This is a genomic window from Micromonospora sagamiensis (genome assembly GCF_014680085.1).
Lineage (GTDB): Bacteria > Actinomycetota > Actinomycetes > Mycobacteriales > Micromonosporaceae > Micromonospora > Micromonospora inyonensis.
In genome coordinates this window covers 4,068,662-4,184,004 of the sequence record NZ_AP023438.1, presented here as the reverse complement: position 1 = coordinate 4,184,004, position 115,343 = coordinate 4,068,662, and the positions used below count along the sequence as shown (strand labels likewise).

Sequence of the window (115,343 nt, the reverse complement as noted above, 5' to 3'; positions counted from 1 at the left end):
CCCCACCATGCTCGCCACCGACTACGACGCGCTCGCCGCCCGGGTCGCGGCGGCCGGCATCCGGGTGGTCGGCGGCAACCTGGTCGCCGACGACACCCGCTACGACGCCACCCGGCTCGGCCCGGACTGGACCTGGGACGACGAGCCCTACTACTACGCGGCCCAGGTCTCCGCGCTGACCGTCGCCCCGGACACCGACTACGACGCGGGCACGGTGATCGTCACCGCGACGCCCGGGGCGGGTGCCGGGGAACGTCCGCAGATCAGCCTCACCCCGCCGAACGGGTACGTGCGGATCGACAACCGCGCCACCACCGTGGCCACCGGTACGACCAACGTCTCCTTCGAACGCGAGCACGGCACCAACACCGTCGTGGTGACCGGCCAGGTCGCCGTCGGCGCCGCCCCGACCAGCGACTGGGTGACGGTCTGGGAACCCACCGGGTACGCCGCCGACCTGTTCCGCACGGCGCTGCGCCGGCACGGCGTACAGGTGCTGGGACGGACCGTGCTCGGACGGGCGACCCCGGCCGGCGCGACCAGCGTCGCCCGTCACGACTCGATGCCGCTGGCCGATCTGATGGTGCCGTTCCTGAAGCTCTCCAACAACGGTCACGCCGAGGTGCTGACCAAGGAGATCGGCCGCGTGCTCGCCGGCTCCGGCACCTGGTCCGCCGGGCTAGCCAAGATCAACGGCTACGTGGCCGATGCCGGCATGGACGCCGGCACCCTGCGCCAGCGCGACGGCTCGGGGCTGTCCCGGCGGAACCTGGTCCCGCCCGCCGAGTTCGTCGACCTGCTGGTCGCCGTACGTGCCGAACCCTGGTTCGACGCCTGGTACGCCGCCCTGCCGGTCGCCGGCAACGCGGAACGCTTCGTCGGCGGCACGCTGCGCAGCCGGATGCGGGGCACCCCGGCGGCGGACAACGTACGCGCCAAGACCGGCAGCCTCACCGGGGTCTCCGGGCTCTCCGGTTACGTCACCGACGCCGACGGGCGGCGGCTCGTCTTCTCCGTCGTGCTCAACAACTACCTGGCCTCCTCGGTGAAGAGCCTGGAGGACCAGATCGCGATCGCGCTGGCGTCGTACACCGCCACGGGCGGTACGGCGGCGCGGACCGCACCCCCGGCGGCACCGGAGATCCCCCGGACGCCGGAGGGCATCGAGTGCTCCTGGTTGAAGCCGATCACCTGCTGAGGTGCCTGCAGGGGCCCCCTGCTCGACAAAAAGCGGTAACAAGGGGCCCCTGCTACCACCCCAGCCTCGGCTCAGGCGACCGGCGGCGGGACGGCGGCGGGGTCACCGCGCTCGATGAGGGCGTCGATGTCGGCCGGGCGGAGCCCGCGCAGTGCCAGCACGCGTCGTCCCCAGCGGTGCAGGCGGCACGGGTGCGGGCTGGCGTCGTTACGGCACACCGTCCCGCCGGACCACCGGCGCGGCGCGTGCACCACCACCGCCCGGACCGCGAACTGCGCGTCCTCACCGGTGACGTACGGCGGTAGCGGGATCTCCCGGAGCACCTCCCCGCTCGGTTCGCCACCGACGCGCGGGGCGGGAGGCCGGACGGTACGGGTACTCGTGCTCATCAGCGAAGCCTCCCGAGGTCGTCGAATCTCCACAACGGAAAGTTACGACCGGATCGACGGACCGCGACGGACAAACTGTCCCGGCCCGAGTGCCACCGGCCGGGCAGCCGACGGCCCGGCGGCAGGCAGGCCGGCAGCACGCGACAGGCCGGCGGCAGGCGGGCCGGCGGCCCCTTGGCACCGGCGGGCTAGCGGCGGATGCGGCGGTGCAGCCCCCGCCCGGGATGCCAGCTCTCGATCACCAGGTGGTCGGCCGGCTCGCCCACCCGGGTCAGCACCACCTCGGTCAGTTCGACCCGGAACCGGTGCGAACCGTCCTCCGGCGGCGGCAGTTCGTGCGCGATCCCGGCGATCTTCGCGTCACCGTCCCAGGAGCCCGGGTCGTCCTCCGGGGTGTCCTCGGTCGGGCAGTGCAGCGCGAGCCGGGGATCGCGGCGCAGGTCGAGCGCCTTGAGCGCGCCGGGCATGCTGCCCACCCGCAGGTCCCCGTCCTCGAACTGGAACTCCGTACCGCTGATCCGGGGTGAGCCGTCCCGCCGCAGCGTCGCCATCGTCCCGTGCTTGCGGACCGCGAAGCGGGCGCGTACCCGCTCGGCGAAGTCCGGTTCCTCGTCGACCAGATCCGACCACCATGCCATGCACCGAGAGTGGCAGCCGCACCTGACACCCTGTGGCAGGTTTTCCCACGCCGCCGTGCTTTCCGCGCCCCCTCGCGGCGTCAGCGGAGTTCGAAGCCGAGCGTCCGGGCCAGCACCAGCGCCTGCTCCGGGTTGATGATCGCGCCGGCCCGTTGGACCGTCGTCGGGTCGACCGCGCTCAGGTCGCTGCCGCGCAGGTCGCACCGGGTGAGGCGGGCACCCGAGAAGTGCCCGCCGGAGAGGTCCGCGTTGGTCAGGACCCCGCCGGTCAGGTCGGCCGCGCTCAGATCCACCTCCCGCATCCGTACGCCGTTGAGGCGCACGCCGCGCAGGTCGGCACGGGACAGGGCGACGAAGGACCAGTCCCCGCCCTCGACCCGCAGCGGACGCAGCTCACACTCGGTGAACGTGCTGCCGACCAGCTTGCAGCCGGTGAACTCGGCCTCGAACAGGACGCACCGGGTGAAGACGCAGCGGGTGAACGCCGAGTCGACGTGCCGGGAGGCGTTGAAGCGCACACCGCCGAAGGAGCACTCGGTGAAGACCGCGCCCCGGGTGGTCGCCTCGGTCAGGTCGATCTCCTGGAACGAGCAGCGCACGAAGTGCCGGTCGACGATCTCCTCGCCGTACCAGTCCTCGTGGCGGAAGGACGCGTCCTCGGTGAGCTCCGGCACGGTCCCGAGACTAGCCGCACCCCTTTCGGGAAGCCCCTACCGGCTAGTAGGTTCAGTTGTCGTGGACGTGGCGCGGAACATCGACCCGGACGAGATCGGCTTCGACCCGGCCCGGCTGTCCCGGATCGACGAGCACTTCGGCCGGTACGTCGACGCGGGGCAACTCGCCGGCTGGCAGGTCGTGGTGACCCGGCGCGGGCACGTCGCGCACTCCTCGACGTACGGGATGCGCGACGCGGAGGCGGGTGCTCCGGTGACCCCGGACACGCTCTGGCGGATCTACTCGATGACCAAGCCGATCACGTCGGTCGCCGCGATGATCCTCTGGGAGGAGGGCCGCTTCGAGCTGACCGACGAGATCAGCCGGTGGCTGCCCGAGTTCGCCGACGTCCGGGTCTACGCCAAGGGCTCGAACCTCAAGCCGTACACGGTGCCGGCGGTCGAGCCGATCCGGGTCTGGCACCTGCTCACGCACACCGCCGGCCTGACGTACGGGTTCATGCAGACCTCGGTGGTCGACGGCCTCTACCGGGCCGCCGGCTACGACCTGGGCTGGCCGCCCGGCGTCGACCTGGCCGCCGCCTCGGTGGCCCTGGCCGAGCTGCCGCTGCTCTTCCAGCCCGGTAGCGCGTGGGGCTACTCGGTCGCCACCGACGTGCTCGGCCGGCTCGTCGAGGTGGTCTCCGGGCAGCGCCTCGACGACTTCGTCGCCGACCGGATCCTGCGCCCGCTGGGCATGACCGACACGCACTGGTGGGTCGACGGGGACGACGCCGAGCGGCTCGGCGCGCTCTACGTGCCCGACCCCCGGACCGGCCGGATCCTGCGGCACGACCAGTTCGGAGCGGTCGCCCGCCAGAAGCCCACCCTGCTCGCCGGGGGAAGCGGCCTGATCTCCAGCGCGTACGACTACCACCGGTTCACCCAGATGCTGCTGCGCGGGGGCGAACTGGACGGGGCGCGCGTGCTCGGTCCGCGCACGGTGCGCTTCATGACCCGCAACCACCTGCCCGGCGGACGCGACCTGGACGCCCTCTCCACCGGCGGTTTCGCCGAGTCGATCTTCGACGGGGTCGGTTTCGGTCTCGGCTTCGCGGTGGTGCAGGACCCGATTCCGGGCCGGGTGCCGAGCAGCGTCGGCGAGTACTACTGGGGCGGCGTGGCCAGCACCGCGTTCTGGGTGGACCCGGCCGAGGAGATCACCGCGCTGTTGTTCACCCAGCTCATGCCGTCGAGCACCTATCCGCTGCGCCCCCAGTTGCGCCAGCTCGTCTACTCCGCCCTGGTCGACTGAGCCGCGTCCCCGCGACAGCCGGGTCGCGGGACCGGACAGGACCGCGGGACCGGACAGGACCGCGGGAACGGGCACCGCAGGAACGCGCCGGCCCGCAGGACCGGGCAGGACCGTGGGAGCGCGCTGGCTCGCGGGACCGGGTGGGGCTGCGGGACCGGGCAGGGCCGGCCGGTGGGCCGGGGATCGCCGTTCCGCCGCCCGGCCGACCGATCGCTCCCTAGCCTGGAGACGGACCAGTCCGTCGGACCGGGAGGCGGTCATGAGCAGCATCGTCGTGTTCGGTGCCGGAGGCACCGCGGGTTCCCGGGTCACCGCCGAGGCGTTCGACCGGGGGCACCGGGTCACCGCCGCGGTGCGGCGGCCGGAGGCCACCTCGTACCTGCCTGCGGGCGTCCGGGTGGTGACCGGCGACGTCACCTCCGCGCGGAGCGTACGGGAACTCGCGCCGGAGGCGGACGTGCTGGTCGTCGCGGTCGGCGGCGGCGAACGGACGCTCTGGGCGGACGCGGCCCGCACGCTGGTGACGACGCTACGCGAACTGCCCGACCCGCCCCGGATCATCCACCTGGGCGGCGGGGCGACCCTGCTCGCCCCGGACGGCACCCGGTTCCTCGACGCGCCGGACTTCCCCGAGCGGTACCGGGACCCGGCGCTGGGGCAGGCCGAGGCGCTGGACTGCTACCGGTCCTCGGCCGACGGCGTGCCCTGGACCTATGTCTCACCACCGCCGTTGGAGTTCCACCCGGGCGAGCGCACCGGGCACTACCGCACCGGCGGCGACCATCCGGTCACCGACGCCCAGGGCCGGTCCGTGCTGTCGTACGAGGATCTGGCGGTGGCCGTGGTCGACGAGATCGAGAACCCCCGCCACCTGAACACCCGGTTCACCGTCGCCTACTGATCTCAGCGCGCCGGCCGCCCGTCGGGGAACTCATTCGGAAACTTATCAGAAGCGGGTTGCCCGCTACGTTATGTTGCCATCCGATCAATCACACCCGGCGCCGGCCCGAACCCACCGGAGCGCAATTCCTCACACCAATCACCAATCCCCCAGGTATTGACAATCTTGATGGCTTAATGCAGTCTTTCCATCGGAGCGGGGCCGCTCCACAGGACGCGCTGCCGAAAAGCCACGGGGGACACCACAGCATGTGCGAAAAGTCCGCGGTCCGGCGGGGGGCGACGCCCCCGGATCACGCCATACGCGCACTCCACAGGCCCTGCCGATGCGTTGACCCCTGACCCACCACGGCCGCGCGAACAGTCGGGCCCACGTCCACCACCTGCGCAAACCCTCCACCCGACACCCGCGGGCCGATGGCGCCGACCGCCGCCGGACGACGCCTGACGTGTGGGGCAAATTGCAAGAAGCGGCGACACGCGCATGCCCACGCACCACCATGCGCTCCGCCCCACGCACCGCAGCAGCAGGCCGTTTCCCTTTCCGCGCAACGGTGCCCGAAGTAGGGAGTATTGAATTGACCACAGTCAATCAAGCACAACGCCGCTTCGCGGTAGTCCCCGCACTGGCCCGCCGCCCCGAGCCACGCCGGGTGGGGATCGGGAACGCGCCGGCGCACCACGGCGAACTGCTCCAGGGCATGTTCGACTGCGCGGGTGGCCGACCACAACGCGCACTGGTCACCCTGACCCATCCCCAGTACGGCACCCGGGCCTGCTTCCGCCCCTGCGACACGAGCGGGGTGACCGTCACCGATCCCAAGCTGATCAAGGCACGACGGGCCGCCGAGTTGACCCTGCGGGAGTTGGCCGGTGAACCCCTGGCGCCGGCCGGGGGCGTGGTCGAGATCGTGAGCAACATCCCGCACGGAGTCGGCATGGGCTCGTCGACCAGCGACGTGACAGCCACCATCAGAGCGGTGGCCGACTACCACGACGTCGTGCTGCCACAGCGGACGATCGCCCGGCTCGCGGTGCTGGCGGAGAAGGCGGCCGATTCGGTCATGTTCGACGACGCGGTGGTCCTGTTCGGGCACCGCGAGGGTGTGGTCCTCGAGACGCTCGGCGCCGCGCTACCGCCACTGGTGGTGGTCGGCTGCGACACGGATCCGCGCAGCGGTGGCGTGGACACCCTCCAGCAGCGGGTGGCCGAGTACCACGATCGCGAGGTCGCCGCCTTCGGCGTGCTGCGGGCCGCCCTGCGACGAGCCGTCGTCAGCGGCGACGCCGCGCTGTTGGGCCGGGTCAGCACCGCCAGCGCCCGGATCAACCAACGGTTCCTGCCGAAGCCGGCACTCGACGACCTGGTGGACCTGTGCCACCGACACGGGGGCTGCGGCGTACAGGTGGCGCACAGCGGCACCGTGGCAGGGCTCATGTTCGACGCCACGCGTCCCGGTGCGTCCGAGGACGCGGAACGGTGCGTGTCGGCGGTCGAGGACATGGGGCTGCCGGTGACCACCGTCTGGCGCACCGCACCGGCCCCCGTACGCGAGGAGGTTCGCTGCTGATGGCGATTCGTGCACCCTTCGACGAGGTGACCGCCGCCGAAGAGATCCCCAAGCTGATCCAGTTGACGCCGAATCTCTACGCGGCCTCCTTCACGTTGATGAAGTTGATCCCGGCGCGGTACATCCTGCGCAAGGCGGCCCAGACGGGCGAGATCGGACCGGACACGCTCATCGTCGAGACCACCTCGGGCACCTTCGGTCTGGCCCTGGCCATGCAGGCGGCCCGGCTCGGCCGTCGCCTGGTCCTCGTGAGCGACCCCGCCATCGACGATCGCCTCTACCGACGCCTCACCGACCTCGGTGCGGTCGTCGAACGGGTCCGTGAGAAGGCCCCGGTCGGCGGCTACCAGGGAGCGCGGCTGGCCCGACTCGCCGAGATCCAGGCCGAGAATCCGGACAGCTTCTGCCCCCGCCAGTACTCGAACCCGGACAACCCCGGCTCCTATGCGCTGGTCGCGGAACTGCTGGCGGAGAGCCTGGGCCAGATCGACTGCGTGGTGGGGCCGGTGGGATCGGGCGGTTCGATGTGCGGCACCGTCGGCTCCCTCCGGTCGCTGCTGCCGCACTGCCGGGCGATCGGGGTGGACACTCCGTACAGCGTGCTCTTCGGCCAGCCGGACGGACATCGGGGGCTGCGGGGCCTCGGCAACAGCCTCATGCCGCAGAACCTCGACCATCAGGTGTTCGACAGCGTCCACTGGTGCTCCGAGGCGCTGGCCTACCAGGCGACCCGCCGACTGCACCAACGGTTCGCGATGTTCAAGGGACCGACGAGCGGTGCCGCCTTCCACGTCGCCCACTGGTGGTCGACGTCCAACCCGGACTCCCGCACCGTGGTCATGCTCCCCGACGACGGCTACCGGTACCAGGACACCGTGTACGACGACACCTGGCTACGCGCGGCCGGCCACCTGGACCGGGCGGTCCCGGGCGTGCCGGTGTTCCTGGACGACCCGCGCACCCCGTACGGCGAATGGTCGGCCTACGAATGGGGCCGGCGGACACACGACGAGGTCATCTCGTCGATCGGCGGGCTGGCGGGTGTGCGGTGAGCGGGACGGGCCGGCTCGCCGGACAGCTCGGCAGGCGTAGTCAGCGGGTGGTGTACGGCGAGTTCTCCGCCGCGCAGTTCGAGGCGGAGCTGGACCTGATGGTCCGGGTGGACCGGGCCCACCTGGTGATGCTGGCCGAGCGCGGGATCATCGCCGGTGACCTCGCCGCCACGCTGCTGCGGTGCATCGACGAGTTGGCGAGTGACCGGTACCGGGCGTTGGCCGGGCGGCCCGCGCCGCGTGGGCTGTACCTGATGTACGAGAGCTACCTCATCGAACGGCTCGGGGCGGATGTCGGGGGCGTGCTGCACACCGGCCGCTCACGCAACGACCTCAAGGCGACGATCACCAGTATGCGGCTGCGGGACCGGGTGCTGCGCCTCAGCGAGGAAGCGGTCCGGTTGGAAGGTGTCCTCCTCGCGCGGGCCCGTGCCCACCGCGACGTCGTGATGCCCGTCCACACCCACTTCCAGGCCGCGATGCCGATCACCTACGGCTACTACCTGCTGGGCGTGGCCGAGGCCGTCGGTCGGGACGTCACCGCCCTGCACGCCGCCGCCGGCGGACTGGAGACCTGTCCCCTCGGCGCGGGGGCGGTGGCCGGCACCGACCTGCCCATCGACACCGGCCGCACCGCCCGGCTGCTCGGTTTCGCCACCGGGCCCCGGCACGCGCTGGACGCCGTCGCCAGCCGGGACGCGCTGCTGCGAATACTGGCGGCAGCTGCCGGCCTTTCCGTGACCCTGAGCCGGCTCGCCACGGATCTGCAACTGTGGAGCACCGAGGAGTTCGGCTTCGTGACGTTTCCGGACCGGCTGGTCGGGGGCAGTTCGGCCATGCCACAGAAACGGAACGCGTTTCTGTTGGAGCATGTCAAGGCGAAGGCCGGTGTATCCGTCGGGGCCTGGACCGCGATGGCCGCGGTGACGAAGAGTGCCCCGTTCACGAATTCGATCGAGGTCGGCACCGAAGCGGTCGGGTGCGGCTGGCCGGGCCTGGACGCGGTGGAGGACGCCGTCCTGCTCGGCCAGGTGTTGGTCAGCGGCGCCCGACCGGTCGGCCATCGGATGCGGGACCGGGTCGAGAACGGCTTCACCGCCGCCACGTGGCTGGCGAACCGGCTGGTGAGCAGTGGCGTTCCGTTCCGTTCCGCGCACCACATGGTCGGCGACGCGGTGCGTCGCGCGGTCGCCGCCGGCTCCACCGACCTGGCGAAGTTCGGTCCGCCGGGCTGGCTGGACGGGCTGGACCTGACCAGCCTGGATCCCGCGGAGATCGTCGCGGGGCAGCGCCACGGGGGCGGACCGGGCGACTTCACCACGGTGGCGGAGAGCGCCGCCGACCGCTGGCTGGCGCACCGGAGGTGGCACGTCGAACAGCTCGACGACCTGGCCCGCGCCGAGGCGGCGCTGCGGGAAGCGGTCCGTGCCCGGCTGGGCGAGTGCGCGGAGGTCCGGAGTTGACCGGCACCGGGAACACAAGCGCTATTCGCCAATTGCACGAACGTGAATTCCCCGGCACGAAGTCGCGCTTTGACTCGCCAACCGGAGCGGTTGTAGCATGCGAGACCTCTACTGTGGGCAGACGTGAATTCGGAGCGGCCGGGCCGCTCGAATCCACATCCGGAGGTCGACCGATCGTCACATCGGTGTTCAACACACCAGACACGCCACAGCCACGGGGAACGACAAGAGTGTGGAAACCAGTTTCGGCGAACGCGGCGGCCGGAGCCGCAACGGCAGTTCGTCACACGGTCCGGGCGGCTCGCAGGGATCGACCGGGGTGGACGGCATGACCACGAAGGCGTCCCGACCCTGGCTGGTACTCGTGGAGAGCAACACCACCGGCACGGGCCGACTGTTCGCCAGCACGGGGCGGGCACTCGGCCTGACGCCGGTACTGCTCGCCGCCGATCCAGCGCGGTACCCGTACGTCGCGGCCGACGGGGTGGAGTGCGTTCAGGTCGACACGGGTGACGCGAAGGCGCTGGAGGTGGCCTGCGCCGCGCTCGCCGGCCGCGCGTCGATCGGCGCGGTGCTGTCCAGCAGCGAGTACTTCGTGCTGGCGGCCAGCCGACTGGCCGGACATCTCGGCCTGCCGGCACCCGACCCGGACGCGGTGCGGCGCTGCCGGGACAAGGGCGCCCAGCGCCGCGCGCTGGCCGATCAGCCCGGTGCGGTGCGCTTCGCCGAGTGCGTCGACGTCGACCGGGCCGTCGAGGCCGCCGAACAACTCGGCGGCGACGTGGTGGTCAAACCCTGCTTCGGCTCCGGTTCCGAGGGCGTCCGCGCGTGCGGCAGCCCGGCGGAGGTCGAGGCGTGGGCGCGCAAGCTCCTCGACGTACGGCACAACGAGCGCGGCCTGCCGATCGAACCCCGGATCCTCGTCGAGGAGCGCGTCACCGGCCCGGAATACTCCGTCGAGATGCTCGACGGCACGGTGTACGGCATCACCGCCAAGCACGTGGGGGACGAGCCCTTCTTCGTCGAGGTCGGGCACGACTTTCCCGCTTGCCTGGACCGGTCCGACTCGGCGCGGGTCGCGGAGACGGCGCGCCGCGCCGTCGAGGCGCTGGGGCTGCGGTCCGGGCCCGCGCACGTCGAACTCCGCCTGGCCGAACGTGGGCCGGTCATCATGGAGGTCAACCCACGGCTGGCCGGCGGGATGATCCCGCACCTGGTCCGCCTGGCCACCGGCCACGACATGATCGCCGCGACGATCCTGCACGCCACGCGTCGTACCACCGCCCCACCGGACCCGCGACCCCACCACCACGCCTCCATCCGGTTCCTGACCCTGCCGGAGAGCGGGGAGATCGGCGGCGTGACCGGACTGGACCGGGCCTGGGAGGTTCCCGGCGTGGTGGACGTGGTCTGCACGGCGACCGTCGGCGAGCGGCGACAGCGCCACCACTCGTTCCGCGACCGGGTCGGCCACGTGCTGGCGTTGGGCGAGACGGCAGCGGACGCGGCCACTGCCGCGGAGTCCGGCCGGTCCGCGATCACCGTGACGGTGGTGGACCCGCACGAGGTTTCGGCGGCCCGGCCCGGCCGGTGACGGCGCGACGGTGAACCGGACCGACCGCAGAACGGAAACGGAGAGCATCGTGCCTTCCCTACGGGTCGCTGTGCTGCGCGCGGACGACCATCACCACCGCTACCTGGAGTCGATGTTGCGGACCCGGTTCGACGTGGTGTTCGCCGCCGTGGAACCGGGCTCGGCGAAGACCGCCCGGCTGTGGAGCCGACGGCGCTACCGCGACTACCTCTACGCCCGCTACCACGACATCCGCCGTTCGCTGACCGGCAAGGACCGCTACCGGCGCGAGTACTTCCGGCATTACCCACCGTTGTACGCCGACGCCGACAACTCCCTCCTCGTCTCGTCGATCAACGCGCCGGAGGTGGCCGCCGGACTCGCCGACGCGCGTCCCGACGTCACGGTGGTGATCGGCTGCTCGATCCTGGGCAAGGCCGTGCTGGCGGCGGCGGGCGACCGCATCGTCAACGTGCACGGCGGCTACCTGCCCGACTACAAGGGCAACCACTGCGTCTTCTTCGCGCTCTACCACGACGAGCCGGACAAGACGGGGGTGACCATCCACCACGTCAACGCCGGGGTGGACACCGGCGCGCTGATCGAGGTGGTACGCCCGCCGGTGCACGGCGGGGAACTCGCGGAGCACCTGTACTGCCGGGCCGAGAAACTGGCGATCCACCGGCTGGTCGGCCGGCTGGAGCGGCTGGAGGCGGGTGTCGAGTTGCCCTCGACGCCGCAGCCCCAGCGCGGTGACACCTACCGCACGCGCGACCGCGGCCCCTCACACGACCTGCGGATGTGGATACGTCAGTGGGGAAGACGCCGGCCCCGGCCGGTCGGCAGTGACCGATGACGCACCAGGCACCGACGACCGAGGCCACGCCGACGCCGACGGCCGGGTCCGGGCCCGGCGACCACCGCCAGGGCATCGGGGTGCTGGCCGGGGTGAGCGCCTACACCATGTGGGGCCTGCTCACCCTGTACTGGCCGCTGCTGGAGCCGGCACCTCCGGTGGAGATCCTGGCCCACCGGGTCATCTGGTCGCTGGTGCTGGTCGCGCTCCTGCTGACGGTGCTGCGGGACTGGCGGTGGGTGCCCGACCTCCTGCGCGACCGGCGCCGGTTGGGCATGCTGATGGCCGCCGGCGGCTTCGTCGGCGTGAACTGGGGGCTGTACATCTGGGCGGTCAACAGCGAGCACGTCATCGAGGCGGCGCTGGGCTACTACATCACCCCGTTGCTCAGCGCGATGCTCGGTCTGCTGTTGCTGCGGGAGCGCCTGTCCGGCGTGCAGTGGACGGCGATCGGGCTGGCCGGCGCGGGCGTGCTCTGGCTGGCGGTGGACTCGGGACGACCGCCGTGGATCGCGCTCGGCCTGGCCGTGACCTTCGGTTTCTACGGCCTGCTCCGTAAGAAGGCCAGCATGCCGACCTGGCGAGGGCTCGCCGTGGAGACCGCGACGCTGGCGCTACCGGCGGCGGGGTACCTCACCGTGCTGGAATGGACGGGCCGGGGTCACTTCGGTGGCGGGGACCTGACGCACGACGTGCTGCTCGCCAGTACCGGCCTGGTCACCGCCCTGCCGCTGGCGCTGTTCGGGTTCGCCGCGGTGCGCACGCCGCTGACCGTCATGGGCATGCTCCAGTTCCTGCTGCCGACGATCCAGTTCGTCATCGGTTACTTCGGCCTGCACGAGTCGGTAACCCTGGGCGCTTTCGGGGCGTACTGCCTGGTCTGGATCGGCGCGGCGGTGTTCCTGGCCGCGTACGCGGTTGCCAGCCGGCGAGCGGAGGCGCCGAGCCGCAGGTGAGGATGGCCTCACTGGGGGTGGGCACCGGCGCTGTCACGGGCCGGCTGGGCGGGCACCCGGGGACGGGCCGCCGGCCGCCACTCCCGGCCGTTGGCGTAGATCACCCGGAAGCCCAGGTACGACGCGAGCGGCGCCCAGTGCGCCGATCCCATCCGCAGCTCGGCGGCATTGTGCCGGTGGCCGTTGGCGAGGACGTCGAGCAGGACGGTCTCGAACGCCGCCGACTCCACCCAGTCGACCTCCCGGGTGAACCCGCAGACCAGCGCCGCCCCGGTGACCGACAGGAAGTCCCGCATCGCGGAGTTGGAGGCGCGCAGCACCGAGCAGCTGCCGAAGTAGAGCCGCTTCCCGGCGCACCGGCCGGCCATCCGCTCCGCGACGTCGCTCAGCTCCACCGAGTGCCAGTCGGTGAGGCAGAGCCGGCTCGGCTCACCGTGCATGGCGAAGAAGCCGACCCGGTAGTCGGCGTACTGCTTGAGCAGCCAGCGGTCGAGGAAGTAGTTCAGCTCGTCGGGCGTGGCGGCGTCCTTGTGGATGAACCGGATCCGCCCGAGCCGCTCCAGCAGCTCCAGCGTCGGCAGCACCGACCCGCGTTCGTGCAGGTCACGGTGCCACTGACCCTCCAGGCAGAAGATCCCGCCGCGCGCCATGCCACCCCCCCCGTCGCCCCGTGCTGGACGTTACCGCCGCCGGCCGGTTCAGACCAGTTCGGCGTCGTGGACGAGCAGGGCCACCTGGACCCGGTTGTTCAGCTCCAGCTTCGCCAGCAGCCGGGAGACGTACGCCTTCACCGTCGCCACGCTCATGAACAGCTCGGCGGAGATCTCCGCGTTGGTGCACCCCCGGCCGAGCGCGACGGCGACCTCGCGTTCCCGCTCGCTCAGGCCGGCGAGCAGGCGCTGCGCCCGTTCCCGGCGCGGATCCCGCCGGGCCTGGGGCGACGCGGTGGCGGTGACGTGCGCGATCAGCCGGCGGGTGACGGTCGGCGAGAGGGTCGCCTCGCCCGCCGCGACCCGGCGCACCGCCTGCACGATCTCGGCGGGCGGGGTGTCCTTGAGCAGGAAGCCGCCCGCCCCCGCGCGCAGCGCCCGCAGCACCTGGTCGTCGGCGTCGAAGGTGGTCAGCACCAGCACCTCCGGCGGTTCGGGACGCGACCGCAGCGCCTCGGTGGCGGCCAGCCCGTCGAGCCGGGGCATCCGGATGTCCATCAGCACGACGTCCGGGGCGTACGCGTCGACGGCGGCGGGCACCTCACCGCCGTCGCCGGCCTCGCCGACCACCCGCAGGTCCGGTGCCCCGCCGAGGATCATCGACAGCCCGGCCCGGACCAACGGGTCGTCGTCCACGACGAGGACGCGTACCGGGCGCGGGTCGTCGGCTCCGCCGCTCATGCCGGCTGCCACGGCAGCCACGCCGCCAACCGGAAGTCGCCGGAGGTGTCCCGGCCGTGGGTCAGCCGCCCACCGGCGAGGTGGACCCGCTCGGCGATGCCGACCAGTCCGGTTCCCGTGCCGGGGATCTGCGGGTCGGGGCGTTCCCCCAGCGGCCAGCGGTTACGGATCTCGACGGTGAGCCCCTCCCCCGGGCCACCGGCGAGGTCGACGCTGATCGCGGCTCCCGGAGCGTGCTTGCGGGCGTTGGTCAACCCCTCCTGCACGATCCGGTACGCGCTGCGTCCCACCGCGGGCGGGACCTCCCCGGCCCGGTCGACCCGGTCGCGCAGGTCGACCCGGACCCCGGCGGTGCGGGACTCGTCGACCAGCGCCGGCACGTCGCCGAGGGTGGGCTGCGGGCGCTCCGGCTCCACGTCGCATGGCTCGGCGCGCAGCACCCCGATGACCTCGCGGAGGTCCTGGAGCGCGGCGTGTGCGCTGCTGCGGATCACACCGGCGGCCCGGACGACCTCCTCGGTCGGCGCGTCCGGCCGGTACTCGAGTGCTCCGGCGTGCAGGCTGAGCAGGGAGATCCGGTGCGCGAGCACGTCGTGCATCTCCCGGGCGATGCGGGTGCGCTCCACCTGTCGGGCCTGCGTCACCCGGAGCTGCTGCTCGGCCTCGGCCCGCTCGGCCCGCTCCCGCAGCGACACCACCAGCTGCCGGCGGGCCCGGACGAACATCCCCCAGGCGAGCACCGTGAGACTGATCGCCACGCCCCACGCGGTCGTCTGCCAGTACGACAGGTGCGGGTCGGGACGCAGGTGGCTGAAGACCAGGTTGGGCCCCATCCCGACCGCGGTGAACGTCAGCGCGACGGCGGTGCGGCGGTGCACGACCACCGTGAAGTAGACGATCAGCAGGGGCACGGCCCCGGCCAGCGAGAAGAAGGTCAGCGGCAGGGTCACCACCGCCAGCCCGACCGGCCAGCGGCGGCGCACCCAGAGCAGGCCGGTGACGGCCAGGCCGAGCACCGCGTCCGCCGGCACCATCCACCGGTACGGCAGCGGCGTCGCGAACTCCGGGCGCGCGGCGAGGGCGTCCGCGGTCGCCAGCAGCACCCAGCCCAGGGAGATCAGGCAGCAGAGGACGTCCACCAGCCAGTCGCGGGTCGTCCGCCGGGGGTGCCGCCGCACCGCCCCGGGGGCGGACGTCAGCGCCCCGGGCAGCAACCACGGATGGTCCGGGACGACGGCCGTGCTGGACATGACCCCATGCTACGGAGCGTCACCGCAGCTGCGGCACCGACCAAAGTCGAGACCTCTCCGTCGACCAAGGTATCGGCGGCGGTGCACTCCCGGCCGCAGCGGACAGCCGGGTGGCGCGGGCAGGCTCCTCCCATGATCACCGTGGAGAACCTCACCAAACGGTACGGCCGGCACGCCGCCGTGGACGACGTGTCGTTCCGCTGCGCACCGGGCACGGTCACCGGCTTCCTCGGCCCGAACGGGGCGGGCAAGTCCACCACCATGCGGATGATCTGCGGTCTCACCCTGCCGACGTCGGGCAGCGCGACGGTCGACGGGGTGCCCTACCGGCGGCTGCCCAACCCGGGGCGGCGGATCGGCGTCCTGCTCGACGCCTCGGCGCAGCACGCCGGACGGACCGGGCGGGAGGCCCTGACCGTCGCGGCCCGGACGATGGGCGTCGACCCGACGCGTGTCCCGACGACGCTGGAGCGGGTCGGGCTGGGCCCGGCCGCGGCGAAGCGCCGGATCCGGGCGTACTCGTTGGGGATGCGGCAACGCCTCGGGCTGGCGCACGCGCTGCTCGGCGATCCCCGGATCCTCGTCCTCGACGAACCGGCCAACGGCCTGGATCCGGAGGGCATCTTCTGGATGCGCGGCCTGCTGCGCGACTTCGCCGACCGGGGCGGCACGGTGCTCCTCTCCTCGCACCTGCTGCGGGAGGTGGAGGCGGTCGCGGACCGGCTGGTGGTGATCGGCGGCGGCCGGGTCGTCGCCCAGGGCGGCAAGGACGAGCTGCTCTCCGGGGCCGGCACCCTGGTCCGGGCCCGGGACCCGCAGGCCCTGCGCACCGCCCTGGCCACCGCCGGACTGACCGCGACCAGCAGCACCGACGGGGGGTTGCTGGTCCGGGCCGAGGCAGGGGTGGTCGGCCAGGCCGCCGCGGACGCCGGGGTCGCCCTCACCGAGCTGCGCCCGGCCGGCAGCGGCGGCCTGGAACAGCTCTTCCTCACCCTGACCGCCACCGAGTCGCACCAGGAGGTCGCCGCATGAGCGCGGGTACCCTGACCAGCCCGGCAGCCCTGGACGAGCGACCCGGCACCGGGGACCGGCGTCCGTCGCTGCTCCGGCTCACCGGGGTCGAGCTGCGCAAGCTCGCCGACACCCGGGCCGGGCTGTGGCTGCTGATCGTGATCGCCCTCACCGCCGTCGCGATCGTCACGGTGCAGCTGTTCGTGGCTCCCGCCGAGGAGCAGACGTTCCGCCCCTTCTTCGAGTCGACGCTGCTGCCGGTCGGGGTGCTGCTGCCGGTCCTCGGGATCCTCTCGGTGACCTCGGAGTGGTCGCAGCGGACCGCGCTCACCACGTTCGCCCTGGTCCCGGCACGGCACCGGGTGGTGCTCGCGAAGCTGGCGGCGGTGGTGGTCGCCGCGCTGCTGTCGGTGGTGGCCAGCATCGCCGTCGCCGCCGCCGGCACGGTCGTCGCCGACCTCACCGGGGGCGCCGGCACCTGGTCGGTGCCGGGGGCGCTGCTGTGGCACGCCGCCGTCCTCCAGGTGGCGAACGTGCTGATCGGGATCGCCTTCGGGCTGTTGCTGGGGAGCACCCCGCTGGCGATCGTCCTGTACTTCGTCCTGCCGACGGTCTGGTCGGTGCTCGGGGAGATGGTGGCGGCACTGCGGAAGCCGGCGGAGTGGCTGGACACGGCGGTGACCATGACGCCGTTGTTCTCCGCCGAGGTGACCGGCGGGCAGTGGGCCCGGCTCGGCACGTCGCTGCTGCTGTGGCTGGTCGCTCCGCTGGTCGCCGGGCTGGTCCGGACAATGCGCCGGGAGGTGTCCTGACCGTGCGGGGTACGCCGTGCCGGCCGGGTCGAATCCGGGCTCGCCGGTGGTGGTCGGCGGCGGCGCGTTGTGGCACGACCGGGTGACCGCCGGGCAGCGGGTGGGAGACAGCGCGCCGCAGGCCGTTTCCCCGCCCGCTCCCAGGGGTTGATTCCGTTGGATGCGTCCGGGGTATTGGCGCCGCGTCCGAGCGGCACCGGGGCGCACCACAACGGGATCGGGTGAGGGAGGACGACGATGACCTCCGGACGGGACGTCGGTGGCGGGACGGGCATCTTCCGCCGCAAACCGGTCGAGGAGATCACCGAGGAGGCCGGGGAGGGGTTGGCCCGGTCGCTGGGGCTCTGGCAGCTCACCGCGATCGGGGTGGGCGGCATCATCGGCGCGGGCGTCTTCGCGTTGGCCGGCGCGGTCGCCAACGAGACGGCCGGTCCGGCCGTCCTGCTGTCGTTCCTGATCGCCGGGGTGGCCAGCGCGGCGGCAGCGCTGTCGTACGCGGAGTTCGCCGGCATGATCCCGAAGGCCGGCTCGGCCTACACCTACGGGTACGCCGTGCTCGGCGAGGCGGTCGGCTGGTTCATCGGCTGGGACCTGCTGCTGGAGTACACGGCGATCGTGGCGGTGGTGGCGATCGGCATCTCCGGCTACTTCAACTTCCTCGTCGGCGAGCTGGGACTGGAGCTGCCGGCCTGGATGCTCGGCGCACCCGGCACCGGCGAGGGTCGGGTGGTGGACCTGTTCGCCGTGCTGCTCTGCCTGCTCATCGCGTTCCTGCTGAATCAGGGGATCCGAAACGCGGCCCGCTTCGAGACCTTCGTGGTCGGGTTGAAGGTCGCCGTGGTGCTCCTGGTGATCGTGGTCGGTTTCTTCCACGTACGGACGGAGAACTACTCACCGTTCTTCCCGTTCGGCTTCGGTGGCGCGCTGACCGGTGCCGCGACCGTCTTCTTCGCGGTCTTCGGTTACGACGCGATGAGCACCGCCGCCGAGGAGTCGAAGGACGCCCGCCGGCACATGCCGAAGGCGATCCTCTACTCCCTGGCCATCTCGATGGTGCTCTACGTGCTGGCGACGCTGGTACTGACCGGCATGCAGAACTACACCGAGATCGACCCGGAGAGCGGCTTCTCCTCGGCGTTCGCCTCGGTCGGCCTCTCCGGTCTGGCCAGCGTGATCGCGGTGGGCGCGATCATCGGCATCCTGACCGTGATGTTCACCTTCATGCTCGGGGTGACCCGGGTGTGGTACTCGATGAGCCGGGACGGCCTGCTCCCCGGCTGGTTCGCCAAGCTGCACCCGGTACGCCGGGTGCCGAGCCGGGTCACCTGGATCGTCGGCGTCGGCTCGGCGGTGATCGCCGGGTTCCTGCCGATCCGGCAGGCCGCCGAGCTGACCAACATCGGCATCCTCCTCGCCTTCGTGGTGGTCTGCGTCGCGGTGATCGTGCTGCGCTACCGCCGCCCGGACGCTCCCCGGACGTTCCGGCTGCCCGGGATGCCGGTGGTACCGGCGATCGGTGCGCTCTTCTCGCTCTGGCTGATCACCTACCTGGCGGCGGAGACCTGGCTGCGCTTCGGCCTCTGGTTCCTGCTCGGGGCGGTCGTCTACGCCCTCTATGGCTACCGCCGGTCCCGGCTGGCCCGCCGGTGACCCGTGGCGGGGCGCCCACCCCGGGGGCGCACGGGTCGGTCAGTTGTCGGCAGCCACCGCCAGGGTGAACTGGTTCAACGCCTGCTGCTTCTCCGGCGACAGCGACTCGACGTCGATGCGGTCCGGGCCCTGGTCGGTGCGGTTGTCCACGCCCTCGATCAACCGGTCGACGATGCGCTTCGCCTCGTCGGTGGTGAATCCGGCGTCGGTCAGAATGTCCAACGGATGATCTTCCCGAGTGCTCACCCCGGCCGATAGCATCGCTGACCATGAATATTAGGAGCATGGCCCGCTCGCGACCCGGGCGGATGATCACTGCCATCGCACTGGCCGTGGCGGTGGCGGTACCCATCGTGGTGACCTCCGCCTCGGCCGCGACCGCCCTCACCGTGAGCCAGGCGCTCGCCACACAGGACGGCCGCACGGCGACCGTGACCGGGTACGTCATCGGCCAGCCCACGTCGACCACGACGGTGCTCCGGTCCGGCTTCACCGCCGACACCGCGATCGCCATCGCCGACTCGGCCGCCGAGACCAGCACGGGCCGGATGCTCTACGTCCAGGTGACCACCGCGTACCGGAGCACGTTCGGGCTGCTCACCAACCCGGACCTGCGGGGCAGGCAGATCACCGCGACCGGCACGCTGACCGCCTACTTCAGCCACGGCGGGTTGAAGAACCCGACCGCGATGAGCCTCGGGGGCACCACCACGCCGTCCCCGACGTCGTCCCCCACCCCCGTCCCGACCAGCACCGTCCCGGGGGGTGACTACGACTCGACGTACTACGCCACCGCGATCGGCAAGACCGGCACCGCGCTGCGCAGCTCGCTGCACTCCATCATCAGGGTGCAGACGAAGCTCTCGTACGACCAGGTGTGGGAGGCGCTCAAGGACACCGACCAGGACCCGGCGAACACCAACAACGTCATCCTGCTCTACACCGGACGCTCGCAGAGCAAGAGCAGCAACGGCGGCGGCGTGGACGACTGGAACCGCGAGCACGTCTGGGCCAAGTCGCACGGCGACTTCGGCACCTCGACCGGCCCCGGCACCGACGTGCACCACCTGCGCCCGGAGGACGTCACGGTGAACTCGACCCGGGGCAACAAGGACTTCGACCTCGGCGGCAGCACGGTCGGCGAGGCCCCCGGCAACTACACCGACGCCGACTCGTTCGAGCCGCGCAACGCGGTCAAGGGCGACGTCGCCCGCATGATCATGTACATGGCCATCCGGTACGAGGGGAACGACGGCTGGCCCAACCTCGAGATGAACAACTCGGTAAACAACGGCACCGCGCCGTACCACGGGAAGATGGCGGTGCTGCTCCAGTGGCACCAGGCCGACCCGCCGGACGCCTTCGAGAAGCGCCGCAACCAGCGGATCTACGAGCGCTGGCAGGGCAACCGCAACCCGTTCATCGACCACCCGGAGTGGGCCCCCTCGATCTGGGGCTGACCCCGCACCGACCACGGCCGGTCCCGGCCCTGCCGGGACCGGCCGCATCCCATCGATGACAGTCGAGCCCCTTTACCGCATTGAAATCGGCTGTTATCTTTCCGGCAATCGCTGCAAGGTCTTGCGGCACCCGGACCCCGGACGTCGGAGAAGGCCCATGCCCACACCTCGCGCCCGGCGTACCCGGGCCACCCTCGCCGCCGGACTCGCCGCCGCGCTGGCCGCCGTGGCCGCGCTGGCCGCGCCCCTGGTCACCGCGCCCGCACCGGCCACCGCCGCGATCGACGCCCGCGCCCTCGGGGCGCGGTACGACAGCACCGGATCGCGGATCACCTTCCGGGTCCACTCCGGAGCCGCCACCCGGATGACCGTCAACCTCTACGCCAACCCCACCGGCACGAGTGAGAACGCCGCCTACCTGCTCACCCGGGACTCCGCCGGGGTGTTCAGCGCCACCGTGGACGTCGCCGCTCTGCGCGCCGCCGGCATCGCCGGCACGGTCTACTACGGCTACCGGGCCTGGGGGCCGAACTGGCCGTACAGCAGCGCCTGGACCAAGGGCTCGTCCGCCGGCTTCGTCGCCGACGTCGACGCCGCCGGCAACCGGTTCAACCCGAACAAACTGCTGCTCGACCCGTACGCCCGGGAGATCAGCCACGATCCGCTCCGCGCCGGCATGACCAACGAGACGGTGTACGCCACCGGGCCGACGTACCGGACCATCGACAGCGGCCCGCACGCGGCCAAGGGTGTCGTCCTCGCCGCCACCCCGGCGGACGTCGGCAGCAGGCCGACCCGGGCACTGAAGGACGACCTCGTGTACGAGGTGCACCTGCGCGGGCTGACCCGCAACGACCCCTCGGTGCCGGCCGCCTACCGGGGCACCTACCGGGGCGCCGCGCTGAAGGCCGGCTACCTCGCCTCGCTCGGGGTGACCGCGGTGGAGTTCCTGCCGGTGCAGGAGACGCAGAACGACACCAACGACGTCGACCCCACCGGCACCTCGGGCGACAACTACTGGGGCTACATGACCCTCAACTACTTCGCCCCGGACCGCCGCTACGCCTACGACCGCTCCCCCGGCGGGCCCACCCGCGAGTTCCAGCAGATGGTGAAGGCGTTCCACGACGCGGGGATCAAGGTCCTGGTCGACGTGGTCTACAACCACACCGGCGAGGGCGGCGTCTACAGCGCCGGCGGGTCGAACGTCTACAACACCTTCTCCTGGCGCGGGCTGGACAACCCGACCTACTACTCGCTCACCGCCGACCGGCAGTCGTCCTGGGACAACACCGGTGTCGGTGGGAACTACAACACGTACCACCCGGTCGCCCAGGACCTGATCGTCGACTCGCTGGCGTACTGGAAGAACGTGCTCGGGGTCGACGGGTTCCGCCACGACCTCGCCTCGGTGCTCGGCAACACCTGCCAGCACGGCTGCTTCTCGTACAGCCGCACCGACCCGAACACCGCGCTCAACCGGATCACCCGGGAGATGCCGCCCCGACCGGCCGGCGGCGGCGCGGGCGTGGACTGGATCGCCGAGCCGTGGGCGCTGGGGGACGGGACGTACCAGGTGGGGAACTTCCCCGCCGGCTGGTCGGAGTGGAACGGGCGGTACCGGGACACGCTGCGCCGCGACCAGAACAAGCTCGGCGTCGACGCGGTCACCCCGGGGCAGCTCGCCGACCGGTTCGCCGGCTCCTCCGACCTGTACGGCGACGACGGGCGGCGGCCCTGGAACTCGGTCAACTTCATGGTCGCCCACGACGGGTTCACCCTGGCCGACCTGTACGCCTGCAACAGCAAGAACAACAACCAGCCGTGGCCGTACGGACCGTCGGACGGCGGCACCGACGACAACATCTCCTGGGACCACGGCGGGATCGCCGCCGACCAGCGCCGGGCGGCCCGCAACGGGCACGCGTTCCTGATGCTCTCCGCCGGCACCCCGATGATCACGGGCGGGGACGAGGTGCTGCGCGGCATCCGTTGCAACAACAACCCGTACAACCTCGACTCGTCGGCGAACTGGCTGGGCTGGAGCCCGACGGCCGACCAGACCACCTTCCGGACCTTCGCCTCCCGGCTGGCCGCCTTCCGCCACGCCCACCCGGCACTGCGGCCGGTGAACTTCTACTCCGCCGCCGACACCAACGGCAACGGGATGGCCCAGCTCGCCTGGTTCACCCCGGCGGGCAGCGTCCCGGACGCGGCGTACTGGGGCAACGCCGGCAACCACGCGCTCGGCTGGCGGATCGACGGCACCGAGTTCGGCGACCCGGCGTCGGCGGTCTACGTCGGCTACAACGGCTGGTCCGGGGACGTGAACTTCACCCTCCCGTCACCGGGGGCCGGAAAGCAGTGGTACCGGGTCACCGACACCGCCAGCTGGGCCGAGGGGCCGAACCAGGTCGCCGTGCCCGGGTCGGAGGCGCCGATCGGCGGCCAGGGCACCTCCTACCTGCTGCGCGGTCGCAGCCTGCTCCTCCTCGTCGCCCGGTAGACATCCACCGCGCGTGGCAGGTGAGCCCCCGGGCAGGCGGGGTACGACAGCACCGGGAGACCGCGACCAGGCGCAGAGGGAGTGGCATGGCCACCAACACGATTCCGGACATCAGGCTCAACGACGGCAACACCATCCCGCAGCTCGGCTTCGGGGTGTTCCAGATCGAACCACGGGACACCGTCGCCGCCGTGCGGGAGGCGTTGGGCGTCGGCTACCGACATATCGACACCGCCCAGATGTACGGCAACGAGTCCGAGGTCGGGCAGGCGATCCGGACCTCCGGGCTGGAACGGGAGGAGGTCTTCGTCACCAGCAAGCTCAGCAACGCCTTCCACCGCCCCGACGACGCCCGCAAGGCGTTCCAGTCGACCCTCGACGAACTGCGGTTCAACTACGTCGACCTGTTCCTGATCCACTGGCCCCTGCCGACGCTCTACGACGGCGACTTCGTCTCCACCTGGCAGGCGCTGGAGGAGTTCAAGGCCGACGGCCGGGCCCGTTCGATCGGCGTGTCGAACTTCCAGGTGCCGCATCTGAAGCGCCTCGCCGCCGAGACGGGGACGGTGCCGGCGGTAAACCAGGTCGAGGTGCACCCGTACCTCGGCAACGAGCAGGTCCGCGCGTACGGGCGGGAGCACGGCATCGTCACGCAGGCGTGGTCGCCGATCGCCCAGGGGAAGGTGCTGGACGATCCGGTGGTGACCGGGATCGCCGGGAGACTGCGGCGCACCCCGGCCCAGGTGGTGCTCCGCTGGCACATCCAGCGCGGCGACGTCGTCTTCCCCAAGTCGGTCACGCCGGAGCGGATCGCGGAGAACTTCCGTATCTTCGACTTCGCCCTGGACGACGACGACATGGCCCGGATCGGCGCCCTCGACCGGGGCGAGAGCGGACGCCAGGGCGCCCACCCCGACACCTTCGACTGGATGCCCGCCTGAGGGTCCGCGCTTGGTGCGGGGTTTGGTGGTAGGAGGGGTCCCCTGTTACCGCTTTTTGTCGTGCAGGGGTCCCCTGCTACCACCCCAGCCCGGCGGTGAGGTCCAGCCGCCAGTCGTGGGAGCGCATCAACCGGCCCGGCGGGAACTCGAAGTCGGTCTCGCCGAGCAGAGTGAACCCGGCCTTGCGGCAGACCGCGTTCGACGGGCCGTTGTCGACCGAGGGGAAGGCGTGCGCGTGGCGGTGCGTCCGCCGGGCGCGGGCCTCGGCGACGGCGGCGACGAGCGCGGCGGTGGCCAGCCCCCGCCCCTGGTACGCCGGCAGAATCGACCAGCCCAGCTCGTACACCGTCGCACCGCGCCACACGCGTTCCCAGTAGCCGATGCTGCCGACCGCCTCGCCCTCCGGCGACGCGACCACCCGGAACATGCAGCCCTGACCGGTGCCGGCGAACTCCACGTACTTCCGGTGCCGGGCGAGGACTTTCTCCTCGGTCTCCGGGCCGCCCAGGTGCCGCTTCATCTCCGGTGTGTTGATCCGCCGCAGCAGGTCGAGGTCGCCCTCCTGCCACGGCTCCAGCCGCACGGCCGCCATGTCCGTCCCCCTTCGGAAAAGAAACGCCGCCCACCCGGTTACCCGGCTGACCTGCGCCGATCCGCCCGGGGCCACCAGCGACGAACCCGATGGCCGGCCAGGGCGATGTCGGCGGTGAGGCTACCTCGCGGCGGGACCCGCACCAGGGGGCGAACGGTGGCCCGGATCGTACCGGCCGGTCGGGTCGGAGCGCCGGCAGACGGTGCGCCGGACGGGACGTCCAACCGCGGAGACGTCGACGGCGCACGGAACGAGGAGCCGCCCCGGGGTGGGACGACTCCTCGTCGCGTCGAGCGTCAGCGGTCGGCGCAGATCGCGAACGACCGGATGTCCCAGTTGCCGGCGAACGGGTCCTCCTCGTACGCCCCGGAGACCACCAACACCGGCGCGGTCGCCACACCACCGTTGGGAGTGAAGTCGTCCACCACGGCCTCACCGGTGGCGCCGTTCACCTCGAATCCGCCACCGGTCAACACCTTGCCGGTCGGGCACGCGGCGACCACGCTGCGGAAGTCGCCGGAGTCGATGGCGCTGAGCACGGTGATGCGCGACAGCCCGGCGACCGGGTTCGCACAGATCGCGTACGCGGCCGCAGTCCAGTTGTCGACGAACGAGTCCGCCTCGTACGCCCCCACGGTCACCGCCGTCGGCGCGTTGACGGTGCCCCCGTTCGGACGGAAGTCGTCCACGACGCCCTCACCGGTCACCCCGGTGAGTTCGAACCCGGCTCCGGTCAGCACCTTGCCGGTCGGACAGGCGGCGGTGACACTGTGGAAGTCGTTCGAGTCGGTGGGGCTCAGGGCGGAGACCCGCACCAGCCCGGCCAGCGGGTTCGCACAGATCGCGTACGCGGTGACGGTCCAGTTCCCGGCGAACGCGTCCGCCTCGTACGCCCCCACGGTGACGGCGGTGGGGGCGGTCAGCGTGCCACCGTTGGGAGTGAAGTCGTCCACCACCACCTCGCCGGTCGCCCCGGTGATCTCGTACCCCGTTCCGACCAGCACCTTCCCCACCGGACAGGTGGCGGTGACGCTCCGGAAGTCGCTCGAGTTGCTGGCGCTGGTCGCGGAGATCCGGACCAGTCCGGGGACGGCGGCCGAGGCCGGGCTCGCCGGGGCGAGGACCCCCACGACGGCGACGCCGAGCGCGAGGGCGAGCCCGCGGGTTCCGTTACGCCGGAACCCTGTCTGATCTGACATCGTTGCTCCTGTTCCGCTACCCCGGTTGCGGCACCGCGTGCCTCTGGTGTCCGGGGCCACTGCCATGACGCGCTGACTCTAGGTAGTCGGGCGAGCTGGCATTATCCGGAAGACGACTACGACAGGTAACCGACTGATTCCTACCTTTTCGGTACTTGCCGGCAATGTCAGACGAGGTGCCGGCAAAGCTGTGCCGCCCCCGTTCCCGGGGGCGGCACAGCACGAACAGTCGTCAGAGGCTCGCGCAGATCCCGAACGACCGGATGGTCCAGTCCTCGTCGTAGGGGTCCTCCTCGAACGCGCCGGTGATGACGGACACAGGCGCGGTGGCCGGGCCACCGCCGGGAGCGAAGTCGTCCACCACGACCTCACCGAACGCGTCCCTCAGCTCGAAACCTCCGCCGAGCAGCACCTTCCCCGGAGGACAGACGGCCACGACGTTGGTGAAGTCGGTCGAGGCGGGGACGCTGATCGCGGTGGCCTGCACCAACCCGGGGATCGGGTCCGCGCAGACGGCGTACACGGTCGCCGTCCAGTCACCGTAGAAGGGGTCAGCCTCGTAGGCCCCGAGGGTGACCGCGGTCGGAGCGCTGGCGAGGGTGCCGTTGGGCCGCAGGTCGTCCACGATGCCCTTACCGACCACCTCCCTGAACTCGAACCCGGAACCGGTCAGCACCTTGCCCACCGGACAGGTCGCGGTGACGGTGTTGAAGTCGGTCGAGTCGTCCGGGGTGGTCGCCGCGACCCGCACCAGCCCGGCGATCGGGTCCGCGCAGACCGCGTACGCCTTGACCGTCCAGTTCTCGGCGTACTCGTCGACCTCGTACGCGCCCACCGTCACCGCGGTCGGGGCGGTGGTGGGGCCGCCGTTCATCCGGAAGTCGTCCACCGTCACCTCACCGTTCCCGCCGAGGATCTCGTACCCCGTCCCCACCAGCACCTTTCCGATCGGACAGACAGCGGTGACGCTCTGGTAGTTGAAGGAACTGCTGGCGCTGGTCGCGGTCATCCTCATGAGGCCGGGGACGGCGGCCGAGGCCGGGCTCGCCGGGACGGCCACCCCCGCGAGGGCGACGCCGAGCACGAGGACGAGCCCTCGGGGCCCGAACCGCCGGAACCCTGTCTGATCTGACATCGTTGCTCCTTCTCCTCAGCCCGGTCCCGCCACCGCGTACTCCAGGCTTCTCGGTCGGCTGGCATGGCGTCCGGTTGGCCGGCGGGCCGACGCGTTGGTGGCCGTGGGGACAACCAGACGTCGCCATGGTCAACCCCGCCACGTTCCACCTCGTCAAAACGGGAGCACGCGCGGTTGACCGCAGAATGACGCCCAGGCGTTCCACCTGGCGGGCGGGCCGGGGCCTCCCTGTCGGTGCGCGCCGTGCGGAGAGCACGAGACGCCGGATCCGCCCGCCCGGACGTGCGGTCGGTCGGTCGGAGCAGGATTCCGCCCGGGTGGGGCTACCCGCGGTCGACCGGGAGGGCTGAGGACCCCGCCGCCACGCTGGTCCGCCTCAGCATCGACAGGATGCCCTGGTTCGCCTCCCAGCCGTCCGGGAAGCGGACCGGGACGTCGAGGTGCACCGGCTCGGTCGACGGGTGGGCGTCGAGCAGGTCCGCGATCCCGGCCCGGGCCACCACGACGCACGCGTGTCGGTGCCGGCTGGTCAGCACGCAGAGCCGCCCCGACTCCAGGTGGAACGCGGTCGCGTCCCGCCGGCCGGAGAGTGGGTGCAGGACGATCGTCACGTCGTACTCGCGGCCCTGGAGCCGGTTGGCGGTGTCCACCGTGATGTCCGCCCCGGCCTCGCCGAGCCGGGCGCGGATGGCCGCGACCTGGTCGCGGTGCGCGGCCCCGACGGCGATCCGCTTCGCGTCGACCGGGGAGGTCTCCCCGGAGGAGTACGCCACCGCGCCGCGTTCGAGCACGCGCAGGGCCAGGGCGGCGCAGGCCGCCGCCGCCTCGCCGTCAGTCCGTACGGTGTGCCGGGCGGGCAGCTCGTAGAGCGCCCACCCCGACGACGCGGCCAGCTCCACCGTCGCGTCGAGGAGGTCACCCGGCCCGGTCTCGGTGAACGTCAGCACCCGGTCGTCCGGGCCGGTCCCGGCGCGGAACCCGGTGAACGGGTAGAACGCCGCCGCGACCACCGGAGCGGCCGAGGCGGGCAGCCGCCACGACACCGGCAGTCGGTGCACCGGCAGGTCCGGGTTGTGGCGCAGCAGCACCGCCACCGCGGACTGCATCGGATCCCAGGTCAGACCGGTCCAGCGCGCGGTCTCGACGGTGGAGAACGGGTCGAGCTGGCCGGGATCCCCCACGAACAGGGCCCGCTCGAACCTGCCGGCCACGCGCAGCAACGCGTCCGAACGCATCTGGTACGCCTCGTCGACGATCGCCCACCGCCAGGTGCCGTCGGCGACCGTGGCCCACTTCGCGGCCGTACCGACGATGACGGCCGGACCGCCGAGGTCGGCGACCTTCGCGGCGACCCGGACCGTCTCGTGCGCCCTGATCCGCGCCGACGGCCGGTAGTCGGCGGCCGAGAGGCGGCCGATCCGCAGCTCGGGGGCCTTGCGGGCGAGCCGGTCGATCAGGTCGTCCACCTGCTCGTTGGTCTGCGCGACGATGATCAGCGGCTCACCGGCCTCGGCCAGGTCGACAGCGGCCCGGACCACGAGGGTGGACTTGCCGGCTCCGGGCGGCGAGTCGACCACGACGCCCCGGTGCGCGCCGGAGCGCAGGTCGGCCAGGACGGCCGTGATGACCCGTTCCGCCTCGACGGCCGGCGGCAGATCCAGGGCGGCGCGCATCGTCCTCCACCTCCCGCTCGCCTCCACCGGCCAGCTCCGAACCTGCCCACCATACGTCGGCGGGGCCCGCCGGAGGCGCGGGCTCCCGTCCCGGCGGTCAGTAGCTGAAGGTCGTCGCCCCATGGCCGATCCAGCGCCACATCTCGACAACGCCCAGCCCCATCGTCGACCGAAGTCGGCGTCGCGTCAGACCGGTGGTCCGCGAAGCTACGGGAGTCCGCCGCTGCCGTCCGCATGATGGCGAGCGGATGGCAGCAGACCAACGGGGCATGGCGACCACTGCGGTTGTCCTCGGTTGGACTGTGGTGGCGATCTATTCCCTCGGGCTGCTCTGCGCCGGAGCGTTCCTCCTGGCCAGGGGCGTCAGCCTCCTGGGCGTGATCAGTCGTTGACGAGCGGCGGTGCCAGCCGTCCCGGAGAAGCCGCGCCGAAAAGGGGCCATGTCCAAGATCCGACATTCTGGCCGGACCATCGGCCAAGAGCTGGCCTTTCTTGGCCGCGAGGAGTTGCCGTCCGCCTCTACCCAAAGTCCGGCGCGGCACAGGGTCATCTCGAACGCGGTTCCTCGCTATGGTGTCGGGTCCCCATCCCTCACTCGACAAGGACGGAACGTGGGCATCATCCGGGAGATGCAGCGTGCGCACGCACGCCAGGTGCGCGCACAGCGACAGGCCCAGGCTGTCGCTTACCGGCATCACCAGCAACTGGTTCGCGCGGCGGAATCCGCCAGGAAGGCTGCACAGCGTGCGGCCGCAGAAGACGCACGTGAGCGCAAGAGGCTCTATGTCGAGGCGCGTCTGGCCGAAGTCGCCGCGAGCAACTCGGAGTTGCTGGGCCATCTCGAGGCGCTTGACACCCTGCTTGCCACGACGCTGACCGTGGATGATCACATCGATTTCGACAGCTTGAAGAAATCGGTGAACCACCCACCGTTCAACCCCGGCTCTCTCGGCACTCCCGTGCCTCCTCCCGACTGGCGCCAGTTCGCGCCGCCGGAGCCCGGCGGACTTGGCAAACTCTTCGGTGGGCAGGCGAAATATCAGCAGCAGGTGTCCCTGGCACAGCATGCGTTCGGACAGGCCCAGGCGCAGCATGCAGCGGCAGAGGCCGACCGGCAGCGCAGGCTGGCCGCCGCCTACCAGCGATACCAGCAGCACTGCCAGAAGACCGAGACGGAGGCGGCTGCACACAACGCGGAAGTCGAACGGTTCGCAGCGGCGGTCGCCGCAGGTGAGCCGGCTGCGGTCGTCGAGTACTTCGGCATGGTGCTGAGCAACTCCGTGTATCCGGATGACTTTCCTCAGCAGTACCGGCTGGCGTACGTGCCCGAGTCACGCCAGCTCATCATCGAGTACCACCTTCCGACCATGGACGTGGTCCCCGCCGTGCGCGAATACCGCTACGTGAAGGCTCGCGATGAGATTGCGACGACAGCTCGTCCCGGCAAGGAGATCCGGGAGCGGTACGCGAACGTCGTTGCCCAGGCCACGCTCCGCACCGTGCACGAGGTTTTCGAGGCCGATCGTGCGGGACTCGTGGATACGGTCGTCTTCAACGGCATCGTCGATACGACAGATCCGCGTACTGGCGCCGCGGTCCGGCCCTGTCTGGTGACACTCCGGACCACTCGGGAGGTGTTCGCCGAGCTGAACCTGAGCAGGGTCGAACCCACGGCGTGTCTCCAACACCTGAACGCTTCGGTGTCGAAGCGTCCGGAAGCCCTGGCACCGGTGCGCCCGGTCCTCGAGTTCGACATGGTCGACAAGCGCTTCGTGGACGAAGTCGACGTCCTCGCGGACCTCGATCACCGACCCAACCTGCTGAAGCTGAGCCCGACCGAGTTCGAGAGTCTGATCCAGAACCTCTTCGCCAAGATGGGCCTGGACACCAAACAAACCCGCCCGTCGCGGGATGGTGGTGTCGACTGTGTTGCCTACGACCCGCGCCCGATCTTCGGAGGAAAGGTAGTGATCCAGGCCAAGAGGTATCGCAACACCGTCGATGTCTCGGCAGTCCGAGATCTCTTCGGAACCCTGCAGAACGAAGGGGCCTCCAAGGGGATTCTGGTGACCACCAGCGGCTATGGCCCGGCTTCCTACGAGTTCGCCTCCGGCAAGCCGCTGGAACTGATCGACGGCTCCAATCTGCTCTACCTGCTCGCCGAACACGCCGACGTGAAGGCTCGTATCGATGCCAGCGAGCTCGACTGATCCATGGTCCTCCTGCTGACCCTTCCGCCCGAGCAGGCACAAATCATGCACTTCACCCACATCGACAACATGTCGCCCATCCTGGCCGCCGGGCGACTTGTCGCCGACTCCGCAGTAGGTGAACGCCTGACGACCGACGTCGGCTCCGCTGCCATAAAGGCGAGCCGCCGAGCCAAGCGAGTGCCCTGTCCGCCCGGCGGCGTGATCGCCGACTACGTGCCGTTCTACTACGCGCCCCGCTCCCCGATGATGTACCGCATCGCCTGTGATCACCGGGACGGCAAACCGAACTGTTACCCCGATGGAGACGATCCCCTGGTCTACCTCGTGAGCTCGGTCGATCGGGTCCATGCCACCCGGCTCGACTGGGTCGCCAGCGACGGCAACTGCGCGGCGGCGCTCACCTGCTTCTCCAACTCTCTGCGTGACCTGCCGGAGCTGGTTGACTGGCCGCTGATGCGGGAAACACTCTGGAGGAACACGCCGGCAGACCAGGACCGGATGCGAAGGCGGATGGCCGAGCTACTCGTGCACCGGGAGTTCCCGCTCGAGCTGGTCATCGGCTACGCCGTTCGGACGCCAGCTCGGGAGGAGCAGTTGAGGCAGGTCCTCCGCGATGCGGGCATCATCAACGCGTACGTTGGTGTCAGACCGGACTGGTACTACGGCTTCGGACGAGGGGAGGTGCGCGGGTGATAGTCATCAGCCACGGAAACCTGCTCACGGCCGAAGCAGATGCCCTGGTCAACACGGTCAACACCGTAGGCGTCATGGGCAAGGGGATCGCCCTGCAGTTCAAGCGTGCCTACCCGGCCAACTACCGGGCGTACCGTGCGGCGTGCGCGGCGAAAGATGTCGAGTTGGGCAGGATGTTCGTCTTCGACTCCGGCCTCGTGGGTTGCCGTCGCTATGTGATCAACTTCCCGACCAAGGGCCACTGGCGGGCCAGTTCCAAGCTGTCGGACATCCGCAACGGCCTCGCAGATCTGGTACGGGTAGTACGCGAACGGCAGATCAGTTCGGTGGCAGTGCCGGCTCTGGGCTGCGGCAACGGCGGACTCGAATGGGGCCAGGTCCGGCCCCTGATCGAGCAGGCCTTCGCCGAGCTGCCTGAGATCCGGGTACTACTCTTCCCGCCCGAGGGTCCTCCGGAGCCCGCTGACATGCCGGTAGCCACCGAGAAGCCACCGCTGACCCGGGGCCGGGCCACCCTGCTGCGTGCGATCGACCGCTACCTCGAACAGGCTCGGGCTCTGGAGCCGAGGGACGGCATCACCGTCCTGGAAATTCAGAAAATCGCCTACTTCCTCCAGGTGCTCGGGGAGCCGCTGCGCCTCTCCTTCGTACGCGGCCAGTACGGTCCGTACGCGGAAAGGCTGAACCACGTCCTTGATCTTCTCGAGGGCCACTACCTGATGGGGTTCGGCGACCGTTCCGCACGGACAGAGGAGTTGCGCCCGATCCAGGTTACGGAAGGAACGTCGGAAGCGGTCTCCGCCTGGCTCCAGGCGCACGACTCGGAATGCCCCGACTCGGTCGAACGACTCGGTGATCTCGTAGCCGGATTCGCTGCCCCGTACAGCCTGGAACTACTCGCCACCGTTCACTACGCGGCCGGACTCGAGCCGGCGACCACCGACACGGACGAACTGATCCGCCGGGTCCAGGCGTGGAACGGCCGGAAGGCCAGACTCTTCACGTCCGCCCACATCAGGGCCGCCTACCAGAGGTTGCAGTCCACGCGACTGATGCCGGATCTGGTCGCACCAGGTTCCTGATCGCATCGCGGCAGTCGCAACCTCACGCCGTTGGCGTCGTACCGGGGTGATAGCTATGGCGTGTGCTCACCATCAGGCAGGGGAACCTGCTCGACTCGGACGCCGAGGCTCTCGTCAACGCCGTCAACACCCTCGGGGTGATGGGCAAGGGCATCGCCCTCGCCTTCCGGCAGGCGTACCCGGAGAACCACGCCCGCTACCGGGCCGCCTGCGCGTCGGGCAACGTGCGCCTGGGGCGGGTGTTCCTCTACGACAGCGGTCGCCTCGGGCCGCGCCGCTATGTCATCAACTTCCCGACCAAGGGGCACTGCCAGACCACCTCTCGGCTGTCAGACATCGAAGCCGGGCTACACCACCTGGCCCGGGTGGTCCGGGACCTGGAAATCATGTCGTTGGCGATTCCCCCGCTCGGCTGCGGCAACGGTGGTCTGGACTGGGCCGACGTGAGACCGGCGATCGAGTCGGCCTTCCACGATCTGCCCGAGGTGCAGGTGTACCTCTACCCACCGTCCGGGCAGCGGAAGGCGGCCGGGCAGCGTCGCTCGATCAGGCAGCTCTGGGGCCGAGGGCGGAGCTGACCTCAAGCCGGCACACGCCGGTGGTGCCGGACCGTCGGCGGTACGGTGTGGAGGTGGAGCAGCGGATCAGCCTGATCACCCTCGGTGTCGCCGACCTGGCCCGCGCCCGCGCCTTCTACGAGCGGCTCGGTTGGCGCGGCCAGGAGGTCGAGCAGACCGTCTTCTTCCAGGCGGGCGGTCTCGCCGTCGTGCTCTGGAGCCGGCAGAAGCTCGCCGAGGACGCTGGCTTCACCGACCCCGGCGGCGACGGTTTCGGTGGGATGACCCTGGCGCACAACGTCCGCACCCGCGACGAGGTCGACGAGGTGCTGGCCAAGGCCGCCGCGTCCGGAGCGGCCATCACCAAGCCGGCGCGGGAGACGTTCTACGGCGGGTACGCCGGCTGCTTCACCGATCCGGACGGCCACGTCTGGGAGATCGCCCACAACCCCGGCTTCCCGCTCGGCGTCGACGGGACGATCACCGTTCCCGACTTCGGTCGGACGTGACCCAGGGCGACGAGGCCGCTTCAGCACTCGCTACCGTGCCCCGGTGACCGAACCGGCCCGGGGCATCTACGAACACCTGATCACCCGTGAGCTGGCCGACCGGTTACGACACGTCGATCCGGCCCTGATCGCGCACGGTGAGCTGGAACCGGCCGACGCGCCGGACGTCCTGGCCCGGCACATCGCCACCCTCGCCCGGCGGGCGTTGCGCGCCGTACCCGGTGGCAGTGACCAGTTGGCCCGGCAGGTCGAGGTGGCCAACCAGATAGCCGCCGGCATCGCCACGCTCGCGCCGGCCGCAACCGGGGTCGAGGACCAGGTAGCCGATGCCAGGAACCTGTTGCACGCCATCGCGGCCCCACCGGTGCCGCCCGCGTCCCCCACCTTCCCGGTACGCCCCACCGCTCCGCTCTCCACCGGCGCACTCCTGGTCAACGGGCGGAACCAGCCCCGGATCGGGCACGAGGTGACCCGCGAGATGGCCTCGGCCGACCGGGTCGACCTGCTCTGCGCGTTCGTGAAGTGGTACGGACTACGGATCGTCGAACCGGCCGTCCGCGAGCTGATCGACCGGGGTGGCCGACTGCGGGTGATCACGACGACGTACCTGGGGGCGACGGACCAGCGGGCGCTGGACCGGTTGGTCGAGCTGGGCGCCGAGGTGAAGGTCTCCTACGAGACCCGGACCACGCGGCTGCACGCCAAGGCGTGGCTGTTCCGCCGTACCAACGGCCTGAGCAGTGCGTACGTCGGTTCGTCCAACCTGTCCAAGGCCGCCTTGGTCGACGGGTTGGAGTGGAACGTCCGGGTCGCCGAACCGGAGCAGCCGCACGTCGTCGGCACGTTCGCCGCCACGTTCGAGGACTACTGGAACGATCCGGCCTTCGAGGCGTACCACCCGGGTCGCGACGCCGACCGGCTGCGGACCGCGCTGCGCGGGGAGCGGGCCGACGACAGCGGCGCCGCGATCGCGAACCTGGACGTGCGGCCGTACCCGTACCAGGCGGAGATCCTGGCCGACCTGGACGCGGAACGGCGGGTGCACGGCCGCTACCGCAACCTGGTGGTGATGGCGACCGGCACCGGCAAGACGGTGGTGGCGGCGCTGGACTACCGCCGCCTGCACCGCGGCGGGCACGTCGACTCGCTGCTCTTCGTCGCGCACCAGGAGCAGATCCTGCGGCAGAGCCAGGCGACGTTCCGTCAGGTGATGGCCGACGGCAGCTTCGGCGAGCTGCTGGTCGGTGGGCGGGAGCCAGCCGGCTGGCGGCACGTCTTCGCGTCGATCCAGTCGCTGCACCGTCGGGAGGTCGACCCCGGGGCGTACGACATGGTGATCGTCGACGAGTTCCACCACGCGGAGGCGCCGACGTACGCCCGGCTGCTGGAACGGCTGCGCCCGCGCGTCCTCCTCGGGCTGACCGCGACCCCGGACCGGGCCGACGGTGGTGACGTACGGCGGTGGTTCGACGGCCGGACCGCCGTGGAGCTGCACCTGTGGGAGGCGTTGGAGCGGCAGTTGCTCGCGCCGTTCCAGTACTTCGGCGTGCACGACGACGTGGACCTGTCGCACCTGCGCTGGAAGCGTGGCCAGGGCTACGAGCGGACGGACCTGGAAGGCGTCTACACCGGCAACGACGCGCGCGCCCGGATCGTGCTCCGGGCGGTACGGGACGCCGTCGACGTGGGGCGGATGCGGGCGCTCGGCTTCTGTGTCAGCATCGGGCACGCCGAGTTCATGGCCGACTGGTTCACCCGGCACGGCGTACCGTCGGCGGCGGTGACCTCGGGCGTCGACCGACCGGCGCAGCACGGCCTGCTTCGCGACTTCCGGACCGGCCGGCTGCGCGTACTGTTCACCGTCGACCTGTTCAACGAGGGTGTCGACCTGCCGATGGTCGACACGATCCTGATGCTGCGGCCCACCGAGAGCGCGACGATCTTCCTCCAGCAACTCGGCCGTGGCCTGCGGCTCGACGACGGGAAACCGTGCCTGACGGTGCTGGACTTCATCGGCGGGCAGCACGCCAACTTCCGCTTCGACCTGCGGTGGCGGGCACTGACCGGAGTGAGCCGGCGGGCCGTACGGGAAGCCGTCGAGCAGGACTTCCCGATGCTGCCGAGCGGCTGCCACATCCAGCTCGACCGGGTCGCCAAGACCATCGTGCTCGACAACCTGCGGTCGGCGATGCCCACCTCACGGAAGGGCCTGGTCGCGGAGCTGCGGCAGCTCGGAGACGTCACCCTGGCCGGCTTCCTGCGGGAGACCGGGCTGGAGATCGAGGACGTGTACCGGTCGGGGTCGCTCGGCGGCTGGGCCGGGCTGCGTCGCCTCGCCGGCATCGAGACGTCGACGCCGGGACCGGACGACCGCGAGCTGGGCCGGGCGATCGGCCGGATGCTGCACCTCGACGACCCCGACCGGCTGGACCTGCTGGCCCGGGTCGCGGCGGGCGACCGGCCGGAGCCGGGGCGGCGCTGGGACCTGTTGCACTTCGACCTGTGGGGACCGAATGCCCGTCTGTCGTCCCGGGAGGAGCGGCTGGCCCGGCTCTGGGCGGAGCCGGTCCGCTGCGCGGAGCTGCGCCAGGTGGCCGAGGTGCTGCGGAGCCGGGTCCACCGGGTCACCGGGCCGTCGCCGTCGCCCGGGGTGCCGCTGCGGGTGCACGCCCGGTACAGCCGCAACGAGGCGTGCGCGGCGTTCGGCATGCCCAACCCCGGCTCGCTGCGGGAGGGCGTGAAGTGGTTGGAGGCGGAGCGGGCCGACCTCTTCTTCGTGACGCTGGTGAAGTCGGAGCGGCACTACTCCCCCACCACGATGTACGCCGACCGGGCCGTCACCGACCGGCTCTTCCAGTGGGAGTCGCAGAGCACCACCTCCGCCCACTCACCGACCGGCCAGCGGTACGTCCACCACGTCGAGCGGGGCTCGACGGTGCACCTCTTCGTCCGGGAGACCCGGATCGCCGACGGTGACCTGGGCGCACCGCCGTACCTGTACGCCGGGCCGATGACGTACCGGGAGCACAGTGGGGACCGGCCGATGCGGATTCTCTGGGAGTTGACCCACCCGCTACCCGCCGACGTGTACGCCACCGCCCGCACCATCGCCGCCTGAACGGTCCACACCGGAGGGTGGAATGTCGCCGGGTGGCGGGCCTCGGAGCAGGGTCAGGGGGCTTCGACGGCGGAGATGCGGTACTTGTGGACTGAGGCGTCGCGGATCGCCACGGTCTGCTCGTCGCTGGGCCCGCTGTCCCGGAACGCGAGGAGCTGCTCGTCGGAGGCCCACCGTTCGTAGACGTTGATCCGGCCAGGGTCGAGCAGGTCGGCCGTCAGCGCGAAGTCGAGGCAGCCGACCGCCGCCCGCGCGGCGTCGACCACCAAGCGACACCCGGCCAGGTACTCGTCCCGCGCGGCGGGGTCGACGTGCAGCGTCCCGGCGATGATGAGCACGGCCACTCCCTCGGATCGGGTTCGTCCGCCAGGCTAGCGTCCCCCACCGACAGCAGTGCCCTACGCCGTAACGGATGCGGCATCCCCGTATCCGGGCGGTCAGACCCGGGGTCACCCGGTCCGCCTCTCCCGAAGTATGCGTCGTGGTTATCCCCGACGGGGAAACGGCCACTCGTACGCGACATATTTTCACCAGTACGAATATGACGGTTGCGCACCAAGCGCAAATTGGCCAGCCCGCCAGGATCCGACAGTTCTATATGGCAGAGCATCGACGCCTGGAATGTTCTCAGCCAGGAGGCTCCTACTGATCGTTTCTTTACCACCCGAGATGAGGAAAAGTGAAAAGAATACGGGACGCCATGGCGGTTACCGGATGCGGAATCCTGTTGGCCAGCCTGCTCGTCGGCATCGAGGTGGCCGCCGCGAGCCCACCCACCACCGGCTCGGCGGAGGTAGCGGTCGCCGCCGCCGGTCGCGGCCACGCCTCGCCGAGGCTCATCGACCAGCGCGCCAATCCACCAGCCCGCCAAGCAGCCACGACCGGGGACCACCCGACCAGGGGGGTCGACGGCAGGCCCACCGGCGACACCCTGCCCGTCCGCGTCAGCACGGCGGCCAAGCCGTCCGCCACGACCACGAGTGCCCGCGTCCCGGACGGTCCGAACACCGGCGGATCCGGCCTGCCGCGTGCCCCGTCCCCGCGCACCATCAACTCCAACTTCGCCGGCATCAACCAGGCCGGCGGTGGTGGCGCCCAGCCCTCCGACGTCAACGCCAGCGTCGGACCGACGCAGATCCTGGAGACGGTGAACCGGCGGGTCACCGTGTTCGACAAGGCCGGCGTGCAGCAGTGCACCAACACCCTGGCGGGGTGGCTCGGCCTCGGCACCACCAATGTGTTCGACCCACGCACCCTCTACGACAACCTGAACAACCGGTTCATCATCATCGCCACCACCACCGGCACGGCCGGCACGGCTCCACGACTGTTCCTGGCCGCGAGCACCAGCGGCAACGCCTGCGGCGGCTACTTCGTCTACACCCTGACCTTCAGCGGCGCACTGTTCCCGCTGGGGACGCTGTTGGACTACCCGTACCTGGGCCAGGACCGGACCGCGATCCTGTCCTCCACCAACAACTTCAATCCGGGGTACGTCAACTCCACCGCTTGGTCGGTGTCCAAGGCGCTGGTGTACGCGGGCGCGGCGGTCAGTTTCCCGGCCTTCCCGGTCGCCTTCTCCACCGCACCGGTCACCGTGGTCGGCATTCCCATCGCCGCCACCGCGAACACCTACTACGTGGCCGGTGTCCCCGGCACCGGGTACCGGCTCTACCGGATGAGCAACAGTGCCGGCCCCGGCACCACGCTGGTCCTCCAGGCCACCGTGGCGTCCGCCTACGCCAGCCCCAGCCGGCGGGTCAACCAGTGTGGCACCGCCACCACCCTCGACCCCCTCGACGGACGCATAGCCTGGGCGCCGGTGCAGGCGGCGAACTCACCGTTCATCTGGTTCACCCACGGCACCGACATCGCCGGATACCCCGGCGTCCGGTACGGAGCCATCAGTACCTCCACCAACACCGCCACCGTCGCCAACGCGTTCCACAGCGGCACCAGCGACGACTTCAACCCGTCCCTCGGCGCTTCCGAGATCGCGCCGAACGCGTTCAACGTCTGGCTGAACTGGGCCTACACCGACACCGGAGCCACCACCTGCCGTAACACGTCCATGACGTTCAACGGGGTGCAACCCGGAGCGGGCGTGCCCGCCCTCACCAACACCGACGTCACCCTGGTCGTCGGCTCGAACACCATCAGCAACACCCGCTTCGGTGACTACTCCAGCGTCCACGTCGACCCGGTCGCCGCCAGCGCCAGCTGCCCGGCCGGCCGGACCGCGCTGCTCGCCCAGCAGTACTTCGTCGGGGGGACCTGGGCCACCCGTCTGGTCCGTATCAGCTTCGGCCCCGGCTGCTGACCGACCGGCACCGTACGGATGCCCGGCGGCACGGGGCCGTCGGGCATCCTCGGGACCACGATCGTCGTCAGGCTGACGCCCGACACGGAGAGCCCGTCACGCCCGGATGATCGCGTTGGCGTGGATCGCCTCATGCAGGTACGCGGTCAGCCCCGGCCTGATCGCCTCGTAGTGGGCGGTGAACCGGGGGTCGGCGAGGTACATGTCGGCCAGCCCGGTGTGGATCTCGTAGCCGCACTCGTAGAACCAGCGGCTGATGTGCGCCCGGTGCTCCTCGGCCAACTCCATCGCCTCCGGGCCGTCCGCCGGGGCGCCGGACTCCATCACCGCGACGATCCGCCGTCCCCAGTCCTCGGTCTCGTCCTTGATGCGCAGCCAGTCGGCCTTGGCGTAGCCGGCGGTGCGCCGGGTCGACTCCCGGTACGCCTCGCTGCCGCCCCAACGCTGCTCCGCCTCCTCGGCGTGGGCGTCGGGGTCGAAGTCCCCGAAGACCTCGAACCGCTCCTCGGGCGTGAGTCGGATGTTCATCTTCTTCGCCTCCATCGCGAACTCGATCGCCGTGACCATCTCCTCCAGACGCTTGATCCGTACGGTGAGCAGCTCGTGCTGTCGCCGCAGGTGCGCCGCCGGGTCGACACCCGGGTCGTCGAGGATCCTGGCGATCTCTTCCAGCGGGAACCCCAGCTCGCGGTAGAAGAGGATCTGCTGGAGCCGCTCCAGGTCCGCGTCGTCGTAGCGGCGGTACCCGGCCGGGGTGCGCCCGGTCGGCGAGAGCAGCCCGACCTCGTCGTAGTGGTGCAGCGTCCGCACGGTCACCCGGGCCAGCCGGGCGACCTCTCCCACCGTGTGCGTCATGGTTCCTCCTTCTGCGGAACCACGTTCCCGCCTCCCGCCACGTGAGGGTCAAGCGCGATTCTGCGCGGCTGCTGGGGGGTGGTTGCAGGGGGCCCTTCCTCGACAAAAAGCGGTAGCAGGGGACCCCTGCTTCCATCCAGCCCGCCGCCTGCCCACCCAGCCCTGGCCCGGGTGGGGAGGCGGGGTTCGGCGACCGGGAGCGGACAGGGAAACGCCCCCGGCGGGTGGCCGGGGGCGTACGGCTCGGGGGCCGGCGGGTCAGACGGTGGCGCGGTCGCGCTTCGGGGCGGCGAACGCCTCGTTCTCCGGGGTACGGGCGGCGTGCACGAAGCCGGCGATCGAGAGCAGGAACAGCAGGCCCGAGCCGAGGTACATGGCCAGCGCGCCCTGCTGGGCCTTGACGCCGAACTCGCTGAAGCCGTACGAGGTGAGCAGCAGGCCGCGCAGCGTCTCGCCCTTGAAGACGGTGTCCCGCTGGCCCTTGATCTGGGCGAGCTGCTTCTCCAGCTCCGGCAGGGCCGGGTCGTTGGCCGCCCGAGCCGCCTCGATCTTGCCCTGGATCTCGCGCTCCGGCCCGCCGAGGGCGGCGTAGGTCTGGCCGCCGGCGATGGACTTCAGGTGCGATCCGATGTACTCGTTGGCGTAGCACTCGGCCTGCTTGCCGGTGGTCATCAGCTTGCCGGCGTTCTCGACGAGGCAGTCGGCCTTCTTCTCCTCCTCGCTGAGGCTCTCGGCCGGGGCGAACCGGATATTCTGCTCGCTCAACTGGTCGCGTACGTAGTCGTTGGCGAAGTTGGCGTTGGCGGTCAGCACGATGCCGACGACGAGCAGGAGGACGGCCAGTCCGAGGCCACCGATGCTGAAGAGGATGTCGAGGGTCCGGCGCTTCATGTGATTCTCCCCGGGTCGCTGGTGCAGTGGTCTGTCTACGTATCGATTACTAGTACATAGTCGTGCCTCCCGCACGGCGGGAGACAGGGCCGAAACTCCCCGACCGAACCGGGACCTTCGGCCCTGCCGCCCCGGGGACGACGGCCGGGTGGGCCCCGAGCTGAGCGGAAACTCAGGACCCGGTGAACGCCGCGCGCAGGTCGGCGAGGCTGCCCGGCTTGCCGTAGAGGTAGCCCTGCCCCTGGGCGCAGCCGATCGCGGCGACCGCGTCGTGCTGGCGGTCGGTCTCCACACCCTCCGCGACGACACGCAGGTCGAACGCGTCGGCGAGGTTGCTGACCATGTTGACCGTCGCGTACGCCCGCGCGTCGTGGTCCAGCCGGGCCACGAACGACCGGTCGATCTTCAGCTCGGTGGCCGGGATCCGGTGCAGGTAGCTCAGCGAGGAGTAGCCGGTGCCGAAGTCGTCGATGGCGATCCGGATGCCCAGCTCACGGAGTTGACGAAGCCGGTCCAGCACCGCCTCGCTCCCCTCGATCAGCGCCGACTCGGTCAGTTCCAGGGTCAACGCGCGCGGGGCCAGCCCGGCGGCGGCGGTGGCCCCGGTGACCGTGGCGATCAGGTCGGGACGGCGCAGGTGGGCGGCGGCGATGTTCACCGCGATCGTCGCGTCCGGGGCACCGTGTCGCCAGACGGCGGCGGCCCGGCACGCCTCGTGGATCACCCAGCGGTCGATGGGGAGGATCAGGCCGGTCTCCTCGGCCAGCGGCAGGAACCGGCCCGGGGACAGCATCCCGAGCCGGGGGTGCCGCCAGCGCACCAGCGCCTCGGCGCTGCGGACCACGCCGGTCCGCAGGTCGACGATCGGCTGGAACTCCAGTTCGAGCTGACCCTCGTCGACCGCCCGACGCAGGTCGGCGATCAGCTCGGCCCGGCTCACCGCCGACTCGCGCAACGCCGGGGTGCAGATCCGGTACGCGGACTTGCCGGCCGCCTTCGCCGCGTACATCGCGATGTCGGCGTCGCGGAGCAGGTCGCTGTGGGTGGCGTGCTGGGGGCCGTACTCGGCGATGCCGATGCTGGCCGACGGGTGGGTGCCGACGTCCTCCTCGTCGTCGGCCGGGCGCAGCGCGGTGAGCAGCCGCTCGGCCAGCCGTTCCGGGGACACCGGCCGGTCCGCGTCGACCAGGACGGCGAACTCGTCCCCGCCGAGGCGGGCCACCGTGCCGTCGCCGTCGACCGCGTCGCGCATCCGGTCGGCGATGCTGACCAGCAACGCGTCCCCGGTGGCGTGGCCGAACCGGTCGTTGACCTGCTTGAAGCCGTCCAGGTCGAGCAGCAGGACGGAGACCGGTGAGTCCTCCCGGATCGCCCGGCGCAGCCGGCGGGTGAACATCAGCCGGTTCGGCAGGCCGGTGAGCTGGTCGGCGTAGGCGAGTTGGCGGAGCTGGGCGACCAGCCGCAGGTTCTCGTTGGCGGCGAGCCCCTGCCGCAGGGCCAGGACGGCCAGCAGGCCGAGCACGCTGACCAGGATCAGCGGCGGGGTCTGTCCGGTGGGCCGGCGGGCCAGCAGCACCGCGACGATCGCCCCGCCCACCGGCAGGTACGGCAGGGCGACCCGCCACCAGGGCGGCACCGGCGGGACGATGGTCTCGTCGGTGTCCGCGCCGTCGGCCGGCGGCGCGTACCGGGTGGCCACGCCGACCAGCAGGCAGGTCAGCGGCCAGCCCAGGTCGACCAGGTGCCCGGGGACGTAGCTGCCGTGCGCGAGCAGCCAGACGTAGCCGATGTCGGCGACGGCCCGGACGGCGAGGCTGCCGCCGAGCACGGTCAGCGGCCGCCACATGGCGCGGGACGACCCGGCCACCGCCGCCAGGATGGTCAGCTGCACCAGGTCGAACATCGGATAGACCAGGGCGAGGGCGTGGTCGGGCTGGGTGAGTTGGGCGGCGGCGACGTCCTGGAAGACCACCACCCAGCCGATCGGCACCAGGGACAACCCGACGATCACCCCGTCGAGCACGGCGCGGCCCCGGCCGACGGTGCTGTGCGGCGCGCAGGGGCTGGACAGGATGGCCACCGTGCCGAGGACGATCCCGGTGAGGAAGACCAGCCCGACCAGCGGGGTGTGCGGGGTCTCCCCGCTGCCGATGCGGCCCAGCGCCCACAGGGCCCGGGAGACGGCGGACAGGGCCATGGTGACCGCGAGGAGGGTCCAGAAGCGGCGCAGCGACGGCGGGTGGCGACGGGCCACCCCGGCGCAGGCGACGGCGGCCCAGCCGGCCACCGCGAACGCGCCGAGGTCGGCGACGAGCGCGGCGGCGGGTAGTCGGGCGGCGAGCCAGAACGCCTCGACGAGGACGACCGCCACGGCGACGGCCAGGCCGATCCACCCGGGGCCGAACGACCCGGGCGACGTACGGGTCGAACCGGTCGACCCGACGGTGTCCCGGTTCACCTCCTGCGGCGGCACGGCGATTCGCTCCGGCTCTCTCTCCTGAGTCCACGCTGGACGGCGCGTACCGGTCACGGGTGGCGAACGAGCAAAGCCTAGCCAGCGCTCCGCGCCCCCGCTACCACTCGGACTGACCCCCTGCTCAGTCGGCGTGCCCCGGACCTGCCCTGTCGACCGGTTTGGGATGCCTCACGGCGGTCGGCCCCGGTCAGTCCCACTCCTCGGCGGCGGCCGCGTCGTCCGGGCGGTCGACGGCCTCCGGCTCCACGGCGTCCGGGTCGACGGCGGTCGGCGGCGGACCGCCGTGCGTCCACGGGGTCTCCTCGACCGTCGGGAACGCCCCGGCCGGCAGGAACGCGTCCGACAGGGTGGTGTAGCAGAGCCGCTCCCCGACCTCGGGGACCGTCCCCGGCGGCGGGGTCAGCCCGCGCCCCATCCCGCCGGACAGCTCCAGCACCACCTCGGTCTTCGACTCCCCCACCGGGTTGACGAAGACCACCTTCGCCTTCTGGCCGGGCCGGGCCGGCGACCAGAGGGTCGCGCCGACCGGCATCGGCACCGGCTCGTCGGTGACCACCTGGATCCGGGGACGCAGCACCGGGCGTTTGCCGCTGTCGTCCACCCGGGTCGGGTCGGCCAGGGTGACGTCACCGACGAACGCCTCCCCGGTCAGCCGGTGCTCGGCCATCACCAGCGGGTCGTCGTAGGCGCGCTGGACGGCGTACGCGGTCAGCGCCCGTTCCAGCCGGTGCAGCTTCTGCGCCGCGGCCACCGCCCCGTCCCGGCGGGGTTGCGGCGCCCCGCCCGCGTCGACGTGCTCGGCGAAGGCGGTGAACGCGTCCCGGTCGCCGTCCCAGCGGCCGGCGACCCGCGCGCCGGGCGGCAGGGCGTACAGCAGCGCCAGTCCGCGCCACATCAGGTCCCAGGTCGGCGCGAGCTGGCCGCGCAGCAGCTCCGCCAGTTCCGCGTACGCCGCCCGGCGGGCGTCCGGGTCGTCGCCGGCCGCCGCGTACGCCTCGATCGCCGGGTACAGCCGGGCGTTGTCGAACTCCGGGTCGGTGGCCGGGCCGGCGGGCGGGCAGACGGCCGGGTCCTCGGCGCGGGCGGCGGCCTGTGCCCCGGTGAGCCCCGGCGGCGGGTCGATCCAGCCGAGCAGCGCCGGCAGGTGCAGGTCCTCCAGCACGCTCTGCCCGGTCGCCCAGTGCAGGGTCAGCGCCTCGGTCAGCGCCAGCAGCGCCGATGAGCCCGGATGCTCGGCGCGGTCGGCGAAGAAGGTCAGCCAGCGGCCGAGCAGCGGCACCGCCGGGTGCACCGGGTACTCACCGTCGGCGCGGCGGAACCGGGTGGCCCGCCCGAACAGGCGCAGGAACGTCACACCGGCCGGGTTCGGCACCACCAGCTGGGGCGCGTCGACGTACCGCTGGCGCACGTCCCGGCCCCGGTCGACCGGGACGTCCTCGGTCGCGCCCCGGTGCCCGTCGATCCAGGGCAGCACGATCCCGGCCAGCTCGGCGGCGAAGGCGAAGCGCTGGTCCCGGTTGCGGGGTTGCGGCACGACCAGCAGCCGGGGGTCGTCGTGGGCGGTGCCGACCAGCGCCGCGAGGGGGGCGTTCGCCTCGCCCGCCATGGCCAGCGGCACGAGCACCAGCGGTCGGGCGCTCAGGTGCAGGTGCCGGACGGTGGCGACCGGCTCGGCCCGCCCGGTGGCGAGCGCGCGGGCGCGGGCGAGGGCGCGCAGCGTACTCACGTGGGTGCCCCGGCCAGGGCCTCGGCCCGCAGCCGGGCCGCGGCCCGCAGCAGCGCGGCGGCCTCCGCCTGGTCCGGTGTCCCGGGGTGGTCGCCGTCGGCGAGCGCCAGCGCCTCGGCCACGCTCGCCACCCCGCCGAGCGCCTCGCGGACCGGTCGGCCCAGCGCCGCGGTGTGTCCGCGCGCCTCGTGGCGGCAGAAGAACGCCAGCTCACAGGCGGCCAGGCACTCCGGAGCGTAGTGCGCCTCGACGGTGCGCAGCGCCGCGACCAGGGCCTCCGGCTCGGCGGTCGGGTCGACGGTGAAGTCCTCCGGTACGGCGGCCAGCAGCGCGTCGAGCCGGGCCATCCGGGTCAGCTGCCGGCGCAGCACCAGCAGTTGCCGGCGTACGTCGACCAGGCTCGCCACCGGCTGGTTGGCGAAGTCGCGCGGGCAGACCAGCACCACGTCGGCGGAGACCAGCTCCGGGTCGTGCCCGGCGGCGGCGAGCAGCTCGCGCAGGGCCAGCACGTAGACGGCGGACTGGATCGCGGCGGCGGCCACCTTGCCCGGGTCGGCCTGGCCGTCGACCACCGGGAACGACTTGATCTCCACGACGTGGTAGCGGCCGGCGAGCCGGGCGGCGACCAGGTCGGGTTCCAGGTAGACCCGTGCTCCGGCGACGTCCAGACTGAGCAGCGGGTGGTCGAACAGGGCGGGTGACGGGTCGGCGGCGGCGGCGGTCAGCAGGTCCCGCGACCGCTCGTGCCGCTGTGTGAGGTCGTCGGCGTTCAGGTCGGTCCAGGTCGCCGGTCCGCCCGGCGGCACCCCGAGCCGCTCGGCGACCAGCCGCAGCAGTTCCGCGCCGCCGTCGGCCTTGACCTGTGCCTCGAACGCGTTGCCCCGGCTGATGGCGAACCGGGACTGCCCGAACCGGGTGGGGAAGCCGATCCGCTCCGCCAGCCGGGGCTTGTCCACCCCGGCGCCGTCCAGCACGGCCCGCCGGGCGCAGCCCGGGTTGCCGGTCAGCGCGGCGATCGTCCGCGCGTTGTGCCGGCGGGCCGGCACGTCGCCCCGGATGGCGGCCAGTCGCTGCTCGGTGCTCGTCACGACAGGCCACGATAGGCGCTCCGCTCCCCACCCGCCCGCACCGGCACCGGGGCGTCGCGCTCCGCGCCCGGCGTCGGGCGCGCGGGGTTGGGTGGTAGCAGGGGTCCCCTGCTACCGCATTTTGTCGAGGAGGGGGCCCCTGCAAACACCTCAGCGGGGCAGCAGGCAGCGGGCAGCGTGGCGGCGGTGGGAGTGCTCGTGGGCGGCGGGAACGGTCAGCGGCCGGTGGACCGGTTCCGGGGGGAGCGGGGCAGTCGCGCCCCGGCGGACGGCCGGCGGCGGCGTCGCCGCCGCCGGCCGGGCGTGCAGGGTGGCCGGGACGCCGTGTGGGTGGGGGGCCCGTCGGGCGTCTCCAGGGGACGGCCGATCAGCCAGCAGAGGAAGCGGGTCATCTCAGCCGACCGGGAGGTGCCGCGCCTCGTGCTTCGGTACGACGTACTCCGCGCCGCAGAACGAGCACTGCCGCACGTAGCGGGTGCGGATCGGGATGAGCGGGACGAAGAACACGCTGAACCTCGTCGACCGCTTGGTGATCACCTGGGCGGCGTGGTTGCCGCAGTTGGGGCAGACCATGGCGACCACACCCGACCGGCGGACCGAGGTACGGAGTCCGAAGATGAGGAACATCGCCCGGCAGTACCCCGATCGGTCGGTCGCTAACGGGTCAGAGCCAGATCGGTCGCCAGTCGGGCATCTCGTGGTAGCGACGGAGTTCCGCGAGGCCCGAGACGGAGCCGCCCCAGGCGGCGTACGGCGGGTTCTGCTCGTCGAAACCGCTCTGCACGAAGGTGAGCCGGGTCCGGCCGGCGGACTCGGACAGCTCCCAGGTGGTGACGCCGGCCGGTCCCCAGTCGACCGAGATCCGCCGTCCCGGTTCCAGGTCGACGACCTTCGCCGCATGCCCGGACTCGAAGCCGCCCATGGCGTACCGGCCGCCGACCCAGGGCTCGATGCCGATCGGGTACCCGAACCAGGCGCTCGCCTGGTCGGAGTCGGTGAGCGAGGTGTAGACCGCGTCCGTCGGCGCGTCGATGAGCAGATCGCCGCGCAGGTCGGTGGAGGTGAAGTCGACCTTCGGCAGCAGTGCCCGCCCCTCCAGGTGGGCGGCGAGGTTGGCGATGCCCAGCGACCACCAGGTCTCGAGCACGCCCCGGATGCTGGTGCCGTTGATCACGTCGGCGAAGTCGAAGTGGGTCTGGGTGAGGGTGAGGACCGTCGCGTCCGGGCCGTCCTCGGCCAGGTTGATCGTGGTGGTGGTCTCCTCGCCGTCGAGCAGCCAGGTGAACCGCAGGTCGTGGTCGTCGGCGTGCAGCAGCCGCTGGTGCGGGGCGTCGCCCTCGGGGGTGTGCCGGCCCCAGAACGCGTACCGGTGCGGCAGCTCGACCTCGGCGTGCTCGGTCAACCAGACGCGCAGTTCGGCCGGATCGGTGAGGGCGTGGTGGACGGCCTTCACCGGCGCGGCGAGGCGGGCCCGGATGGTCATCGGTTCAGTCACGGTCTTCTTCTCCCTTGGGATAGCAGGCGACGGCGAGCTTGAAGGCGTCGCCCTCGGCGCCGCCGTACCGGGTGAACAGGTCCTGGAGGGTGCTCCGCAGGTCGGCGAGGAACTCCTGCCGGCGCTCGGCGGGCACCCGGATCTCCCCGGACACCCCGATGCTGGGCAGCTCGGGGGCGGAGCGGTCGAGCGCCGCCACGTCGGCCTGGACCTCCTCCATCAGGTCGAGCAGGTGGCCGAGGCTCAACTCGTCGCGGGCCCGGCGCAGGCCGCCGAGCCGGCCGACGAGGCGGGGCGAGAGCCAGTACGACCGGGCGGCGGCCCGGTAGATGCCCTCGCTGATGCCGCGCACCCGACGCTCGGACACCTGCTCGGCCAGCCCGGCCGCGACCAGCTGCTTGACGTGGTAGTAGACCCGCTGCGGGGTCTGCCCGAGCCGGGTGGCGACCTCGGTGCAGGTGCGCGGTTCGGCGAGCTGCCGCAGCACCTCGACCCGCTGCGGCTTGAGCAGGGTCTCGGCCTGGGTGATCTCTTCGAGGTACAGGACGTCTCTCATGGCAAAAACGAGCTTGTACGTAAAAACTGATCTTGTCAATCGGGTTGGCGACGCGGGCGGCCGAGGTGGGCCGCCCGCGTCGGGTGCGTCAGGGCGTCCAGTCGGGACGCAACGGGTAGTCGTCCGCCCCGCCGGGACCGTTCCGGGTCCCCAGCACCTGGTGCAACTGGATCTCGTTGCGCTCGAACGCCAGCCGGGAACCGGCCAGGTAGAGCCCCCACACCCGGGCGGTCCCCGCACCGACCTCCGCCACGCAGGCGTCCCAGCGCGCCACCAGGTTGCGGCACCAGGCGGCCAGGGTCAGCGCGTAGTGCCGGCGCAGGTTCTCCTCGTGCCGCACCTCCAGCCCGGCGTCGTGGATCTCGCCGATCAGCCGCCCCGGACCGGCCAACTCGCCGTCCGGGAAGACGTACCGGTCGATGAACGCGCCGGAGCGGTGCGGGGCCCGGTTGTCCGCCCGGGTGATGCAGTGGTTGAGCAGCCGTCCGCCGGGACGCAGCCGCTGCCGCAGCGCACCGAAGTACGCCGGGTAGTTGCGCACCCCGACGTGCTCGGTCAGCCCGATCGAGGAGATCGCGTCGAAGGGCCCGGCCGGGGCGTCCCGGTAGTCCAGGTGCCGCACCTCGGCCAGCGCGCCCAGCCCCTCCCGCTCGATCGCCGCCCGCGCCCACGCGGCCTGGGCCTTCGACAGGGTCACCCCGGTCGCCCGGACGCCGTACTCGCGGGCCGCGTGCCGGACCATGCCGCCCCAGCCGCAGCCCACGTCGAGCAGACGCATCCCCGGCCGGAGTGCCAGCTTGCCGGCGACCAGGTCGTACTTGGCCGCCTGGGCCTGCTCCAGGGTGTCCTCCGGGTCGCGGAACAGCGCGCAGGTGTACGTCATTGACGCGCCGAGCACCATCTCGTAGAAGGCGTTGGAGACGTCGTAGTGGTGCGAGACCGCGCAGCTGTCCCGGAAGCGGGAGTGCCGCAGCCCGTTGACCACCCGCCGCCAGCGCGGCACGGCCTCCTGCGGCGGGGGCGGCGGCGGGCGCAGCCGCTCCCAGCCCAGCCCGCGCACCAGGGCCAGCCCCTCGGCCAGCGACGGTGGGCGAAGCGTCAGCTCGTCCTTGAGCACCCGCAACGCCTCGTACGGGTCGCCGGGGTGCACGCCGCCGAGGGCCAGGTCACCGCTGACGTACGCCCGGGCCATGCCCAGGTCACCCGGGGCGGTCAACAGGTACGACAGCCCGCGCTCGGAGCGGATCGCCAGGGTGATCCCGGCGTCGGCCGGGCCCACGGCGCTGCCGTCGTACCCGGTGATCCGCACCGGCAGGGGCCCGGCGGTGACGGCACGGACGACGTCGGCCACGGTCGGCCCGGACGGCCGGCGACGTGCCGGCGGTACGGAGGGGACGTCCACCGTCCCCTGTTCACGGTCGATCAGGCTCACTGTCGTGCCACCGCCTTCTCGTAGAGTCCGGTGAGCCGGTGTTGCGGGTCGTAGCGGTCCTTGACGGCGCGGTACGCGGCCCCGCCGTAGAGCCGGTCGAACTCCGTCCGGTCGTAGTACGCGTCGGAGTAGAGGGACTTGTGCCCGCCGGCCCGGGTCACCGCCCGCTCCACGGCCCGGTTGACGTCACCGTCGGCGGCACCCCCAGTGATCGGCACGGTGCCCCAGAAGCCGACGTTGACGTACGTCTCGCCGGGGCGCAGCGGGTACAGCGGCCAGACCCGGGCCGAGCCCGGCCCGGCCGGCTCGCGCAGCCGCAGCGGGCAGAGCCAGACCGGCGACATGCCCACCTCGCGGGCGAACCAGCGCAGGAAGTCGGCGGTGCCGGCGAGCGGGATCTCCACGTCCTGCACCACCCGCTCACGGGGCGGCCGACCTCGCCAGCGGTCCACCCGGGCGGCGACGCCGTACCGGTGCTCCAGCCGGACCAGGCGGTGGTAGACGTCGCTGCGCCGCCAGCGGGCCGGCCAGAGCCGGCGCACCACCGGATGCTGTGCGCCGAACGCCCGGGAGCACCAGAACCAGTCGGTGTCCCAGCGCCAGAGGTAGTCGTGGATGGTCAGCAGGTCACGGTCCCGCCGGCGCAGCGACCGGTAGTAGATCTCCCGGCCGGTGTAGTCGCTGGCCGGCCCACCCCGGCCACCGCCCGGCCGTCCGCCGCCGAGCGGGCCGGCCCCGCCCACCGGATGCCCGTCGCCGGCCGGGCGCGCGTCGTCGGTGAAGGTGGCGAGCACCAGGTACGCCTCGTCCGGGGCGAACATCACCCCGTCCATCGCGTCGACCGGGCGGCCGGCCCAGGCCCGGGTGGCGGTCACCGTGCCGATCGCGTCGACCAGCGCGTCCAGGTCGGTGAAGCGGACGTTGCGCAGGGCGACGTACCGGCGCACCGGTTGCAGCCCGATCCGCAGCCGGGTGGCGTAACCGAGGCTGCCCAGCGAGTTCGGGAAGGCCGCGAAGAGGTCGGCGTACGGGCCGTCCGGGCCGGCGGTGAGCAGGTCCCCCGCACCGGTGAGGACGTCCATCTCGACCACCGACTCGTGCGGCAGGCCGTTGCGGAAGGAGGTCGACTCGATGCCGAGGCCGGTCACCGCCCCGCCCAGGGTGATGGTGCGCAACTGCGGCACCACCAGTGGCATCAGCCCGTGCGGCAGGGTGACCGCGACCAGGTCCTCGTAGGTGCACATGCCCTGCACGTCGGCGGTGCGGGCCACCGGGTCGACCCCGAGCACCCCGGTCAGGCCGCCGACGTCCAGCCCGGGGGACGCGGTGGCCGCCCGGGGACGGAACAGGTTGGAGGTCCGCTTGGCCAGCCGGACCGGCTCGCCGGCCGGCACCGCCGCGTACGACCGGCGGAGCGCCCCGACCGCCCGGCCGTGCCGGTCACCGGACTGTTCCCGCAGGCCACCGGCCCTCTCCACACGCAACGCACACACGTCGTCACCCTACGCCCGTCACGGCCGTGCCGCTGGTTGTCCACGATGGGTTTTCCCAGGTCCGGCACCCTTTCGGGCCACGACCGCGTTCAGCCGACGGCGGCGCCGAACCACCGTGGCAGCTGGGCGAGGAGATCCGCCTGGTCGTCGCCGACCCAGGCCACGTGGCCGTCCGGCCGCAGCAGCACGGCGGGCACGCCCAGTTCCTCGCTGTCGTCGACGACGTGGTCGACCCGGTCCGCCCAGCCCGCCACCGAGAGCCGGCCGGTCCGGTCGAGCAGCAGCCCGCGGCCGCCGTGCGTCAGCTCGTAGAGGCGCCCGCGCTTCAGCCGCACGTCCCGCATCCGCCGGCCGAGCAGCTCGTGCCCCTCGCCGAAGTCGTAACGGACCCCGAGCGCGGTGACCTTCTCGATCAGGTACCGGTTGACGTCCTCGAAGTCCATCAGTTCCGACAGCAGCCGGCGCACCGCCTGCGGGCCCGGTTCGGCGGATATCAACAGGGCCTGTGCGCGGGTGTTGTCCAGCACGTCGGCGGCCACCGGATGCCGTTCGGTGTGGTAGCTGTCCAGCAGCCCGTCCGGTGCCCAGCCGTTGACCTCGGCGGCCAGTTTCCAGCCGAGGTTGAACGCGTCCTGGATACCGAGGTTGAGCCCCTGCCCGCCCATCGGTGGGTGGACGTGCGCCGCGTCGCCAGCCAGCAGCACCCGGCCGACGCGGTAGCGCTCGGCGAGCCGGGTGGCGTCGCCGAAGCGGGACAGCCAGCGCGGTGAGTGCACTCCGAAGTCGGTGCCGGCGTACACCCGCAACTGGTGCCGGACGTCCTCGATGGTCGGCGGGACCGAGCGGTCCTCGGTCACCCCCGCTGCGGGCACGACGACGCGGTACACCCCTTCCCCGAAGGGCCCGAGGCCGAACCCCTTGTGGGTCTCGCGGACCTCGGCGACCACGGCGGCCACCGTCTCCGGTGACGCGGTCACCTCCATCTCGCCCAGCAGCCACTCGACCCTGGCGGGCTCGCCGGGGAAGCCGACGCCGAGCAGCCTGCGGACCGTGCTGCGACCGCCGTCGCAGCCGACGAGGTAGCGCGAGCGCAACCGCGTGCCGTCGGCCAGCTCGACGGTCACCCCGTGGTCGTCCTGGCGCAGCCCGACCAGCTCGCAGCCGCGCCGGATCTCGGCACCGAGTTCGCTGGCGCGCTCGGCCAGCAGGCGGTCGGTGACGGGCTGCGGGATGCCGAGGACGTAGCCGTGCGCGGTGTCCAGTTCGGGCGAGGGCTTGACGATGCCGGCGAAGAAACCGCCGACCGGGTGCTGCTGGCCGTGCGCGAGGAACCGCTCCAGCAGACCACGTTGGTCCATCACCTCGATACTGCGTACGTGCAGTCCGAGCGCGCGGACATTGCGGGGCGGCTCCGCCTCCCTCTCCACCACGAGCGCGTGCACGCCGTGCAGCCGCAGTTCACTGGCCAGCATCAACCCGGTCGGACCAGCGCCGACCACGATCACGTCAATCATGAAGCTCCCATTCGAGGAAAAGGAATTCGGCCAGCCTGCGGTACGACCCGGGTCTTGTGGCAAGGCCCCCGGTGCGATATATGTTGAGAGTGGCAAGGAGCGAATCACCTCCTTGCCTTTGCTTTTTGTCCTCCCTGATCGGCCGGTCGGCCCGCCTCCCGGGCGCGTGAACCGTGAGCAGGGCTCGGCACGCGATGGCTCGGGCGACCGGCGGGGCATAGCCTGGACGCATGCCGAAAGCCGTCTGGAACGACCTGGTGATCGCCGAGAGCGACGACACGGTGGTGGTCGAGGGCAACCACTACTTCCCCCGGGCCGCGCTGCGCCAGGACGTCGTCCGCGATTCCGCAACCCACACCCGCTGCCCCTGGAAGGGCACCGCCTCGTACCTCAGCCTGGAACACGACGGCCGGACCAGCGCCGACGCCGTTTGGTACTACCCGGACCCGAAGCCGGAGGCGGAGATGGTCCGCGACCGGGTGGCCTTCTGGAAGGACGTCACCGTCGTCGAGTGACGACGCGGCCGGCCGGCCCGACCGTCGGAGGACGGCGGCCGGCCGGCGCGGTCGGGGCGAACCGACGGGCAGCCCACACGGTCGGGGCGAACCGACAGGCAGCCCACGCGGTCCTCGGGAACAGCCCCGGGTCAGTCACCGGGTGCGCAGGGCACGGAGCTGCGCCAGGTGCAGCGGCAGGTGCACCCGGCCGTGCAGGTCGAGGGTCCGGCCCCAGGGCAGCGCCTCGTCCACCCGCAGCTCGAACCCCTCCCGCAGGTGGGTCTCGACCAGCGTCTGCGCCGCCGGGCCGAGCTGGTCGGCCAGCGCGCAGAGCCGCCGGCTGGTCTCCCGGAACAGGGTGGTCAGCCCGGCCAGGCCGCCGTGCTGGACGACCATCGCGTCGAGCTGCGGGCGGTGGATGTCCTCCAGGTCATAGTAGGCGTACGTCGAGCCGGCGAGCACCGCCTCGGTCGCCTCGCTCAGCAGCTCGTCGTTGACGGCCAGGTGGGCCACGATCTGCTCGGCGCTCAGTCCGCCGTCCCCGGGCGGCCCGAATCCGCCTGTCTCGACCTCGGCGAGCAGGACGTCGTACGTCCGGCGCAGCTCCGCGGTCTCCATCCGCCCAGCGTAGGCGTCGACGGTGCGGCGGCACGGCGATTCGCCGGTCCGCGGCGGCCGGGGACGGTCAGCGCCGGTAGGTCGGCCCCGGACACGGTCAGCGGCGACCCCGGCGGGCGCGCAGATAGTCGGAGACCACGTACTCGCCGAGGTCGTCGGTGTCCGGGGTGAACAGCCGCCCCTTCGAACGGCGGGCCACCGCGTCCATGAACCGGCGCAGCCCCGGATCCTCGCCGAGCATGAAGATGTTCAACGTCGCCCCGTACCGGGTCAGCCGGTCCACCTCCCGGATCGTGGCCTCGACGGTCTCGCGCAGCGGCGGCCAGTGGAAGACCGGCTCGCCGTCGTCCGGGTCCAGGTGGGCGGTCGGTTCGCCGTCGGTGACCACCAGCACCACCGGTTCCGCCCCGGGATGCCGGCGCAGGTGCCGTCCGGCCAGCCGCAGCGCGTGCTGGAGGTTGGTGCCCTGGACCATGTCCGGTTCGACCGCCGCCAGCTCCTGTTGACTCAACGGCAGCGCCGCCCGCCCGAAGCCGACGATCTGGAGGGCGTCCTGCGGGAACCGGGTGGCGACCAGGTGGGACAGGGCCAGCGCGGTCTGCTTCATCGGCCCCCAGCGCCCCTCGGAGACCATCGAGAAGGAGAGGTCGACGCAGAGCGCCACGGCCGCCGAGGCCCGCCGCTCGGTCTCCATCACCTCGAAGTCCTCGACCGCGAGCCGCACCGGCACCGTCGGCCCGGCCCGGTGGACCGCCCGGGTGAGGGTCCGCACCACGTCGAGCGGCTGCTCGTCGCCGTACTGCCAGGGTCGCGACGCCCCGCTGACCTCGCCGGCCGCCCCGGCGGACCGCAGGTCGTGCTGGCCGCGCGGCCCGGCGGTCAGGTCGGCGAAGACCCGGCGCAGCGCGGTGCCGGCGAGCCGGCGCAGCGCCTTCGGACTGAACGTCATGCCGTCCGGGGTCCGGCTCACCCAACCCTGCCGGCGCAGTTCCCGCTCCAGCTCCCGCAGTCGGCGTACGTCGTCCGCGGCGTCCCGCCCGAGGGTGCGGGCGACCGCCTCCACGTCGACGTCGTCCAGGGTCGCCCCCGGATGCTCCTGGCCGAGTTGGTCGAGCAGGTCGTCCAGCTCGCCGATCTCGCCGAGCGCGGCGGCCGCCTCGCCGTAACCCAACGGCTGGTCGCCCCGGACCCGCTCGCCCCGCGACCAGCCCAGATCGGGGCGCAGCGCCCGCAGGTTGGCGTCGAGCGCGGCCAGCTCACCGGAGAGGCGGTCACCGAGGGACTGCCGCATCAACCCGGCCAGCTCCTCGCGCTGCCGGTCCGACAGCGAGCGCAGCAGCCGTTCCCCCGCCGCCGACCGCCGGGCCAGCACGTCGACCAGCTCGTCGACGTCGCGCGGCTGTTCCGGGAAGAAGTCGCCGTGCCGGCGCATGAACTCGGCGAACGCGTCGGTGGTGTCCTCCGCGCGGGCGTGCCGGGCCAGCAGGTCGTTGAGATCACGCATCATCTCGGCGAGCTGCTGCTGCACCCGTGGGTCGGCGGCGGCCCGCGCGGCGTCCCGCAGCCCGGCGAAGCGCTGCTCCAGCACCTCGCCGCGCAGCCCGTCGAGGATCCGCTGGTACGTCTGCCGCGCCTCGTCGCTGGCCCAGTCGTACGCCGCCAGCTCCTCCACCGCGCGGGCGGTGGACCGGGGCAGGTTGTCCAGCATCGCCTCGGCGAACCGGGCGTCGTCGCCGTCCCGCCCGCGCAACTCGTCCCGCTCGGCGGCGAGCGCCTGGTCGAGCAGGGCCCGGGCCCGGGTCACCGCTCCGTCCAGGTCACCCCGGCGCAGCGCCTCGCGCCGCAGCCGGCGCGCCCGGGCGGCCAGGTCGTCCAGGCCGCGCCGCTCCTGCGGGCCCCGGCGCAGCAGGTTCCGCAACGCCTCGCGCAGGCTCCCGCCGGCCAGCACCTCCGCGCCGACCTGGTCGACCGCCGCCCGTACGTCGTACGGGGGCGCGAGCGGGTCGGGCCCGCCCCGCCACTGCCCGTACCGGAACCGGTTGCCAGCCATGTCCGGGCTCAGCCCTGGCCGCCGTAGCGGGTCCGACCGTCGTCGGTGACGTCCTTGCCGAGCCGACGGGTCAGGTGCAGCCCCTCCAGCACGAACTCGACCCCGGCGGCGGCCTCGTCCGGGGTGGGCGCGTCGCCCAGGCCGAGCCGGTCCAGCACCTTCGCCAGCCCTGGGATGGCGCCCACCTGGGCCAGCAGTTCCGTCGCCCCCACCAGCTCACCGGTCTCGATGACCGCGTCGTCGGCGACCAGCGCGGTGAAGCCGGACAGGTCGATCCCGGCCAGCCGGGCGCGGAACGTCTCGGCGGTGGCGGTGCGCAGCAGGTGGGCGAGGATCTCCGCCTCCCGGCCGTCCTCGCCGCTCTCGAACTCCACCTTGCCCCGCAGCGTGCTCACCACCGACGCCGCGTCCCCGACACGAGCCACCGGCTGGGTCGGCAGGGCTGCTGGCCGGGGTGGCTGGGGTGGAAGGAGGGGTCCCCTGTTACCGCTTTTTGATGAGGAGGGGGCCCCTGCAAACACCTCAGACGAGCCCGGGGCGGAGGCGGCGAGCAGGCCGGCGCGGCGCAGGGCGGCAGCGGCCACCGTCTCGGCGGCGGCGATGGCGAACCGGGCGGAGACCCCGGAGCGCTGGTCGACCGAGGGCGACTCGCGCACCGCCCGGGCGAACCGGGCCAGCACCTCCAGCACGTGCTCCGGCACCTCGGCGACGAGCTGCGCCTCCTGCCGGATCAGGGCCAGCTCCAGGTCCAGGTCCAGCGGATAGTGGGTACGGATCTCCGCGCCGAAGCGGTCCTTGAGCGGAGTGATGATCCGCCCCCGGTTGGTGTAGTCCTCCGGGTTGGCGCTGGCCACCAGGAGCAGGTCCAGCGGCAGCCGGAGCTGGTAGCCGCGCACCTGGATGTCCCGCTCCTCCAGCACGTTGAGCAGCGCCACCTGGATCCGCTCGGCCAGGTCGGGCAGCTCGTTGACGGCGAAGATGCCCCGGTTGGTCCGGGGCACCAGCCCGAAGTGGATGGTCTCCGGATCACCGAGCGAGCGCCCCTCGGCGATCCGGATCGGGTCGACGTCGCCGATCAGGTCGCCGACGCTGGTGTCCGGGGTGGCGAGCTTCTCGCCGTACCGCATCGAGCGGTGCAGCCAGCCGATCGGCAGGTCGTCGCCGGCCTCGGCGACCGCCGCCCGGGACGTCGGGGTGAGCGGGTGCATCGGGTGCTCGTTGAGCACCGAGCCGGGGATCACCGGCGTCCACTCGTCGAGCAGCGCGGCGAGGCTCCGGATCAGCCGGGTCTTACCCTGGCCCCGCTCACCGAGCAGCACCAGGTCGTGCCCGGCGAGCAGCGCCCGCTCGACCTCGGGCAGCACGGTGTCGTCGTACCCGACGATGCCGGGGAAGCGGTCGCCGCCCGTCCGCATCCGGGCGAGGAGGTTGTCGCGGAGTTCCTGCTTGACCGTACGGTGCTGGTGTCCGGCCGCGCGCAGCTCGCCGAGCGTGCCGGGCAGATCGGCCGGGGGAACCGGAGGTACCTGGGAAGGCGCAGTCACCCGACCAAAGCTAGCTCACGCTGGGGAACGTTCCGTCGCACGAGCCGTACGTCGAAATCCGCGCGCCCGCTCCCGGAGGGCGGACCGGCTAAAGTATGCCCGTGCGGCGCCAGAGCGAGGCACATGATGCGCTCGAGAGGACACCCGAGCCTTCACGTGAGGCTGAGGCGTCCGACGGCATGCTAGAGGTCACCGCCCAGCAGCGTGACAGCGGTCTCGATCGACTTCGCGGCCTGGCGATCATCCTCATGGTCATCGACCACGTCTTGGTCGTCGTCCTGGCCAACGTGGCATCCGAGCCTTGGATGGAGGCGATCCGCCTCACGTTGACGCGGCTCTCCATGCCCCTGTTCATGATCCTCTCTGGCCTACTCCTGGCCCGCCGCGGCTATCCCTCGCGGAAGCGCATCCTGCAGATCCTCGTTGCCGCCGCGTTACTCAACCTGCTGCTCAACCAAGTCGAGGTCGGGCTCGTCACCCCCGAAATCCTGGCTGTCTGGCTAACCCTCCTGCCGTTCTTCCCGTTGATTGCGCGCTACCCCGTCGAGGCCGCCGGACTCGGTATCCTGCAGTTGCGGAACCTCCCCATTGCTTGGGACGGCTACCAGCCGGGCGAGGCGGCGGCCTTCATCGCTCTGGGCGTAGTCCTCAATCGCATATCGGACAGCGCCCTGTTGCGTCACGCCATCGCCATTCCGCGCTGGTGTGAAGCCGTCGGGAGGCGCCCCCTGCTGTGGTACGTCGGGCACCTCACGATCCTGGTGGCGGCCGGCGCAGCAATCACCAACCTCTAGTCCAGGTCACCTGCGGGTGAGTCGCCCCTCGGCCAGGGCCTTGTCCACTTCGTCTTCGGGGTTGTCGAAGTATCGGAAGAGGCTCGTTCCTTCCCGGGCCGGTCCTAGCGCAACGGCACCGGTGTCGATGCATCCCGGGGACCGTTCGTCGCGGGTGATTTTCTCCGTGAACCAGGCAGTGTTGTCGTCGACCTGCTGAAGCGTCAGCGTTCCGCTGCATCGCAGCGACGGATAGTCGACTGAGGCTTCGGAGCCGATTTCCCGGTCTTTGATGACGATGACCACCTCGTAGCTCTCGTCGGTGTTGTACTGATGGATTGTTCCGCGCCAGGTGTCGACCAGTTCCGCGGGAAGCACCGGCGACGACCTGACCAACTTGCCGGTCAGCGCGCCCGGCGGATATTTCTCGCCCCGTCCGTCGTACCGCATGGACCCGTCCGACTGGAGCGAAAGCGTCAACGGTACGGGGCTCGTACAATTCGACCGGCCCTCGGTGATTCGCTCGGTCACCTTCATGGCGGTGTCGGTCGCCTCATCGAGAGTGAGTTCGCCAGCACATTGCAGCGTCCAGTAGCGCACCCTGCCCACCACCGACCCGACACGCCCCTTCGTCAGGGTGACCGTGACGGGATACGTGCGGTCGATGTCGGCCTGATAGACGTCACCGGACCAGGTGTCGGCGTAGCGCGCCGGAAGAGCGTCGTCCGGTGGAGGCGCAGCCTCGGGGGTACGGCCGTCGGGGTTTGCCAGCGAGGCGGTACCACCGGACGGTCTCCGCTCATTCGGTTGCGCATCACCGCTGTGTGGGAGCGCACGCACGACCAGGTTGGAGATCCCCACCACCGCGAGCACCACCAGCACGGCCGCCACCGGCCACCAGCGACGACGGTACTCGCGGACGGCGGTGCCGGTGGCAGGGCCTGAGGACCGCGAGCCCGGGTGGAAGTGTCCGCCAGGGGAATGCGATTCCGACACGGTCGGCGGGAGCTGTTGCGGCACCCCAGCGATACCACGTTGGAAGGCGGCCTGCTGCCGTTGGGCTGTCCTGGTCTGCTGCTCCACGAACGAGGTCGCCTCGGCGGAGAGCCAGTCACCTTCGAAGAGGTTGGCGATGGACTGCCCGGGCGGAGCACATCGGTCACGCAGAGCGGTGAGGGTCGGTCGGGCCGCCGGGTCCTTGGCCAGGCACTCGCGAATGATGTCGACCCATTCGCTCGGAACCCGCGACAGGTCCGGCTCGTGGTAGAGCACGCGCCCCATCAGGGCAGACCAACTGCCCTGGCCATACGGCCCGACACCGGTAAGCGCGAAGGTGAGCACCGCGCCGAGCGAGAACACGTCGGCCGCCGCGCTCAACGGCTTGCCCTCAATCTGCTCTGGCGCCATGTATCCGGCGGTCCCGACGATCTCACCCGGTCGCGTGAGCTGACTGGCCTCGGCTGCTTTTGCGATGCCGAAGTCGATCACACGGGGACCCCGTGCTCCCAGGAGGACATTGGCTGGCTTGAGGTCCCGGTGGATCAGGCCCGCACGACCGATCGACACCAGGGCCTCGGCCGTGCCGATCGCCAGGGCCCGGACCGTGGCTGAGGGCAGACCACCGATCCTGGCCACGACTTGCGCCAACGAGGGCCCGGGCACGTATTGCGTCGCCATCCACGCCGGCTCACCGTCGACGTCGGCGTCGATGACCTCGGCGACGTAGGGCCCTTGGACCCGCCTTGCCGCAGCGACCTCGCGCCGGAAGCGCATACGAAAGTCGTCCTCCCCGACCAGGTCCGGCAGAATGGTCTTGAGCGCGACGGGTCCGGTGGCTGCGGAAACCGCGAGGAACACTTGTCCCATCCCGCCCGCACCGAGTCGACCGAGGACGTCGTACCCGGCGATGCGAAGTGGATCCGAGGCCTTGAGCGGTTCCATTTCGGCTGCCCCCTTAGCTACTGGCGCCCGGGGTGTGACCGACACCGCCTCCTGACGCCGCGCCATGAAAATACAACGTTCCGCCGAGCAACTCCGGCGCGATCCTGACACCGTCCATCGTGGACCCCGCGCAGTGGCGCAAACGAGCGGTTCCCGGCCACGGCCCCACCTGCGATGTCGTCATCGGTGATCCCGCGCCCGCCTCATACGCGACCTCGAAACCACATGGGCACGGTCCCCACAGCAGCCAGGTCGGATGTTGCTGGCTCTCCCATCGGCGCGCTCGGTTGCCTCGGCGCCAGGCAATACACCTCGGGCTTCCGGCTCGGCCGGCGGCGCGGGAGAGCCGGCGGCTGTGGAGGGTTCCAGCGAGACGTTCGTGCTGCCCGAGTCAGCACGCAACGACCCACTCCCCCAACGGCCCGCTGTGGCTGCGCTGACGCGACCGGGAGGTGGGACCCGCAGTCTCGCCGGACCGGCGCTGGTGGTGCTCGCCTGTCAGCGGCACTGAAGATGCCCTCGGGCGCGGACCGCCGCGGCACTCGACGGACGTACGTGTGTCCTATGTGGTATACATTGCTTCGCGTCGCCGACGTGGAATCGCACCAATGGGCACTCATGGTTCGCGGAGGCTCGACATGCCCTTTGCCGAACGCGCCAACTTGTGGCCCTACATCACAATTATATTTGCCACCCTTTTCGCCGTCTGGGTGGGCACTATCATCTTGCTGCGCCGCAAGGACAGGAACCGAAAAGCCAACGATGACACATAGCGACCCCGCGAACTCAAGCTACGCGATTCCGAAGGCTTCGTTCACCCGTTGGGCAACGGCCAGTACCTCTACGGCCAGCTCAGCGGGTGGTGCGGGCACGTAGCAGGCGGGGCAGCGCGGCCAGGCCGGTGATCGGCTGGAAGTTGCGGGCGGCGGTGAGCAGGGCGTCGTACTCGCCGTCGGTGAGGTCGATCTCGGCGGCGGCGGCGTTGCGTTCCATCTGCTCGACGCTGGACGCGCCGGGGATCGCCACCACGTTCGGGTGGTGCAGCAGGTAGGCCAGCGCGATCTGACTGGGCGTGGCGTCGTGCGCGTCGGCCACCTCGCGCAGCGTGCCGATGAGCGCGGCACCCCGCTCCAGGTTCTCCGGCAGGAAGTACGGGTTCGCCTTGCGGATCGCCCCGGTCGGCGGGTTCGCCGCGTCGTACCGGCCGGAGAGGAAGCCCTGGGCGAGCGGGCTGTACGCCATCACGATCCGGCCGGTCCGTTCGGCGTACGGCAGCAGGTCGCTCTCCGGCCCCCGGTCGACGAGGCTGTAGCGGACCTGGTTGCTCAGCACCCGCCGACCGAGTGCGATCTCGGCGAACTGCCAGCGGCGGAGGCTGTAGTTGCTCACCCCCACCTCGCCGACCAGACCGACGTCCTGCAACGCGCGCATGCCGCGCATGGTGGTGTGGTCGCCGACCACCGGGTTCGCCTGGTGCACCTGGTAGAGGTCGATGTGGTGCACGCCGAGCCGGGCGGCCGAGGCGACCGCCCGCTGCTGCACCACCGGGGCGATCGGGAACGCCGGGAACACCTTGGTGGCCACCACGGCCTTCGGCCGGTCGTCGCCGAGCGCCGCGCCGAGGATCCGCTCGCTGCGGCCGAACCCGTAGAGCTCGGCGGTGTCGAAGAGGGTGACCCCGAGGTCCAGCGCCCGCCGGACGATCTGGGCGGCCCGCTGCTCGTACTCCGGGCCGTAGCCCCACTCCCGGGAGCCGAACTGCCAGGTACCAAGACCGATCTTGGAGATGGGCTTGGGGGTGTCGATCGGCACGTAGCGCATGATCCCGACGCTACCCGGCGGCCGGCGGCCCCGGCCGGCTTCGGAGAGGGTTACGGAAGCGAGGTGCCGGAGGACGACGGAACACAGATGGCGGAAGGTGCCGGGGTGGGATGCCGGAGGGGACCCCGCAGCGCGCGAGGTCCCCTCCCCGTGCGGGTCAGTGGTAGACGTGCGGGTCAGTGGTAGACGTGCGGGTCAGTGGTAGACGTGCGGGTCAGTGGTAGACGTGCGGGTCAGTGGTAGACGGTGGCGGTCAGTGGCAGACGGTCGCGGTCAGTGGTAGATGGTGCCGGCGCCGAGGTCGCGGATCCCACCGGAGAGGTTGCCGGTGAAGTCGTTGCCGGGTCCGACCACGGTGGCCAGGCAGCGGCTCGTGGTGATGTTCAGGCCGAAGCGCTGGGTCTTGGTCGCCTGGTGGTCGGTGGCCACGTTGCCGGCGACGATGTTCTCGGCGCAGGCGACCTCGGTGGGAGTGGTGATCCGGATGCCGTCCCGGCCGGACGCGGCGGCGGAGCTGTTGGTGACGCGGTTGTTCAGGATCTGGTTGGCCTCTCCCCCGTCGACGTTGACGCCGTCCAGACCGGCCTCGTCGATGACGTTCCCGGTCAGCACGTTCCGGTCGGAGGTCTTGTTCGGCTGGTCGGCGTCCGCCGAGGATCGGTTGATCTGGATGCCGTGCCCGACGACGTGGTGGATCTGGCAGCCGCTGATCGTGTTGCGGCTGGCCGCGAGCAGTTCGATGCCGTCGCTGGCCGCGCCGGTGACGATGCAGTCCCGCACGGTGTTCCCGGTGGAACTCCAGCCCTGGTTCTTGCCGTCGAAGACGATGCCACGGCCCCGGGCGGCGCTCACCCGGACCCGCTCCACCAGCACGTCGACACCGTCGTCGAAGTCGAGAGCGTCGCTGGTGGACCGGGCCGGGCCGCCCGCCGCGATGGTGAGGTCCCGGACGACCATCCCGACCGCCCCCTTGGTGTTGAACGGTTCGGTGTCGGCGCTGGCGCTGCTGTAGTTGCGGATGAGGGTCAGGTCCATGCCGGCCCCGGCGAAGACGATGTTGTTGATCTGGACGAGCTTGAGGAACTCCGCACCGAAGTCGAAGGTGCCGGCGCCGAACTGGACGGTCCCGCCGCCCCGGCCGTCGAGTTCGGTGACCGCGCTCTCCACCACCGCCTTCAGCCGGCCGGTGTAGGTGTGCCCGGTGACCTGGGAAACCGCCTGGTAGGTCACCGACCCGATCCGGCTGACCAGGTACGGCGACGGGTGGGGTGGGGCCGGCACGAGCAGTTCCGGCTTGGCCGTCCCCTCCCGGCTGGTGATTCGGACGGCGGTGTCGTTGCCCGTGGTCAACGCGAACGTGACCAGGCCGTCGCCGCTGACCAGCGCCGACACGTCCACCGAAACCCAGGTGCCGGCCTCGACCGGCCCGCTGCTGCCGACCACCGTGCCGACCGGCGGCGCGTCGTGGTAGGTCAGGGTCGTCTCCTGCCACGGCTCGTCGCCGACCGCACGCACCTCCACGCCGGTGCTGCTGGCGGTCTCGACGTGGAAGCGGAGCAGCGCGGAAGGGTCGGGGTCCGCGCCGCGCACGTCGAAGCGGAGGTACGCCACCGCGACGGGCAGGCCGTCCACCTTCAGGTAGCCACCGGTGCCGTGGTTGGTCGCCGGCTCCATGCTGTCCACCCAGGCGTCGGCCACCGGGGTCACGGTCGCCTGCCCGACCGGCGCGTCGCCGGTCGCCGGACCGTGGCCCCGGGCCGGGGCGGCCACCCCCGCCGGGGCGTCGGCGGTCGGGGCCGGGGCGGTCACCGCAGGCAGGGCGTGGGGTGTCGCGGCGGCTGCCGGGGTGACGGGCCCGAAGGCCGCCACGATGACCAACCCGAGCACCGCCACCGTCGGCCGGACCAACCGGCCACGTGTCGTCCGCATCATGTTCTGTTTTCTCCTCACCGGCCCCGGCGGCCCCGTCGCGGGTATCGACGTCGACACCCGCGACGGGGCCTCAGAGGTCCACTGGATCCACCTGCGGGGCGGCGCCCCGCTGGGTCGGTGGGGTGACCGCGGGCCGGGCCCGGCGTCGGCGGTACACCAGCCAGAGGGGCGGTACGGCCGCCACGGCGACCGTGGAGAGCAGCGCCGCCCAGGCGGGCAGCCCCCACGGTTTCTCGTCGGAGGTGGCGTGGCTCTCCAACAGCACGTCGTGGTCGACGGTCCGGCCGAGCAGGTCGGCGAGGACGTCCAGGTACGTCTCGCCGTGCCGTTCACTCGGCTCGATGTGGGTGTTCTCGCTGAACTCGTTCCAGCTGATCACCCCGAGGGCGTCCGGCGCGGAGTGACGGGCGGCGGCGAACGAGGCGCGCAGCGTGTCGCCGTCGCGCCGGTCCACGTCCCGCCGGCCGCCGATCATCCGCGCGTCGAAGCCGGGTGCGACCGGGGCGATCCAGAGTCCACCGGTGCGCTTGACCGCCTCCGACATGGCGGCCAGCTTCCGGTCGGTCTTCTCCTTGACCGGATCGGCGGAGGACCAGTAGTACGCGTGACCGTCCAGTACGCCACGGGTGTCGGCCACCGCGTCGACGTTCTTGGCGTTGCCGAGCACGAGCAGACGGCGGCGGGCCTGCCCGACGGTGTCGTCGATCTGCTCGGCGGTGAACTTCTCGCTGCCCGTCCAGACCACCACCGGCCGGTCGAAGATGTCGAACACCGGCTCGGCGGCGTACCGGTCGGCGAAGTGCCCCAGGTCCGCGCGGACCGTCGCCAACGGCAGCGGGTCACGGGCGAAGTCGAGCCCCTGGTAGACGATGCCGAGCTTGAAGTCCTCCCGCCGGGCGATGTCGACCAGCGCGGCGAGCCGGGCGTCGAGCTGCGGGGTGTGCTTCCAGGAGACCAGGAACCCGTCGATGCCGGCGGCCTTGGCCATCCGGACGTGCCGGCGCAGGATCTCGGTGTCGTCGCTGGAGTACCGCCCGAGCAGCGGGTAGTCGGTCTTGGCCCGGTTCCACGAGCTCGGGTTGAACCAGATGTAGTAGTAGGCGAGCACGGGCACCGGGGCGGACTCCCCGGCGGAGGCCCGGCCCGCCGCGGCGGCGACCTCCTGTGCCGGGACCGGGGCCCAGGGTGGCGCGCCGGCGGGAGCCGTCCACGGAGCCTTCTGCGGCGGGGCGGCGACCAGCCGGTCGGTGACCGGCGGCGGGGCGGCGGCGGCCGACCGGTCGGTGACCGGCAGCGGGACCAGCAGCGCCACCAGCCCCACGACCGCGACGGCAGCGCCACGGCGGCCGCCGCTCCGGCCGGCCGGGCGGTCCGGCATCCCGGCGGCCGCGCCGTTCGCCGTCGAGGGGTGGGTCGCGGGTGCCGTCGGGACGGGGACCGGCTGCTCGGGCACGCCCGCTCCGGGGTCCGCCGGGTCCACCGGGTCCACCGGAGCCACCGGAGCCACCAGAGCCACCGGGTCCACCAGGTCCGCCGGGTCCGTCGGGTCTGCGCGGCGCCGGGGAACGGGTAGCTGGAGCCAGGACGGGCGAGACGGCCAGGACGGGCGACGCGGTCGGACGAGCGCCCGGCACAGGTGCGGGCGGCCGACCAGGACCAGGCCGAGCGCCACGGCCAGCACGCCGAGGACCACCAGACTCAGGTCGAGCGGGCTGATCACGCTGAGCACCACCTGTTGGTCGCGGCTGATGCTGACCGGACGTCCGAAGGAGACGCCACCACCGGCGACCTTCACCTCGTACGTGCCCCGGGGCAGGTCGGGGACGAGGACGGTGCCGTCGCCGGCGAACCCGAGCCGTTCGACCCGGCCGTCCGCCCGGGTCAGCTCCACGCCGTCCCCGGCCTGCCGGCTGAAGATCATGTCCGCCGCGCTGAAGGTGACCTTGAAGAACAGCAGCTCGATGACCCACGCCTGCTGGGTCCACGGCACGAACCGCTGCGCGGCCCGGTTCACCACCGAGGTGCCGTCCACGATCACGCTGTCCACCACGTAGTAGAGCTGCTTCGACGCCAGCCCGCGCGGGCCCTGCTGGGTACGGCTCTCGGCGACCCAGCGGGGCCGGGTCAGGTCCGCCCCGCTCAGCTCGTGGATCTCCCCGGTGCTGCTGCGCAGCCGCATCGTGGTGATCCGCTGGGCCGGGACCGGGGTGCCCAGCCGCTCGACGAAACTCCACGAGACCCGCCGGATGGTCCGCAGCCCGACCTCGACGACCCGGTGCACCCCGGCGTCCGGACTGCCCCGGAAGCGGTCGAAGACCACCCGCCGGTCGGAGCTGACCGCCGCCGGGGCGACCGCGATCCGGTCGGCGAGACCGAGGAAGTTCCGCACCCGGACGGAGATCCGCCCGTGGACGTCGGAGCGCGCGGTGCTGCCGTCGACGGTGACCTGGACGCCGGCCAGCGGCGGTACGGTCTGCATGCGGAGCACGCCCGGCCGGCGGGAGGCGGGACCGTCGGCCACGGCGGCGACCGGGGTGAGTCCCAGCACACCCGCCGCCACGGCCAGCGGCAGGAGCAGGCGACGGAGCGGCCCGGTCACCGCGACCTCCGTCCCCGCAGCGCCGCCGTGGCGACCAGCGCCCCGACCAGGGCCACCGCGACGGCGTACGAGGTGTAGACCGGTTCCGGCCGGGGTCGTTGGACCGCTGGCGGGTTCCGTTCGGCGTCGAGCAGCACCGCTGGGCGGGGCGGTGACTCGAAGTCGAACGCGCCGAGGAAGTTCGCCGCCTTCCGGTCCCGGTCGGCCAGGGGTCGCAGTCCCCAGTTGGCCTGGATGAACTTGAGCACCGAGGCGAAGTCGAGGGTGGTGGACTCGACGTACCCGCGCCGGGCGTACGGACTGACCAGCAGGGCGGGCACCCGGAAGCCGTAGCCGTACCTGTCGACCTGCGGCGGGGTGACGTGGTCGTACCAGCCGCCCCAGTCGTCGTACGACCAGAAGAACGCCGAGGACTCCCAGGCCGGTGAGCGCATCAGCTGGGTCAGCAGGGAACGGACCAGGGTCTGGCCGGCGCGGATGTTGCCCGGCGGGTGTTCGCTGTTGCCGGCCGGGGCGACGAACGCGACCGCCGGCAGTTCCCCCTTCGCGGCGTCCTCGTAGTACTCGTCGAGGTCGACGATCTTGCTGGACAGCTTCGGGTCGTCGATGTAGCGGGCGTACGCCAGCAGCGGCACCCAGATCACCTGCGCGCCCCGGTCGATCTCCTCCTCGGCGGTACGGGTCCGGAAGGTGATCGTCGGGTCGTAGTTCTGCACGTAGAACTTCCAGGAGATGCCGGCCGCCTCCAACCGGTCGAAGATGGTGGGGATGTTCCCCCAGCCGGTCGCCGGGATGGTCTCCGCGTCGCCGTACGCGCCCGGCCCGCCGGTGACCCGGAACATGTGGTTGCGGATGCTGCCCGAGTTCGACGAGCTGAAGAAGCGGTCGAAGATGACGTAATCGTCGGCGACGTTCCAGTAGTAGGGCATCTCCCGGTCGTCGTAGTAGGCCATCGCCATGGTGCCGTCCTTGCCCTGCTTGCTCACCCCCTCGACGAAGCCGTCCATCTTCCCGCCGTTGTACTGGGTGCGGAACGCCTCGGCCGAGTGGTCCAGGTCGATCGCACCCCGGTCACCGATGTGGAACGGCTTGACGCAGGGTTCGGGCTGACCGCGCTTCACCGGCATGCAGACGCCCTCCGGGATGCCGTCCACCCCGGGCCGGGTGCCGAAGTAGTTGTCGAAGGTGTGGTTCTCCTGCATCAGGTAGACGAAGTGCCGGATCGGGGTGGTGGTCGCCGGCTGACCGTCCGGGGCGGCGGCGAGCGGCCCGGACGCCGCCGCCCCGGACGGGGCGAGGGCCGTCGGGGCGGCGGCCGTCGGGGGGAGAGCCGCCGGCGTGGCGGCCACGGCCGGCGCGGCGGCGAGCGGCGCGGCGGCGAGCGGCGCGGCGGCCACGGCCGGGGCGGCGGCGATCGGCGCGGCGGCGGCGAGCAGGAGGGCGAGCGTCGCGCCGAGCGGACGGCGGAGGGAGCAGCGGCGTACCCGGCTCCGGGCGAAGTCGATCATGGACGCACCTCGTAGATGATGATCACGGGGACCGGGGTCCGGTCGGGGCCGTCGACGTACTCGGTGTGCACGACCCGGCCGTGGTACCGGCGGACCAGGGTCAGCAGCCGCTCCGAGAAGTACGTCGAGCGCCGGGCGGAGAACGAGTCCCAGACGACGTAGTGCAGGTCGTTGGCGCGCAACGAGGCGTCCGGGTTGTGCAGCGGCGTGTAGGACGGGTTGCGGTGCAACGGGTTCGGGCTCACCGACAGCCCGTAGCTCTGCCGGCTGCCGTAGTAGCGCACGATGTTCGCCATCGACGGCCCGACGGTCAGGATCACCGAGCCCTCCGGGGTGTTGGCCGCCAGCCAGCGGCCGGCCTCCCGGCCCCCGGGCACCCCGCCGGAGCCGGCGAGGAAGGTGGTCCGGCCGGCGTGGTTGACCGCGTTCCAGCAGGGCCAGAGAAGGCTCGCCGCGACCACCGCCACGGCGGCCAGCCGCACCGCCGGGACCAGCCGGGCCGACCGCACCCGCCGGATCAGCCGGGTCGGCACCGGCAGGGTCAGCAGCGCCCGGGCGGCCAGCAGCACCAGCGGCACCGCGACCGGCAGCAGGTACTGGAAACCCTTGACCGGCCAGAGCTGGAAGAACACCACGGGCACCGCGATCCAGCAGAGCAGCAGGGTCTCGCGCCAGGACCGGCGCCGGCGGGCCCACCAGAGGCCGCCGAGCGCCGCCACCAGCACCAGCGCCCCCATCGCCGCCGGGACGTTGTCCAGGTAGAAGTCCATCGGGTGGTTCGGCCGACGGAAGAGCTGCCACACCAGGTAGTTGCGGCCGGTGCTGCTGCGTCCGGCCAGCGCCTGGGAGAGCGGGTGCACCGCGAAGATCGCGGCGAGCACCGGCAGCGCGGCCAGCGTGGCCCGCACCGGTCGGCGCACCATCGGGGTGAGCGCGAGGAAGGCGTACACGCCACCGGCGAGGACGACGCTGGTCTCCTTGGTGAGCATGGTCAGGCCGAGCATCGCGGCGGTGGCCAGGTACCAGGTCAGCCGCTGCGCCTGCACGAACCGGACCAGGCAGTAGAGGGTCAGCGTCGCGAAGAGGACCATCGGTCCGTCCAGGAGGACCTGCCGGGTCACCACCACGTGGTACGGCATGACCGCCAGCAGGAGCGCGGCGACCAGCCCCACCCGCCGGCCGTAGAGGCGTGCGCCGAGCGGGTAGACCGCGAGCACGGTGGCGACGCCGAGGACGACCACCACCACCCGGCCGGCGACGTCCACCTCCCCGGCGCGGAAGAAGGGCGACAGCAGCGCCTGGAAGAGCATCGGGTGGGCGCGGAAGACCGGGAAGAGGTCGGCGTACCGGGGGTTGCCGGCCAGGGAGGCGGCCTGCCCGGCGTACACGGCCTCGTCGCTGTTGAAACCGAGCGCGTCGAGCTGCCAGGCCCGGACGACGGCGGCGAGCGCGGCGATCGCGGTGAGGACGCCGAGCGCGGCCCAGCGCCGCCGGGTGGCGGCCGGTCGCTCCGGTGCCGCCGCCGCGCCGTCGGATTCGGCCGACGGTGCCGGCAGCGTGCCGAGCCGCTGCCCGGGTGGGGTCGTCGGAGAGGTGCCGGTCGTGCTCACACGGCGCCCCCGGTAGCGGCCAGGTGGGCGTCCCACCGGGGCCACACCGGCGACGGTACGCCGCCACGGCGGGACGCCTCGCCCCGCTCCTCGCGGAGCAGGCGGGGGATCTCGTCGGCCCATCCGAAGCAGTCCGAGGAGACGACCCGGCCCCGCACGGTGGAGAGGAACCCGGCGAGGATCTCCCGTTCCCGGTGCCGGAGCTGGGTGTAGCCCTGACCGTCGATGGTGATGGCGGGGGCGAGGTAGCGGAACGGCGGGAAGCCGTACGCGTCGTCGGTGTTGTCGATCATCCGTTCCAGGGTTTCCGTCGGGTCGAGATCGCTGATCCCGGGCACGCCCCGCTCGATGACGAAGAGTTCCTCCACCCGGGTGCTGGTGCCCATCCGGCACGGCACCAGGCGGTCCACGCTGTACTTGGGCGGCGGGACGAGCAGTTGGGTGAGCGCGTTGATGCCCATGATCGGCAGGTTGAAGCGGGCCAGGGCCAGCGCCAGCGACCGGCCGCCCTTGGAGTGCAGCCGGCTCTGGATCTGGAGCCGCCGCCACTCCCCGGGGGTGAGGTCCTGGGCCTGCACCGCGCGCAGCGTGTGCGCGCTGATGGTCAGCGGCTTGGGAAAGCAGAGCGCGACGCCGTCCGGCCGGACGATGGTCATGTCGTCGGAGAGGAAGAGTCCACCGTGGTCGCGCAGCAGGCGCAGCACGGTGGCGGTCTTGCCGGTGTCGGTGAGCGCGGAGAGCATGACCTCGACGCCGTCGAGGGTGACGCAGGCGGAGTGCAGCAGCATGTGTCCCCGGGACACCATCACGAAGCGGAGCAACGCCTCGATGATGTTGGTGTAGACCACGTGCGGGGAGCGGGCCAGCAGCGGGCCGACCTGGATGTCGATCGCCTGCCCGAGCTGGATGCGGAAGTTCGCCCCGAGCCGGCCGAGCTGCTCCTCGTAGCGCAGCACCGACTGGCTGGCGTACTGGGTCATCGCCGCGCGCCGCTGCGGACCGCGTCCGCCCACGTCGGCGACCCGGACGGCGATGTCCACGTCGGCCCCGGACACCCACTGCGCGCGGAAGAACTCCAGCTCGGGCAGGCGGATCTGGGAGCCGATGGTGACCACACCGGCGACGTCGTAGCGGTACTTGAGGTACTGGTAGCGACGACGCGACGGCGTGGGCAGCGTCTCCGTGCCGCCGACGGCGACCAGCATCCGTACCGGGTCGCGACGGCCCCGGTCGTCGGCGGTGTAGATGACCCGGTCGTTGACCAGGAACCGGAGCAGGAAGAGCGCGCCCAGGGTGACCGCGTTGGCGGCCAGCACCCCGACCCCGGCCCAGACCAGCGCCTGGAGCACCGGCAGGCGCAGCAGCAGCAGGGCGTTGTTGAGCAGGAAGAAGCGGGTGGCGCGGGCGGGCAGCCCGGCCCGGCGGTTGCGCCGGTAGATCAGGTTGTCGACCAGGAGGAAGTTCCACGAGGTGGAGATCTGGGTGGCGACCGCCGCGCCGAACAGGTGGTGCAACTGGGCGGGTTCGTAGCAGAACCAGAGCACGGCGGTGTTAACCACCATGCCGGAGAGGCCGACCAGCCCGAAGGCGACCAGGCGGCCCAGTTCGTGCAGGCGTTCCCGGACGGTGCGGGGGCGGGTGCGGATCTGGCCGACCAGCCGCTGCCCCCGGAGCCGGGACAGGTGGCGCAGGAAGGTCATCCCCTCCCGCAGTGAGGCCTTGGACCGCCCGGCGTGCCGGGTCGCCATCTCGTACGCGACCTCGGCGACCCGCGCGCCCGGGTGGCGGACCAGCAACTCCAGCAGGACCTTGAAGCCGGTCGGGTTCATCCGGTCCAGCCGGATCGCGTCACGGCGGACGGCGAACAGGCCGCTCATCGGATCGCTGACCGTGGCCAGCCGACGCGGGAACAGGCTCTTGACCAGCCGGGTCGCCCAGGACGAGGTGGCCTCCCGCAGGGGGCCGTCCAGTCCCTCCCGGGAGCCGTTGCCGGCGTACCGGGTGCCGATCACCACGTCCACGTCGTGGCGCATGGCGATGGCGGCGAGCATCGCCGCGGTCTCCGGCGGGTGCTGGAGGTCGGCGTCCATGACCAGGATCCAGTCACCCCTGGCGTGCCCGGCTCCGAGCAGGACCGCCCCGCTGAGGCCATCGGTCCGCGCGTGCGCGGGTCGGTGCAGCAGGCGCACCGGCAGCGGGGCGTCGAGCGCGGCGCGCGCGAGCACGGCGGGGGTGTCGTCGTCGCTGTCGTCGACCACCAGGATCTCCGCGCCGAGCGGGGCGACCAGTGGGATGAGCCGGGCGATCAGCAGGGGTACGTTCTCCGCCTCGTTCCGGGTGGGCACCACGACGCTCAGCCGGGGTGGCCGGTCGTCGGCCGGCCCCCCGAGGTCCTGCGGCACCGCCGCGGGACTGTCCGGCGCCTGCCTGGTGGCCGGGTCGAGTACGGCTCTGGTCATGCCCACCCCTCACGGTCGAACCGAACGCTGATCGAGCCATTCGTCCGACCGGCGGGCAGCACGTGAGGAATTCTCTTTCGAGGAAATCGTCACCGCCGACGCGACTGCGCCAGATCCGCCGGTTGATGGCCCGGGCAGCGGAAGCGTACGAGCGATGAATAGGGCTCGTCCATTATGGGAACAGTCGACAACGCGACATGCAGGCAGGCGTTTTCCGTCGCAACGCGTTCACGTTTTTGTGGTCGTTTCTCCAGCTCAAGCGCTACGAAGATCAGATTGTCGCGACTGGTTAAACAATTAACCACAACGGCGCAACGACATCGACGACAGAAATTCCAAACCCGAATCATATTCGGGCGCGTGACGGCCTCGCGGGCGGCCGTGGCCCGCTTGGATAATCCATCGAGGGCCACCCGGAAACGCCGGGAGCCATCGATCGCGGCGATCCGTTCGACGACTCGGCCGACGCATTCCGCAGCGCATCAACGCCCCGACGAAGCGGAGGGCGGCGCAGCGGAGAGCGGCGCAGTGGGGGCCGGCGCACCCGGGGGCGGCACGTCCCGCAGGTCCGCAACGGGTTCGGAGAGCCCGTCGCCGCTCCAGTCGCACCAGGTCCCCGACGGCACCGGGTTGCGGCAGCCGGAGGACGCCTCGATCGAGGTGCCCTCGCCCCACTCGTTCCACGTGGTGATCAACTGCCAGCGCGCGCCCGAGGCGTTCATCCGGGTCAGGCCGGACCGCCAGCGGTCCCGGTTGCGGGCGAGGAAGGGCGCCTGCCCGTACGCCAGGCCGGCCTTCCAGAAGCCGGGCGAGACGGTGTACGAGCCCTCGCCGGGGGCGGCGCTGAAGTCGCTCTCCGCGCGGTCCGGACCGTACTGGTGCCACCCGTCGACGCGCGGGGTGCCGGCGCAGGTCCGGAAGCCGGGGAAGACCTTGAGGTTGACGTGGACGGTCTCGCCGTAGCGGCGGGCGAGCAGGTCACGGGCGGTGTTCCAGCGGTCCACCGTGGCGCAGCCCAGCTCGGTGGTCAGGTCGTTGGCGTTGTAGACGAAGACCACCATCCCCTTGCCGGGCAGGACGGCCAGCGGGGAACGCGCCCCGCCGTAGGTGGCCCGCAGGTAGTGCAGGTCCTCGGCGATCCGTTCGGCGTCCGGCTGGGAGGTGCTCTCCGGTTCGTAGTAGGGGGCCCAGGAGAAGCCGGTGTTGCGGGCCCCGGCCATCATCGCCGGCCAGTGTCGGTCGGTGGTGCTGCCCCGGCCGAACCAGGAGGCGATGCCCAGGGTGATCCAGCCCTCGCGCATCTCGGCGACCTGGGACCGGACGGTCGCCTCGTCCACCTGGTAGAGGCCACGGGTGGGCCGGTAGTTGGTGAACGGGTCCAGCCCCTGCTGCCGCCACGCCTCCGGGAACCACGGGTAGTAGAAGGCGGCCCGGACGACCGCTGCGGCGCGGACGACCAGCCGCACCTCCACCTGACGGGTCACCGACGCGCCCACGCCCTCGACGGTGAGGACGAAGGTGCCGGGACGCGTGGAGATCGAGGTGTGCAGGGCCAGACGGGTCGACTCACCGGCCGCGACGGTGGCCGGGGTGAACACGGCGCCGACCCCGGCGGGCAGGTCGGTGACCCGGAGGGTGACCGGCTGCGATCCGCCCGAGACGACGGTGGTGGCGATGGTGAAGCGGGCCGGGTATCCCGCGGTCACCGTCACCGACGCGGGCGCGGCGGTGAGCGCGAAGTCGTCCACCGCGACCCCGGGGTGCACGGACCGGCCGACCACGGCCGGTGCCGAGCGCGCCGACGAGGGCGCGACGACGGGAACCACCATGGTCAGCAGGACGGTGACCACCACAACCAAACGACGAGCCATTCGCCCAACCTAGAGGGCTTATGTCCGTTTTATTGGCAGTGACACGCTCACCTACTCACGGGCGCGACCAGTCGAATCCCATGCCCAGCCGCTCGGCCAACGCGTCGTTGTACGGGGCGAAGTACGTGCTCAGCTCCGCCCGGACCGCCGGGTCCATCGCGCTGCTGCGCCGGTCGTTGAACACCTCGAACCGGGCGAGCTGGTGCGGCGGCAGGCCGAGGAAGTCCAGCACCCGGGCGTACGTGGCGGCCGGCTCCCGGTAGAGCGTCTCGCTGGGCAGGAAGAGCATCTGCTCCCGGTCGAAGCGGTCCAGCCAGGGTTCGAGGTGTTCCAGGTAACGGCCCCGGGCCCGGTAGGTGTACCAGTCGTACGCCTCGCTGAAGTACGTCGGCTCCGCGACCAGCCGCTCCCGCTCACCGGCCGTCCGCTCCTCCTCCCGTGCCAGCGCCTCGGCGAACTCCAGCGGCTCCTTCCCCTCGGTACGCCGCTCCTTCCAGTGCGAGTACGCCCGCTCCACCGGATCGCGGAGCAGGAAGATCAGCCGTACCTCGGGGAGCAGGTCGGCGACCCGCTGCGGGGCGAGCGGGTGGAACATGTACAGCGGCGCGGCCTCCCCCACCCGGGTCGGCCCACCGTGCTTGCGTTCCAGCGCGCGGCGCTGCCGCTGGGTCGGGAAGTGCGAGCGGTACCACGCCTCGCCCCGGCCCCAGTTCTCCTCGAAGTAGTGCGAGGTCTTGGTGTTCCACGCGGGGAAGAGCCGGGGCACCAGGGGGTGCTCCAGCAGGTACCGCCAGAGCGAGGTGGTCCCGCCCCGCTTCGTTCCGGCGATCAGGAAGTCCGGCAGCGGACGCTGGTCGCTCGTCCACTCGCCGTAGCGCACCAGTGAGCCGCGTACCCGCGCCCGCACCCCCGTGGGCAGCACGCTCTTGGCCCGGTCCCGGATCGTCATCGCATCCCTCTCGTTCCGCCGGAGCCGGCCACCGCCGCCCGGTCGGGTGAACCCTCGTCCTGCCGGTCCCGGGGCGTCGGCCGCAGGGTCGCCGCCGCGGCCCGGACCACCCGGCGGACCCGGCGGTCGAGCAGCAGCAGGGCGCAGCCGACCAGCAGCAGCGCCACGGTCAGGGCCAGCCCCGCGACGCCCCGGCCGGCCACCGTCGCGCCGAGGGTGGCGAGCACCAGCGTGCCCGCGCCGGCCAGCGCCCCGGCCTTCAGCAGCGCACCGGTGAGCAGCGGCTGGCCGATCGCGATCCGGGCGGCGCGGGCCGCGAGCAGGTTCTCCACCACGATCCCGACCGTCCAGGCGACCGCCGCCCCCAGCACGCCGTGCCGGGGCACCAGGACCACGGCGAGACCGACGTTGAGCACCAGGCCGGTCGAGGCGGCCATCAGGTGCTTGCCGCTGTTGCCGCTCATCAGGAGCATGGTCTGCACGATCCCGACCCCGGAGTTGACCATCATCGCGCCGGCCAGCACGGTCATCGCGGTCGCGCCCGCACCGAACTCCGGCCCGAACAGGCTCAGGAAGCCCGGGGCGAAGAAGCCGAGGATGAGGTACGCCGGCCAGGAGAGCACAATGATCATCATGGTGGTCCGGCGGTAGACCTCGGCGGCCTCGACCGTCCGGTCCTGCCCCAGCAACCGGGACAGCTGCGGCGCGACCGCCACCCGCAGCCCCTGCATGACCAGCAGTCCGGCGAGCACGTACCGGCCGACCCCGCCGAGCACACCGGCGTCCGCCTGCCCGGCCAGCGCCGTGGTGAGCAGCACGCTGAGCCAGAGACTGCTCGCGTCGATGGTCGCCGACGCGGCGCGGGGCAGCGCGAAGCCCCAGAAGGTCCGCCAGTCGGCCCGCTCCGGCCACAGCACGGCACCCGAGGTCAGCCCGAGCGGACCGAGCAGCATCGCCGCGCAGGCCAGCACCGCCAGGGCGGCCGGGAACAGCCAGCCGCCGAAGGCAAGCACCACCCCGGCACCGCCGACCACCGCCGCCGCCACGAGCAACGGCCGGGCCAACGGCACCAGCACGTACTGGACGGCCACCACGGCGGTCACCGGACGCACCGCGCGCACCGCCGCGACCAGGACGGTCATCGCCACGGTCAACGGCAGGGTGGCGAACGCCAGCCGCAGCAGCGCCGGCCCGTCGCCACCGGGGCGGTCGAACAGGACCGGGGCGAGCGGTCCGGCCAGGGCCACCCCGGCCACGGCCACCACGGTCGACCCGAGCAGGGTGGGCACCAGCGCCACCGGGAGCAGCCGGGCGGCGTCCCCCCGGGGGCCCAGCCGTCGTCGGGGCAGCGACCAGACCAGGGCGGTGTCCGCGCCCGCGCAGCAGAGCACGCCGACGATCGTGACGACGCCGATCGCGGTGAAGATCGCCCCGGAACCGGTGGGGCCGAACCCCCGCACGATCACCAGGGTCAGCACGAAGCCGAGCAGCCCGTTGACGGCCGCTCCGGCCAGCCCGACCGCCCCGTTACGGGTGCCGCGCCGGACCTCTCCCCCGGCGGCGGCCCGGTCGGGTCGGTCAGACACCCCGCCCCCGCCGCTGCGCCAGGCTCAGCACCCGCTCCCCGGAGACCAGGCCCAGCGCCACCGGCAGGGTCACCAGGACCCGCTTCTCGGTCGGGTTGAGCCGAACCACCCGGACCAGCTCCCGCAGCGCCTCGCCCCGGCGGTGCCCGGAGGCCAGCGCGAAGGCGATCTGGCCGTGGATGCGGGCCAGGCCGGTCCGGCTACGGGCCAGCTCGGGGTGCTTGGCGAGCAGGTAACGGGACGCCTCGACGATGACCGCCCAGCGCCCGAAGAAGAACGACCCGCCGTGCCAGTCGACCACCACCAGCACCTCGGGGGCGATCACCACCGGCCCGTGCGCGGCGACCCGGAGCAGCCACTCGTAGTCCTCGCCGTACCCGCCGGGGATCTCCTCGTCCACCGGGCCGATCGCGTCCCAGGTCGACCGCCGGACCAGCATCGTGCTGGAGTGCACCTCCATCACCCGGTCGGCGAGGAAGTCGTCCAGGATGACCTCGTCCCGGTCGAGACGGCGTTCCTTGGCGATGCCGGGGCCCTGCAACCGGATGCCGCAGCTCGCCGCCGCCGCGTCCGGCCGCCGCCGTAGCAGCTCCACCTGCCGGCTCAGCCGGGCGGGGAGCCAGAGGTCGTCGTCGTCGCAGAACGCGATCAGCTCGCCGGTGGCCACGTCCGCGCCGGTGTTGCGCCCACCGGGCAGCCCTTGCCGGTGGGTGTTGTTCACGTAGCTCAGCGTCCGCCCGCGCTCCGGCACCCGGACGTCCAGCGGCCGGATGTCGCAGTGGTCGTAGACCACCACGCACTCGATCTCGCCCGGGTAGTCCTGGTCCAGCACGGCCTGGACGGCCCGCTCCAGCAGGCCGGGGCGGTCCCGGGTGGCGATCACCGCGGTCACCCGCGGGTGCGTCTGGTCGGTCGGTGCCGGGTCAGTCACGTCCATCCCTCGTCAACACGAAGCCGACCGGGTTCACCCCGGCGGCACGGAGCCGCTCGACCACTCGGCCCAGGTGGGCCGTGCGGGTCCGGTCCCGGGCGGTCACCAGCACCGCGAAGCCGGCGCGGGCGATCCGCACGCCACGGTCGTCGCGGGTGGCGGCCGGGGCGTCGAGCAGCACCAGCCCCTTGTCGTCGCCGGAGTCGAGATCACGGATGAGCCGGACGACACCGGTGCCGATGCGGACCGTCCGGTCGTCGGTGGCGCCCGGACCGGTCGGCGTGCCCGGGGTGGCCGACGTGGCCGGGACGCTGGCCGCGGCGGTCGCCGCCGCCGGGGCCGGCTTCGGTGGCTCGTTCGCGGTGCCGGAGCGGTACACACCGCCGTTCTTGGCGTCCGGTCCCGGGCTGGGCCGGGGCTTGCGCACCGGGGTGATCAGCACCGTGTCGTCGGAGCTGCCCGCCGGCGGGACGCCACCCGCCGGCCGGGACGAACGCACCGGCGTGATCTGCACGGTGTCGTCGGGGCCGCTCGTCGCGCCGGAACCGCCGGCCGGGCCGGACGCACGCACCGCCGAGATCTGCACGGTGTCGTCCATCGACCGGGACGGGCTGATGCCCTCGGCGACGCGCGGCTTCGGGATGAGTTCGACGGCCGCCTTCGCCACCGGCGTGGCCGGGGGGTTGGTGAGCTGGGGCCGGGTGGCCGCGACCGCCGGTGGGACGCGCCGCTGGGCGGCGAGCAGGACCGGCCGGATCTGCTCCAGGCTCTCCGGGGAGCTGCCCAGCCGCACCTCGTGCCCGGCCTCGGCCAGGGCGGCGGCCAGCCCCGCGCTCACCTGGGCCCGGCCCTCGTCCTCGTCGCTGGAGAGCACCACCAGCGGGACCGGGGTCGGCCGCTCGACCCACCGGTTCAGCGCCAGGGCGAGGTACCGCATGTCGGACGTGGCGGCGTCGCCCTTGCCCCGGTGCACCGTGCCGAGCAGCGGCGCACCGATGATCTCGGAAGCCTCGTTGGCCGAGCGCACCCGACGGTCGATCGCCTCCCGGACGAAGGCCAGCAGCGTGCCGAGCAGCGCCCCGCCGAGCAGCCCGGCGAGGACGTAGATCGGGGCCGAGTCCCGGTTCGAGGGGACCGGCGCGCGGGCGGCGCTGGTGACCGAGCCGGGGCTCAGGTCCGCGGATGCGATTTTGGAACGCTGCTCGGCGAGCTGCGCCAACTGGTCGTTGAGGGCCCGGATCTGGTCGAGCAGCGCGCTGGTCCGGGGGGAGGCGTTGGTGGACCCCTCCGCCGGCAGGGCCCGCTGGGTGGTGGTCCGCTGCGTGGTCACCAGCGCGATCGTGTCGTCGTACGACTTGAGCACGGCGGCGCGCTGGTCCTCGTACATCCCCTTGCGGTGGCTGAGGTACGTCTCGGCCGCCCCGTTCGCCCCCGCGACCGCCTCCCGCTCGCTCTCCCCCGCGTAGCTGAACCGCAGGAGCTGACCGCCGACCGGCGTCTCCACCTTCAGCGCGTTGGCCACGCCCTCGACGTCCCGACCGGTGATCTGGGCCACCCGGTCGATGACATCGTTGCTGGTCGCGATGCCGGTCTCGGCGGTCATGTTGACCGCCCGGTCGGCGCCCCCGGCGGGCAGCGAGAACGGGTCGGTCACCACCGGCCGGACCACGACCACGGTCGTCGCGGTGTAGACGGCCGGAACGAAGACGAGGTAGGCGACGACGAGGAGCAGCAGCAGGCCCATCGCGGCGAGCACGGTGCGCCAGCGGCGCAGGGGGATCCGCGCGAGATCTGCCAGCCCGACAGGGCGTGGTCGGGCGACGTCGGTCGCGTCCATCAAACAGGTCCTCTGGGGTGCGGCGGGGGCGTACGGAGCCGGTGGTCGACCCGCACTCGCGGACGGTCGTTCCTCCCATTGTCGTCGACGGTCCGGCCCGGGTCCGCCCCCCGGTCAGCCGGAAGTCGGTCGGATCTCCTACCGACGCCCGGACGGCCACCCCCGCGAGGGGTGGCCGGCCGGGTGCCGTCGGTCGTCCCGCCGGTGCGCCACCGGCGCACCGGACGTGGTCAGGAGGTGGCGTAGAACAGCGTCGGGCTGTCCCAGTCCGTGTCACGGGTGCCCGTGGCGAGCTGGACCGCGGCGGCCCCGTCCACGGCCGCCCCGTCGAAGGGGACCGCCCACAGGTTGCCGGGGCCGAGCAGAGAGTAGGTGCCGTAGACGATCCGGCCCCCCACCCAGGTCATCCCCCGCACCGAACCCCAGCTGACGCCCTGGCTCGGGACGGTGAACTCGGAGGCGCCGATGGTGTAGCCGTCCGGCTCCAGGTAGCGGTAGTACAGCGTGTTCTGCCCGGCCTTGGTGTAGTACATCCGCCCGTTCAGGTAGAACGCCCCGCTCATGGTGGCCGTGTTGTACCAGTCGTTGTAGCCGCTGCCGAGCCAGGACGCGCCCACCGTGCCACCGGTGAACGTCGAGATGTGCAGGGAGCTGGTGGTCGCCAGGCCGCCGTCGGCCTTCGACCAGTAGAGCTTGTTGTGCACGGCGAACGCCGCGCCCGCACCGGTCAGGTTCGGCTGGCTGACCACGCTCGGCGTGCCGAGGGTCGCCGCCCCGTCGAAGGGCACCCGGGTGAGCTGGCCGTCCCGACCGCCGATGTAGAGGTAGCCGGGGGTGGTCTGCGGCGCGTTGACCGCCGGGACGACGCGACCGCCGGCCAGCGGGAAGAGGGCCATCCGGCCGTGGTACTCGCCGCCGGTGCCGTCGTTGTCGAAGCCGGCGTGGATGCCGGCGCTGCCCCGCCACAGCTCCCAGACGATCGGGCCCCAGTTGGTGGTGCCCGCCGGTGCGCCGGTGCGCTGCGGGTTCCAGGCCAGCGGCATGCCGTTGATCGGGTCGAGCGCGCCGTAGCCGTACCGGTCGATCGCACCCGGACCGGCCGAGTCGTTGCCGTTGGTGTTGTTCAGCCAGCGGAAGTGCCCGGCGACGTAGACCACGTTGTCGGCCACCTCGACCGAGGTCACCGAGTCGTGGCCGGTGTGGTTGACCCAGGTGCCGTCGATCGCGCTGCCCCGGGTGCCGGTCTCGAACCGGGCGATCGTGTCGCAGTACGCCCCGCTCGCCCGGCCGCCGTCCGCCACGATCACGAAGTAGCTGCCGTCGTCGGCGAAGTCGACGTCCCGGGCGTAGAACGGGAAGCTCGCGCTGGAGCAGGGGTGCACGTAGCGCTGGGTGCTCCAGTCGGCGACCGACGGGGTGCCGTCCAGCTCGACCATCACCACCTGGTTCCGGGACTGCCCGTTCACCACGGTGAAGTTGCCGACCGCGACCAGGGTGCCGTTGTCCGGCGACACGTCCAGCCCCCAGACCAGCTCGGTGCTGGTGCGGGCCACCGACGCGTCGATCTGGAAGGTCGGGTCGATCGCACCGGTCGTGGCGTTGAGCCGGGCCAGCAGCGAGTGCGAGGTGCCGTTGACCCAGTGGAAGGCACCGGCGATGTACAGGTGGTTGCCCCGCACGATGGTGCGCCGCACCTGGCCGCCGTCACTGCGGCCGACCCAGGTGCCCACCGTGGCGCCGGTGACCGGGTCCAGGGCGACCAGGTTCTTCCGGGACACCCCGTTGACGGTCTTGAAGTTCCCGCCGACGATCAGCTTGCCGTCCGGGTTGACCGCGAGCGCGTGCACCGCGCCGTCCAGCACCGGCGCGAACGAGGTCTTCAGCGCGCCGGTCGCCCGGTCGTACGCGAAGAGGTAGTTGCGCGCCGTCCAGGTCGCCGCACCGGGGCTCTTGACCGAGGTGAAGCTGCCGCCCGCGTAGATCGTGTCGCCGATCTCGGCGAACGCCTTGACGTCGCCGTTCTGCGCGTGCGGGGTGGTGTCGGCCGGGTTCGCCGAGGTGAGGGTGCTGACCACCGGCGTGAGGCCGGTGGCCGCGCCGGGGGTCGCCACCAGGAGCGTGGCGACCAGTGCCGGCGCGGAGAGCGCGGCGAGCCAGCGGACCGCGACCGAACTGCGGCCCGGTCGGGTTGACGTTCTGAGTGACACTGGGCGGCCCCCAAGGATGAAGTGATACAGGCGTAGCTTGCTGCGCCGGTGACCGGCGCGCATCACCCGACTGGTCCGTACGTGCCGTAATCCGGCCGTCGCGGACCGTTCGGGCATCAGGTCGGGTTCGTCCATCGGAACGGCTCCACCTCCTTCCGGGCGGAGACCGTCCACCGGGTCGCCAGGAGAAGGTCCGCCTCGCTGACCTGGTCCGCCTCGCGGGCCAGGACGAGACCCCGGCGGTCAAGTTCCCGGGCCATCTCGACCTGGTGGTCGTCGACGTGTTCGCCGTGGCGTCGGCGGCGGGGCACGTAGATGGCGCGCTGGCCGGCCCGCAACGCGGTCAGCGCGGAGCCGACCCCGGCGTGGGTGACCACCACGTCCGCCTCCCGCATCGCCTGCTGCATCTCGGCGAAGGGCACCTGCGGGCGGGCGTCGGCGGGCATCCGGGGAATCCGCGTCGACCCGACCTGCCACAGCACCTCGGCCGACGCGGGGATGATCCGCGTCAGCCGCTCCAGCAGCCGGGGAAACCCGTACTTCTGGGTGCCGAGGGTGACGACGACCCGGGAGACCTGCCGACTGGCGGCCGACTCCCGGGCGACGTAGGCGTCGAAGATGGAGCCGCCGTAGCGCCAGCGACCGTCGGCCCACGAGGGGTACTGGGTGTACAGACCGGTCCCCGGCATCCGGGCGACCATCCGGCCGGTGAGCGACGGTCCCGTCGTTCGGGTGGCGCTCTCGATGTAGTGGCAGGCCACTCCGGACCGTACCGCCGGGAGGAAGAACGAGGCCGCGACGCTGGCACCCGTGCTGACCACCCGGCTGAACCGGCCACCGCGCAGCACCCGCCGGGCCGCCACCAGGTCGCGTACCGCGCCGACCAGGTCCCGGCTGGTGGCCGGGGGCACGTGGATGACCTCCGCCCCGTCGAGCAACGAGCGGCTCTGCGGGGAGTCGAAGGTCACCCAGACGCAGTCGTCCTGCACGCCGAGCCGGGGCACGAGGTCGTGCAGCTCGGCGAGGTGCCCACCGGTGGAGGCGACGAGGAGCGTGGTCACGGACATCCACCCCGGCCGGTCACCGCCGGCCCGACCGGCAGCACCGGTACGGGCACCGCGCGGACGGTACGGAGGTGGGTCAACGCCACGGGGCGTCCTTCCTGGACGGTACGGACGGTCGGTCGGCCCGGCAGGACGTGGAGCGACGACCCGGCCACCGGACGCACCCACCCGGCGTCCGGCTGGCGGATCCGCGTATCGTGCCCGGCCGGCGGCCGGCATGCTCCGGTCCCGTCCGCGCCCCGGATGTCCCGACGATTCGGGCACCACGTCTCGGCACGGCGAACCACGACCAAGCGGTGAAACAGTAGAGGAATACTCGCGATCCCGGTAGGGACGGGCAGCCGATTGCTCGCATCGTGGAGGTTCGGCCCGGCGTACCGCCCTATCCCAGTCGCACGGCCAACAGCTCCAGAAGAGCCGGATGCAGCTTCGGACTCCAGCCCCCACCGCCCGCGGCGAGTTCGGCCGTCCGCAGCCAGAGCTCGATGAGATAAGCGTCACCCACCAGTCGGCGGCGGTCGGCGTCCAGCCCGAGGGCCGCTCCGTGCCGGTCGAGCAGGGCCCGCATCTGCTCGGCCGCCTCCGCGGCGGGCCGTCCACCCAGCGACAACGCGGTCTGGAAGCCCTGGTGGGCGAGATCGAAACCGACCGGCCGGTCGGTGCCGCCGTTCTCCCAGTCCCAGGCGATCAGGCGGCCCCGGTGGGTGCCGAGGTTCCACGGCACCCAGTCGCCGTGCCAGTCGCCGAACTCCAGGGCCACCTCGCCGTCCCGGGCCGCCAGCGCGGCCACGGCGTCCCGGACCGGACCACCCGCGACCTCCGCCCGGGCGGTCAGGTCGGCCAGGAACGGTGAGCCGCGCAGCGGACGGGCCGGGCGGGGCGCGCCACCGCGCCGGGCCACCGCCAGCATCGCGGCGATCCGGGGCTCCTCCGGACGGCGCAGGCCACGCACGCCGGCGGGCATCGGTTCGACCACGGTCACCGCGAGGTCGCCCCAGCCCACCTCGCCCAGCAGCCGGGGCGCGTCGGGCAGGTCACCGCCGTCACGCGGCAGGCCGCGCAGGGCCGCCGCCTCGGCCCGGACCATCGCCCGGGTCGCGTCGTTCCAGCCGATCTTCGCGTACCCCCGGGGGCGGCCCCGGTCGTCGAAGAGCTGGAGGGTCGGCTTGTGGTGCGGATCGGGCGGCCGGATGCCGATGGCGGCGTGCAACCGGCCGCCGAGCACCGAGGCCAGGTGCTCGACCAGGAGCACCTCGGCCGGGTCCACCGTGGACGGCACGGAGACCGTCAGCACCGGCATGCCCGCCGCCCCGGTGGCCCCCACCCCGGCGAGCAGGCCGACCGCCAGCCGGTTGAGCCGCACCCGGGGCGGCCGGAGGGCGTTGTACGCCCAGGTCGAGGCCGCCCCGACCCGCCGCGAGGCGAGCGGCAGGAGGAAGCGGGCGCGCTCCACCGACGGCACCACCGCGTACCGCACGGTCACCGCCCCGGCCGCGTCCTTCCGGGTGGCGACGGGCTGCTCCCGCGAGACCGACAACCGCAGCCGGGGATCCGGGAAGACCGCCCGGGTCACCCAGCCGATGCCGTCCTGCCGCTCCCTGGGGTCGCCGTCCCGCCGCTCCGCCATGACCGTGCCGCCCCCTGTCCGCGCCCGCACCCGGACGCCCGCGCGAACACGATAGGTGACGCCCGACGCAACGCGCACCGGGCGTCCACCCGCATCGCGGCCTGGGTCGGGTGGTAGCAGGGGGCTGGGGTTGGGTGGTAGCAGGGGCCCCCTGTTACCGCTTTTTGATGAGGAAGGGCCCCCTGCAACCACCTGGGAAGGGCACGCCGAGCCGACTGCTCCGGAAGGAGGGTGTGGCTAGCGCTGCCAGACGCGGATGTAGTCGACCCGGAAGTCGGCCGGGAACACCGTGCCCCCGTCCGGGTCGCCGAGCCAGCCACCGACCTGGAAGTTCAGCCGCAGGTTGTACGGCTTGTGGAACACCTCGTCGAACCAGGGCGTGGTGGCGCGGTTGCGCTCGTACACCTTGCGTCCGTCGATGTACCAGCGGATCGCGTCCGGCTCCCACTCGGTGGTGTACGTGTGGAACCCGTCGCCGGGGTACCCGCCGTCCGGGAACGTCCACCGCTGGTCCTGCTTGACCGGGGTGTAGTCGTAGAAGATGGCCTGCGTGGCGGCCCGGTAGTACTGGTTGCCGCCGGGCAGCTCGACCACGTCGATCTCGCCCCGGCCGCCGTCCTCCGGGCGCAGCCAGAACGCCGGCCAGAGCCCACGCGAGTCGTACGGGCCGTTCGGCGACTCGGCCCGCATCTCGAACCGGCCGTACGTCCACGAGTGGCGGCCGATGGTGTCCAGGTAGCTCTGGGTGTACTGCCGGGTCTGCGAGCTGCACTGGGCGGTCTGACGCAACGCCCGCAGGGTCAGCACGCCGCCGGAGACGAAGGTGTTCTCCGGGCTGTCGACGTTGCAGCCCTTGTCGACGTCCCGTGCCTCACCGGTACGCAGGTTCCACTTGGCGCGGTTCACCGCGTCGCCGTTGAACTCGTCGTTCCAGACCATCCGCCAGCCGGGCACCTGGCCGGGCGGAGCCGGCGTCGGGCTCGCCGGAGAGCGGCTCACGCTGACCGACGGGCTGGGCTTCACCGTGGTCGGGGCCGGGGTCGGCTCGGCCGTCGTCCGGCTCGGGGACGGTTTCGGCGCGGTCGTCGTCCGGGACGGGGACGGGGCGGGCCGTCCTCCGTCGCGGTAGGTCAGCACGAGCTGGGGACGCAGCTCGGTACGGGAGTTGTCCTGGGAGGCCCAGTAGATCCGGGTGTGGTGGGTCTGCTGGGTCAGCGCGAACGTGTAGGAACCGTTACCGGTGACCGCCTCGCTGACGTCCCACTCGTTGTGCCCCTTGCCGACCTCGCTGACGCCGTCCAGGGCGGGCCCCAGGGACGGCCGCTCGGTCCAGCCACCGGCGAAGTCCGCCGGGCCGCCCGCGAAGTGGGCGAAGACCTGGGCGGTGAACGGCTGCCACGCGTGCACCCGCAGGGTGGCGCGGATGTCCCAGGCTCCGGCGGGCAGCGCGGTCACGTCGAACTCCAGCAGCGCGTCCCGCCGCCCGTTCGGGTTGCGGTCGCAGAGCCGGGGGCAGCTGGCCAGCGTCGACTTGACGCTGTTGTCCCCGTCCTGGACCACCTGGGTCGCGGTGGTGTCCGCGACCGGACCCAGCGTGACCGAGGTGTCGTCGTCGGCGAAGAGCGGCAGCACGGAAACGGCCAACATCACCGTCGTACCCGCAGCCACCAGCGCGATCGCTGAACCTCGTCGTAGCATCAAGCTCCCCCGGGACAGGTCGGACTCCGGTCTGGTGAACACAAACGGTAACGACAGCCTGACCGTACGGCCGCAACTTCACGAGCACCGAACCGCAACTTAAGCGTCCGCTAAGGACGACACCATCCCTTGACGGTACGGGATCTCCGCCCCGGACGGGCCGGGCCGGTACGCGAGGCCACGACCCGCAGGTCACGGCTGTTCCGCTCGGCATCGGGTCACCCCGGTGCGGTGGTACGCCACGAGCCGCACCGCCACCCGCCAGTTCAGTCAGCCGCAGATCACCTCTGTTCCCTCGTCTCCGATGGCCCGGAGGACTGCGCCGTGAACCGACCAACCTGCTCCTGCTCTGCCCGGCGCAGGTCTTCGGTCAACTCTGCCGCCACCTGCTCCGGCTCGGCCAGACAACGCCAGGCCGGTACCCGACGAGCGGGCATGGGGCCGCCAGTGATGCCCAGACGCGCGAGCACCTTACGCAGGCCCCGACCGTCGGCGTCTCCCGCGGGATCGTCGACGACGACGGCCAGCTCGACCTCCGCGAGGCGCACCACGAGGTCGACCGTCCACCCGGCGACGGAGACGTCACGCCGTACCGCAAGGCCGGCGCCTCGAAGGGCACGGTGCAACCGATCGGCTGGCATTCTCGTGGCATCCAGGGCAGCCCCGGCGACATCAGGGCCGACCGCCAGAGCCTTGAGCAGCCCACGTTGTGTCGACCACCACGAACGGTCACCGACCACGACGAGCTGGGACCGGGCCCGGGTGATGGCGACGTTCCACAGGTTGGTCTGGTGTACGAGCCAGCCTCGGGTGTGGTCCGGAATCCCGTGCGCCCCGACCGGGGACACGACCATGATGTCCCGCTCGCTGCCCTGAAACCGGTGGATGGTCGCGCAGAGCAGGTTGTCGGTCAGGCCGGCGCCACGCAGGGCCGTGGCCAGGCGACGCTGGTGCGCGGCAAGCGGCGTGACCACCCCGATCGAGGCGTCGGGGTACGTCGCCCGCAGGGCCGCCACCTCGGCGACGACCTCGTCGATCTCGACCTGGTTGCACCCGGAACCGGTCGCCCCACGGCTGAACGTGCCGGACACGTCGCGCCACCGCACTGCCGGCTCGGCCGGAGCAGCCAGCCGGGCCGGATCGGTCAGCACGGTGAGTCGCCCCTGGTAGACCTCCCGGTTCGGCACCTCGACGATGTCCGGGTGGCACCGGTAGTGCTCGTCGAGGAGATGCGTCGTGCCTGCCGCGGCGGCGAACGCGTCGTACGCGGAGTGGCCGGTGTAGGTCAGCCGACGGGTGGTCAGCCACCCGGTGCTCAGGTCGGTCCGGGCCCGCTCGGTGACGTCGTCAGCCTCGGGCAGGTCCACGACCGGCGCGAGCTGACGTGGATCACCGATGATCAGCGCACGCTTGGCGCGGTAGAGCATGGGCAGGATCGCGGGAATGGTGCACTGCGCCGCCTCGTCGATCACCACCAGGTCGTACATCGCGGGGCTGGGGCGTAGCCGCCGGGCGGACAGTGCGGTCACCGCCCAGCCCGGCAGCACCCGCAGCAGTTCGGGGAAGAAGGACCAGCTCTTCGACTGCTGTTTGGCCATCTCGTCGGCCCGATCCTGAAGGAGACGTGCTCCCGCGGCCACCCGGCGGGCGATCTGCGCCCGCAGCAGTTCGTTGCTGCGGGCCGGCCGTTCGGAGTCGATCAGAGCGACCAGCCTCCGCCAGGTGACGTCGGCATCGGGAAGCTCGCCGAGACGCTGCCGCCGTTCCCGCCAGCGCAGCTCGATCACGGCCCGCCCGGCCAGCACCTCGACGGCGTCCCGGTCGACCAGCCGGTACGACCGCAGCCGCCACCGGTACCACCACCCGAACCACCTGCTGGAGAGCGCCCGGTCGGTCAGGTGGACGAGCTGCATCAGAGCGGCGTCGTCCTCCGGCAGGTCGACCGCGCTGGCGTCCGGTTCCGAGTCACGCTCCACGGCCAGGTCGGCGAGGTCGCGTTCGAGCAGGCGCCGCTGGTCCAACTTCTCCCGAAGCTCGGCCATCTCGTCAGCCACCAGTCGCAGCTCGTGCAGTGGAGTACGGTCGTCCGGCGTCGTACGCCGCTCTGCCTGCGGATAGGCGGCGAGGATGTCGGCAAGGTGTTTGGGTTCCTGCTGCCGGTGTTCCTTGTTGCCGGTACGCAGCAACAGGCCCGGACCGACCAGCTCGGCGACCCGGCCGAGCACCGAGTCGACCGCCTGGTTGCTGGTGGAACCGATCAACACGCTCTCACCGGCAGCGGTGGCGGTCGCCAGCAGGGCGGTCACCAGTTGACTCTTGCCGGTGCCGGGCGGCCCCTGGGCGACGGTCAACGGCTGTGACATCGCCGCTTGGATGATCTCTTCCTGTGCCTCGTTCGCCGGGCCCAGCGCCACTGTCACGACCGGCTTCGGCGGGGCCTCGTCCGGACGGAGCGCCAGCACGCCCAACGCGGTCCTCTCGATGAGCTTCGGATTCTTGATCATGTCCCGAAGATCCTCGACGAGCTGCCGCTGCGGTGCTTCCGTAGCGTCGACGGCATAGAGGATGGCCGCGTTCTGCACTCCGTCCAACGGCCCCGGTCGGATGGTGCCGACGAGCACCGCCGGGTCGAGCTCGACCACCGGATTCAGTCCGAACGTCTTCATCAGCACGTCGACGGTGGCGGCAAGGGCAGCGGGATCACCTTGCACGAAGATCTGCTCGACACGTTGCCGGAGTTCGTCCGCCTCCGCCTCGGAAAGCTGGAACAGGTCGACGAGGGCTGCGCTGGGGCGGGGCGGGAAGGAGGCGTGCAGGAAGTCGTCCGCGCCGACGGTCACGTCACACATCAGTAGTGGAGCCAGCCGTGGCGGCCTCTGCCCATGGGAACGGACGGCGACGACCGGATAGCCGTACTGCAGCTCCTTGCCGTCGGCTCGGGCCCGTGCGGCGAGTCTGGCGGCCGAACCGCTGACCCGGACGGGCTTCTCCGAGGTGAAGACCGCCTCCGGCCCGGGCGGAGCCGCCACGTACGTGGTGGTCGCCCGAGAATCGATGAAGGACTGGAGCACCGTCGACCGCTGCATGCAGTTGATGTAGTAGGTCACCAGGCGACGCCACTGGTCCGCGTCGAACGGCGCCTCGTCCGCCGGGCTCGCGGTGGCGGCCACGGCCTGCTTCGCGGCGGCAACCGAACCCGGCGCCGCCACCAGTCGGATGGGCTCGGTGATCCCCTCGCTCGACTCGACCGGCTGGTGCTGACGGCGCCGGGCCATCTCCGTCGGGACGTAACGGGAGAGGTCGTTGGTGGTGATCCAGCCGTCGTCCGACGTCGCCCCGGCCGCACCGTACAGACCGGTCAGGAGCACCTCGGTGAAGACCGATGGCCGGTCCGGCCCCTGCGCCTTCGACGCCTTGGTGTGGTTGCTGGAGGTGAGGATGAACGTGCCGCGTTCCCGCTTGCTCCGCCGTGGCTCTTCGCGCACACCGCCACGGAAGCGGTTCCGGGCGGTGAACGCCCCGGAGAAGCAGCAGTCGAGGAGGACCACCTTCTGGCTGGCCTTGGTGTGGTTGAGCAGATGACGCAGGACACCATCGACGTCGAAGGCGGTCGTGTGCAACTGCCCGCACACCGTGTCGGTCGCGGCCAGGAACAGCGATTGCCTGTCGTCGTGCAGCACGCCATGGCCTGAGTAGTAGAGCAGCGCCAGATCGCTGCTGGTGCGGGCGCTGTAGAACTCCTCGACGACCTGACGCATGTGCGCGGCGGGCAGGTCCAGTGCCGGCTGCACGGAGTCGAACTCGCCGGCAGCGTCCAGCAACGCCTTGAGCTGCGCCACGTCCTGTCGCACCGATGGCAGGGGCGCAAGCGCGCGCTCGGCGTGGCAGATGGCCGTTCCGAGCAGCAGGGCGTGCCGCCCCATCAGCGACGGGTTCCCTCGATCGCCGCCTGCACGATCCTGATCATTTCGTCGGTCTGGCTGCGGGTGGGCCGGTCGATGGTCAGCTCGATGTCGCCGACCCGCAGGTGAGCCCGACGACCGGTGTGCCGTTGCAGGAAGGCCAGGACCACGTCGACCAGCGCCTGCACGTACCCAGGCTCGATGCCCGCCAGGACGGTCACCACGCCGAGCGCCAGCTCTCCGACGCCCTTGGCGTCCGGGTCGGTGACGGGTTGCTCGACGCGCTCCACCTCGCCGATCTCGCGGAGATCATCCGCCAGTTCGTCGGTCAGCTGGTCAAGGACGAACTCGTCGTCGTCGGCCACCGGCGTGAAGTCGACCTGGATCCGGACGTGAGACACCCAACCTCCTCGGTGTGCGGTGCTGGCAAGGCTACGGAGGCCGCACGATGCGCGCCTCCGCCTGTCAGCTATCCGATCTTCGTCCAATATGGACCAGCAGGGAAATCCGGTGTGGACCGTCGGCTGGTCGACCACTTCGCCGCGCTGACGGGACCGCGTGGCGGGCCACTGGAGCGGGTGCCCTGACCCGACCCGGCCTCCCCCACGGACCACCCCACCGGGCCTCAGATCAGGCCCTCGCGCACCGCGTACGCCACCGCGTGGGTGCGGTTGCGCAGCTGGAACCGGGTGGTGATGTCGTGCAGCACGTTCTTGACGGTCCGCTCGGAGTAGCTGAGCCGGGTGGCCACCTCCCGGGTGTCCATCCCGTCGGCGACCAACCGCAGCACCTGGCTCTCCCGGTGGGACAGCCCGTTGACGTCGATGCCGCGCGGGGCGAGCACCGTCTGCTGCAACCGGGTGACCTGCTTGACCAGCCGGCCGAGCACGTCCGGCGGCATCGCGGCGCCCCCGGCGGCGGTGCTGACGACGAGCTGCGCCAGCCGGTGGCTGGTCGCCTCGGTCCGGGCGGCGAGGGCGCGTACCCCCAGCTCCACGGCGGGGATCAGGGCCATGTCCGACTCGACGGCCGCGACCAGCACGAAGCGCCGGCAGCCCAGCCGGCGGACCGCCCGGATCAGGTCCAGTGCCTCCTGGTCGAGCGTGTCGGCGGCGACCACGCCGACGGTCTCGGCGGTGACCCGCTCGTCGGGGACGACCTCGATCTCCGTCCGGCCGCGCAGGGCCGCGGTGATACCGGCCGTGGAGATCGGGTCGGGGGTACGGATGTAAGCCTGCGCACGTCCGGTCATGATGGTTCCTTAGCCTGTGGGGTCGACGAGCGTCGCCGGTACGGCGTCCCCGGTCGCCGGGTTGCGGCCGGCAGTCGGGGCGCGGAGGTGGTGTCTCGGGTGACGGGCGGAACCAGCGGACGGTGATGGTCCGACCCGGCCTCAAACGGTAGAGAACCCGGTGGTCCGGGCACTGACGGCACACTGGACGCAGCCGGATCGACGGTCCTTCCCCGTCACATCCGCGTCGAGCTGCGGGGTTGCCCGTCCGGGCAACGACGGACTGGACGGGCACCGGCAGAAACCGGCAGATCCGCTGCCCACACGGACCGTCCGGGGTGCGCGATCGGCTCCACCACTCTCCCCTGCCCGCACCGGACATGGTGGAGGATCATGGTCAGCCGATCGGCCGTACCGGCAGAATCACGTGTCGGCGGCGGTGGCCGGTGGATCGCGGGTCCAGACGGGGGAGCCGGTTGATGGCGGACGACGGCGCTGAGCTGAGGCTCCGGCGGTTGCGCGCCGGGTTGACCCAGGAGCAGTTGGCCCACCGGGCGGGGATCAGCGTCCGCGCGGTACGGGACATCGAGCAGGGCCGGGTCCGGGCACCCCGTCCGGAGTCGCTGCGCCGCATCGCCGAGGCCATCGGCCCGGCCGTTCCCGAGCCACCGGTTCCGGAGCCACCCGCCGAAACGGGGTCGCTGCGCATCGGGGTGCTCGGTCCGTTGACCCTGCGGGTGGGTGCGGAACCGGTCAACCTGGGCTCGGGGCGGCAGCGGATGCTGCTCGGTCTGCTCGCCCTGCACCCGGAGACGACCGTCTCCCGGCAGGAGATCGTCGACGTGCTCTGGGGCCACGACCCGCCGGACAGCTGCCTGAACCTGGTGCACACCTACGTGGCGCGACTGCGCCGGGCACTCGCCCACCCCGGCAGCGGGACGAGCGGCGGGGCCGGGACGAACAGCGGGACGAGCGGCGGGGCCGGCACAGGCGGCGGTACGACGATCGTGCACGCCGGTGGCGGATACCAGCTGCGGGTCGGCCCCGGGCAGCTCGACCTGGCCCGGTTCACCGCCCTGATCGGTCGGGCCGAGGGCAGTGTCGCCGGTGACCTGTCGAGCCTGGACCGGCTGGCCGAGGCGCTGGCCCTGTGGCGGGGACCGGTCCTGACCGACCTCGGGCCCGGTCTGGCCCAGCATCCGACCGCCGCCGCCCTGAACCGCCGCCGGATCGCCACCGCCGTCACGTACGCCACCCTCGCGGTGGAGCTGGGCCTGCCGGACCGGGCGGTCCGCGAACTCAGCGCGGTGGCCGGGCACGAGCCGTTGCACGAGCAGGTGCACGCCCGGCTGATGCTCGCCCTCGCCGCCTGCGGCCAGCAGGCCCGGGCGCTGACCCTGCACCGGAAACTGCGGGACCGCCTCGCCGACCAGCTCGGGGTGGAGCCCGGCCCCGAGCTGCGCGAGGCGCAGCTGCGCATCCTCCGACAGGACCTGCCGGTGATCGTCCCCCGGGCCGGGACGACCGCCGCGACCCCGCCCCGGCCGGTCGAGCCGGCAACCCGCCGGGTGCCCGACCACCGGCCGCCGGCCCAGCTGCCGGCCGACGTCGCCCACTTCACCGGCCGGAGCAGCCAGATGGCCGCGCTCGACGCCCTGCTGGCCGCGTCGACCGGCGCCAGCGGGCCGGTCGTGGTCGCCACGATCACCGGCATGGCCGGGGTGGGCAAGACCGCCCTGGCCGTGCACTGGGCCCACCGGGTGCGGCAGCACTTCCCGGACGGGCAGCTCTACGTCAACCTGCGGGGCTACTCGACGGCCAACCCGGTCCGCGAGGGCGAGGCGCTCGCCGGGTTCCTGCACGCGCTGGGCGTGCCCGCCGAGCAGATCCCGGTCGACCCGGGCCAGGCCGCCGCGCTGCTGCGTACCCTGCTCGACGGTCGCCGGATGCTGCTGGTGCTCGACAACGCGGCGAGCGCCGACCAGGTCCGACCGCTGCTGCCCGGCACTCCCGGCTGCCTGGCGCTGGTCACCAGCCGGGACCGGCTCAGCGGGCTGGTCGCGATCGACGGCGCACGCCGTATCGCCCTCGACGTGCTCACCGGGGCCGAGGCCAGCGCCCTGCTCACCCGGATCATCCCGGCCGACCAGGTGTCCGCCGCCCCGACCGAGATCGCCGAGCTGGCGGAGGTGTGCGCCCGGTTGCCGCTGGCGCTGCGGATCGCCGCCGCCGACCTGATCGACCATCCGGGTCGGCCGATCGGCGCGCACACCGCCCGGCTCAGTGCCGGCAACCAGCTCGCCGGCCTGCGGGTCGAGGGGGACGACCAGGCCGCCGTCCGGGCGGCCTTCGACCTGTCGTACGCGGCGCTGCCCGCCTCGACCCGCCGCCTGTTCCGGCTGCTCGGGCCGGCCCCCGGGGCGGACGTGACGGTCCCGGCGGCCGCCGCCCTCGCCGCGTTGGACGAGGTCACCGCCGCGCGGGAGCTGGACCGGCTCGCCGCCGCGCACCTGGTGCAGCAGCCCCGCCCCGGCCGGTACACCTTCCACGACCTGCTGCGCATCTACGCGGTGGAGCGGGCCACCGCCGAGGATCCGGCACCGGAGCGGGTCGCCGCGAACCGGCGGCTCTACGCCTGGTGCCGGCGACGTGCCGAGGCCGCCGCCGCCGCGATCTACCCGCAGATGCTGCGCCTGCCGCCGGCCGGGGACGCCGACGGGACAGCGGCCGGGGACGCCGAGGGGACAGCGACCATGTTCACCGACGGGACAGCGGCCGGGTTCGCCTCGGCCGGCGAGGCGATGGCCTGGCTGGAGGCGGAGCGGAGCAACCTGGTCCGGGTCGTCGCGCACGCCGCCGAGCACGGCGCGGACCCGGCCGCCTGGCGGATCCCCGACGCGCTGCGCGGCTACTACCAGTTCCGCCCGCACAGCGACGGCTTCGTGGCGGCGACCCACGCGTTGCGCGCCGCGCAGGACGCCGGTGACCACGCCGGGGAGGCGGCCAGCCGGCTCGGGCTGGCCAGCCTGCACCTGCGCCGCAGCGAGTACCGGGTGGGGCTGGAACACGCCACCGCGATGATCGAGGCGGCAACGCGGACGGACTGGCCGGAGGGGCTGGCGGCGGCGCACGGCACCTGCGGCCTGATGCACCTGCGGGCCGGACGGCTGGCCGAGGCGGCGGAGTTCACCCGGCGGGCGGTGGAGATCCACGAACGGCTCGGCGGGGCCGAGCGGCTGAGCACCAGCCTCGGCAACCTCGGGGTGATCTACCGGGACATGGGCCGGCTACGGGAAGCCGAGGAGGTCTTCCGGCAGGGGCTGGCGTTGACCCGGCGGACCGGCATGCGGATGAACACCGGGATCAGCCTGAGCAACCTCGGCGACGTCGAGCACGCCCTCGGCCGGTACGACGAGGCGCTCGCCCACCTCGGCGAGGCGCTGGAGCTGAGCCGGGAGACCGGCTACCGGCCGACGGAGGTGGAGAGCCTGCGCCGGCTGGCCGCGCTGCACGTGCACGCGGGGGACCTCTCCCGGGCGGTCGGCCTGGCGGACGAGGCGCTGGCCCTGGCCGAGCTGGTCGGCGACCCGGCTCAACAGGCCGCCGCCCGCAACGTGCTGGGCACCGCGTACCTACGGCGGGGAAACGACGCGGCGGCCGTGGCGGAGCACCGGCGGGCCCTGGAGCTGGCCCGGGCGACCGGCGCACACGGTGAGGAGGCCGAGTCGCTGATCGGGTTGGCCGAGGTGCACCGGCAGACCGACCCGGTCGAGGCGCTGGCGGTGGCCGGGCACGCCCGGGACGTCGCCCGGACCGCCGGGTACCGGGTCTGGGAGGGGCACGCCCTGGTCACCACGGCCGAGGCGCTGCGCGTCGACGACCCGGTGGCCGCGGCACGGGTGGCCCGGGAGGCGCTGGTCGTCCACCGGGAGACCGGGCACCTCCTCGGGCAGCTGCGGGTGCTGCGGCTGCTCGTCGCGCTCGCGTCGGGAGGTGTCGTCACCCCGGCCGAGCAGGCGGCGTACCGGCACGAGGCCGAGCAGCTCGCCCGGCTCGGCCGGTGGCGGGACGAGGCCCGGTCACCCCGCTCCGGGTGACGCGGCAGGGGGCGGTCGGGGTCGGCGGGCCCGGCGGCGGCCCCCGCCGGGCCGGACGGCACCGGCCGGGTGGGACCCGACCGGTGCCGTCCGGTCACACCAGCTCGAACTCGCGGGCCAGGTAACCGAACTCCTCGACGGTCAGCACGGTCGCCAGGATCTGCTGCTCCTGCGCCGAGAGGTCGTCCTCCTCGTCGTCGAGGACCTTGGCGAGGACCGCCCGAGCGGCGTCCGGGTCGAGGTCGGCCAGGGGTTCCCGCTCTGCCTCGTCCGGCTCGTCGACGGTCACGGCGTCCGGGTCGTACGTCTGCGCCGGGCCGTACTCGATGGACGGTCCGTACTCCGCCGGGTCGTGGCCGGTGGAGGGGTCGTGGCCGGTGTCGTGGGCCTGGTCGGTCCACTGGGCGTGCCCGGTCCACTGGTCGTGCCCGGTCCACTGCTCCTGCTCCGACCACTGGTCGTGCTCGTCGTACGCCGGGTCCTCCCCCTCGGCGTGCAGGTGGGCGGCGGTGGCCCAGCCCTGTACCACCGAGTCGATCACACGTGCCATGTCCGCCGCCGGTTCGCCCAGTTCGTCGACGGCGAAGATCTGCGCCGGTTCGACCGAGCTGGCGTACTGGTAGACGGTGTTGTAGAAGTCGGCCAGCCACTCGTTGCGCTGGTACCAGTCCGGGTCGCCCCAGGTCTCGCCGAGCAGGCCGGGCAGCAGCTCCCAGCTGGTCTCCGGGCGCTCGGCGAGGGCCCGGTGGACGCTCACCGCCGTCCAGTTCAGGTAGTCGTACGAGTCGTCCAGACTCGCCGGTCCGGTGGTGTCGAAGGTGTCCGGGTAGTTGCTCATCTCGGCTCCCTGTCAGCCCGTCACGGTGAAGTACTTGTTGCTGTCCTGGTCGAGCAGGCGCAGCACCGGATTGCCGGACTGGTCGACGCCGAGCCGCAGGTTCCCGAAGTTGTCGTGCGACTGGGACTTGCCGACCGCGCCGGCGTGCTGGGCCCGCCAGTTGATCTTCACCTGGGCTCCGACCTGCCCGTTGACCTCCTCGATCCGTGCGCCGAAGCGCAGCGTCGACGTCTCGTGGAAACGGTTCTTGATCGCCTTGATGTCGTACTTGGTGCCGTCGTCGCCGACCACGACGGGGTCGCCCGCGACGGTGTCCAGCACGGTGAGCGACACGTCGCGGAAGCTGGCGTACCGGACCCCGTTCTGCTGGACCACCTGCCGGTTGCCGGACTGGTCCGGATCGGTGAAGTAGTGGACCAGGGTGTAGCGGAGCAGGAGCAGCACCCTGATCTTGGTGCGGACCTGGCTGCCCAGCACCGAGCCGTTGCGGACGTACTCCAGCCGCACCGCGCCCTGCCGGCCGTTCTGGCCCGCGCGGGCCAGAACGCCGTTGGCGGCGGCGCTGTCGACGGTGATGGTGTCCGGGCCGTTGAGCTGGTCGAACCCGACCACCCGCAGGCTGTCGTGCTCGTGGGCGGCGAGCGCGTTCGCGTCCTGCCCGGCGCCCCGGGTGATCTGGGTGGCGCTGAGCAGGGACACCTTGCCGACCGGGGCGTTCTGCGCCGCACCGATCACGCTCGGCCGGTTGTGCACCTGCCCGCTGAGGTGCGTGATCCGGAAGTGCTTCTCGGTCCGGCCCTCGCCGGGGGCGATCTCCAGCAGGCCGTTGCTGTGCACCAGGAACGCGCCGACGTCGTTGTGGTTCAGCGCGAGCGTGGCACCCATGACGGTCTTGGCCTGGTGCTGGACCCGGTAGTTGATCCGGAAGTGCGGCAGCCCGGAGGTCACCGGCGCGGTGTCGAAGATGAGGCTGCCGACCTCGTTGAACTTGTTGAACGGGTTCCGGCCCCGGCCGGTGGCCATCAGCGAGATGCTCAGGCCCGAGATGCCCCACATCGGGTAGTCGGTCAGGGCGGCGAGATCACGGCTGCGCAGCTTCTGGTCGGCCTTGGGCACGTAGTCGAAGGTGGTGAACCGGACCAGCAGTTCCACGCACACCCGCTTCTTGTCGGTGACGCCGATGCCCCGGCGCAGGTAGCGCAGCCAGTACACATGGTCCACGGACTGGCTGCCCCGGACCATGACGACCTGCTTGTCACCGAGGGGGTTCGGCGAGGCCAGCATCTCCAGTGGCATCTCCTTCTCGAAGCGGGCGTCGTTGAAGCCGGTGACCTGGAACAGACCCTCGGTCAGCCCCTTGGCCTGGCCGTTGATGAAGCCGGTCAGCCCGGCGGTCGTGTTCAGTACGATGGCTGCTTCTGCCACGGACGTACCTCCGTCTCAGGGTGGACCGCCGGACGGATGACCGACGGTGGTGCTCGTGGGGCGCGGCGGGCCGCGTCGCCGGGGAGGCGGGTCACTCCCGGGCGAAGAACTCCAGTTCGCTGACGGCCACGTCGGTGCCCTTTCCGGCCCGGTACACGTCGGTGACCTGGATCTGCACGCTGGTCACGCCCTTGGCGGCGGTCAGCGTGAGGGTCTGCGGCTCGCCGGTGTCCTGGATGGTCAGCGTGTCCGAGCGGTTGGTGGACCAGACCAGGTGCAGCTTCGCCGGCCGGTGCGAGGCGGTGTAGTTCTCCGCCGTACCGGCGATGACGATGAGCCGTTCCAGGTCGACCTTCCCGCCGAACCGCAGGGTCACCGTGGGCGGTCGCTCGGCGTTCCACCGCACCTGCCAGTGGGTGTTGCGGTACTGGTCGACGGTGAGGTCCGGGCCGTGGCCGCGGACCGACTCGCTGCCGGTCACCTCCACCGGCCGGGCCGCCACGAACCGGGGGTTGAGCTTCCGGTCGACCCAGGCCCGGGCGTCGCGCACCGGAGGCACCACGACCGCGTTGACCCGCTCCCGCAGCGGCGGATAGACCAGGTACGCGATGCCGAGTGCGAAGAGCAGCACCGCGGCGACCCCGTTCACCCGCTGGTAGACCGTCTGGAGCACCCCGCCGGCCCCGCCCGGGGCGCCCCCGCCCGGCGTGCCGGGACGCACGCCCGCCTCGGTGACCTTCGGCCCGCGTCGCGGCAGCAGTCGCTGCCACCAGCGGCGACGGACCACCTCGGCGGTACGCAGCGAGTCGCCGCACCGGCTACAGAACCGGCGCGTCGGCGGGTTGCCCTCACCGCACTCGCCGCAGACCAGGTCACCGGGTTGGAGCCGGCGGGTGGGCGCGCGCCGGCCCGTGCTGGTCGTACGGGGACGGACCGGCTGCGGCGTCACCTCGTCGGGAGCGGAGTCGACCGGGCCGCCGGCCCGGGGCCGCCCGGACGTCCGGCCGGTGGCGGTCCGGTCGCCGGGACCGGTGGACGCGGCGTCCGTGGCGACCAGCGACCTGGTGTGCGGCGCGGCGAGCGCCTCCCGCTGGCGGGACGGCCCGGACGACACCGGGTCCGGTGCCTCCTCCGGCGCGTCGTCGGCGACCGCCACGTCGGTGGCCTCCGGCCGGTCGGCCGGCTCGCCGCCGGGCGGGCGGGCCGTCGCGCCGGGCAGCCGTGCGTTGGCCACCCCGGGGGGCGGGGGCGGCAACCGGCGCACCGGCCCCGCCGGACGCACCCCGGCCGGACCGGCCGTCGCCGGCGGCCCAGGGCGGGCATCCGACGCCGCGGCGGAGCCCGGCGGCCCCGAGCGCACGCCGGGCGGCCCGGCGGGCCGGGACGGCGCACCCGCCACCCCGGGCGGCGTCGACCGTGGACCGGGGCGGAGCCCGGGCGGGCCGGAACGGATCCCGGGCGGGCCGAGGGAGCCACCGGTACCGGGCGAACCGGGACGGGGGCCGAGCGGGGCGGCGGAGCCGCCGGTGCCGGGCGGGCCGGGCCTCGGGCCAGCCGAACCGGGCCCCGGGCCGGGGCGGCCACCCGGCCCCCGGGCCGAGCCGTCCGAGACCCGGATCACCCCGGTGTCGACCGCCGTGCCGCCCGGGGGCGGCGCGATCACCCCGGCGATGCGCTGCAACAGGGTCGGCCGGTGCCGGATCTCCGGCTCTGCCTCCTCGACCGCCTCGACGCTGACCGTCGGCGTGGTCTTCTCGCCGGTCCACTCCAGGAAGCTCCCGCAGGAACCGCAGAACGTGTCGGCGTCCCCGTTGTGGTTGCCGCACTCCCGACAGATGATCACGGTCCGAGCACCTCCAGGGTCGTCGCGACATGGGCCGGTACGGCGGTGCGGATCAGCTCCGCCAGGGCGTGCCGGGGCACCCGGTCGGGCTCGGCGGTCCGGACGCGGACGTGCAGCCCGGCCGGCGGCACCGGTCCAGTGGGTGGCTGTGGGCGGGTCGACCAGGAGACCCCGGCCGAGTCCACGACCTCCACCTCGCCGCCGGTGGCCAGTTCCAGCAGCCTGCGGAGCCCGGCCACGGTGCCGCGCAGCCGGTGCGTGGCCACGGCGGCGGCGACCATCGCGCGCTGCCGGTCCAGCGGCCAGTTCTCGTCGAGGTACGCGCCGACCCAGTCGCCGAGCCAGGGCAGGAAGTCCGGCGGGGTCAGCCAGGGATCGAGGTACGCGTCGAGGCAGTCCAGGGTGGACACCACCGGGGCGAGCACCTCGTCCAGGCCCTCGGTCCAGCGCACCAGCAGGTCGTCCTCCTGCAACAGGGCGGGCAGGAACCCGGCGATCGGGTACGGCATCGGCACGTCGGTCAGGCCGCGCATCAGTGCTCCTCCACCCGCAACTGGTGCTCGAAGGAGAAGACGAGGCTGTCCGGCTCCAGGTCGATCCGGCCCGCCTCGGCGCCCCGCTCCCCGGTCACCGGGTTGGCACCGAACAGCCGCAGGTCCTCCACCAGCTCCACGCCCCGCACCCGTTGCAGCACCGCGAAGAGTTCCCCGGCCTGCACCGGGCGGCCGAAGGGCCAGCCCCGCCCGTCCGGGCCGCCGCCGATCATCGGGCTGAGGAAGCCGTACAGGGCGGCGAGCCCCTCCTCACGGACCCGGTCGACCCGGACCCGGGGCCGGGCGACCACCCGGGCCACCACGGTCACGCCCCGGTACCGGGGCGGCTCGACGACCACCCGGGTGCCGATCAGCCGGGTCTCGTCCAGCCGCCCGGCCACCCGGGCCAGACTCGCCTCGGCCGGGATCAGGTCCTCCAACCGCAGCCGGCCCTGTTCGGCGGGAGCCGCCGGCACGACCAGGATCCGGGCCACCGGGGGCCCGTCGCCGCCGCTGGGCACGCAGCGCACCCGGGCCAGTTCGGGAGCGGCCTCGCGGGCGAGCACCTCGTGGTCCTCGGCGGTCACCGCCCGGTCCCGGCTGCGCAGGGTCAACGGGCCACGGCGACGCGCCTCGTCCAGGGTCTCCCCGTCCACCCCACCGCCGGCCGGGTGACGGTTCTCCACCCCGGCGACGTACGGGATGCTGGTGCGCAGCGCGCGGACCGCGCCCGCGCCGACGTTGCCCCGGCTGCCACCGCCGACGGCATAGCGGCGCAGGCGCAGCCGGCTGCCCCGGGGCGGTACGGCACCGTGCCGCCGCAGCGTGCCGTCGCGCAGCCGGACGGCCGGGCCGAGCACCACCTCGCCGGTCACGCCGTCGAGCAGGAAGTGCGGGTCGTCCGGGCCGCTGGCCGCGAAGTGGTCGACCCGGGTCCAGGGCTGCCAGCCGTCGTCGGAGGCGACCTCCAACACCGGGTCGCCGAGCCCGGCCAGCACCGGCCGGCGGGAGACCGGGAAACGCTGGCCGGGCACCCCCTCCGAGTCGCCGATCTCCTCGTCGTCGACCAGGTCGGCGTGGACCGCGTCGGTGGTGCCGCCCACCGTGTTGGCGGCCAGCCCGAGGACCACCGGTGAGGCGCGGTAGCCGGGCTGTCCCTCCTCCGGCGGCACGACCCGGGCCCGCAGCCAGCCGGCGAGGGTGCCGTCGACCAGGGTGGTCTGGTGTCCCTCGGGCACGTGCAGCAGGATCGCCCCGGGCCGGTTCAGCGCGCCGGTGGAGTCCAGGCTGACCTCGCACTCCCGCCAGCCGTCGGCGTCGCGCGCCTCCCAGCGCAGCGGCGGGTGCAGCGGGTTGACGCCGACGCCGTCCACCCGGCCCTCGAACTCCAGCCGCACCGCGCAGCCGCCGACCGCCCGGTCCAGCCCGACCAGCAGTTCGTCGCCGGGCTGCGGTACGGCGGAGAACGCCACCACCGGCCCGCCCACCTCCAGCGCGGCGGTCTGGTCGGTGATCCCGTCGGCGGTGCGGACCCGCAGGTGGGTCAGGGCGCAGGGCGGCACGGTCAGGTCGGCCAGAGTGGTGAAGACCAGCGGTTCGTCGCCGTCGGCGACGGTGACCGCCTGGGTGCCGGCCGGGACGACCTGGGTGGCCCGGGCCGGCGTGGAGAGCCAGAACGTCAGCGTGGTCCGGGCCGCGGTGGGCGGCACCAGGCGTACCCCGACCAGGTCGAGGAACTTCACGTAGAGGCGGTCGGGCACCCGGTTGAGCCGGTAGATCAGCTGGTCGGTCAGGGACGCGAACGTCTCGATCAGGGTCACGCCGGGGTCGGCCGGGTGCAGGTCGGTCCACTCCGGGCACCGGTCGGCGATCAACTGGCGGGCGTCACCGACCAGGTCGTCGTAGCCGCGGTCGTCGAGCGCGGGGGCGGGCAGCGCCATCAGCCGAGCACCTCCGCCCCGGCCGGTACGTCGTCGCCGGTCAGGGTCCGCAGGTCCAGGTGGAGGCTGTGCGGTTCGTCGGTGCCGCGTACCCGGTAGCGGACCTCGATGTGCAGCAGCCCGCCGCCGCCCGCCGGGTCGTCGGTCACCGCGACCTCGTCGATCTCCGCCCGGTTCTCCCAGCGCTCCAGCGCGGCGCGGACCTCCGCCGCGACCGCCCGCCGGGTCTGCGCGGTGGTCGGCTCGAAGACGAAGTCACGCAGCCGGGAGCCGAACTCCGGTCGCATCGGGCGTTCCCCCGGATACGTCGCCAGGATCACGCACATCGCCTGCTCCAACAGAGCGGTTCCGCTGACCGTGGCGAGCCCGCCGTGGGGTTGGACGCGCAGTGGGAAGGCACACCCGGTGCCGATGACGTCGGCCTGCATGGCACTCCTCAGTTGAGCTGGATGGGTTTGCCCTTGATGGCGGTCGCCGCGGTGCCGCTGATGCTGATCTGCGTACCGTCGATGTCGACCGTCTCGGCCCTGAGCTTCAGGCTGGTGCCGCCGTCGAGGGTCATGCTGCCGCCGGGCCCCGCCTTGATCTCCACGGCGGTCTGCCCGGTGCACTCGATGACCAGCTTCCCGGGCCGGTCGGGCGCGCAGCGCAGGGTGACCTCGCCGGTCACCGCGTCCATGGCGAGGGAGAGCTTGTCGCCCTTCGTGCCCAGCACCACGTCGGCGGCGGTGGGTTGGCCCTTGCCGCCGGGCGGCACCTCGTCGTGGAAGACCAGCCGGTTGCCGGACGGCGAGAGCAGGCCCCGCCGGATCACCGAGCTGGTCTGGCCGACAGACTTGATCCCGGTCGCGCCCGGTTTCGTCGACGCGGTCTGCGCGCCGTCCAGGCCGTACCCGGTGTGCCGGCTGGGCAGACTGCCCAGCACGTACGGCCGGCGGACGTCGCCGAACTCGAACGCCACCAGGACCTGGTCACCCGGCTCGGGGACGAAGAACGCCCCGCCGGCCGGGCCGGCGAAGAGCTGCCCCACCGGGGCCCAGTCGGTCTCGTGGTCCGGCGTCAGCCAGGGCAGGGCGAGGGTGACCCGGCCCAGCTCCTGCGGATCCTTGACGTTGCTGACCACCCCGCAGACCACCCCGTCGATCCGGGCCGGCCCGGACGTGCCACCTGTGTCGCCGCCCGTGAGCCCGAGCAGCGAGCGGTCCTGGGTGCCGCCGACGGTGAACTCGGTGCGGTACCCCTCCTCGGTGTCGTCGAAGACGTGCCGGGCGGCACTGAGCGTCCAGGTGCCGGCGAAGGGGGCCGGCACGCCGTCCACCCGGACCGCCCGGCCGGCGACCAGCCGGGCGTCGCCCAGCGTTTCCCCCTCGGCCTCGGCGAACGAGCCGCCGACGGTGGCCGCGAGGCTCGCCGCCACCTGCCGTACCGCGCCGTCGGACCGGTTCGGGACCGGCAGGCCCCGGCCGACCAGGACGTGTGCCCGGGGGCCCGGGGCCGGCCCGACGTCACCGACGGCGCTGTTGCCGGCGCGCGGGGGCGTCGGGGCGGCCCGGGGCACGAACGCGTCGGCGGCGGTCGCCGGGGTTTGGCCCGCCCCCAGGCTGACCCCGGCGGCGGTGGTCCCGGTCCGCCCGGCCACCACGGTCGCGGCGACCGGGTCCCAGGTCCGCACCTCGACCTCCGGGGCGAGGTTGCCGGCGGTGACCCGGGGCAGGAACCGGCGCAGGTTGCCCCGGAAGGTCAGCGGCAGCGGGCTGCCGGCCCCGCGCGCGGTGCTCGCCCGACGGAAGTGGAACCGGTCGCCGTCGGCACCGATCTCGTAGCCGATCTCCCGGGCCCGGGCGGTGAGGAACTCCCAGTCGGTCTGGTCGACCTGGGAGAGGTGGGCCAGTGTGCCGCCGGTGGCGTCGATCGTGCCGACGGTCAGCTTGGCGGCGGTGGCGACCTGGCGGGCGATGTCGGAGTCGGACTGGTTGAGGAAGGTCCGGGTCCGCCGGATCCGGTGCAGCCGATGGTCGTGGGTGTAGCCGCGCACCACCACGTACGCGGCGGGGTCGACGAAGCGCCCCTCCAGGGCGGTCACCTCACCGCTGATCAGCCGCTGCTCGGCCGAGCCGTCCTGCGTCGGGCCGTGCACCTGCACCACCGTGCCGAGCTGGAGACCCGCCCGGGTGAGCAGGTCGCCGTCCAGGTCGACGAAGGTCAGCTCGAACATGTCCGGCAGCGCCAGCTGGGTGTCCACCACCACCCGGACGAGGTGCTCGGCGACCTCGGCCGGCAGCTCCCGGCCGGCGGTGCCGGTGGTGACCCGGGGCCGCAGGGTGGCCGTACCCCAGATGAGCTGGTGCCGGTCGATGCCGGCCGCCCCGCTCACCGGCGGGCTCCGACGGCCGCGCCCCGGGCCTGCGCCCGCATCGGGTCGTCGATGCCGCTGGCCGCGGCCCGTTGCCGCCACTGCGCCGGGTCGGTGCGTACCGTCCGGGGCGGCACCGGGGCGCCGGCCCGCTTCGGGAAGATCTCCCCCCGGATCACCACCAGGTCGAGGGTGGCCTGCGCCCGGATCGGCTGCCCCTCACCGTCGAACCGGGTGAGGTTGACGTTCAGCGTGCTCAGGTTGACCGCCATGGAGAGCTTCCCCCAGCTGAAGGTGAGCGGGGGCAGCACGGTCTCGGCACGGCCCTCCCGGTCGCTCCTGGCCTGGCCGGAGAACGTGATCAGCTTCTGCACGTCCTGGGCCACGCCGGCCCCGACCAGCAGCACCTCCCCCGCCATCACGCGCAGCGCGTCGTCGGAGGCGAGCACCAGCCCCTTGCCCTGCCCGATCACCTGACTGGGCCGGGAGGACCGGGTGATGGTCATCTTGGCCGGGTTGTACGAGAACGCCACCGTGCCCAGCGTCGGCGACGACAGCTCGGCGGTCTCCGCGCGGGCCTGGAGGTCGGGGAAGAAGCCCTCGTGCACCAGTTCCAGACGCTCCACCGCCACCTGGTTGGTGTCGGCGGACAGGTCCGGGCCGGTCCAGGAGGCCGGCCGTACGCCGTAGAGCAGCCAACTGTCGACCGGCTCGCCGTCGGCGTCGAGCAGGGTGATCCGGGCGGTGGTCCGGGTGTCGTCGCCGGTGCCGTCCTGCCAGGAGCGCAGCACCCCGACCAGCCACTGCTGCAACTGCGCCGAGTGTTCCCGGTGCACGGCCCGCTCCAGCACCACCGGCGGGTAGCTGACCTCGCCGGGCAGGTGGTACTGGCCGACGTAGTCCCCGGTCACCCGGACCACCTCGGGCCGGAAGTCGGCCCGTAACCCCCGGCAGGACCGCCACAGGCCGAGCTGGACGTCGCCGATGGTCACCCGGAACCGCATCGCCAGGCCGAGCTTGTCGGTCCGCCGTACCCCCGGGCCGCTGCGGAACAACTGCATCAGGCCGCCGGAGGCCAACCCCTGCGCGGTCTGGTTGGGGTCGCCCAGCATCCCGCCGAGCTGCCCCGCGGAGATCGCCGCCATCGGTGTCCGTCCTTGGTTCGAGGGGTGGGGTCAGAGGGAGAAGGCGACGTCGTCGTCGAGGAAGCCGGTGTGGGCCAGTTCGAGGGTCTCCACGGCCACCCCGGTCCGGCTCGGGTCCAGTTCGGACACCGACCAGCCGACCGGGAAGAAGTGCTTCAGCTCCCAGCCGACGATCTTGAGGCCGAGGCTGTCGACGAGCTGGATGCTGCCGCTGAGCGGCCGGTACTGCCGGGCCTGCTGGCAGAGCCACTCCTGCACCACCTGGGAGTCGAAGCAGACCGCCCGGCTGAGCCGGATCCGGCTGTAGTTCGGCGTCCCCACGTAGGTGAAGAGGTCGTTGCTGTCCCCGGCGCGGTACTCGCAGACCTGCCAGGTCACCCCGAGACCGGACACCCGGGACCAGGAGCCGAGGTTGTAGCGCTCGTCGTCGATGACCACCAGGTACCGGTGGTTGACCCCGGTGACCTCGAAGAAGCCGCCCAGGAACCGGGCCCCGGTGGAGAGACCACCCGCCATCGTCGTGTCCTCCTCGTCGTCGTCGGCTTCACGGGAACCGGGTCAGTCGCCCGCTGCGTTCGCGGTCGACCAGCAGTTCCTGCCGGAGCCGGCCACGCAGCCGCCCGTAGAGGCGACCGGCCAACTCCTCCAGGTCGTCGGGATCGTCCAGGTCGACCGCGCGGGCGGGGGACCGGTCGCCCGGCGGGGCCGGCGGGCGGGCGCTGTCCCGGTCGAGGCGGGCCACCAGCGCCTCCTCCCGGCCGGTCACGGCCCGCAGCTCGCCCCGGAGCTGTTCCACCGCGGCACTCACCTCGGCGAGCCGACCGCTGCTCCGGTCCACGGTGGGTGGACGGGTCGCGGCGGTCACCTCGGCACGCAGCGCGGCCAGGGCGGCAGCGGCGTCCGGGGTCGGGTCGGGCCCCTCGCCCGGGACCGCGTCCTCCTGCCGGGCCACCTCGGCCCGCACCAGGTCGCGCAGGTCGGCCAGGGCCTCGGCGGAGCCGCCGACCGGGGCCCGTTGGAGCGGCGGGCCGCTGCCGGGCGCCGCACCGGGGTCGGCCCGCCAGGTCAGCCCGCCCCCGGCGGTGGTGCCCCAGGTGCCGACCGGCCCGGCCGGGGTCGCGCCGCCGCCGACCGGCCCGCCGGCCCCGCCGGCAGCCGTACCGGGGCCGACCAGGGGCAGCGGAGGCACCGTCGCGCCGACACCGGCCGGCGACGACCCGTCGCCGAAGGCGTACTCGGCGGCCAGGGCCCGCGCCTCCAGGTCCCGCCCGGCCCCGGTCGACTCGGCCGGGGGCGTGGCCCCGAGCACCCGCTGCTGCACGACGTGGGCCAGTTCGTGCGCGAGCAGGGCCCGCACCGGCGGCGCGTCGAGCGGGCCGGCCTCCGCCGGCAGCAGGACCTCGCCGTTCCGGGTCGCGGCTCGGGCACCGGCCTGTCGCACCAGGGCGGTGGCGGCCGGGCCCCGACGCACCGGCACCTCGGAGACGTCCACGCCGTACCGCTGGCGGAAGCCGTCCACGAGCGTGGCGGGCACCGGGGTCAGCGGCTCGCCGGCAGGCGGCGCGAGCGGAGCCGGTGGTGGGGCCGGTGGTGGGGCCGGCACCCGGGCCGGCAGGTCGGGCAGGACCGCCCGGTGCCGCAGCGGCACCGCCGGGCGCGATGGCCGGTCGGCCGGCGGCGGGCCGGGCCATCCGTCCGCCGGGGCCGCACCGGTCCGGGCCGGGCCGAACGGGTACGGCACGCCGCCGGCTGTCGCCTGCCGGGAATCGTCCGACGTGGACGGTCGTACCTCCGTGCCACCCCGGTCGTCCGTGGCCGGTGCTGATCCGGCACCGGAGGCCGGCACCGGGTCCGCGCCCGCCGGCGTACCGGTGGCGGGCCCGGCCGGGGTGGGTTCGCCGGTCGCTTCCGTCCTGGTCGGGACCGCCGGCGCGGGCCCGGGGGCCGGCGGCTCGACGGCCGGGAACGCCACCGTGACGGCGGCGGGACGAGACCACGGATCGGTCGGGGCCGCCTCCACCCCGCCACCGACCGACGGACCGGGGAGCGGCGGCGGGAGGGCAGCCGGAGTGGACGGCGGTGGCGGCGTCGGGTGGTCGGCCGGCCCTGCCGGACCGCTGTCCGGCATCCCGGCCGCCGCCACCAGGTACGGCGCGTCCGACGGGCCCGCCGGACGGAGCCCGTCGAGCTGCGCGGACGGCACCGTCGAGCGGTTGGCGGCGGGCCGGACGTCGGGCGCGCGGGAACCGGACGGCGCGGTGCCGCTGGTGCCGGGCCGGTCGGGCTGGTCAGGCCGGTCAGGCTGGTCAGGCCGGTCAGGCTGGTCAGGCCGGTCGGACCGGTCGGGTTGGTCAGGCCGGTCGGGTGACAGTGGTCGGGCCGGCGGCGGGGCGTCCGCCCGCCGGGTCAGGAACCGGGCCGGCGACAGTGCCGGGGAGCGGTCCCCGCCGGCCGAACGCCCTCCAGCGGCCTCGAACGCGGCCGGGACGGCAGTCGGCGGGGCCGGTGCACCCTGCGCCGCCGGGACCGGTCGGGGCGGGACGGCGCGCGCGGCGCGAGACCGGGACACCACCTCGACCGGACGCGGCGTGGTGCCCCCGGGCAGCCCCGACGGTAGGTCAGGAGCGGTGGACCCGCTCTCCGGCAACCGGTCGGCGGGGCGCGACGGGGGGTCCTCCCGCCGGCCGGCACCCGGCACCGATCCACCCGCCGCGCGGGCCGCCTCCGCCGCCCGGGTGACCTCCGCCGCGCGGTGGACGTCCTCGAAGCCCGGCGGGGGCCAGACCTCGACGGTCGGCAGGCCGGCGGCGGCGAACCGGGCTGCCGTGCGGGCCGCCTCGTCGGGGCCGCCGGCCGGCGTCCCGTCCCCCGTCGACCCGGCGGACGGCGCGACCGCCGGGCCGGTACCCCGGACGGTGTGTTCCGGAGCGCGGGGCGGGCCGACGGCCTCCCCGTCGGCCACGGTCAGCGGACCCCGCACGGAGACCGGGGCGACGACCACCGGCAGGGTGCGGGACGTCCCCGCCGGGTCGGGGGTGTGCCCGGCGACCGGCGGTGCGCCCCGGTGCCACTCCCCAGCAGAGGCGACCGGGCGGGGGTCGCGGCGGCCGGTCACCGGGTGGGAATCGCCATGGCTGGTCACCGGGTGGGCATCGCCGTGGCCGGTCACCGGGTGGGCGGCGGTGGCGAGGCCGGTGACCCGGCCGCGGGGTGCGGCGGTGGCGTCGGGTGTGGCCGGTGCCGGCAGCAGTGGCTCGGCCGCCGGCGTCCCGGTCGCGGCGACGGTGATCATGGCCGGCCCCGGGGCCACGGTCAGCGGGAGGGCCGCGAGCCGGGTCCAGTCGCGACGCACCGGCGCCGACCCGGCCGTTCCGTCGACCGACCCGGCCACCGGTCCGGCCGACCCGACGGTGGACGCGGGCGACCCGGCCGACACGTCGCGGCGCGACCGGAACGGCCGGCGAAGCCGGAACGGCCAGGCCATGACCCACCTCCTTCGTCAGATCGGGAACGGATGTCGCGGTACGGATGGACGGTCGAGCTTGCGGATCTCGGTGAGCACCCGCACCCGGTCGGGGTGTTCGAGATCGAGGATGCTGTCGAGGGACCAGTGGAGGTGGTGGGCGACGTACGCGACTTCCTCCCAGAGCCGCTCTGTCGCGTACGTCAGGATCCCCCCGGCGCGGCCCCCGCCACGTCCACCGCGAACTCGCCCCCGCAGTGCGGGCAGGCGACCTCCGCCTCGGTGTGACCCTGCTGGTTGATCCGCCGGTAGAGGTCCTGGAGGAAGGCCAGGTCGGAGGCGAAGAGCCGCTCGATCACCGCGGTGTCCACGGTGTGCACCGCCCCGATCCGGGTCACCGTCCGGGCCAGTAGCAGCACGGTGAGGAACGCCGGGTTCTGCCGTACCCGGGGATCGCCCTGGGGGTTGATCTCGTCGCGGGCGGTGGCCAGCCGCATCACGCCCTCCCGGTGCACCCCGCCCCGGTCGTCGACCAGGCCACGGGGCAGCACGAACGGGTACTCGGTGCGCAGGCCCGCCGCCGGTGCGACGGCGGGCTCGGCGAGGTCAGATCCGCGCATTGAAGTCGAACAGGTCGTCGCACATCAGCGTGACCGTCTGGTAGACGATGTCGGTGGACCCGGCCTTGACGCCGCTGACCTCCACCTTCGCCGGCCAGGCGTTGGTCATCATGTACGTCAGCCGGGCGTCGCCGTTGAGGTCGTCACCGGGGCCGTAGAGCTTGAGCGCGCAGTCGCGGTACGCGTCGTACATCAGGTTGCGCACCTTCTGGTGCCAGAGCCAGAGGTCGCCGTTGAGGTCGAGTCCCCGCTTGAGGGTGACCGTCGGCGGCTTGGTCCGCCCGAAGTGCCGGGAGAAGACCGGCCCGGTGGGGCCGGAGGCCATGTACTCGGCGTTCTCCACCTCGCTGCTGATGCCGACCAGCTCGGCGAAGTTGATCGCCGTCATGCCCGGCACCTCCAGCCGGAAGACGGCGGCGCTGATGATCTCGGTGTTCTGGCGGGGGTCCTGGGTACCCTGACCTGCCATGGTCGTCCTTCCTGGTTACGTCGGGGGCGGATCAGTCGTCGCCCGCGCCGTGCGAGAGCTGGGAGAGGCGGAACACCACGAACTCGGCCGGCTTGACCGGTGCGATGCCGATGTCGACGGTGAGGATCCCGGCGTCCAGGTTCTCCGGCGGGTTGTTCTCCGCGTCGCACTTGACGAAGAACGCCTCGGACCAGGTGTCGCCCATCAGGGCGCCGCTGCGCCACACCCGGCGGAGGAACATCGTGATGACCCGGCGCACCGCGTCCCAGAGCCGGGGGTCGTTGGGCTCGAAGACCACCCAGTTGGTGCCGAGCAGGATGGACTTCTCGATCCAGTTGAACAGCCGCCGGACGTTCAGGTAGCGCCACTCGGCGTCGCTGGAGAGCGTCCGGGCTCCCCAGATCCGGATGCCCTGGCCGGGGAAGGCCCGGATGCAGTTCACCCCGATCGGGTTGAGCTGGTCGTGCTCGCCCTTGGTCAGGCCGCTCTCCAGGGCGAGCGCGCCCCGGATGATCTCGTTGGCCGGCGCCTTGTGCACGCCCCGGGTGTCGTCGTTGCGGGCCCACACCCCGGCGACGTGGCCACTCGGCGGCATGAACACCGCCCGCCCCTGCGCCGGGTCCATGACCTTGATCCAGGGCCAGTAGAGGGTGGCGTACTTGGAGTCGTAGCCGGCGACGTCCTGCCGCCACTCCTTGAGGCGCTGCGGGTGCAGCCCGGGCGGCGGGTCGAGGATGGCCACCCGGTCGCCCATCAGCTCGCAGTGCGCGATCATCGCGAGCTGGACGGCCTTGAACGCCTCGTCGTCGATGACCCCCCGCTGGTGGGCGGCGGCCAGGTCCGGCACGCTGAGCATGGTGACGTCCTCGATCGCCTCCAGCCCGGCGAAGCCGGTCCGGTCGCTGACGTCCCCGACGTAGTCCTCGGCACACACCCGCAGGTCGGCGTCGACGGTGGTGGTGACCGGCAGCGCGGGGGCGGCGAGGGCGACCTCGGCACCGCGCCGGGGCGGGGCGAGCGTCGCGCCCCTGACCTCCTCGACCTGGATCAGCTTCGACTGCTGCCTGACGGCGGTGACCACGTTGCCGGCACCCCGCCGAGTGGTCAGGTTGTCCAGCGTCTCGACCGGCTTGCCGGCCTGCTTCACGACCAGCTTGAAGGTGTCGTCGCCGCCATCGGAGGCGTCGGTGACCTCGACCGAGAGGTCCTGTCCGGCCGCACCGGGCAGGGCGGCCCGGACGGTGAAGGAGAGCTTCCCGTTGTCCCCGCCGGCCGGCAGGGCCGCGCTGGCGTACGCCCCGTCGCCACCCGCCGGCCCGGCGTCGCCCCCGGTCGGCCCCACCCGGACGACGTACGCGGAACCGCCGCCGTTGAGGAAGTACCCGTAGACCGACAGCGGCAGGAACGCACCGGCCACGAAGCCGCCGAAGAGACGGGTGTACTGCGACCAGTTGGTGACCAGGGTGGGCTCGTTGACCGGCCCCTTCTCGGCGAAGCCGACGAACGCGGCGACGGCGGTCCCGACCGCCTCGATCGGCCTCGACCCGGAGGACACCTCCTCCACGTAGACGCCCGGCGACAGATACGTCGGCATCGAACCTCCTGTACGACGGTGTGTTGCGGCGAGCATGCCTTCGGCGCGGGGTCGGATCCGTTGCCCGCCGGACCGCCACGGGGGTAGGCCGCACTGCCCCGAAGGGCACCGGATCCGCCCCACCGGCCTGCCCGGCCGCGAGCGCGGGACCGTCCGGGCGACCGGCAGGGTGGGTGGGTGATCTGGGATGTCGACCTGTCGGTCCGGGCCTGGCTGGGCAGCTACCTGCCGCCGGGGGTGCCCGTGGTCTTCGACCCGCCGGACCGCTGCGCGCAGCTGACCGGCGAGCGGGTCTCGGCCTTCCTGCTCGACGTCGAGGAGGACTCCAGCGGCGTCTCCGCCAGCTGGGACGACCTGCGCGACGCCACCGGTCAGGTGACCGGACGCCGCCCGCCGGGGCGGCGTTACCGGTTCGACTACCTGCTCACCGCCTGGGGAGCGGACACCGAACGGGAGCACCGTCTCCTCGGCGACCTGCTGGTCGGCTGCGCGGGCTGCACCGCGCTGCCCGTCCGGTTCCTCGCCGGGGTCCTGGCGCGGACCAACCAGTCGGTGGTGGTGCGCAGCGCCCCCCGCCGCGAGGGGGCCACCGGCTCGGCGTGGGTGGCGCACGGCGGGGCGGCCCGCACCGGCCTGCACCTGCAACTGCTCGTCCCGTTCGTTCCGGAGGCGTCGACCGACCTGGCGCCCGCGCCACGTGAGGTGAGCGTCAACAGCGCCGGCCGGCACGGCGGCGCCGCCGCATCGCGCGCCACGCGCCGGCCGGGCCGGATCAGCGAAGCCGGCTGACCGCCGGGTGCCCCGCTGTGCCGCACACATCTGGACCGGTGGGCCCCGGGTTGCCCGATCAGGTAGCCACGGTTGCCCGTTGGTGTTCCTCGATCGCGGTACTGCCGGCCCCCGCCGCGCGGCGAGACTGCCCGGCATGAGCGTCGCTGTGGGCCTTGCCGAGACCGAGCTGACCGTCGCGCCGGGTGACGAGGTCGGCTGCACCGTACGGGTGCGCAACACCGCCTCCGTCGTGGACCAGTTCACCCTGGACGTGGTCGGCGACGCCGGGTCCTGGGCCCGGGTCGAGCCACCGACGATGAACCTGCTGCCCGGCACCGAGGAGGAGGCCCGGGTCACTTTCCGCCCGCCCCGCTCGGCCACGGTCCCGGCCGGCGACGTCGACTTCGGGGTACGGGTCCGGGGCCGGGAGGATCCGGACGGATCGGTGGTGGAGGAGGGCCGGGTCACCGTCCTGCCCTTCGTGGAACTCGCCGCCGAGCTGGTGCCCCGGACCTCCCGGGCCCGTCGGGCCGGGGCCCACCAGCTGGTCGTGGACAACACCGGTAACACCGCGACCACCGTCGAGGTGCTGCCCACCGACCCGGACCTGCTGCTCGGCTTCCGCGTCCGGCCCGCCGCGCCGGTACTGCGTCCGGGCACCGCCACCTTCGTCAGGCTGCGGGTACGCCCGAAGAAGCGGTTCCTGCTCGGCCCCGACCGCAACCTGCCGTTCCAGGTGGCCGTCACCCGTCCCGACACCGAGCCGGTCACCTCCGACGGGATGCTGGTGCAACGGGCGCTGCTGCCCGCCTGGTCGCCCCGGGTGGCGCTGGTCGCCGTCGCGGTGACGGTGGCCCTGGTCGCGCTCTGGTTCGCGGTGCTCAAGCCGACCGTGCAGTCCACCGCGAAGGAGGCCGCGCAGGTGGAGACCCAACAGCTCAACCAGGAGTTGAGCGAGGAGGTCGCCGAGGTCAAGACGCAGGCCAGCGAGGCGGCGCAGACCGCCGAGAAGGCCGAGCAGGCGGTCACCGGGGGCTCCGCCTCGCCGAAGCCGAGCGCACCGGCGAGCCCGACGGCCGGCGCGGGGAACGGCCGGGGCGGTCCGGGCGGGACGTTGGAGAACGCCGACCCGGAGACCGCCGCCGACTTCCGGGTGGCCACCAGTGCCTCCCCGACCTCGAACGAGTTCGCCCTGTCCACGTACCGGCCGGCGGCGAGGAAGGTCCTCTGGGTGACCGACATCGTGCTCCAGAACCCGCACGGCGACGCGGGCGTGCTCCAGGTGCGGCGGGGTGACACCGTGTTGCTGGAGACCGGGCTGAACAACTTCCGCGACCTGGACTACCACTTCGTGCAGCCGTTGAAGTTCTCCGCCGAGCAGCCGGTCACGGTGGCCGTGAAGTGCACCAACCCGGGCAGCACGCCGTGCACCCCGGCGGCGTACTTCGCCGGCCAACTGGTGCCGGCCGCACCGGCGGCCAGCCCGTCCACCAGCGCCGGCGCCGCCCGATGAGCGGCCGGCCGGAGGCCGAGGTCACCCCGGTACGCACTGCGGTCCGCGCCCGCGACCCGATCTCCCAGGCCGGGATGGTCGCCCAGCTCGGTGCCGACCCCGGCGACGGGGACCCGGCCGGGGTCCGTCCCGTGGTGGTGACCACCGACGACGCCACGGCGGACGTACTGGTGGTCGTCGGGGACACCGTGGACGACTGGCTGCTGGCCCAGCTCGACGCGCTGGCCGCCGGGCCCGGACCGGCCCCCCGTCCGGTGCTGGTGGTGGGGCAGCTCGACGACACGGCCGGGCTCCAGGCCATCGAGGCGGGCGGGCTGAGCATGGTACGACGCGCGGAGAGCACCGCGCCGCTGCTCCGCGAGGTGGTACGGGCTGCCGCCCGAGGGGAGGCGCGGCTCCCCACCGACCTGCTCAGCTCCCTGCTGACCCGGGTGGGACGCGCCCAGCGCCAGGTGCTGGCGCCCCGGGGCCTGACCATCCTGCCCCTGTCGCCACGGCAGCTCACCGTGCTGCGGATGATCGCCGCCGGGGCGGACACCGCGACGATCGCCCGGGACCTGTCCTACTCGGAACGCAGCATCAAGAACATCGTGCACGAGATCACCGTCCAGCTCGGCGTCCGCAACCGCACCCAGGCGGTCGCGCACGCCATCCGCGAGGGCCTGATCTGAACGGACCAGGCCGGTTCCCGGTCTGTGGAATGAAGGAGCACGGACGTGGGCGTACCCGCCGCGAAGCTCGGCGACAAGGTGGTCGGCACCGACACCCACATCATCATGGTCCCGTCCCCGGGCGGACCGGTGCCGACACCCACCCCGATGCCCTTCGCCGGCACCATCACCACCGGGTGCAGCACCGACGTGCTGATCGAGGGGAAGCCGGCCGCCGTGGTGGGCAGCCGGGCGCAGAACGCGCCGCCGCACGTGCCCACCGGCGGGCCGTTCCAGGTGCCGCCGACCAACCAGGGCACCGTCCTCGCCGGCAGCCCGACCGTGCTGATCAACGGCAAGCCGGTCGCCCGGCACGGCGACAAGGTCAACACCTGCAACGACCCCGCTCCCCTGCCGAACGGCACCATCGTCGCCACCGGCCAGGTGCTGATCGGCTGAGGGTGCACGATCGCGGTAACCCGGCGTCACCCCGCCGATCATGGAGTTGTGGTGCCCGATCAGCGGCTTTTGTGGAAGCTTGGGCAGTGCCCAAACTCCATGATCGACGAGCGGTGAGGAGCGGATCGACGTCAGCGGCGGCGGGTGAACACGCCTGGCTGCGCCGTCGGGGACTGCACCAGGAACGCTCCGCTGGTCACCGTGCCGACCGCCGGCACCGACGCGACCGCCGTCCGAGGGCCGGCCGGGGCGTCGGCGAAGACCACCATCGGTACGGCGAACCGGCCGGCCGCGTCGGCGACCACGGTCACCGCGCCGGTGCCACCGGCCCAGGTCACCGTCACCGGCTGCCCCGGCGGGAAGTCCCGCCCGAGGCCGGTGACGACCTGGCCGGGTCGCCCCACGCCCGGGTTGAACTGGAAACTCGGGCTACGGCCGGCGACCTGGACGGTGAGCGCCTGCGCCGCCTGCCCACCGGTGTCGGTCGAGCTGGCCAGAGTGAGCACCGCATGGGCGACACCGACGGTCCGGGGCGTCGCGCCGACGTCCAGGGTGCAGGACTCCCCCACGGCGAGGACCTGGCCGCAGGTGTTCGCGGTGACGGTGAAGACGTCCGACCCCGGGGGCGCCGCGACCGGTGAGGTACCCGTCCCGGACGGGGCCGACCCGCCGAGCGTGGCCGCGACGCGCAGCGGGTAGTCCCCGGCGTTGCTCAGGGTCACCCGGCGGGCCGGGGTGGCGACGCCGAGGGACGCCTCCCCCAGGTCGAGCAGGGTGGCGTCGGAGTGCAGCATCGGCACGTCCGGGGCGGCCCCGGTGACGGTCACCACGAGCCGCTCCGGCCCGCCCCGCACGAGGCCGTCCACGGTGTACGTGACCTGACAGGCGTACTCGCCGTTGCGGGCCCTCGGGTCGACCCGGACGGCGAGGGTGAAGTCGACGCTGCCACCGCTGTCGACGGTCCGTTCGGCGGGCGTGACGTCGGCGCGCAGCTGCGGATCGCAGTCGGAGATCCGGGCGGCGACGGTGGCCTCGATGGCCCGGATGCCGGCGAGGATGGCGGTGGAGACGTCGGCGGCCATGGCGGCGGTGAGCAGCACCCCGCCGGTCCGGGTGGTGATCTCGGTGAACTGCCCGGCCTGGTCGAGGCTGGAGAGCGGTGATGCGGTGACG

At 72.5% G+C, this 115,343-nt stretch carries 90 protein-coding genes (2 of these 90 running past the window's edge); 30 read left to right on the top strand and 60 right to left on the bottom strand.

Annotated features, from left to right (window positions below):
• Nucleotides 1–1,198: the 3' portion of a D-alanyl-D-alanine carboxypeptidase/D-alanyl-D-alanine endopeptidase gene (gene dacB, locus IGA62_RS18425; RefSeq protein ID WP_145819592.1), read on the top strand. Its footprint begins 395 nt before the window's first position; the window shows 1,198 of its 1,593 coding nt (coding positions 396–1,593); its start codon lies beyond the left edge, outside the window; it ends in the stop codon at nucleotides 1,196–1,198.
• Nucleotides 1,199–1,269: 71 nt separating this feature from the next.
• On the opposite strand, the gene IGA62_RS18420 is transcribed toward dacB, so the two are convergent.
• The 3 genes from IGA62_RS18420 to IGA62_RS18410 form a co-directional block, all read right to left on the bottom strand.
• Complete coding sequence (locus IGA62_RS18420; protein WP_186500017.1) at nucleotides 1,270–1,587, bottom strand: hypothetical protein; 318 nt, start codon at nucleotides 1,585–1,587, stop codon at nucleotides 1,270–1,272.
• A 188-nt stretch (nucleotides 1,588–1,775) separates the two neighbouring features.
• Nucleotides 1,776–2,225: a pyridoxamine 5'-phosphate oxidase family protein gene (locus IGA62_RS18415; protein ID WP_145819593.1), complete on the bottom strand. Its 450-nt coding sequence runs from the start codon at nucleotides 2,223–2,225 to the stop codon at nucleotides 1,776–1,778.
• 80 nt (nucleotides 2,226–2,305) lie between these two features.
• Nucleotides 2,306–2,899: a pentapeptide repeat-containing protein gene (locus tag IGA62_RS18410; RefSeq protein WP_145819594.1), complete on the bottom strand. Its 594-nt coding sequence runs from the start codon at nucleotides 2,897–2,899 to the stop codon at nucleotides 2,306–2,308.
• 61 nt (nucleotides 2,900–2,960) lie between these two features.
• On the opposite strand from IGA62_RS18410, the gene IGA62_RS18405 reads away from it, so the two are divergent.
• The 8 genes from IGA62_RS18405 to rarD all read left to right on the top strand — a co-directional run bounded on the left by IGA62_RS18405 (nucleotide 2,961) and on the right by rarD (nucleotide 12,564).
• A complete protein-coding gene (locus IGA62_RS18405) occupies nucleotides 2,961–4,193 on the top strand; it encodes a serine hydrolase domain-containing protein (RefSeq protein ID WP_145819595.1) in 1,233 nt (410 codons plus the stop codon).
• A gap of 259 nt (nucleotides 4,194–4,452) precedes the next feature.
• Nucleotides 4,453–5,094, top strand: coding sequence for an NAD(P)-dependent oxidoreductase (locus IGA62_RS18400; protein ID WP_145819596.1), 642 nt, complete (start codon nucleotides 4,453–4,455; stop codon nucleotides 5,092–5,094).
• A gap of 652 nt (nucleotides 5,095–5,746) precedes the next feature.
• Nucleotides 5,747–6,664, top strand: a complete 918-nt coding sequence (locus IGA62_RS18395; RefSeq protein ID WP_198501081.1) for a GHMP family kinase ATP-binding protein — start codon at nucleotides 5,747–5,749, stop codon at nucleotides 6,662–6,664.
• Complete coding sequence (locus tag IGA62_RS18390) at nucleotides 6,664–7,716, top strand: pyridoxal-phosphate dependent enzyme (RefSeq protein WP_145819597.1); 1,053 nt, start codon at nucleotides 6,664–6,666, stop codon at nucleotides 7,714–7,716. Before IGA62_RS18395 ends, IGA62_RS18390 begins: the two co-directional genes overlap by 1 nt.
• On the top strand, nucleotides 7,713–9,179 hold the full coding sequence (gene argH, locus IGA62_RS18385) for an argininosuccinate lyase (protein WP_186500018.1): 1,467 nt from the start codon (nucleotides 7,713–7,715) through the stop codon (nucleotides 9,177–9,179). Before IGA62_RS18390 ends, argH begins: the two co-directional genes overlap by 4 nt.
• Nucleotides 9,180–9,507: 328 nt before the next feature.
• Complete coding sequence (locus IGA62_RS18380) at nucleotides 9,508–10,773, top strand: ATP-grasp domain-containing protein (RefSeq protein ID WP_145819599.1); 1,266 nt, start codon at nucleotides 9,508–9,510, stop codon at nucleotides 10,771–10,773.
• Nucleotides 10,774–10,822: 49 nt separating this feature from the next.
• On the top strand, nucleotides 10,823–11,608 hold the full coding sequence (locus tag IGA62_RS18375; protein WP_145819600.1) for a formyl transferase: 786 nt from the start codon (nucleotides 10,823–10,825) through the stop codon (nucleotides 11,606–11,608).
• Entirely contained in the window at nucleotides 11,605–12,564 is a 960-nt protein-coding gene (gene rarD / locus IGA62_RS18370) for an EamA family transporter RarD (protein ID WP_145819601.1), read from the top strand. The genes IGA62_RS18375 and rarD overlap by 4 nt, the downstream gene beginning before the upstream one ends.
• An 8-nt stretch (nucleotides 12,565–12,572) precedes the next feature.
• On the opposite strand, the gene IGA62_RS18365 is transcribed toward rarD, so the two are convergent.
• From IGA62_RS18365 to IGA62_RS30970, 3 genes are read right to left on the bottom strand one after another with little or no spacing between them, the layout of a single operon-like run.
• The gene (locus IGA62_RS18365) at nucleotides 12,573–13,214 is read right to left on the bottom strand and encodes a DUF6642 family protein (RefSeq protein WP_145819602.1); all 642 of its coding nucleotides are present in this window, start codon (nucleotides 13,212–13,214) and stop codon (nucleotides 12,573–12,575) included.
• A 48-nt stretch (nucleotides 13,215–13,262) separates the two neighbouring features.
• Entirely contained in the window at nucleotides 13,263–13,955 is a 693-nt protein-coding gene (locus tag IGA62_RS18360; protein ID WP_145822150.1) for a response regulator, read from the bottom strand.
• On the bottom strand, nucleotides 13,952–15,205 hold the full coding sequence (locus IGA62_RS30970; RefSeq protein WP_145819603.1) for a sensor histidine kinase: 1,254 nt from the start codon (nucleotides 15,203–15,205) through the stop codon (nucleotides 13,952–13,954). The genes IGA62_RS18360 and IGA62_RS30970 overlap by 4 nt, the downstream gene beginning before the upstream one ends.
• A gap of 132 nt (nucleotides 15,206–15,337) precedes the next feature.
• On the opposite strand from IGA62_RS30970, the gene IGA62_RS18350 reads away from it, so the two are divergent.
• The 3 genes from IGA62_RS18350 (at nucleotide 15,338) to IGA62_RS18340 (ending at nucleotide 18,678) form a co-directional block, all read left to right on the top strand.
• Nucleotides 15,338–16,237, top strand: a complete 900-nt coding sequence (locus IGA62_RS18350; protein WP_145819604.1) for an ABC transporter ATP-binding protein — start codon at nucleotides 15,338–15,340, stop codon at nucleotides 16,235–16,237.
• Nucleotides 16,234–17,028, top strand: coding sequence for an ABC transporter permease (locus IGA62_RS18345; RefSeq protein ID WP_232624686.1), 795 nt, complete (start codon nucleotides 16,234–16,236; stop codon nucleotides 17,026–17,028). The genes IGA62_RS18350 and IGA62_RS18345 overlap by 4 nt, the downstream gene beginning before the upstream one ends.
• Before the next feature lie 237 nt (nucleotides 17,029–17,265).
• On the top strand, nucleotides 17,266–18,678 hold the full coding sequence (locus IGA62_RS18340; RefSeq protein WP_145819605.1) for an amino acid permease: 1,413 nt from the start codon (nucleotides 17,266–17,268) through the stop codon (nucleotides 18,676–18,678).
• 39 nt (nucleotides 18,679–18,717) lie between these two features.
• Here IGA62_RS18340 and IGA62_RS18335 read toward each other — a convergent pair whose 3' ends face one another.
• A complete protein-coding gene (locus tag IGA62_RS18335) occupies nucleotides 18,718–18,900 on the bottom strand; it encodes a hypothetical protein (RefSeq protein ID WP_145819606.1) in 183 nt (60 codons plus the stop codon).
• A gap of 47 nt (nucleotides 18,901–18,947) precedes the next feature.
• On the opposite strand from IGA62_RS18335, the gene IGA62_RS18330 reads away from it, so the two are divergent.
• The 3 genes from IGA62_RS18330 (at nucleotide 18,948) to IGA62_RS18320 (ending at nucleotide 23,585) form a co-directional block, all read left to right on the top strand.
• The gene (locus IGA62_RS18330) at nucleotides 18,948–20,138 is read left to right on the top strand and encodes an endonuclease (protein ID WP_145819607.1); all 1,191 of its coding nucleotides are present in this window, start codon (nucleotides 18,948–18,950) and stop codon (nucleotides 20,136–20,138) included.
• A gap of 157 nt (nucleotides 20,139–20,295) precedes the next feature.
• Entirely contained in the window at nucleotides 20,296–22,644 is a 2,349-nt protein-coding gene (locus tag IGA62_RS18325; protein ID WP_145819608.1) for a glycogen debranching protein, read from the top strand.
• An 86-nt stretch (nucleotides 22,645–22,730) separates the two neighbouring features.
• Entirely contained in the window at nucleotides 22,731–23,585 is an 855-nt protein-coding gene (locus tag IGA62_RS18320) for an aldo/keto reductase (protein ID WP_145819609.1), read from the top strand.
• A gap of 76 nt (nucleotides 23,586–23,661) precedes the next feature.
• Here the strand turns inward: IGA62_RS18320 and IGA62_RS18315 are convergent, their stop codons facing one another.
• From IGA62_RS18315 to IGA62_RS18300, 4 genes are all read right to left on the bottom strand, one after another.
• Complete coding sequence (locus IGA62_RS18315) at nucleotides 23,662–24,177, bottom strand: GNAT family N-acetyltransferase (RefSeq protein WP_145819610.1); 516 nt, start codon at nucleotides 24,175–24,177, stop codon at nucleotides 23,662–23,664.
• A 296-nt stretch (nucleotides 24,178–24,473) separates the two neighbouring features.
• Entirely contained in the window at nucleotides 24,474–25,376 is a 903-nt protein-coding gene (locus IGA62_RS18310; RefSeq protein ID WP_145819611.1) for a hypothetical protein, read from the bottom strand.
• Between the two features lie 232 nt (nucleotides 25,377–25,608).
• Nucleotides 25,609–26,511, bottom strand: coding sequence for a hypothetical protein (locus IGA62_RS18305; protein ID WP_145819612.1), 903 nt, complete (start codon nucleotides 26,509–26,511; stop codon nucleotides 25,609–25,611).
• Between the two features lie 323 nt (nucleotides 26,512–26,834).
• Entirely contained in the window at nucleotides 26,835–28,184 is a 1,350-nt protein-coding gene (locus tag IGA62_RS18300; protein WP_145819613.1) for an AAA domain-containing protein, read from the bottom strand.
• Nucleotides 28,185–28,432: 248 nt separating this feature from the next.
• On the opposite strand from IGA62_RS18300, the gene IGA62_RS18295 reads away from it, so the two are divergent.
• The 7 genes from IGA62_RS18295 (at nucleotide 28,433) to IGA62_RS18265 (ending at nucleotide 36,356) form a co-directional block, all read left to right on the top strand.
• On the top strand, nucleotides 28,433–28,576 hold the full coding sequence (locus IGA62_RS18295; protein ID WP_186500020.1) for a hypothetical protein: 144 nt from the start codon (nucleotides 28,433–28,435) through the stop codon (nucleotides 28,574–28,576).
• 219 nt (nucleotides 28,577–28,795) lie between these two features.
• Nucleotides 28,796–30,394, top strand: a complete 1,599-nt coding sequence (locus IGA62_RS18290) for a restriction endonuclease (RefSeq protein ID WP_145819614.1) — start codon at nucleotides 28,796–28,798, stop codon at nucleotides 30,392–30,394.
• 3 nt (nucleotides 30,395–30,397) lie between these two features.
• Nucleotides 30,398–31,090 (top strand): type II toxin-antitoxin system toxin DNA ADP-ribosyl transferase DarT, encoded by a 693-nt coding sequence (gene darT, locus IGA62_RS18285; RefSeq protein ID WP_145819615.1) that lies wholly within the window; start codon nucleotides 30,398–30,400, stop codon nucleotides 31,088–31,090.
• Nucleotides 31,087–32,172 carry a type II toxin-antitoxin system antitoxin DNA ADP-ribosyl glycohydrolase DarG gene (gene darG / locus IGA62_RS18280; protein WP_145819616.1) on the top strand — a complete coding sequence of 362 codons (1,086 nt, stop codon included), beginning with the start codon at nucleotides 31,087–31,089 and terminating at the stop codon, nucleotides 32,170–32,172. The genes darT and darG overlap by 4 nt, the downstream gene beginning before the upstream one ends.
• Before the next feature lie 62 nt (nucleotides 32,173–32,234).
• A complete protein-coding gene (locus IGA62_RS18275) occupies nucleotides 32,235–32,750 on the top strand; it encodes a macro domain-containing protein (RefSeq protein WP_145819617.1) in 516 nt (171 codons plus the stop codon).
• A 53-nt stretch (nucleotides 32,751–32,803) separates the two neighbouring features.
• On the top strand, nucleotides 32,804–33,238 hold the full coding sequence (locus IGA62_RS18270; protein WP_145819618.1) for a VOC family protein: 435 nt from the start codon (nucleotides 32,804–32,806) through the stop codon (nucleotides 33,236–33,238).
• 43 nt (nucleotides 33,239–33,281) lie between these two features.
• The gene (locus IGA62_RS18265) at nucleotides 33,282–36,356 is read left to right on the top strand and encodes a DUF3427 domain-containing protein (RefSeq protein WP_145819619.1); all 3,075 of its coding nucleotides are present in this window, start codon (nucleotides 33,282–33,284) and stop codon (nucleotides 36,354–36,356) included.
• A 53-nt stretch (nucleotides 36,357–36,409) separates the two neighbouring features.
• Here the strand turns inward: IGA62_RS18265 and IGA62_RS18260 are convergent, their stop codons facing one another.
• The gene (locus IGA62_RS18260; RefSeq protein WP_145819620.1) at nucleotides 36,410–36,694 is read right to left on the bottom strand and encodes a putative quinol monooxygenase; all 285 of its coding nucleotides are present in this window, start codon (nucleotides 36,692–36,694) and stop codon (nucleotides 36,410–36,412) included.
• Nucleotides 36,695–37,056: 362 nt separating this feature from the next.
• On the opposite strand from IGA62_RS18260, the gene IGA62_RS18255 reads away from it, so the two are divergent.
• Nucleotides 37,057–38,676 (top strand): hypothetical protein, encoded by a 1,620-nt coding sequence (locus tag IGA62_RS18255; protein ID WP_145819621.1) that lies wholly within the window; start codon nucleotides 37,057–37,059, stop codon nucleotides 38,674–38,676.
• Nucleotides 38,677–38,772: 96 nt separating this feature from the next.
• On the opposite strand, the gene IGA62_RS18250 is transcribed toward IGA62_RS18255, so the two are convergent.
• From IGA62_RS18250 to rox, 11 genes are all read right to left on the bottom strand, one after another.
• The gene (locus IGA62_RS18250) at nucleotides 38,773–39,531 is read right to left on the bottom strand and encodes a MerR family transcriptional regulator (protein ID WP_145819622.1); all 759 of its coding nucleotides are present in this window, start codon (nucleotides 39,529–39,531) and stop codon (nucleotides 38,773–38,775) included.
• Between the two features lie 258 nt (nucleotides 39,532–39,789).
• The gene (locus tag IGA62_RS18245; RefSeq protein WP_145819623.1) at nucleotides 39,790–40,422 is read right to left on the bottom strand and encodes a hypothetical protein; all 633 of its coding nucleotides are present in this window, start codon (nucleotides 40,420–40,422) and stop codon (nucleotides 39,790–39,792) included.
• Nucleotides 40,423–40,594: 172 nt separating this feature from the next.
• Nucleotides 40,595–42,895 carry a putative bifunctional diguanylate cyclase/phosphodiesterase gene (locus IGA62_RS18240; RefSeq protein WP_232624685.1) on the bottom strand — a complete coding sequence of 767 codons (2,301 nt, stop codon included), beginning with the start codon at nucleotides 42,893–42,895 and terminating at the stop codon, nucleotides 40,595–40,597.
• Nucleotides 42,896–43,085: 190 nt separating this feature from the next.
• Complete coding sequence (locus IGA62_RS18235) at nucleotides 43,086–44,624, bottom strand: hypothetical protein (RefSeq protein WP_145819624.1); 1,539 nt, start codon at nucleotides 44,622–44,624, stop codon at nucleotides 43,086–43,088.
• Nucleotides 44,621–45,712 carry a hypothetical protein gene (locus tag IGA62_RS18230; protein ID WP_145819625.1) on the bottom strand — a complete coding sequence of 364 codons (1,092 nt, stop codon included), beginning with the start codon at nucleotides 45,710–45,712 and terminating at the stop codon, nucleotides 44,621–44,623. Before IGA62_RS18230 ends, IGA62_RS18235 begins: the two co-directional genes overlap by 4 nt.
• A 393-nt stretch (nucleotides 45,713–46,105) precedes the next feature.
• Nucleotides 46,106–46,339, bottom strand: a complete 234-nt coding sequence (locus IGA62_RS18225; RefSeq protein ID WP_145819626.1) for a zinc-ribbon domain-containing protein — start codon at nucleotides 46,337–46,339, stop codon at nucleotides 46,106–46,108.
• A gap of 37 nt (nucleotides 46,340–46,376) precedes the next feature.
• Nucleotides 46,377–47,207, bottom strand: a complete 831-nt coding sequence (locus IGA62_RS18220) for an SRPBCC family protein (RefSeq protein WP_145819627.1) — start codon at nucleotides 47,205–47,207, stop codon at nucleotides 46,377–46,379.
• Nucleotides 47,200–47,763 (bottom strand): winged helix-turn-helix domain-containing protein, encoded by a 564-nt coding sequence (locus IGA62_RS18215; RefSeq protein WP_145819628.1) that lies wholly within the window; start codon nucleotides 47,761–47,763, stop codon nucleotides 47,200–47,202. Before IGA62_RS18215 ends, IGA62_RS18220 begins: the two co-directional genes overlap by 8 nt.
• Nucleotides 47,764–47,851: 88 nt before the next feature.
• A complete protein-coding gene (locus tag IGA62_RS18210) occupies nucleotides 47,852–49,195 on the bottom strand; it encodes a class I SAM-dependent methyltransferase (RefSeq protein WP_145819629.1) in 1,344 nt (447 codons plus the stop codon).
• Entirely contained in the window at nucleotides 49,192–50,655 is a 1,464-nt protein-coding gene (locus tag IGA62_RS18205; protein WP_145822153.1) for an FAD-binding oxidoreductase, read from the bottom strand. Before IGA62_RS18205 ends, IGA62_RS18210 begins: the two co-directional genes overlap by 4 nt.
• Before the next feature lie 122 nt (nucleotides 50,656–50,777).
• Nucleotides 50,778–52,202 (bottom strand): rifampin monooxygenase, encoded by a 1,425-nt coding sequence (gene rox, locus IGA62_RS18200; RefSeq protein ID WP_145819630.1) that lies wholly within the window; start codon nucleotides 52,200–52,202, stop codon nucleotides 50,778–50,780.
• A gap of 230 nt (nucleotides 52,203–52,432) precedes the next feature.
• On the opposite strand from rox, the gene IGA62_RS18195 reads away from it, so the two are divergent.
• Nucleotides 52,433–52,717 carry a DUF427 domain-containing protein gene (locus tag IGA62_RS18195; protein ID WP_145819631.1) on the top strand — a complete coding sequence of 95 codons (285 nt, stop codon included), beginning with the start codon at nucleotides 52,433–52,435 and terminating at the stop codon, nucleotides 52,715–52,717.
• A gap of 135 nt (nucleotides 52,718–52,852) precedes the next feature.
• Here IGA62_RS18195 and IGA62_RS18190 read toward each other — a convergent pair whose 3' ends face one another.
• From IGA62_RS18190 to IGA62_RS18180, 3 genes are all read right to left on the bottom strand, one after another.
• On the bottom strand, nucleotides 52,853–53,317 hold the full coding sequence (locus IGA62_RS18190; protein ID WP_145819632.1) for a hypothetical protein: 465 nt from the start codon (nucleotides 53,315–53,317) through the stop codon (nucleotides 52,853–52,855).
• Between the two features lie 97 nt (nucleotides 53,318–53,414).
• Nucleotides 53,415–55,367 (bottom strand): vWA domain-containing protein, encoded by a 1,953-nt coding sequence (locus IGA62_RS18185; RefSeq protein WP_145819633.1) that lies wholly within the window; start codon nucleotides 55,365–55,367, stop codon nucleotides 53,415–53,417.
• An 8-nt stretch (nucleotides 55,368–55,375) separates the two neighbouring features.
• Nucleotides 55,376–56,911: a sigma 54-interacting transcriptional regulator gene (locus tag IGA62_RS18180; RefSeq protein WP_145819634.1), complete on the bottom strand. Its 1,536-nt coding sequence runs from the start codon at nucleotides 56,909–56,911 to the stop codon at nucleotides 55,376–55,378.
• Between the two features lie 101 nt (nucleotides 56,912–57,012).
• Here IGA62_RS18180 and IGA62_RS18175 point away from each other — a divergent pair, with 101 nt between their 5' ends.
• Entirely contained in the window at nucleotides 57,013–57,705 is a 693-nt protein-coding gene (locus tag IGA62_RS18175; RefSeq protein WP_186500022.1) for an acyltransferase family protein, read from the top strand.
• Nucleotides 57,706–57,711: 6 nt separating this feature from the next.
• Here the strand turns inward: IGA62_RS18175 and IGA62_RS18170 are convergent, their stop codons facing one another.
• From IGA62_RS18170 to IGA62_RS18080, 19 genes are all read right to left on the bottom strand, one after another.
• The gene (locus IGA62_RS18170; RefSeq protein WP_186500024.1) at nucleotides 57,712–59,625 is read right to left on the bottom strand and encodes a serine/threonine-protein kinase; all 1,914 of its coding nucleotides are present in this window, start codon (nucleotides 59,623–59,625) and stop codon (nucleotides 57,712–57,714) included.
• Nucleotides 59,626–60,477: 852 nt separating this feature from the next.
• Complete coding sequence (locus IGA62_RS18165) at nucleotides 60,478–61,446, bottom strand: aldo/keto reductase (protein WP_145819637.1); 969 nt, start codon at nucleotides 61,444–61,446, stop codon at nucleotides 60,478–60,480.
• A gap of 273 nt (nucleotides 61,447–61,719) precedes the next feature.
• Nucleotides 61,720–63,378 carry a CBM96 family carbohydrate-binding protein gene (locus tag IGA62_RS18160; protein WP_145819638.1) on the bottom strand — a complete coding sequence of 553 codons (1,659 nt, stop codon included), beginning with the start codon at nucleotides 63,376–63,378 and terminating at the stop codon, nucleotides 61,720–61,722.
• A 70-nt stretch (nucleotides 63,379–63,448) separates the two neighbouring features.
• Complete coding sequence (locus tag IGA62_RS30600) at nucleotides 63,449–65,977, bottom strand: endo-1,3-alpha-glucanase family glycosylhydrolase (protein ID WP_145819639.1); 2,529 nt, start codon at nucleotides 65,975–65,977, stop codon at nucleotides 63,449–63,451.
• A complete protein-coding gene (locus IGA62_RS18150) occupies nucleotides 65,974–67,485 on the bottom strand; it encodes an alkaline phosphatase family protein (protein WP_145819640.1) in 1,512 nt (503 codons plus the stop codon). The genes IGA62_RS30600 and IGA62_RS18150 overlap by 4 nt, the downstream gene beginning before the upstream one ends.
• Nucleotides 67,482–69,095, bottom strand: a complete 1,614-nt coding sequence (locus IGA62_RS18145; RefSeq protein WP_145819641.1) for a glycosyltransferase family 39 protein — start codon at nucleotides 69,093–69,095, stop codon at nucleotides 67,482–67,484. The genes IGA62_RS18150 and IGA62_RS18145 overlap by 4 nt, the downstream gene beginning before the upstream one ends.
• Nucleotides 69,092–71,554: a glycosyltransferase gene (locus IGA62_RS18140; protein WP_145819642.1), complete on the bottom strand. Its 2,463-nt coding sequence runs from the start codon at nucleotides 71,552–71,554 to the stop codon at nucleotides 69,092–69,094. Before IGA62_RS18140 ends, IGA62_RS18145 begins: the two co-directional genes overlap by 4 nt.
• Nucleotides 71,555–72,036: 482 nt before the next feature.
• Nucleotides 72,037–73,425: a glycoside hydrolase family 71/99 protein gene (locus IGA62_RS18135; protein WP_145819643.1), complete on the bottom strand. Its 1,389-nt coding sequence runs from the start codon at nucleotides 73,423–73,425 to the stop codon at nucleotides 72,037–72,039.
• A 55-nt stretch (nucleotides 73,426–73,480) separates the two neighbouring features.
• Nucleotides 73,481–74,374, bottom strand: coding sequence for a sulfotransferase domain-containing protein (locus IGA62_RS18130; RefSeq protein ID WP_145819644.1), 894 nt, complete (start codon nucleotides 74,372–74,374; stop codon nucleotides 73,481–73,483).
• Nucleotides 74,371–75,960 carry a lipopolysaccharide biosynthesis protein gene (locus IGA62_RS18125; protein ID WP_145819645.1) on the bottom strand — a complete coding sequence of 530 codons (1,590 nt, stop codon included), beginning with the start codon at nucleotides 75,958–75,960 and terminating at the stop codon, nucleotides 74,371–74,373. Before IGA62_RS18125 ends, IGA62_RS18130 begins: the two co-directional genes overlap by 4 nt.
• A complete protein-coding gene (locus IGA62_RS18120; RefSeq protein WP_232624684.1) occupies nucleotides 75,953–76,891 on the bottom strand; it encodes a glycosyltransferase family 2 protein in 939 nt (312 codons plus the stop codon). Before IGA62_RS18120 ends, IGA62_RS18125 begins: the two co-directional genes overlap by 8 nt.
• Nucleotides 76,884–78,728 (bottom strand): hypothetical protein, encoded by a 1,845-nt coding sequence (locus IGA62_RS18115; RefSeq protein WP_145819647.1) that lies wholly within the window; start codon nucleotides 78,726–78,728, stop codon nucleotides 76,884–76,886. The genes IGA62_RS18120 and IGA62_RS18115 overlap by 8 nt, the downstream gene beginning before the upstream one ends.
• A gap of 230 nt (nucleotides 78,729–78,958) precedes the next feature.
• Nucleotides 78,959–80,935 (bottom strand): delta-60 repeat domain-containing protein, encoded by a 1,977-nt coding sequence (locus IGA62_RS18110; protein ID WP_232624683.1) that lies wholly within the window; start codon nucleotides 80,933–80,935, stop codon nucleotides 78,959–78,961.
• Between the two features lie 116 nt (nucleotides 80,936–81,051).
• Nucleotides 81,052–81,996, bottom strand: a complete 945-nt coding sequence (locus tag IGA62_RS18105; protein WP_145819648.1) for a glycosyltransferase — start codon at nucleotides 81,994–81,996, stop codon at nucleotides 81,052–81,054.
• Nucleotides 81,997–82,381: 385 nt separating this feature from the next.
• Nucleotides 82,382–83,626, bottom strand: a complete 1,245-nt coding sequence (locus IGA62_RS18100; protein WP_145819649.1) for a hypothetical protein — start codon at nucleotides 83,624–83,626, stop codon at nucleotides 82,382–82,384.
• 237 nt (nucleotides 83,627–83,863) lie between these two features.
• Nucleotides 83,864–85,273 carry a glycoside hydrolase family 16 protein gene (locus IGA62_RS18095; protein ID WP_145819650.1) on the bottom strand — a complete coding sequence of 470 codons (1,410 nt, stop codon included), beginning with the start codon at nucleotides 85,271–85,273 and terminating at the stop codon, nucleotides 83,864–83,866.
• A gap of 332 nt (nucleotides 85,274–85,605) precedes the next feature.
• Entirely contained in the window at nucleotides 85,606–89,247 is a 3,642-nt protein-coding gene (locus IGA62_RS18090; RefSeq protein WP_145819651.1) for a caspase, EACC1-associated type, read from the bottom strand.
• Complete coding sequence (locus tag IGA62_RS18085; protein ID WP_145819653.1) at nucleotides 89,247–89,627, bottom strand: hypothetical protein; 381 nt, start codon at nucleotides 89,625–89,627, stop codon at nucleotides 89,247–89,249. Before IGA62_RS18085 ends, IGA62_RS18090 begins: the two co-directional genes overlap by 1 nt.
• Nucleotides 89,628–89,851: 224 nt before the next feature.
• Nucleotides 89,852–90,478, bottom strand: a complete 627-nt coding sequence (locus tag IGA62_RS18080) for a helix-turn-helix transcriptional regulator (RefSeq protein WP_145819655.1) — start codon at nucleotides 90,476–90,478, stop codon at nucleotides 89,852–89,854.
• A 458-nt stretch (nucleotides 90,479–90,936) separates the two neighbouring features.
• Here IGA62_RS18080 and IGA62_RS18075 point away from each other — a divergent pair, with 458 nt between their 5' ends.
• Nucleotides 90,937–94,554, top strand: coding sequence for a BTAD domain-containing putative transcriptional regulator (locus tag IGA62_RS18075; protein ID WP_186500026.1), 3,618 nt, complete (start codon nucleotides 90,937–90,939; stop codon nucleotides 94,552–94,554).
• Between the two features lie 94 nt (nucleotides 94,555–94,648).
• Here the strand turns inward: IGA62_RS18075 and IGA62_RS18070 are convergent, their stop codons facing one another.
• The 14 genes from IGA62_RS18070 to IGA62_RS18010 all read right to left on the bottom strand — a co-directional run bounded on the left by IGA62_RS18070 (nucleotide 94,649) and on the right by IGA62_RS18010 (nucleotide 110,777).
• On the bottom strand, nucleotides 94,649–95,392 hold the full coding sequence (locus IGA62_RS18070; RefSeq protein WP_145819659.1) for a hypothetical protein: 744 nt from the start codon (nucleotides 95,390–95,392) through the stop codon (nucleotides 94,649–94,651).
• Between the two features lie 12 nt (nucleotides 95,393–95,404).
• Nucleotides 95,405–96,817: a hypothetical protein gene (locus IGA62_RS18065; RefSeq protein WP_145819661.1), complete on the bottom strand. Its 1,413-nt coding sequence runs from the start codon at nucleotides 96,815–96,817 to the stop codon at nucleotides 95,405–95,407.
• A gap of 91 nt (nucleotides 96,818–96,908) precedes the next feature.
• A complete protein-coding gene (locus IGA62_RS18060) occupies nucleotides 96,909–98,660 on the bottom strand; it encodes an NADase-type glycan-binding domain-containing protein (protein ID WP_186500027.1) in 1,752 nt (583 codons plus the stop codon).
• Complete coding sequence (locus tag IGA62_RS18055) at nucleotides 98,657–99,193, bottom strand: phage tail protein I (RefSeq protein ID WP_145819663.1); 537 nt, start codon at nucleotides 99,191–99,193, stop codon at nucleotides 98,657–98,659. The genes IGA62_RS18060 and IGA62_RS18055 overlap by 4 nt, the downstream gene beginning before the upstream one ends.
• A complete protein-coding gene (locus tag IGA62_RS18050) occupies nucleotides 99,193–101,133 on the bottom strand; it encodes a putative baseplate assembly protein (RefSeq protein ID WP_145819665.1) in 1,941 nt (646 codons plus the stop codon). Before IGA62_RS18050 ends, IGA62_RS18055 begins: the two co-directional genes overlap by 1 nt.
• A complete protein-coding gene (locus IGA62_RS18045; RefSeq protein WP_145819667.1) occupies nucleotides 101,133–101,561 on the bottom strand; it encodes a GPW/gp25 family protein in 429 nt (142 codons plus the stop codon). The genes IGA62_RS18050 and IGA62_RS18045 overlap by 1 nt, the downstream gene beginning before the upstream one ends.
• Nucleotides 101,562–101,569: 8 nt before the next feature.
• The gene (locus tag IGA62_RS18040) at nucleotides 101,570–103,507 is read right to left on the bottom strand and encodes a phage baseplate assembly protein V (RefSeq protein ID WP_145819669.1); all 1,938 of its coding nucleotides are present in this window, start codon (nucleotides 103,505–103,507) and stop codon (nucleotides 101,570–101,572) included.
• On the bottom strand, nucleotides 103,504–104,631 hold the full coding sequence (locus tag IGA62_RS18035) for a phage tail protein (RefSeq protein ID WP_145819671.1): 1,128 nt from the start codon (nucleotides 104,629–104,631) through the stop codon (nucleotides 103,504–103,506). The genes IGA62_RS18040 and IGA62_RS18035 overlap by 4 nt, the downstream gene beginning before the upstream one ends.
• A 30-nt stretch (nucleotides 104,632–104,661) precedes the next feature.
• Nucleotides 104,662–105,147 (bottom strand): phage tail protein, encoded by a 486-nt coding sequence (locus IGA62_RS18030; protein ID WP_145819673.1) that lies wholly within the window; start codon nucleotides 105,145–105,147, stop codon nucleotides 104,662–104,664.
• A 28-nt stretch (nucleotides 105,148–105,175) separates the two neighbouring features.
• Nucleotides 105,176–108,115: an eCIS core domain-containing protein gene (locus tag IGA62_RS30595; protein WP_145819675.1), complete on the bottom strand. Its 2,940-nt coding sequence runs from the start codon at nucleotides 108,113–108,115 to the stop codon at nucleotides 105,176–105,178.
• 15 nt (nucleotides 108,116–108,130) lie between these two features.
• Complete coding sequence (locus IGA62_RS30965) at nucleotides 108,131–108,301, bottom strand: DUF6760 family protein (protein ID WP_408632880.1); 171 nt, start codon at nucleotides 108,299–108,301, stop codon at nucleotides 108,131–108,133.
• Nucleotides 108,298–108,714: a phage tail assembly protein gene (locus IGA62_RS18020; protein WP_145819677.1), complete on the bottom strand. Its 417-nt coding sequence runs from the start codon at nucleotides 108,712–108,714 to the stop codon at nucleotides 108,298–108,300. The genes IGA62_RS30965 and IGA62_RS18020 overlap by 4 nt, the downstream gene beginning before the upstream one ends.
• Nucleotides 108,701–109,183, bottom strand: coding sequence for a phage tail protein (locus IGA62_RS18015; RefSeq protein ID WP_145819679.1), 483 nt, complete (start codon nucleotides 109,181–109,183; stop codon nucleotides 108,701–108,703). The genes IGA62_RS18020 and IGA62_RS18015 overlap by 14 nt, the downstream gene beginning before the upstream one ends.
• Nucleotides 109,184–109,214: 31 nt before the next feature.
• Nucleotides 109,215–110,777 (bottom strand): phage tail sheath family protein, encoded by a 1,563-nt coding sequence (locus tag IGA62_RS18010; RefSeq protein WP_145819681.1) that lies wholly within the window; start codon nucleotides 110,775–110,777, stop codon nucleotides 109,215–109,217.
• A 177-nt stretch (nucleotides 110,778–110,954) separates the two neighbouring features.
• On the opposite strand from IGA62_RS18010, the gene IGA62_RS18005 reads away from it, so the two are divergent.
• From IGA62_RS18005 to IGA62_RS17990, 4 genes are all read left to right on the top strand, one after another.
• On the top strand, nucleotides 110,955–111,566 hold the full coding sequence (locus tag IGA62_RS18005; RefSeq protein WP_186500028.1) for a Pvc16 family protein: 612 nt from the start codon (nucleotides 110,955–110,957) through the stop codon (nucleotides 111,564–111,566).
• Between the two features lie 136 nt (nucleotides 111,567–111,702).
• Nucleotides 111,703–113,061: a COG1470 family protein gene (locus IGA62_RS18000; protein WP_145819685.1), complete on the top strand. Its 1,359-nt coding sequence runs from the start codon at nucleotides 111,703–111,705 to the stop codon at nucleotides 113,059–113,061.
• On the top strand, nucleotides 113,058–113,732 hold the full coding sequence (locus tag IGA62_RS17995) for a helix-turn-helix transcriptional regulator (RefSeq protein ID WP_145819687.1): 675 nt from the start codon (nucleotides 113,058–113,060) through the stop codon (nucleotides 113,730–113,732). The genes IGA62_RS18000 and IGA62_RS17995 overlap by 4 nt, the downstream gene beginning before the upstream one ends.
• Nucleotides 113,733–113,777: 45 nt before the next feature.
• The gene (locus tag IGA62_RS17990) at nucleotides 113,778–114,170 is read left to right on the top strand and encodes a PAAR domain-containing protein (protein ID WP_145819689.1); all 393 of its coding nucleotides are present in this window, start codon (nucleotides 113,778–113,780) and stop codon (nucleotides 114,168–114,170) included.
• Between the two features lie 131 nt (nucleotides 114,171–114,301).
• Here the strand turns inward: IGA62_RS17990 and IGA62_RS17985 are convergent, their stop codons facing one another.
• Nucleotides 114,302–115,343: the 3' portion of a VWA domain-containing protein gene (locus IGA62_RS17985; protein WP_145819691.1), read on the bottom strand. It continues 692 nt past the right edge of the window; 1,042 of the gene's 1,734 nt are visible here — the last part of the coding sequence; the start codon falls outside the window, past its right edge — the gene reads right to left on this strand; the stop codon is at nucleotides 114,302–114,304.

What these genes read in the sequence shown, in the direction of transcription:
- IGA62_RS18350 (WP_145819604.1), top strand. Translation starts at nt 15,338, where the DNA reads ATGATCACCGTGGAGAACCTCACCAAACGGTACGGCCGGCACGCCGCC.
- IGA62_RS18295 (WP_186500020.1), top strand. Translation starts at nt 28,433, where the DNA reads ATGGCAGCAGACCAACGGGGCATGGCGACCACTGCGGTTGTCCTCGGT.
- IGA62_RS18320 (WP_145819609.1), top strand. Translation starts at nt 22,731, where the DNA reads ATGGCCACCAACACGATTCCGGACATCAGGCTCAACGACGGCAACACC.
- IGA62_RS30970 (WP_145819603.1), bottom strand. Translation starts at nt 15,205, where the DNA reads ATGTCCAGCACGGCCGTCGTCCCGGACCATCCGTGGTTGCTGCCCGGG.
- IGA62_RS18090 (WP_145819651.1), bottom strand. Translation starts at nt 89,247, where the DNA reads ATGGGGCGGCACGCCCTGCTGCTCGGAACGGCCATCTGCCACGCCGAG.
- rarD (WP_145819601.1), top strand. Translation starts at nt 11,605, where the DNA reads ATGACGCACCAGGCACCGACGACCGAGGCCACGCCGACGCCGACGGCC.
- IGA62_RS18080 (WP_145819655.1), bottom strand. Translation starts at nt 90,478, where the DNA reads ATGACCGGACGTGCGCAGGCTTACATCCGTACCCCCGACCCGATCTCC.
- IGA62_RS18165 (WP_145819637.1), bottom strand. Translation starts at nt 61,446, where the DNA reads ATGCGCTACGTGCCGATCGACACCCCCAAGCCCATCTCCAAGATCGGT.
- IGA62_RS18390 (WP_145819597.1), top strand. Translation starts at nt 6,664, where the DNA reads ATGGCGATTCGTGCACCCTTCGACGAGGTGACCGCCGCCGAAGAGATC.
- IGA62_RS18325 (WP_145819608.1), top strand. Translation starts at nt 20,296, where the DNA reads ATGCCCACACCTCGCGCCCGGCGTACCCGGGCCACCCTCGCCGCCGGA.
- IGA62_RS18140 (WP_145819642.1), bottom strand. Translation starts at nt 71,554, where the DNA reads ATGACCAGAGCCGTACTCGACCCGGCCACCAGGCAGGCGCCGGACAGT.
- IGA62_RS18030 (WP_145819673.1), bottom strand. Translation starts at nt 105,147, where the DNA reads ATGGCGGGTGGTCTCTCCACCGGGGCCCGGTTCCTGGGCGGCTTCTTC.
- IGA62_RS18190 (WP_145819632.1), bottom strand. Translation starts at nt 53,317, where the DNA reads ATGGAGACCGCGGAGCTGCGCCGGACGTACGACGTCCTGCTCGCCGAG.
- IGA62_RS18365 (WP_145819602.1), bottom strand. Translation starts at nt 13,214, where the DNA reads ATGGCGCGCGGCGGGATCTTCTGCCTGGAGGGTCAGTGGCACCGTGAC.
- IGA62_RS18160 (WP_145819638.1), bottom strand. Translation starts at nt 63,378, where the DNA reads ATGATGCGGACGACACGTGGCCGGTTGGTCCGGCCGACGGTGGCGGTG.
- darT (WP_145819615.1), top strand. Translation starts at nt 30,398, where the DNA reads ATGGTCCTCCTGCTGACCCTTCCGCCCGAGCAGGCACAAATCATGCAC.
- IGA62_RS18215 (WP_145819628.1), bottom strand. Translation starts at nt 47,763, where the DNA reads ATGAGAGACGTCCTGTACCTCGAAGAGATCACCCAGGCCGAGACCCTG.
- IGA62_RS18255 (WP_145819621.1), top strand. Translation starts at nt 37,057, where the DNA reads ATGGCGGTTACCGGATGCGGAATCCTGTTGGCCAGCCTGCTCGTCGGC.
- IGA62_RS18315 (WP_145819610.1), bottom strand. Translation starts at nt 24,177, where the DNA reads ATGGCGGCCGTGCGGCTGGAGCCGTGGCAGGAGGGCGACCTCGACCTG.
- IGA62_RS18185 (WP_145819633.1), bottom strand. Translation starts at nt 55,367, where the DNA reads ATGGCTGGCAACCGGTTCCGGTACGGGCAGTGGCGGGGCGGGCCCGAC.
- IGA62_RS18115 (WP_145819647.1), bottom strand. Translation starts at nt 78,728, where the DNA reads ATGGACGCGACCGACGTCGCCCGACCACGCCCTGTCGGGCTGGCAGAT.
- IGA62_RS17995 (WP_145819687.1), top strand. Translation starts at nt 113,058, where the DNA reads ATGAGCGGCCGGCCGGAGGCCGAGGTCACCCCGGTACGCACTGCGGTC.
- IGA62_RS18245 (WP_145819623.1), bottom strand. Translation starts at nt 40,422, where the DNA reads ATGAAGCGCCGGACCCTCGACATCCTCTTCAGCATCGGTGGCCTCGGA.
- IGA62_RS18100 (WP_145819649.1), bottom strand. Translation starts at nt 83,626, where the DNA reads ATGGCGGAGCGGCGGGACGGCGACCCCAGGGAGCGGCAGGACGGCATC.
- IGA62_RS18020 (WP_145819677.1), bottom strand. Translation starts at nt 108,714, where the DNA reads ATGCGCGGATCTGACCTCGCCGAGCCCGCCGTCGCACCGGCGGCGGGC.
- IGA62_RS18400 (WP_145819596.1), top strand. Translation starts at nt 4,453, where the DNA reads ATGAGCAGCATCGTCGTGTTCGGTGCCGGAGGCACCGCGGGTTCCCGG.
- IGA62_RS18305 (WP_145819612.1), bottom strand. Translation starts at nt 26,511, where the DNA reads ATGTCAGATCAGACAGGGTTCCGGCGGTTCGGGCCCCGAGGGCTCGTC.
- IGA62_RS18075 (WP_186500026.1), top strand. Translation starts at nt 90,937, where the DNA reads ATGGCGGACGACGGCGCTGAGCTGAGGCTCCGGCGGTTGCGCGCCGGG.
- IGA62_RS18015 (WP_145819679.1), bottom strand. Translation starts at nt 109,183, where the DNA reads ATGGCAGGTCAGGGTACCCAGGACCCCCGCCAGAACACCGAGATCATC.
- IGA62_RS18170 (WP_186500024.1), bottom strand. Translation starts at nt 59,625, where the DNA reads ATGGAACCGCTCAAGGCCTCGGATCCACTTCGCATCGCCGGGTACGAC.
- IGA62_RS18330 (WP_145819607.1), top strand. Translation starts at nt 18,948, where the DNA reads ATGAATATTAGGAGCATGGCCCGCTCGCGACCCGGGCGGATGATCACT.
- IGA62_RS18010 (WP_145819681.1), bottom strand. Translation starts at nt 110,777, where the DNA reads ATGCCGACGTATCTGTCGCCGGGCGTCTACGTGGAGGAGGTGTCCTCC.
- IGA62_RS18050 (WP_145819665.1), bottom strand. Translation starts at nt 101,133, where the DNA reads ATGGCGCTGCCCGCCCCCGCGCTCGACGACCGCGGCTACGACGACCTG.
- IGA62_RS18055 (WP_145819663.1), bottom strand. Translation starts at nt 99,193, where the DNA reads ATGCGCGGCCTGACCGACGTGCCGATGCCGTACCCGATCGCCGGGTTC.
- IGA62_RS18420 (WP_186500017.1), bottom strand. Translation starts at nt 1,587, where the DNA reads ATGAGCACGAGTACCCGTACCGTCCGGCCTCCCGCCCCGCGCGTCGGT.
- IGA62_RS18135 (WP_145819643.1), bottom strand. Translation starts at nt 73,425, where the DNA reads ATGGCTCGTCGTTTGGTTGTGGTGGTCACCGTCCTGCTGACCATGGTG.
- IGA62_RS18345 (WP_232624686.1), top strand. Translation starts at nt 16,234, where the DNA reads ATGAGCGCGGGTACCCTGACCAGCCCGGCAGCCCTGGACGAGCGACCC.
- IGA62_RS18300 (WP_145819613.1), bottom strand. Translation starts at nt 28,184, where the DNA reads ATGCGCGCCGCCCTGGATCTGCCGCCGGCCGTCGAGGCGGAACGGGTC.
- IGA62_RS18095 (WP_145819650.1), bottom strand. Translation starts at nt 85,273, where the DNA reads ATGTTGGCCGTTTCCGTGCTGCCGCTCTTCGCCGACGACGACACCTCG.
- rox (WP_145819630.1), bottom strand. Translation starts at nt 52,202, where the DNA reads ATGATTGACGTGATCGTGGTCGGCGCTGGTCCGACCGGGTTGATGCTG.
- IGA62_RS18225 (WP_145819626.1), bottom strand. Translation starts at nt 46,339, where the DNA reads ATGTTCCTCATCTTCGGACTCCGTACCTCGGTCCGCCGGTCGGGTGTG.
- IGA62_RS18035 (WP_145819671.1), bottom strand. Translation starts at nt 104,631, where the DNA reads ATGGCGGCGATCTCCGCGGGGCAGCTCGGCGGGATGCTGGGCGACCCC.
- IGA62_RS18415 (WP_145819593.1), bottom strand. Translation starts at nt 2,225, where the DNA reads ATGGCATGGTGGTCGGATCTGGTCGACGAGGAACCGGACTTCGCCGAG.
- IGA62_RS18250 (WP_145819622.1), bottom strand. Translation starts at nt 39,531, where the DNA reads ATGACGCACACGGTGGGAGAGGTCGCCCGGCTGGCCCGGGTGACCGTG.
- IGA62_RS30595 (WP_145819675.1), bottom strand. Translation starts at nt 108,115, where the DNA reads ATGGCCTGGCCGTTCCGGCTTCGCCGGCCGTTCCGGTCGCGCCGCGAC.
- IGA62_RS18195 (WP_145819631.1), top strand. Translation starts at nt 52,433, where the DNA reads ATGCCGAAAGCCGTCTGGAACGACCTGGTGATCGCCGAGAGCGACGAC.
- IGA62_RS18340 (WP_145819605.1), top strand. Translation starts at nt 17,266, where the DNA reads ATGACCTCCGGACGGGACGTCGGTGGCGGGACGGGCATCTTCCGCCGC.
- IGA62_RS18310 (WP_145819611.1), bottom strand. Translation starts at nt 25,376, where the DNA reads ATGTCAGATCAGACAGGGTTCCGGCGTAACGGAACCCGCGGGCTCGCC.
- IGA62_RS18130 (WP_145819644.1), bottom strand. Translation starts at nt 74,374, where the DNA reads ATGACGATCCGGGACCGGGCCAAGAGCGTGCTGCCCACGGGGGTGCGG.
- IGA62_RS18070 (WP_145819659.1), bottom strand. Translation starts at nt 95,392, where the DNA reads ATGAGCAACTACCCGGACACCTTCGACACCACCGGACCGGCGAGTCTG.
- IGA62_RS18150 (WP_145819640.1), bottom strand. Translation starts at nt 67,485, where the DNA reads ATGATCGACTTCGCCCGGAGCCGGGTACGCCGCTGCTCCCTCCGCCGT.
- IGA62_RS18380 (WP_145819599.1), top strand. Translation starts at nt 9,508, where the DNA reads ATGACCACGAAGGCGTCCCGACCCTGGCTGGTACTCGTGGAGAGCAAC.
- IGA62_RS18360 (WP_145822150.1), bottom strand. Translation starts at nt 13,955, where the DNA reads ATGAGCGGCGGAGCCGACGACCCGCGCCCGGTACGCGTCCTCGTCGTG.
- IGA62_RS18000 (WP_145819685.1), top strand. Translation starts at nt 111,703, where the DNA reads ATGAGCGTCGCTGTGGGCCTTGCCGAGACCGAGCTGACCGTCGCGCCG.
- IGA62_RS18045 (WP_145819667.1), bottom strand. Translation starts at nt 101,561, where the DNA reads ATGCAGGCCGACGTCATCGGCACCGGGTGTGCCTTCCCACTGCGCGTC.